Source organism: Pseudomonas sp. RA_15y_Pfl1_P11 (assembly GCF_963970975.1).
GTDB lineage: Bacteria > Pseudomonadota > Gammaproteobacteria > Pseudomonadales > Pseudomonadaceae > Aquipseudomonas > Aquipseudomonas tritici.
Window position 1 is genome coordinate 56845 of sequence record NZ_CAXAOY010000014.1, and the last position, 115343, is coordinate 172187.

92 protein-coding genes and 5 pseudogenes (2 of these 97 only partly in view) are annotated in these 115343 nt (G+C 59.9%); 41 read left to right on the top strand and 56 right to left on the bottom strand.

Annotation, left to right across the window (positions count from 1 at the left end; all coding sequences use genetic code 11):
* From AACY44_RS18090 to AACY44_RS18105, 4 genes are all read left to right on the top strand, one after another.
* Window positions 1-709: the 3' portion of a DUF2797 domain-containing protein gene (locus AACY44_RS18090; protein ID WP_339418509.1), read on the top strand. It extends 122 nt beyond the left edge of the window; 709 of the gene's 831 nt are visible here — the last part of the coding sequence; its start codon lies beyond the left edge, outside the window; its stop codon occupies window positions 707-709.
* Window positions 710-723: 14 nt separating this feature from the next.
* On the top strand, window positions 724-3381 hold the full coding sequence (gene pepN / locus AACY44_RS18095) for an aminopeptidase N (protein ID WP_339530780.1): 2658 nt from the start codon (window positions 724-726) through the stop codon (window positions 3379-3381).
* 81 nt (window positions 3382-3462) lie between these two features.
* Window positions 3463-4593: a cell division protein ZapE gene (gene zapE / locus AACY44_RS18100; RefSeq protein ID WP_339418363.1), complete on the top strand. Its 1131-nt coding sequence runs from the start codon at window positions 3463-3465 to the stop codon at window positions 4591-4593.
* 145 nt (window positions 4594-4738) lie between these two features.
* Window positions 4739-5230, top strand: a complete 492-nt coding sequence (locus AACY44_RS18105; RefSeq protein ID WP_339436730.1) for a GNAT family N-acetyltransferase — start codon at window positions 4739-4741, stop codon at window positions 5228-5230.
* A 97-nt stretch (window positions 5231-5327) separates the two neighbouring features.
* Here the strand turns inward: AACY44_RS18105 and AACY44_RS18110 are convergent, their stop codons facing one another.
* The 4 genes from AACY44_RS18110 to AACY44_RS18125 form a co-directional block, all read right to left on the bottom strand.
* Complete coding sequence (locus AACY44_RS18110) at window positions 5328-5531, bottom strand: hypothetical protein (protein WP_339428029.1); 204 nt, start codon at window positions 5529-5531, stop codon at window positions 5328-5330.
* A gap of 151 nt (window positions 5532-5682) precedes the next feature.
* Window positions 5683-7908: a TonB-dependent siderophore receptor gene (locus AACY44_RS18115; RefSeq protein WP_339530781.1), complete on the bottom strand. Its 2226-nt coding sequence runs from the start codon at window positions 7906-7908 to the stop codon at window positions 5683-5685.
* 114 nt (window positions 7909-8022) lie between these two features.
* Window positions 8023-9780, bottom strand: a complete 1758-nt coding sequence (locus tag AACY44_RS18120) for a phosphoethanolamine transferase CptA (protein WP_339530782.1) — start codon at window positions 9778-9780, stop codon at window positions 8023-8025.
* A 160-nt stretch (window positions 9781-9940) separates the two neighbouring features.
* A complete protein-coding gene (locus AACY44_RS18125) occupies window positions 9941-10120 on the bottom strand; it encodes a DUF6026 family protein (protein ID WP_139113268.1) in 180 nt (59 codons plus the stop codon).
* Between the two features lie 269 nt (window positions 10121-10389).
* On the opposite strand from AACY44_RS18125, the gene gnd reads away from it, so the two are divergent.
* The 3 genes from gnd to AACY44_RS18140 are packed head-to-tail and all read left to right on the top strand — an operon-like array spanning window position 10390 to window position 13714.
* Window positions 10390-11373 carry a phosphogluconate dehydrogenase (NAD(+)-dependent, decarboxylating) gene (gene gnd, locus AACY44_RS18130; RefSeq protein ID WP_339418373.1) on the top strand — a complete coding sequence of 328 codons (984 nt, stop codon included), beginning with the start codon at window positions 10390-10392 and terminating at the stop codon, window positions 11371-11373.
* The gene (zwf, locus tag AACY44_RS18135) at window positions 11370-12893 is read left to right on the top strand and encodes a glucose-6-phosphate dehydrogenase (RefSeq protein ID WP_339418374.1); all 1524 of its coding nucleotides are present in this window, start codon (window positions 11370-11372) and stop codon (window positions 12891-12893) included. Before gnd ends, zwf begins: the two co-directional genes overlap by 4 nt.
* The gene (locus tag AACY44_RS18140; protein ID WP_339428026.1) at window positions 12890-13714 is read left to right on the top strand and encodes an HAD family hydrolase; all 825 of its coding nucleotides are present in this window, start codon (window positions 12890-12892) and stop codon (window positions 13712-13714) included. The genes zwf and AACY44_RS18140 overlap by 4 nt, the downstream gene beginning before the upstream one ends.
* Window positions 13715-13780: 66 nt before the next feature.
* On the opposite strand, the gene AACY44_RS18145 is transcribed toward AACY44_RS18140, so the two are convergent.
* Window positions 13781-14041 carry a hypothetical protein gene (locus tag AACY44_RS18145; RefSeq protein ID WP_339418378.1) on the bottom strand — a complete coding sequence of 87 codons (261 nt, stop codon included), beginning with the start codon at window positions 14039-14041 and terminating at the stop codon, window positions 13781-13783.
* Between the two features lie 342 nt (window positions 14042-14383).
* Here AACY44_RS18145 and AACY44_RS18150 point away from each other — a divergent pair, with 342 nt between their 5' ends.
* Window positions 14384-15709 (top strand): sigma-54 dependent transcriptional regulator, encoded by a 1326-nt coding sequence (locus AACY44_RS18150; protein ID WP_339530783.1) that lies wholly within the window; start codon window positions 14384-14386, stop codon window positions 15707-15709.
* A gap of 94 nt (window positions 15710-15803) precedes the next feature.
* Here the strand turns inward: AACY44_RS18150 and AACY44_RS18155 are convergent, their stop codons facing one another.
* From AACY44_RS18155 to AACY44_RS18185, 7 genes are all read right to left on the bottom strand, one after another.
* Window positions 15804-17108: a hypothetical protein gene (locus AACY44_RS18155; RefSeq protein ID WP_339470835.1), complete on the bottom strand. Its 1305-nt coding sequence runs from the start codon at window positions 17106-17108 to the stop codon at window positions 15804-15806.
* A gap of 49 nt (window positions 17109-17157) precedes the next feature.
* Window positions 17158-17901 carry a hypothetical protein gene (locus tag AACY44_RS18160; RefSeq protein ID WP_339436726.1) on the bottom strand — a complete coding sequence of 248 codons (744 nt, stop codon included), beginning with the start codon at window positions 17899-17901 and terminating at the stop codon, window positions 17158-17160.
* Between the two features lie 38 nt (window positions 17902-17939).
* A complete protein-coding gene (locus AACY44_RS18165; protein ID WP_339438868.1) occupies window positions 17940-18620 on the bottom strand; it encodes a C39 family peptidase in 681 nt (226 codons plus the stop codon).
* Window positions 18621-18680: 60 nt separating this feature from the next.
* Window positions 18681-19421, bottom strand: a complete 741-nt coding sequence (locus AACY44_RS18170; RefSeq protein WP_339418385.1) for a hypothetical protein — start codon at window positions 19419-19421, stop codon at window positions 18681-18683.
* Window positions 19422-19488: 67 nt separating this feature from the next.
* The gene (locus AACY44_RS18175) at window positions 19489-20040 is read right to left on the bottom strand and encodes an adhesin (protein WP_339418386.1); all 552 of its coding nucleotides are present in this window, start codon (window positions 20038-20040) and stop codon (window positions 19489-19491) included.
* Window positions 20040-20489 (bottom strand): hypothetical protein, encoded by a 450-nt coding sequence (locus AACY44_RS18180; RefSeq protein WP_339418388.1) that lies wholly within the window; start codon window positions 20487-20489, stop codon window positions 20040-20042. Before AACY44_RS18180 ends, AACY44_RS18175 begins: the two co-directional genes overlap by 1 nt.
* 328 nt (window positions 20490-20817) lie before the next feature.
* The gene (locus AACY44_RS18185; RefSeq protein WP_339456569.1) at window positions 20818-21813 is read right to left on the bottom strand and encodes a FecR family protein; all 996 of its coding nucleotides are present in this window, start codon (window positions 21811-21813) and stop codon (window positions 20818-20820) included.
* 143 nt (window positions 21814-21956) lie between these two features.
* Between AACY44_RS18185 and AACY44_RS18190 the strand changes: the two genes are divergently transcribed.
* Window positions 21957-22226, top strand: coding sequence for a PepSY domain-containing protein (locus tag AACY44_RS18190; protein WP_339418391.1), 270 nt, complete (start codon window positions 21957-21959; stop codon window positions 22224-22226).
* Between the two features lie 20 nt (window positions 22227-22246).
* Here AACY44_RS18190 and AACY44_RS18195 read toward each other — a convergent pair whose 3' ends face one another.
* Window positions 22247-27391, bottom strand: coding sequence for a dermonecrotic toxin domain-containing protein (locus AACY44_RS18195; RefSeq protein ID WP_339530785.1), 5145 nt, complete (start codon window positions 27389-27391; stop codon window positions 22247-22249).
* A 198-nt stretch (window positions 27392-27589) separates the two neighbouring features.
* On the opposite strand from AACY44_RS18195, the gene AACY44_RS18200 reads away from it, so the two are divergent.
* Window positions 27590-28627, top strand: coding sequence for an Ldh family oxidoreductase (locus AACY44_RS18200; protein ID WP_339418394.1), 1038 nt, complete (start codon window positions 27590-27592; stop codon window positions 28625-28627).
* Window positions 28628-28660: 33 nt separating this feature from the next.
* On the opposite strand, the gene AACY44_RS18205 is transcribed toward AACY44_RS18200, so the two are convergent.
* Window positions 28661-28981: a DUF883 family protein gene (locus AACY44_RS18205; protein ID WP_339418395.1), complete on the bottom strand. Its 321-nt coding sequence runs from the start codon at window positions 28979-28981 to the stop codon at window positions 28661-28663.
* 162 nt (window positions 28982-29143) lie between these two features.
* On the opposite strand from AACY44_RS18205, the gene AACY44_RS18210 reads away from it, so the two are divergent.
* Window positions 29144-29398, top strand: coding sequence for a hypothetical protein (locus tag AACY44_RS18210; RefSeq protein ID WP_339418397.1), 255 nt, complete (start codon window positions 29144-29146; stop codon window positions 29396-29398).
* Here the strand turns inward: AACY44_RS18210 and AACY44_RS18215 are convergent.
* Window positions 29370-30284 carry a LysR family transcriptional regulator gene (locus tag AACY44_RS18215; protein WP_339428019.1) on the bottom strand — a complete coding sequence of 305 codons (915 nt, stop codon included), beginning with the start codon at window positions 30282-30284 and terminating at the stop codon, window positions 29370-29372. The two genes, AACY44_RS18210 and AACY44_RS18215, sit on opposite strands and share 29 nt — an antisense overlap.
* 81 nt (window positions 30285-30365) lie before the next feature.
* Between AACY44_RS18215 and AACY44_RS18220 the strand changes: the two genes are divergently transcribed.
* Window positions 30366-31292, top strand: coding sequence for a carbon-nitrogen hydrolase family protein (locus AACY44_RS18220; RefSeq protein WP_339530788.1), 927 nt, complete (start codon window positions 30366-30368; stop codon window positions 31290-31292).
* On the opposite strand, the pseudogene AACY44_RS18225 reads toward AACY44_RS18220, so the two are convergent.
* The 3 genes and pseudogenes from AACY44_RS18225 to AACY44_RS18235 form a co-directional block, all read right to left on the bottom strand.
* Window positions 31288-31392, bottom strand: a pseudogene (locus AACY44_RS18225) (GNAT family N-acetyltransferase); the annotation flags it as partial. The gene AACY44_RS18220 and the pseudogene AACY44_RS18225 overlap by 5 nt on opposite strands.
* Before the next feature lie 24 nt (window positions 31393-31416).
* Window positions 31417-31878 carry an LEA type 2 family protein gene (locus AACY44_RS18230; RefSeq protein ID WP_025857294.1) on the bottom strand — a complete coding sequence of 154 codons (462 nt, stop codon included), beginning with the start codon at window positions 31876-31878 and terminating at the stop codon, window positions 31417-31419.
* A 12-nt stretch (window positions 31879-31890) separates the two neighbouring features.
* Window positions 31891-33318, bottom strand: a complete 1428-nt coding sequence (locus AACY44_RS18235; protein ID WP_339530790.1) for a nucleobase:cation symporter-2 family protein — start codon at window positions 33316-33318, stop codon at window positions 31891-31893.
* A 224-nt stretch (window positions 33319-33542) separates the two neighbouring features.
* Between AACY44_RS18235 and AACY44_RS18240 the strand changes: the two genes are divergently transcribed.
* Window positions 33543-33665 carry a hypothetical protein gene (locus AACY44_RS18240; RefSeq protein ID WP_339456580.1) on the top strand — a complete coding sequence of 41 codons (123 nt, stop codon included), beginning with the start codon at window positions 33543-33545 and terminating at the stop codon, window positions 33663-33665.
* 146 nt (window positions 33666-33811) lie between these two features.
* Here the strand turns inward: AACY44_RS18240 and AACY44_RS18245 are convergent, their stop codons facing one another.
* The 5 genes from AACY44_RS18245 to AACY44_RS18265 all read right to left on the bottom strand — a co-directional run bounded on the left by AACY44_RS18245 (window position 33812) and on the right by AACY44_RS18265 (window position 39013).
* Window positions 33812-34789 (bottom strand): 2-hydroxyacid dehydrogenase, encoded by a 978-nt coding sequence (locus AACY44_RS18245; protein WP_339436722.1) that lies wholly within the window; start codon window positions 34787-34789, stop codon window positions 33812-33814.
* Window positions 34786-36078, bottom strand: a complete 1293-nt coding sequence (locus AACY44_RS18250) for an MFS transporter (RefSeq protein ID WP_339418404.1) — start codon at window positions 36076-36078, stop codon at window positions 34786-34788. The genes AACY44_RS18245 and AACY44_RS18250 overlap by 4 nt, the downstream gene beginning before the upstream one ends.
* Before the next feature lie 45 nt (window positions 36079-36123).
* Complete coding sequence (locus tag AACY44_RS18255; RefSeq protein ID WP_339436721.1) at window positions 36124-37065, bottom strand: sugar kinase; 942 nt, start codon at window positions 37063-37065, stop codon at window positions 36124-36126.
* On the bottom strand, window positions 37058-37840 hold the full coding sequence (locus AACY44_RS18260; protein WP_339418406.1) for a sugar phosphate isomerase/epimerase family protein: 783 nt from the start codon (window positions 37838-37840) through the stop codon (window positions 37058-37060). Before AACY44_RS18260 ends, AACY44_RS18255 begins: the two co-directional genes overlap by 8 nt.
* A gap of 144 nt (window positions 37841-37984) precedes the next feature.
* Window positions 37985-39013, bottom strand: coding sequence for a LacI family DNA-binding transcriptional regulator (locus AACY44_RS18265; protein ID WP_339436720.1), 1029 nt, complete (start codon window positions 39011-39013; stop codon window positions 37985-37987).
* A gap of 224 nt (window positions 39014-39237) precedes the next feature.
* Here AACY44_RS18265 and AACY44_RS18270 point away from each other — a divergent pair, with 224 nt between their 5' ends.
* The 3 genes from AACY44_RS18270 (at window position 39238) to AACY44_RS18280 (ending at window position 45987) form a co-directional block, all read left to right on the top strand.
* Window positions 39238-41310 (top strand): hypothetical protein, encoded by a 2073-nt coding sequence (locus tag AACY44_RS18270; RefSeq protein ID WP_339418410.1) that lies wholly within the window; start codon window positions 39238-39240, stop codon window positions 41308-41310.
* Window positions 41311-41484: 174 nt separating this feature from the next.
* Window positions 41485-43506, top strand: a complete 2022-nt coding sequence (locus AACY44_RS18275; RefSeq protein ID WP_339436719.1) for a hypothetical protein — start codon at window positions 41485-41487, stop codon at window positions 43504-43506.
* Window positions 43507-43713: 207 nt separating this feature from the next.
* A complete protein-coding gene (locus AACY44_RS18280; protein ID WP_339530793.1) occupies window positions 43714-45987 on the top strand; it encodes an autotransporter outer membrane beta-barrel domain-containing protein in 2274 nt (757 codons plus the stop codon).
* A gap of 235 nt (window positions 45988-46222) precedes the next feature.
* Here the strand turns inward: AACY44_RS18280 and AACY44_RS18285 are convergent.
* The 3 genes and pseudogenes from AACY44_RS18285 to AACY44_RS18295 all read right to left on the bottom strand — a co-directional run bounded on the left by AACY44_RS18285 (window position 46223) and on the right by AACY44_RS18295 (window position 51016).
* Window positions 46223-46638: pseudogene (locus AACY44_RS18285) on the bottom strand (DUF1345 domain-containing protein).
* A gap of 115 nt (window positions 46639-46753) precedes the next feature.
* Complete coding sequence (locus AACY44_RS18290; protein WP_339530795.1) at window positions 46754-49846, bottom strand: efflux RND transporter permease subunit; 3093 nt, start codon at window positions 49844-49846, stop codon at window positions 46754-46756.
* Between the two features lie 12 nt (window positions 49847-49858).
* A complete protein-coding gene (locus AACY44_RS18295; RefSeq protein WP_339530797.1) occupies window positions 49859-51016 on the bottom strand; it encodes an efflux RND transporter periplasmic adaptor subunit in 1158 nt (385 codons plus the stop codon).
* A 228-nt stretch (window positions 51017-51244) separates the two neighbouring features.
* Here AACY44_RS18295 and AACY44_RS18300 point away from each other — a divergent pair, with 228 nt between their 5' ends.
* Both AACY44_RS18300 and AACY44_RS18305 read left to right on the top strand, forming a co-directional pair.
* Window positions 51245-51946: a response regulator transcription factor gene (locus AACY44_RS18300; RefSeq protein ID WP_049708618.1), complete on the top strand. Its 702-nt coding sequence runs from the start codon at window positions 51245-51247 to the stop codon at window positions 51944-51946.
* Between the two features lie 3 nt (window positions 51947-51949).
* Window positions 51950-53251: an ATP-binding protein gene (locus AACY44_RS18305; protein ID WP_339418416.1), complete on the top strand. Its 1302-nt coding sequence runs from the start codon at window positions 51950-51952 to the stop codon at window positions 53249-53251.
* Here the strand turns inward: AACY44_RS18305 and AACY44_RS18310 are convergent, their stop codons facing one another.
* From AACY44_RS18310 to AACY44_RS18320, 3 genes are read right to left on the bottom strand one after another with little or no spacing between them, the layout of a single operon-like run.
* Window positions 53252-53920, bottom strand: a complete 669-nt coding sequence (locus tag AACY44_RS18310) for an anti-sigma factor (RefSeq protein ID WP_339436714.1) — start codon at window positions 53918-53920, stop codon at window positions 53252-53254.
* Window positions 53917-54432, bottom strand: coding sequence for a sigma-70 family RNA polymerase sigma factor (locus AACY44_RS18315; protein ID WP_339428011.1), 516 nt, complete (start codon window positions 54430-54432; stop codon window positions 53917-53919). The genes AACY44_RS18310 and AACY44_RS18315 overlap by 4 nt, the downstream gene beginning before the upstream one ends.
* 50 nt (window positions 54433-54482) lie before the next feature.
* Complete coding sequence (locus tag AACY44_RS18320) at window positions 54483-55004, bottom strand: DUF3455 domain-containing protein (protein ID WP_339418420.1); 522 nt, start codon at window positions 55002-55004, stop codon at window positions 54483-54485.
* Between the two features lie 140 nt (window positions 55005-55144).
* Here AACY44_RS18320 and AACY44_RS18325 point away from each other — a divergent pair.
* A pseudogene (locus tag AACY44_RS18325) lies at window positions 55145-55915 on the top strand (class I SAM-dependent methyltransferase).
* Window positions 55916-56006: 91 nt separating this feature from the next.
* Complete coding sequence (locus AACY44_RS18330) at window positions 56007-56792, top strand: sulfite exporter TauE/SafE family protein (RefSeq protein ID WP_339530800.1); 786 nt, start codon at window positions 56007-56009, stop codon at window positions 56790-56792.
* 66 nt (window positions 56793-56858) lie between these two features.
* Here the strand turns inward: AACY44_RS18330 and AACY44_RS18340 are convergent.
* Window positions 56859-57471 (bottom strand): annotated as a pseudogene (locus AACY44_RS18340) (acyl-CoA dehydrogenase family protein).
* Between the two features lie 254 nt (window positions 57472-57725).
* Between AACY44_RS18340 and sfnG the strand changes: the two are divergent.
* The gene (sfnG, locus tag AACY44_RS18345; RefSeq protein ID WP_339436713.1) at window positions 57726-58811 is read left to right on the top strand and encodes a dimethylsulfone monooxygenase SfnG; all 1086 of its coding nucleotides are present in this window, start codon (window positions 57726-57728) and stop codon (window positions 58809-58811) included.
* Between the two features lie 191 nt (window positions 58812-59002).
* Here sfnG and map read toward each other — a convergent pair whose 3' ends face one another.
* Together map and AACY44_RS18360 are read right to left on the bottom strand one after the other, a co-directional pair.
* Entirely contained in the window at window positions 59003-59758 is a 756-nt protein-coding gene (map, locus tag AACY44_RS18355; RefSeq protein WP_339436712.1) for a type I methionyl aminopeptidase, read from the bottom strand.
* Window positions 59758-59958 carry a ParD-like family protein gene (locus AACY44_RS18360; protein WP_314570019.1) on the bottom strand — a complete coding sequence of 67 codons (201 nt, stop codon included), beginning with the start codon at window positions 59956-59958 and terminating at the stop codon, window positions 59758-59760. The genes map and AACY44_RS18360 overlap by 1 nt, the downstream gene beginning before the upstream one ends.
* A gap of 276 nt (window positions 59959-60234) precedes the next feature.
* Here AACY44_RS18360 and ilvA point away from each other — a divergent pair, with 276 nt between their 5' ends.
* Both ilvA and AACY44_RS18370 read left to right on the top strand, forming a co-directional pair.
* Window positions 60235-61275 (top strand): threonine ammonia-lyase, biosynthetic, encoded by a 1041-nt coding sequence (gene ilvA / locus AACY44_RS18365; protein ID WP_339530802.1) that lies wholly within the window; start codon window positions 60235-60237, stop codon window positions 61273-61275.
* Between the two features lie 226 nt (window positions 61276-61501).
* The gene (locus AACY44_RS18370; protein WP_339418435.1) at window positions 61502-61771 is read left to right on the top strand and encodes a DUF1652 domain-containing protein; all 270 of its coding nucleotides are present in this window, start codon (window positions 61502-61504) and stop codon (window positions 61769-61771) included.
* Here the strand turns inward: AACY44_RS18370 and AACY44_RS18375 are convergent.
* The 10 genes and pseudogenes from AACY44_RS18375 to AACY44_RS18420 all read right to left on the bottom strand — a co-directional run bounded on the left by AACY44_RS18375 (window position 61768) and on the right by AACY44_RS18420 (window position 71274).
* Window positions 61768-62166 (bottom strand): hypothetical protein, encoded by a 399-nt coding sequence (locus tag AACY44_RS18375; protein ID WP_339530804.1) that lies wholly within the window; start codon window positions 62164-62166, stop codon window positions 61768-61770. The two genes, AACY44_RS18370 and AACY44_RS18375, sit on opposite strands and share 4 nt — an antisense overlap.
* A gap of 80 nt (window positions 62167-62246) precedes the next feature.
* A complete protein-coding gene (locus tag AACY44_RS18380) occupies window positions 62247-62504 on the bottom strand; it encodes a DUF2790 domain-containing protein (RefSeq protein ID WP_339418437.1) in 258 nt (85 codons plus the stop codon).
* 195 nt (window positions 62505-62699) lie between these two features.
* Window positions 62700-62969, bottom strand: a pseudogene (locus AACY44_RS18385) (DUF2790 domain-containing protein).
* An 87-nt stretch (window positions 62970-63056) separates the two neighbouring features.
* Window positions 63057-63992, bottom strand: a complete 936-nt coding sequence (locus AACY44_RS18390) for a carbohydrate kinase family protein (RefSeq protein ID WP_339456552.1) — start codon at window positions 63990-63992, stop codon at window positions 63057-63059.
* A 12-nt stretch (window positions 63993-64004) separates the two neighbouring features.
* The gene (xylB, locus tag AACY44_RS18395) at window positions 64005-65486 is read right to left on the bottom strand and encodes a xylulokinase (RefSeq protein WP_339530806.1); all 1482 of its coding nucleotides are present in this window, start codon (window positions 65484-65486) and stop codon (window positions 64005-64007) included.
* Window positions 65487-65530: 44 nt separating this feature from the next.
* Window positions 65531-67021, bottom strand: a complete 1491-nt coding sequence (locus AACY44_RS18400) for a mannitol dehydrogenase family protein (protein ID WP_339418440.1) — start codon at window positions 67019-67021, stop codon at window positions 65531-65533.
* 18 nt (window positions 67022-67039) lie between these two features.
* Complete coding sequence (locus AACY44_RS18405) at window positions 67040-68143, bottom strand: ABC transporter ATP-binding protein (protein ID WP_339418441.1); 1104 nt, start codon at window positions 68141-68143, stop codon at window positions 67040-67042.
* A 39-nt stretch (window positions 68144-68182) separates the two neighbouring features.
* Window positions 68183-69013, bottom strand: coding sequence for a carbohydrate ABC transporter permease (locus AACY44_RS18410; RefSeq protein WP_339418442.1), 831 nt, complete (start codon window positions 69011-69013; stop codon window positions 68183-68185).
* A gap of 10 nt (window positions 69014-69023) precedes the next feature.
* Window positions 69024-69914: a carbohydrate ABC transporter permease gene (locus AACY44_RS18415; protein ID WP_339418443.1), complete on the bottom strand. Its 891-nt coding sequence runs from the start codon at window positions 69912-69914 to the stop codon at window positions 69024-69026.
* An 88-nt stretch (window positions 69915-70002) separates the two neighbouring features.
* A complete protein-coding gene (locus AACY44_RS18420; RefSeq protein ID WP_370467894.1) occupies window positions 70003-71274 on the bottom strand; it encodes an ABC transporter substrate-binding protein in 1272 nt (423 codons plus the stop codon).
* Window positions 71275-71580: 306 nt separating this feature from the next.
* Here AACY44_RS18420 and AACY44_RS27780 point away from each other — a divergent pair, with 306 nt between their 5' ends.
* Complete coding sequence (locus AACY44_RS27780; RefSeq protein WP_339428005.1) at window positions 71581-71865, top strand: chitin-binding domain-containing protein; 285 nt, start codon at window positions 71581-71583, stop codon at window positions 71863-71865.
* Window positions 71866-71952: 87 nt separating this feature from the next.
* On the opposite strand, the gene AACY44_RS18425 is transcribed toward AACY44_RS27780, so the two are convergent.
* The 3 genes from AACY44_RS18425 to AACY44_RS18435 form a co-directional block, all read right to left on the bottom strand.
* Window positions 71953-75714, bottom strand: coding sequence for a hypothetical protein (locus AACY44_RS18425; protein WP_339428004.1), 3762 nt, complete (start codon window positions 75712-75714; stop codon window positions 71953-71955).
* A 98-nt stretch (window positions 75715-75812) separates the two neighbouring features.
* Window positions 75813-76718, bottom strand: a complete 906-nt coding sequence (locus tag AACY44_RS18430) for an AraC family transcriptional regulator (protein ID WP_339418448.1) — start codon at window positions 76716-76718, stop codon at window positions 75813-75815.
* A gap of 72 nt (window positions 76719-76790) precedes the next feature.
* Entirely contained in the window at window positions 76791-78080 is a 1290-nt protein-coding gene (locus AACY44_RS18435; RefSeq protein ID WP_339456548.1) for a glycosyltransferase, read from the bottom strand.
* A gap of 242 nt (window positions 78081-78322) precedes the next feature.
* On the opposite strand from AACY44_RS18435, the gene AACY44_RS18440 reads away from it, so the two are divergent.
* The 8 genes from AACY44_RS18440 (at window position 78323) to AACY44_RS18475 (ending at window position 91725) form a co-directional block, all read left to right on the top strand.
* Window positions 78323-78703, top strand: coding sequence for a hypothetical protein (locus AACY44_RS18440; protein WP_339428002.1), 381 nt, complete (start codon window positions 78323-78325; stop codon window positions 78701-78703).
* 143 nt (window positions 78704-78846) lie between these two features.
* A complete protein-coding gene (gene tpx / locus AACY44_RS18445) occupies window positions 78847-79347 on the top strand; it encodes a thiol peroxidase (RefSeq protein ID WP_339418454.1) in 501 nt (166 codons plus the stop codon).
* A gap of 231 nt (window positions 79348-79578) precedes the next feature.
* Window positions 79579-80877, top strand: coding sequence for an MdtA/MuxA family multidrug efflux RND transporter periplasmic adaptor subunit (locus AACY44_RS18450; RefSeq protein ID WP_339418455.1), 1299 nt, complete (start codon window positions 79579-79581; stop codon window positions 80875-80877).
* Window positions 80874-83975, top strand: coding sequence for an MdtB/MuxB family multidrug efflux RND transporter permease subunit (locus tag AACY44_RS18455; protein WP_339418457.1), 3102 nt, complete (start codon window positions 80874-80876; stop codon window positions 83973-83975). The genes AACY44_RS18450 and AACY44_RS18455 overlap by 4 nt, the downstream gene beginning before the upstream one ends.
* Window positions 83972-87079, top strand: coding sequence for an efflux RND transporter permease subunit (locus AACY44_RS18460; protein WP_339418458.1), 3108 nt, complete (start codon window positions 83972-83974; stop codon window positions 87077-87079). The genes AACY44_RS18455 and AACY44_RS18460 overlap by 4 nt, the downstream gene beginning before the upstream one ends.
* Window positions 87076-88545 carry an efflux transporter outer membrane subunit gene (locus AACY44_RS18465; RefSeq protein WP_339418460.1) on the top strand — a complete coding sequence of 490 codons (1470 nt, stop codon included), beginning with the start codon at window positions 87076-87078 and terminating at the stop codon, window positions 88543-88545. Before AACY44_RS18460 ends, AACY44_RS18465 begins: the two co-directional genes overlap by 4 nt.
* Window positions 88546-88827: 282 nt before the next feature.
* A complete protein-coding gene (locus tag AACY44_RS18470; RefSeq protein ID WP_339530809.1) occupies window positions 88828-90924 on the top strand; it encodes a putative bifunctional diguanylate cyclase/phosphodiesterase in 2097 nt (698 codons plus the stop codon).
* 54 nt (window positions 90925-90978) lie between these two features.
* Entirely contained in the window at window positions 90979-91725 is a 747-nt protein-coding gene (locus AACY44_RS18475) for an SDR family oxidoreductase (RefSeq protein ID WP_339418464.1), read from the top strand.
* A gap of 7 nt (window positions 91726-91732) precedes the next feature.
* On the opposite strand, the gene AACY44_RS18480 is transcribed toward AACY44_RS18475, so the two are convergent.
* The 4 genes from AACY44_RS18480 to AACY44_RS18495 form a co-directional block, all read right to left on the bottom strand.
* Window positions 91733-92197 (bottom strand): hypothetical protein, encoded by a 465-nt coding sequence (locus AACY44_RS18480; RefSeq protein WP_339428000.1) that lies wholly within the window; start codon window positions 92195-92197, stop codon window positions 91733-91735.
* Window positions 92198-92288: 91 nt separating this feature from the next.
* Window positions 92289-93698 carry a GntR family transcriptional regulator MpaR gene (mapR, locus tag AACY44_RS18485; protein ID WP_339418467.1) on the bottom strand — a complete coding sequence of 470 codons (1410 nt, stop codon included), beginning with the start codon at window positions 93696-93698 and terminating at the stop codon, window positions 92289-92291.
* Window positions 93699-93762: 64 nt separating this feature from the next.
* Window positions 93763-95172 carry a cytochrome c oxidase accessory protein CcoG gene (gene ccoG / locus AACY44_RS18490; RefSeq protein ID WP_339427999.1) on the bottom strand — a complete coding sequence of 470 codons (1410 nt, stop codon included), beginning with the start codon at window positions 95170-95172 and terminating at the stop codon, window positions 93763-93765.
* Between the two features lie 184 nt (window positions 95173-95356).
* Complete coding sequence (locus tag AACY44_RS18495) at window positions 95357-95596, bottom strand: DUF3203 family protein (RefSeq protein ID WP_339418470.1); 240 nt, start codon at window positions 95594-95596, stop codon at window positions 95357-95359.
* Between the two features lie 121 nt (window positions 95597-95717).
* Between AACY44_RS18495 and AACY44_RS18500 the strand changes: the two genes are divergently transcribed.
* Window positions 95718-96209: an MgtC/SapB family protein gene (locus AACY44_RS18500; protein ID WP_339418471.1), complete on the top strand. Its 492-nt coding sequence runs from the start codon at window positions 95718-95720 to the stop codon at window positions 96207-96209.
* Here the strand turns inward: AACY44_RS18500 and AACY44_RS18505 are convergent.
* A complete protein-coding gene (locus tag AACY44_RS18505) occupies window positions 96187-96363 on the bottom strand; it encodes a hypothetical protein (protein ID WP_339418472.1) in 177 nt (58 codons plus the stop codon). The genes AACY44_RS18500 and AACY44_RS18505 overlap by 23 nt on opposite strands.
* Window positions 96364-96567: 204 nt before the next feature.
* On the opposite strand from AACY44_RS18505, the gene AACY44_RS18510 reads away from it, so the two are divergent.
* From AACY44_RS18510 to AACY44_RS18525, 4 genes are all read left to right on the top strand, one after another.
* Window positions 96568-98556, top strand: coding sequence for an alpha-1,4-glucan--maltose-1-phosphate maltosyltransferase (locus AACY44_RS18510; RefSeq protein ID WP_339427998.1), 1989 nt, complete (start codon window positions 96568-96570; stop codon window positions 98554-98556).
* A gap of 156 nt (window positions 98557-98712) precedes the next feature.
* The gene (treS, locus tag AACY44_RS18515; RefSeq protein WP_339418476.1) at window positions 98713-102060 is read left to right on the top strand and encodes a maltose alpha-D-glucosyltransferase; all 3348 of its coding nucleotides are present in this window, start codon (window positions 98713-98715) and stop codon (window positions 102058-102060) included.
* Window positions 102057-104294 (top strand): 1,4-alpha-glucan branching protein GlgB, encoded by a 2238-nt coding sequence (glgB, locus tag AACY44_RS18520; protein WP_339418478.1) that lies wholly within the window; start codon window positions 102057-102059, stop codon window positions 104292-104294. Before treS ends, glgB begins: the two co-directional genes overlap by 4 nt.
* Before the next feature lie 90 nt (window positions 104295-104384).
* Window positions 104385-105512, top strand: coding sequence for a GGDEF domain-containing protein (locus AACY44_RS18525; protein WP_339418480.1), 1128 nt, complete (start codon window positions 104385-104387; stop codon window positions 105510-105512).
* Here the strand turns inward: AACY44_RS18525 and AACY44_RS18530 are convergent.
* Window positions 105491-107701 (bottom strand): ATP-binding protein, encoded by a 2211-nt coding sequence (locus AACY44_RS18530; RefSeq protein ID WP_339418482.1) that lies wholly within the window; start codon window positions 107699-107701, stop codon window positions 105491-105493. The genes AACY44_RS18525 and AACY44_RS18530 overlap by 22 nt on opposite strands.
* A 151-nt stretch (window positions 107702-107852) precedes the next feature.
* On the bottom strand, window positions 107853-108704 hold the full coding sequence (locus tag AACY44_RS18535; RefSeq protein ID WP_339418511.1) for a CAP domain-containing protein: 852 nt from the start codon (window positions 108702-108704) through the stop codon (window positions 107853-107855).
* A 649-nt stretch (window positions 108705-109353) separates the two neighbouring features.
* Between AACY44_RS18535 and AACY44_RS18545 the strand changes: the two genes are divergently transcribed.
* A complete protein-coding gene (locus AACY44_RS18545) occupies window positions 109354-110028 on the top strand; it encodes a GNAT family N-acetyltransferase (protein WP_339436699.1) in 675 nt (224 codons plus the stop codon).
* 107 nt (window positions 110029-110135) lie between these two features.
* On the opposite strand, the gene AACY44_RS18550 is transcribed toward AACY44_RS18545, so the two are convergent.
* Entirely contained in the window at window positions 110136-110729 is a 594-nt protein-coding gene (locus tag AACY44_RS18550) for a TetR/AcrR family transcriptional regulator (RefSeq protein WP_339418486.1), read from the bottom strand.
* A 69-nt stretch (window positions 110730-110798) separates the two neighbouring features.
* Between AACY44_RS18550 and AACY44_RS18555 the strand changes: the two genes are divergently transcribed.
* A complete protein-coding gene (locus AACY44_RS18555) occupies window positions 110799-111398 on the top strand; it encodes an NAD(P)H-dependent oxidoreductase (RefSeq protein ID WP_339418487.1) in 600 nt (199 codons plus the stop codon).
* 1 nt (window position 111399) lies between these two features.
* On the opposite strand, the gene AACY44_RS18560 is transcribed toward AACY44_RS18555, so the two are convergent.
* The 3 genes from AACY44_RS18560 to AACY44_RS18570 form a co-directional block, all read right to left on the bottom strand.
* Entirely contained in the window at window positions 111400-111789 is a 390-nt protein-coding gene (locus tag AACY44_RS18560) for a hypothetical protein (RefSeq protein ID WP_339418488.1), read from the bottom strand.
* Window positions 111790-111821: 32 nt separating this feature from the next.
* Window positions 111822-113078: a 3-phosphoshikimate 1-carboxyvinyltransferase gene (locus AACY44_RS18565; protein ID WP_339418489.1), complete on the bottom strand. Its 1257-nt coding sequence runs from the start codon at window positions 113076-113078 to the stop codon at window positions 111822-111824.
* Between the two features lie 260 nt (window positions 113079-113338).
* A complete protein-coding gene (locus tag AACY44_RS18570) occupies window positions 113339-113893 on the bottom strand; it encodes a UPF0149 family protein (RefSeq protein ID WP_339530813.1) in 555 nt (184 codons plus the stop codon).
* Window positions 113894-114078: 185 nt separating this feature from the next.
* Between AACY44_RS18570 and AACY44_RS18575 the strand changes: the two genes are divergently transcribed.
* On the top strand, window positions 114079-114891 hold the full coding sequence (locus AACY44_RS18575) for a crotonase/enoyl-CoA hydratase family protein (RefSeq protein WP_339418491.1): 813 nt from the start codon (window positions 114079-114081) through the stop codon (window positions 114889-114891).
* Window positions 114892-114896: 5 nt separating this feature from the next.
* Window positions 114897-115343 carry the 5' portion of an NAD(+) diphosphatase gene (gene nudC / locus AACY44_RS18580; protein WP_339418493.1) on the top strand. The gene runs 387 nt beyond the window's last position, so only the first 447 of its 834 coding nucleotides appear in the window; it begins with the start codon at window positions 114897-114899; the stop codon falls past the right edge of the window.

Genomic DNA, 115343 nt, shown 5'->3' on the forward strand with positions numbered 1-115343 from the left:
CATTCGCCTGGAATACCTCGGTGCCATCCATTGCAGCCATTGCGGCCGCAAGACCAAGACCAGCTTCAGCCAGGGGTATTGCTACCCGTGCATGACCAAGCTGGCCCAGTGTGACCTGTGCATCATGAGCCCCGAGCGTTGCCATTACGACGCCGGCACCTGCCGCGACCCAGGCTGGGGCGAGCAATTCTGCATGACCGACCACGTGGTCTACCTGGCGAATTCGTCGGGGATCAAGGTCGGCATCACCCGTGCCACTCAACTGCCGACGCGCTGGCTGGACCAGGGCGCGAGCCAGGCGCTGCCGATCATGCGCGTGGCGACCCGCCAGCAATCCGGTTTCGTCGAGGACGTGCTGCGTAGCCAAGTGGCCGACAAGACTAACTGGCGCGCGCTGCTCAAAGGCGATGCGCAGCCTGTCGACCTCAAGCACGTGCGTGATGAACTGTTCGCCTCCTGCGCCGAGGGCCTGCTGAGTTTGCAGGAACGCTTTGGGCTGCAGGCCATCCAAACGATTGCCGACATCGAACCGATCGAAATCCGCTACCCGGTCGAGCAGTATCCGACCAAGATCGTCAGCTTCAACCTGGACAAGAACCCGATTGCCGAAGGCACGTTGCTGGGGATCAAGGGCCAATACCTGATCTTCGACACCGGCGTAATCAACATTCGCAAGTACACGGCCTATCAGCTCGCCGTGCATCAGTAAAAAGGATGCCACCCATGCGCACCGAACAACCGAAGATGATTTACCTGAAGGACTATCAGGCGCCGGACTACCTGATTGACGAGACGCACCTGACCTTCGAGTTGTTCGAGGACCACAGTCTGGTCCATGCGCAACTGGTGATGCGCCGCAACCCGGAGCGCGGCGCAGGTTTGCCGCCGCTGGTTCTGGATGGCCAGCAGCTGGAGCTGTTGAGCGTGAACCTCGCCGATCAGGCGTTGACAGCCGATGAATATCAGCTGACCGACAGCCACCTGACGGTGCATCCGCAGAGTGCGACGTTTACCCTGGATACCACGGTAAAAATCCACCCGGAAACCAACACCGCCCTGGAAGGCTTGTACAAGTCCGGCAGTATGTTCTGCACTCAGTGCGAGGCCGAAGGCTTCCGCAAGATCACTTACTACCTTGACCGCCCGGACGTGATGAGCACATTCACCACCACGGTGATCGCCGAGCAACACCGCTATCCGATCCTGCTGTCCAACGGCAACCCGATCGCCAGCGGCCCCGGCGAAGACGGCCGCCACTGGGCGACCTGGGAAGACCCGTTCAAGAAGCCTGCCTACCTGTTCGCCTTGGTAGCGGGTGATTTGTGGTGTGTTGAAGACACCTTCACCACCATGACTGACCGCACTGTGGCGCTGCGCATCTATGTCGAGCCGGAAAACATCGACAAGTGCCAGCACGCCATGACCAGCCTGAAAAAATCCATGCGCTGGGACGAAGAAACCTACGGCCGTGAGTACGACCTCGACATCTTCATGATTGTCGCGGTGAACGACTTCAACATGGGCGCCATGGAAAACAAAGGCCTGAATATCTTCAACTCCAGCGCCGTGCTGGCCCGCGCCGAAACCGCCACCGACGCCGCCCACCAGCGCGTGGAAGCGATCGTTGCCCACGAATATTTCCACAACTGGTCGGGCAACCGCGTGACCTGCCGCGACTGGTTCCAGCTGTCGCTGAAGGAGGGTTTCACGGTGTTCCGTGATTCGGGCTTCTCGGCTGATATGAACTCGGCCACGGTCAAGCGCATCCAGGATGTGGCGTACCTGCGTACCCACCAGTTCGCCGAAGACGCCGGCCCCATGGCTCACGCCGTGCGCCCGGACAGCTTTATCGAAATTTCCAACTTCTACACCCTGACGGTGTACGAAAAGGGCTCGGAAGTGGTCGGTATGATCCACACCTTGCTCGGCGCTGAAGGCTTCCGTAAAGGCAGCGACCTGTACTTCGAACGCCATGACGGCCAGGCCGTGACCTGCGACGACTTCATCAAGGCCATGGAAGATGCCAACGGCGCCGACCTGACTCAGTTCAAACGCTGGTACAGCCAGGCCGGCACGCCACGTTTGGCGGTGAGCGAGTCCTACGACGCAGCGGCCAAAACCTACAGCCTGACCTTCCGCCAGAGCTGCCCGGAAACCCCGGACAAGGTAGAGAAACTGCCGTTCGTGATCCCGGTGGAATTGGGCTTGCTGGACGCGAAGGGCGAGGGTATCGCCTTGCGCCTGGCCGGTGAAGCGGTTGCGGGCGGCACGTCGCGTGTGATCTCGGTGACCGAGGCCGAGCAGACCTTCACCTTCATTGATATCGCCGAGCAGCCTTTGCCTTCGCTGCTGCGCGGTTTCTCGGCGCCGGTGAAGCTGAGCTTCCCGTACAACCGCGATCAACTGATGTTCCTGATGCAGCATGACAGCGATGGCTTCAATCGTTGGGATGCCGGTCAGCAGCTGTCGGTGCAGGTGTTGCAGGCGCTGGTTGGTCAGCATCAACAAGGCCAGGCCTTGAAGATGGATCAGCGGTTGATCACCGCGCTGCGCAGCGTGTTGAGCGACGAACGCCTGGACCAGGCAATGGTTGCGGAGATGCTATCGTTGCCGGGTGAAGCCTACCTGGCCGAAATCAGCGAAGTGGCGGATGTGGATGCCATCCACGCCGCCCGTGAGTTTGCGCGCAAGCAACTGGCCGACAACCTGCATGAAGAACTGTGGCTGCGCTACCAGGCCAATCGCGAGCTGTCCAAGCAAACGCCGTATGTTGCTGCCGCTGAGCATTTTGCCCGTCGTGCGTTGCAGAACATCGCGCTGTCGTACCTGATGCTTAGCGGCAAGCCGGAAGTCCTGGCCGCGACGCTTGAACAGTTCGACAGCAGCGACAACATGACCGAGCGCCTGACCGCACTGGCAGTGTTAGTGAATTCGCCGTTCCAAGTGGAGAAGGCGCAGGCGCTGGCCGTGTTTGCCGACAACTTCAAAGACAACCCGCTGGTCATGGACCAGTGGTTCAGCGTTCAGGCCGGCAGCACCTTGCCGGGCGGGCTGGCGCGGGTCAAAGCGTTGATGGAACACCCAGCGTTCACGTTGAAGAACCCGAACAAGGTGCGCGCCTTGATCGGCGCCTTTGCCGGGCAGAACCTGATCAACTTCCACGCAGCGGACGGCTCGGGTTATCGCTTCCTGGCGGACCTGGTGATCGAGCTCAATGCCTTCAACCCGCAGATCGCTTCGCGCCAATTGGCGCCACTGACCCGTTGGCGTAAATACGACAGCGCGCGTCAGGCGCTGATGAAAGCGGAGCTGGAGCGCATTCGAGCGTCCGGCGAACTGTCGAGCGATGTGTTCGAGGTGGTCAGCAAGAGCCTCGCCTGAGTCACTACGCTGCAGTAAAAAACGGCCTGTCGGGCCGTTTTTTTACGGCTGTAGCTTTCTCCGTAGGCCATAATGCCGGGCATGACTTCTGACTCACCGCTCGCTGCCTACCAATACGCCATTGCTCAACAGGGCTTCGTTGCCGACGACGCCCAGCGTCGCGCGGTGGATGCGTTACAAGCCTGCCATGAAGCCTTGCATCAAGGTCGCGCGCCGATCACCGGCGTGTACCTGTGGGGGCCTGTGGGTCGTGGCAAGACCTGGCTCATGGATCAGTTCTACCAAAGCCTGCGGGTGCCCGCGCGGCGCCAGCATTTTCACCACTTCATGGGGTGGGTGCATCAGCGTCTGTTCCAACTGACGGGCACCCACGACCCTTTGCAGGCGCTGGCCCGGGAGCTCAGCCAGGAAGTGCGCGTGTTGTGCTTCGATGAACTGTTCGTCAATGACATTGGTGACGCGATCATCCTCGGTCGCCTGTTTCAGGTGATGTTCGAGGACGGCGTGGTAATGGTCTGCACCTCTAACCAACCGCCTGACCAGTTGTATGCCGATGGCTTCAACCGTGAGCGGTTTTTGCCCGGCATTGCGGCGATAGAGCAGCATTTGCAAGTGGTGGCGGTGGATGGCGCTGAGGATCATCGCTTGCACCCTGGCGCCGGCCTTCAGCGCTATTGGGTGAATCAACCCGATGCGTTGGCAGCTGTGTTCAAGCAATTGGCCGAAGACCAGGCAGTGAGCAGCGGGCCGATTCCCGTCGGGCATCGTTCTATTCTGGCTGTCCAGTCCTGTGAAACAGTGCTTTGGTGCCGTTATGCCGATCTCTGTGAGCAGCCGCTGGCCGCGATGGACTTCATGCTGATGTGCGATCGTTTCAATGCCATCCTGTTGAGCGAAGTCCCTAATCTCAGCGCGCAACAGCGCCCGGGCCGCATAGCCCGTGGCACCGAAGACGGCGCCCAGCGTGTGGTGGCCGGTGATCGCGAATTGCCGCAGTTGTCGGTGCACGACGATAGCGTGCGTCGGTTCATTGCATTGGTGGACGAATGCTACGACCGCAAGGTGCCGTTGTTCATCGAGGCTCAGGTGCCCCTCGAATGTCTCTATACCGAGGGTTACCTGGCGTTTCCTTTCCGCCGCACCCTGAGCCGTTTGCAGGAAATGCAGTTGCAGCGTTATGGCTCAAGCGTGTGCGAAAAGATCAGGAAATGAAAGATTCGCGCTTTTTTACCGGCACAACCTTCGCGTTTTCAAACGCATATTTGTAGTTAATCTCCTTCAGCAGGTGGTGATTCCACGTTTACAATTGGCCTCTCAAAGGGAGCCGAATCCCTTGTTGCCGTTATCGAGGAAGGAAATGGACACCCCTGACATCCTGGTGCTGCAAGCCAGCTACACGAACGCGGTGCATGCCGAAGCCATCGCGCTGGTGCTCAACCATTACGCCGAAGACGCGATGGGGGGCGGGCACAGCCTGGACCCGGATTTGCTAGCGCAACTGCCGAGCGAATTAGCCAAGCGTGCGCACGCGTTCAGCGTGTTGGCGTTTGTGAATGGAGAGCCGGCGGGGTTGGTGAATTGTTTTGAAGGTTTCTCGACCTTCGCCTGTCGCCCATTGGTCAACGTCCATGACGTGGCGGTAATGGATCGGTTCCGTGGCTTGGGCTTGAGTCAGAAAATGCTGCAGAAGGTTGAGGAAATCGCCCGCCAACGCGGTTGCTGCAAGATTACTTTGGAAGTGCTTGAGGGCAATGAAGTAGCGAAGGCCGCATACCGCAAGTTCGGGTTTGACGGCGCTAAATTTGATCCCGCTTATGGCGCCATGTTGTTTTGGAATAAGCCGCTGTAAAAAATAGTGTTATGACGGGCAATAAAAAAGGCGCCATTACATGGCGCCAAGCTAATCTTTGTCAACGGAGCGGAATGACAAAGAGTATGACGGTACATCAACTTTTTGGTTGCTGTGTTTCATCGGTTTTCGAGTTTTTAACCTCGCTGGAGGCCGTTTCCTCGGCTGGGCCGTTCATCTTGTCCTGCATGAAATTAAAGTTAGCGTAAAACTCTTTCGAGCGCTCTGAGCCGCCTTCGGCGAGGGCGGCGGCGGAAGTCAAGGTCATTAAGCCAGCCAGCATCAGCGTCGAGATTTTCATTGTCAGTATTCCCAAAAAGTGTGATCGGTGTCTGTTCTCTTAGATCAGACTCGTGGGGCCGATTATGTGCAGGGTGGATTAAGCGAAGCTTAATTGGATAGGCGTCAACCTTAACGATTTTGTTAAGGTTGGCGGTCATATAAGCTGTAGCTTAAAGCGTCCAATCCAGCGCAAGCGTGATAGCGCGCGGGTCGCCCCAATAAACGCCGTTATAGAAGCCGACGCGTTCGTAATATTTTTTATCAAATAGATTATTGACGTTGATCGACGCCGAAACGTGTTCGTCGAACTGGTAGCGGGACATCAGGTTGACCACTGCGTAGGCCTGCTGGGTGATTTTCGCCCGTTCGGTGACCCGCTGATTACCGACACGTTGGCCTGTAGGCCTGTCGCTGAACTCATAGATATCGCTCTGCCAGTTCACGGCACCACCCACCGTCAGGTTTCGCCACGTCCCCGGCAAACGGTAGGCGCTGGACACCTTCAGCAAATTCAATGGATGCCCGGTGTTGTTGCGCTTGTCCGAGCCATTAACGGAGTGGGTGTAGGTGTAGCCCGCCGTCAGGTTCCAGTCCGGCATCACTTCGCCGGCAACCTCCAATTCGAAGCCGTTGACCTTGTTACCTTTGCCGCCGGACTTGTAGTACTCCTCACCCGTGGTCGGGTTAGGCAGGGCCGATTCATCCCGCTCAGCGACGTTGTCCTGTGTGCTCCAGAAGTACGCGGCTGCCACATTCAAGCGCTCTTTCAGCAAACTTCCCTTGAGACCCACCTCATAGTGGCTGCCCACCACCGGTTCCAGGTACTTGCGGTTGACGTCCTTGAGGCTTTGCGGTTTGAAGATGTCGGTGTAGCTGGCGTAGACGGTGTATTCCGGCGTGATGTCGTAGAGCAGGCCGGCGTAAGGCGTCAACAGGTCGTTGTGGGTCTGGCGAGTCTTGTTGGCCGCGATCAACTGGTCATCGTCACCGTATTCGGGCGTCGCGCTCTCCAACGCCCAACTGCCATAGCGGCTGCCCAGTACGGCGTGCAAGCGCTCGGTGAGGCTCAAGCGCGTGGCCAAGTAGCCGGCTTTCTGTTGCTTGCTGCTGTGTTCACCCTTGAGGTCGGTAACGGTGTCGCCGAACGTGCCAATCCCGCCCATGTATTTCCAGTCTTCGATCGTGTAGTAGCCACCCGGTATGCTGCTGCGCATCACAGGGGACACGTCGCGCTGCGTGGCCTCGCCATAACCCATCATCAGTGCATGCTCGCGGCCCAGCAACGCGTAGCTGCCGGCAAGGTTGAGGTCCACAGCTTCCATTCTTGAGGTGCCACGCATGTGGCTGGCCCAGGCGGTCATGCCGCTGCGGTCGTCATTGGGGAAACCCGCGCCACCGTAGTACACCTTGCCATCCGTGTCGCTCTGGCGATGGGTATAGGCGGCCTTTAAATGCCAGTCACCGCCCAGCCGATGATCGAGGCTGGCGAAGGTTGTCTTGTCGGTCAGCGGCCAGGAACTCCAGTGCGCCGCCATATTGGTCGAGCGCGACAACCCGGCCTTGCCACCCTGGCTATTCCAGTAAGGCACGGTGCCCCAGGACGTGCCTTGCACTTGCTTGTTCTGGTAATCAAAACCTACGGCCAGCACGGTTTCGTCTGATAAATCTGCTTCAAGAATGCCGTAGCCAACCGACCGTTGCAGCCCGTAGTTATCACGCAAGGATTGGCTGTCGCGGTAGGCCAGCACCGTGCGCCCGCGCAGCTTGCCGTCGAACGCCAGCGGCCCGCCCACATCCATGTAGCTGTAGTAGTTGTCGTAGCTGCCGGCTCTTACCCCGGTTTGCGCCTGCCATTGAGCGGTAGGGCGCTTGCGCACCATATTGACCGTGGCGGAGGGGTCGCCGGCGCCGGTGGTCAAGCCGGTAGCGCCACGAACCACCTCAATGTGGTCGTAGATGATGGTGTCGGCATCGGATTTCATGTAGCCAAAGGTGTTGAGCATCCCATCAATCTGGTAGTTGCTGATGCCATAACCACGCGAGGAGTAGGAGACACGGTCGGAATCGTTGTGCTGAACGTTGACCCCCGTGGTCTGGCGCAGCACCTCTGTCAACGTATTGAGATTGAAATCATCCATCTGCTGGCGAGTGATCACCGAGATCGACTGCGGGGTTTCCTTGACGGACAGGTCAAGGCGGGTGGCGGTACTCATCGAACCGGTCGTGTAGGCGCCCGTGTGTTCAGTGGTGGCGCCAAGGCTCTCGGCGGTGATGCTCGTGGCGCCCAGTTCGAACGTTTTCTGTTCGGGGTCGGTTTCAGCCAACAGATCCGGGCTCGCGACCACGCTGAAGAGGCCGAGGGTGAAGGTCATGGAACGGGTTAGAGGCGCAAACATCGCAGAAGACTCCTTGTCGTCTTTTTGGCCTTTCCGGTCGGGAAAGGCCATTGTTCAAAGACGAAAAGAGCGGGCGAACTTTAGGCTTAAGCGAGAATGATTGTTATTTTTGTGTTACAGCGCCGGTTGTTCCTGGAGCACCACGTCAGTCGGGCTCACCTTTTTCGGCTTGATCAGGCTGAAGTCGATCAGGGGTTTTTGTTGGCGCAGGTATGGGTTACCTATCATCTGTGGGCGCGCCGTGAAGCGGTCGCTCACCAGGCTTTTCGTAAGGTCCAACTCGCTGAAACTCAGGCCGGCGAGGTCGGCCCACGTATGAATCAGCTGTGAGCTGCTGTAAGGCCGTTGCAAGTCGCCGGCAAAGCTCCAGTCATGGCTTTCACGCCATTTTGGCGAGGCGTAGGCCATGAACGGAACGGTGTACATCGGCGCCGTCGGCTTGCTTTCGTTGCGTCCCAGCGTGCTGTGGCCCGCCGAGTCGAACACGTCTTCGCCGTGGTCCGATAAGTACAGCAGGAAACCGTTTGGATCGGTCTTGGCGTAGTCTTTGATCAGGCTCGACACCACGAAGTCGTTGTACAGCACGGCATTGTCGTAGCTGTTGTAAGTCGGCAATTGATCGTCACTCACGCCTGCCGGCACGCCCTGGCGGCCGGTGAATTTATCGAAGGTCTGCGGGTAGCGATACTGGTAGCTCATGTGGGTGCCCAACAGGTGCACCACGATGAACTTACGCTCGGCCGGGTCGGCCAGGGCCTTGGAAAACGGCGCCAGTACGTCGCCGTCGTATTGACGGGCGTTCTGGTTGCGGTTGTTGTTCAGGTACACCTGCTCGTCGGCCTGTTCGGAAAAGGTCGTGAGCATGGTGTTGCGCTTCGTCATGGTCTGTTGGTTGGTGATCCAGTAGGTCTTGTAGCCGGCCTGTTTCATCACGCTGACAATGGATGGCGTCTTGAGGTACAGGTCCGGGTTCTCTTCGTCAGCGAAGGTCAATACCTGTTGCAGCGCTTCGATGGTGTAGGGGCGCGGGGTGATGACGTTGTCGAACACCGCCAGTTGGTCGCGCAGTTTGTCCAGCTCCGGCGTGGTGTTACGCGGGTAGCCGTAGAGGCTCATGCGCTGACGGTTGGTGGACTCGCCGATCACCAGTACCAGGGTTGAGGGCTGGCCGGCCATGCTGTCCTTGAGGTTTGTCAGAGGCGGGATCTGGCTGGCGCTGTCGAGCATGCCTTGCATGTTGTCCAACTGCTCGGTGTAACGGTGGTAGGCGACGATCATCTGCCACGGCACCGCAGGTTCGATGCGCGATTCAAAGCGGTCGATGGCATCGTCCATCGTGTCGCTGCGGGCGATCTGCTTGACCAGCGGGTAACCAATGACGCCCACCAGGATCGCCGTCGCTGCGAGCAGCGCCTGGCCACGTGGCAGATACACCGGGCGGACGCGGGTCCATAGGAAAATGGCCACGGCGGTGTGGGCGATGAACGCCAGCACGATCCACCAGGCGAAATATTGGGTGGCGTATTCACCGGCTTCAGAGATGTTCGACTCGAACATGATGAAGATGACGCTTTGAGAAAATTCCTGCTGGTAGATGAAGAAATAGCCCAGGCTGGCCATGGAGCAGGCCCACAGGACTACGCCGACCAAGGCGGCGAACAAGCGCGTATGGCGGGGGAATATCAGCAGTGGCGCCAGCCAGATCGCACTCATGAAGAACGCTTGGCGAAAACCACTGAAACCAGAGGTGCCACTGAGCTGAATCAGCAGTTGGGTAATACCCGAGAAGTACCAGAAAAACAGGAATAGCCAGCCAAGACCGGCCCAATCAAAGCTTTTCGCAGACTTCGTTCTGCGTTCGAACATCGCCATCCAGCGCTCCAACCCGATAATTTTTCAGTCGACGCGCAGGGCTGCGCGCAACAGAGGCCACCCTTGCATGGGGTGGCCCTTCGGGCGGGAGTATCGGGAGGGAGGTGTGAAAACGTTGTAAGATTTTTGTAGACGTAATCTTACAACGTGATAACGGGGCTCAGCAGAGCGCTGGCTGGGCGCCGGAAGGCTGATCCAACTGGGCCTGGATGATGTGCGAACGCAGGCGTATGACTTCCTGCTGCAGTTGTTCGCGTTCGTCTTTCAACTGGCGCAGCTCGTCGCGTCGAATGGTGACGTAGAGGGTCTGTGGCGGACGGTTCATCTGTGCAGTGCTCATTGCTTACCTCGCAAATAGCCAGTGTGTCGCGGTGTGCCAGAACGCTTGAGTCGAGGTTCTCGGCAGCAGTCAGGACGATTCTGAATTCTTTTTGCGAGCAATGGAACTTTTTTATTTTTGAAGGTCCTGTGACTTTTTGTGCAGTGATGCCGAAGTGGTGGCAAATTTTTCTCATGAAACTACAGGTATCCGCGCTGGACTAACCCTCATTAGCCTCATTGCGCTATAAACTATGTCACACATTTTTTAGTAGTTAGGAGCATCAGCACATGCAACTGGGGATTATTGGACTAGGCCGCATGGGCGGGAATATTGCACGGCGCCTGATGCTCAATGGGCATACCACCGTTGTTTACGACCGTAACGAAGCATTTGTCAAAGGCTTGAGCGAAGAGGGCGCCACTGGCGTTGCCGGCCTCAAGGCCCTGGTTGCCGGGCTGCAAAAGCCACGCACCGTGTGGGTGATGTTACCGGCAGGCGCGCCGACCGAAGACACCATCAACGAATTGAGCACACTGCTGGAAGACGGCGATGCAATCATCGACGGCGGCAACACCAACTATAAGGACGACGTTCGCCGGGCCAAGGCACTGGCGGAGAAAGGCCTGCACTATGTCGACGTCGGTACTTCCGGCGGCGTCTGGGGCCTGGAACGTGGCTACTGCATGATGATCGGTGGGGATGCCGGGACCGTGCAGCGCCTTGATCCTATCTTCAAGAGCCTGGCCCCGGGCCAGGGCAACATTGCGCGCACCAAGGACCGTTCTGCCAGCGCTGACCCTCGCGCCGAGCAGGGCTATATCCACGCGGGCCCTGCGGGTTCCGGGCATTTCGTCAAGATGATCCACAACGGCATCGAATACGGGATGATGCAGGCGTTCGCCGAGGGTTTTGACATCCTCAAGACCAAGAATTCGGAAAACCTGCCGGAAGACCAGCGTTTCGACCTGAACGTTGCCGATATTGCCGAAGTCTGGCGCCGTGGCAGTGTGGTGTCGTCCTGGCTGCTGGACCTGACCGCCGACGCCTTGGCCACCGACCCGAAACTCGACGGTTACTCCGGTTCCGTTGCCGACAGTGGCGAAGGCCGCTGGACCATCGAAGCCGCCATGGAACAAGCCGTGCCGGTGCCCGTACTGTCCACCTCGCTGTTCGCCCGCTTCCGCTCGCGTCAGCAGAGCACGTACGGTGACAAAATGCTCTCTGCCATGCGCTTCGGCTTTGGTGGTCACGTGGAGACTTCCAAAAAATGACCGCCAACGGCAAAAAAACCAAGGCCGAACCCGCACCACCGACCACCTTGTTTCTGTTTGGCGCCCATGGCGACCTGGTCAAGCGCCTGCTCATGCCGGCGCTGTACAACCTCAGTCGTGATGGGCTGCTGGGCGATGGCTTGCGCATCGTCGGCGTTGATCACAACGCCATCAGCGACGCCGATTTCGCGAAGAAACTCGAAGACTTCATTCGCACCGAAGCGGCGAGCAAGGTCAAGGGTAATGCGGATAACGCCCTGGACCCACAATTATGGGCGCAGTTGGCCAAGGGCATCAGCTACGTCGAAGGTGATTTCCTCGACGACAGCACCTACGCCGACATTGGCAAGAAGATCGCCGACAGCGGCACTGGCAACGCGGTGTTTTACCTGGCCACCGCACCGCGCTTTTTCAGCGACGTGGTGCAGCGCCTGGGCAGTGCTGGCCTGCTGACGGAAACCGATGACAGCTTCCGTCGCGTGGTGATCGAAAAACCTTTCGGTTCCGACCTGGCCACCGCCGAAGCGCTGAATGCCAGCCTGCTCAAGGTGATGAGCGAGAAGCAGATCTATCGCATCGACCATTACCTGGGCAAGGAGACGGTGCAGAACATCCTGATCAGCCGTTTCTCCAACGTGCTGTTCGAAGCGTTCTGGAACAACCATTACATCGACCACGTGCAAATCACCGCCGCCGAAACTGTCGGCGTTGAAACCCGTGGCAATTTCTTCGAGAAGACCGGCACCCTGCGCGACATGGTGCCCAATCACTTGTTCCAACTGCTGGCGATGGTGGCGATGGAGCCACCTGCCGCCTTTGGTGCCGACGCCGTGCGCGGTGAAAAAGCCAAGGTGATTGGCGCCGTACGCCCGTGGTCCCTGGAAGATGCGCGGACCAACTCGGTACGCGGGCAGTACACCGCCGGTGAAATCGGCGGGAAGCCACTGCCGGGTTACCGCGAAGAAGCTAACGTTGCACCTGACAGCAGCACTGAGACCTTCGTCGCCCTCAAGGTGATGATCGACAACTGGCGCTGGGTCGGCGTGCCGTTCTACCTTCGCACTGGCAAGCGCATGAGCGTGCGCGACACCGAAATCGTGATCTGCTTCAAGCCGGCACCCTATGCACAGTTTCGCGATACCGAAGTCGATGAGATCAAGCCCACCTACCTGAAAATCCAGATCCAGCCGAATGAAGGCATGTGGTTCGACCTGCTGGCGAAAAAGCCCGGGCCGACCCTGGACATGGCCAACATTCAGCTGGGTTTTGCCTACAAGGACTTCTTCGAGATGCAGCCCTCGACCGGGTACGAAACCCTGATCTACGACTGCATGACCGGCGACCAGACTTTGTTCCAGCGTGCGGATAACATCGAAAACGGCTGGCGCGCCGTGCAGCCCTTCCTCGATGCATGGCAGGAAGATGACGGGATCCAGGCCTATAAGTCGGGTGAGGATGGGCCTGCAGCCGCCGATGCGTTGCTGGCCCGTGATGGCCGTGCCTGGCACAGCCTCGGATGAGTGATGCAGCGATTCATCCCATCCGTTTTATCCTCAGTGATGTGGACGGCACGTTGTTGCATCCTGATCACAGCCTCAGCCAGCGCACTGCCGACGCTGTGCGCGCCTTGCGCGACAGTGGGGTGTTTTTCAGCCTGGCCAGCGGGCGACCGCCCAAGGCCATGCTGCACCTGATCGAAACCTTCGGCATCGATGTGCCGGTGGCCGGCTTTAACGGTGGCACGCTGATCAACCCGGATGGCAGCATCCTGGTCGCCCACCATCTTCCGGCAGAAGCGGCGCTGGTGACCCTGGCGCTGTTTTCAGCGGAGCCGGAGGTGGAAGTGTGGGTGTTCGCCGATGGCGATTGGCTGCGCCGTGACCCGCCAGGGCCGATGCAGCAGCGCGAAACCGATGGCCTGGGATACGGGCCGGTAGTGGTGGAGAGTTTTGAGCCGTACCTAGACCGGATCGACAAGATTGTCGCTGCCAGCCACAACACGCAATTGCTGGTGGAGCTGGAAGCGCAGCTGCAGCCCAAGGTGCAGGGGGCAGCCCAAGTGTCACGCTCGCAACCGGTGTACCTGGATGTCACTGCGATGTTGGCCAATAAGGGCGAGGCCTTGAAAACCTTGGCGGCGCACCTTGGGGTCCCCTTGGAGCAGACGGCGGCCATCGGTGATGGTGGCAATGACCCGGCGATGTTTCATGTGGCCGGGTTATCGATTGCCATGGGGCAGGCTGAAGAAACCGTCAAGCGCCAGGCCAGTGTGGTCACTGGCAGCAATCTCGAAGACGGCGCTGCCGAAGCGATTGAGCGGTTTATTCTCGCGAAGCGATAAGCGGTTTTCGCTCTAACACTGAACGTGCGCTCATTTAAAACGGTGAGCGCAAGTTACAGCGCTGGATTACTTCGGCATGGCCCAGGATTGCAACTGGTGGCCATCTTTATCGAGCTCGGCACGGGCTTGCAACAGCAAGTTTTCCAACTGCATCGGGTCGGTATAGGCACTTGACGACAGTTGTTTGCTGCCGATGCGGGTATTGGTGCGGTCGATGACGCTCAGGCTCAGGGCGCCGTTGCCATCGTGCCAGGCCACGCACTGAAAGGGTTGGAAGGCACGGTCTGCGATCAAAAGAGCTTCGTTGATGCGGAGCGGGGCGTTCATGTGGGTTCTCTCTCATTGCCCATTCAAGTGAGTGCCGGCGGTTGGGCTGACCGTGCGGCGGGTTACTTGTACTGATGCACGATGGCCGGGTACGGGTCACACATTAAAACAACTATTTTCAACATTTAGTGATTAACGTCATGTAAGCGGCTGTTTTGAAAGCGGATTGAACGTTTCAGCGTCGCGTAACTTTTAACGGCGCGAAGTTGGGGGATGGCTTTTTGCCCAGGCTTATAGCGAAACGGTACAAGGACTGCGTCAAGATCTTGCTAGGGTTGGCAACAGATGTTCCAAACTGTTGTTTCTAAATAAATTTACCAATTTTGACGCCAAGGAACAGTCATGGGTGGCCCGCCCGTTCAACGTCGATTGCTAGTAGTTGATCCTTGTGATGAGTGCCACGGGCTGTTGCCCGGTTTGCGCGCGGCGGGGTGGGACGTCGACAGTTGCAGCTTGGACGCGGTGGGCGACCGATCCTGCGACGTCGGCCTGCTGCGTTTGCAGCCCGCTCACCTGGAACGACCCGAAGCCGTCAAAGAGCTGATCGGCCGCAGTGGGACCGAGTGGATCGCCGTGCTCGACCAGGATGTGCTGCGGCTGCAGAACTTCGGTGACTTCGTCTGCGAATGGTTCTTTGACTTTCATACCTTGCCTTTCGACGTCGCTCGCGTACAGGTGACCCTGGGCCGTGCTTTTGGCATGGCGCGGTTGCGGGGCAGGGGCCATACCTCGGTGGATGAGCCCGAGCACGAATTGCTCGGTGACAGCCGGCCCATTCGCGAACTGCGCAGATTATTGTCGAAGCTGGCGCCCACCGAATCTCCCGTGTTGATTCGTGGCGACAGCGGCACCGGCAAAGAGCTGGTGGCCAAGACGTTGCATCGACAATCGCAGCGGCATGACAAGCCGTTTGTGGCGATCAACTGCGGTGCGATCCCTGAACACTTGATTCAATCCGAATTGTTCGGCCATGAAAAAGGTGCGTTCACCGGCGCCCATCAGCGCAAGGTCGGGCGAATCGAGGCGGCCAACGGCGGCACGTTGTTCCTGGATGAAATCGGTGATCTGCCGATGGAGCTGCAAGCCAATCTTTTGCGATTTCTCCAGGAAAAGCAGATCGAGCGGGTTGGCGGCAGCCAGCCGATCCCGGTGGATGTGCGGGTATTGGCCGCCACCCACGTCGACCTGGAAGCCGCCGTTGAGAAAGGGACCTTCCGCGAAGACTTGTATTACCGCCTTAATGTCCTGCAAGTGGTGACCGCACCATTGCGCGACCGCCATGGCGACGTCGCGATGCTGGCCAACCACTTTTCACGTTTCTACAGTCAGGAAACCGGTCGTCGCCCGCGTAGTTTCAGTGATGACGCCCTCGTCGCGATGGGCGAGCACGCTTGGCCTGGAAACGTGCGCGAGTTGGCCAACCGCGTGCGCCGCGGGCTGGTGCTCGCCGAAGGACGCCAGATCGAAGCCGTTGATCTGGGCTTGCACGGCCAGCAGGCAATTTCGCCGCCCATGGCTACACTGGAAGACTATAAGCACCGCGCCGAACGCCAGGCGCTGCGCGACGTGCTCAATCGGCACAGCGACAACTTGAGTGTGGCGGCCCGTGTACTGGGCGTTTCCCGGCCCACGTTCTACCGGTTGCTGCACAAACACCAGATCCGCTAGGGCGGGTAAACCGAAAAGCCCCGCAACGACCCTTATCGTTGCGGGGCTTTTCCTTGTGCGCTGCGTGCAGCGTATTTACTTGGGCTGCTTGGTGTCAGAAGTAGTACGGGAATTTCAGGCTAAACGTAAAGTCTGGCGCATCGTCCGTCATGCCGATCGCCAGGTTAGGCACGATTGTCAGGTTTTGCGTCGCCGCAATCGTCATGCCCACGTTGAAGTAACCCGCGTTGGCGTCGCTGGACGTCACCGACTGCCAGTCCCCACCGTTAGGCTTGAGCTTGCTCTTGCGCTGGATCAGGTCGGACACCGAGAACGACATGCTCATCTTCTCGTTCAGCGCGAAGGCCACGCCGAGGCCAAGTTGGAAGCTGTCGCCCAGGCTGACCTTGCCGCCGACCTTCTGGTTGACGTCACTGCTTATATCGTCAAACGACTCCTCGAAGTTATGGGTATAGGACAGCGAGCCAAACAGCACGGCTGGGTCGAAAGTCTTGACCAGCGAGATACCCGGCGTGATCGACCATACACCGTTACCCGTCGGCAGGTTTTCCGGCACATACAGGTTGTCGTTGGCGGTAGACCGCACCAGCTTGATGCCAAACGGTTCTTTGCCCGTAGGCGCTTTGACGCGCACCGACACTACCGCATCCGGCAGGGTCGGGGTTTCATCGAGGAACTTGTAGGCCACGCCGAAGTTGACGTCGCCGATGGTTGGGTCGCGGCTCACCGACTCTTCCGAGGTGGCGTTGGCGTTGTTGCCGGCACCGCCGGACTGGTAGGTCGATTCGCGGTACACCACCGGCACGTTCACGTCGAACTGCCAACGGTTGTCGACGTTGTAGCGGCCAGTCAGGTCCAGGGTCCAGTTATCCGACTTGATCCGGTCCAGGTTGATATTGCCCAGGAAGATCGAGTCCAGCGCCAGGAAGCCGTTGAGCGTGAGTTGGCGAGCGTCGTAGCGCGCATAGGTCACACCGGTTTCAAAGCTGAACTTGCCATTGCCAAAAAAGCCGCTGGCCTCGTTGTAGAGGTTGCTTACGCTTTGCGCAGGCGCTGAATCGTCCTTGAGCGACTGACCGTAGGAACTGCCACCGCCTCCCGCACCGCCTGATGCTGCTGCCGCGCCGGTACCGGCCACCGTTGTGCCGCTGGCTTTCTGGAAGTCTGCCGGGGATTTGGCCAGGCGTTTGGGCGCCGGTGTGGCCGGTTGATCCTCGACTTGACGAACCCGCTGCTCCAACACCGCCAAGGCTTTTTGTTGTACGTCGTACCGCTGCTTGAGTTCCAGAAGTTCCTGCTTGAGGGCTTCGATATCGGCGTCTGGCGCGGCATACAACATGGATGCAGGCAAGAGCGTACTTAAACAAACCACCGCACGTAGCGATAACGATCGATGCATGAAATAAGCCGTCCTTTTCTAATGCGAAAGTGTCGAGGGTCAGCGTAGTTCAATAACCTAGCGTGCGTAGGCCTTTGAGTGGGTCCAGATTGCAGTTCAATGCCGGGTTGGTCAGGCCGTTGTTCATCACCACATTGAGCTGCGTCATGTTAGTGACGACGTTTCTATCGCCGGTTAATACCGTGCCTTGGAGCACTTGCCCGCCACCGATCTGCTGGAGGCTGTTGCCCTGGTTATGATTGCCTTGGATCGCCATCTGCAAGCCGCCATTGTTGGCCGACACGCTCACACGGCCGGCCGCGCTGTCGCCGCTGACTGTGCCACCCGCCACCAGCACATGCCCTGATTGCACGATGCTGGAGGGGGCGAAGCCATTCTCTGTGACGTTGATACCGACATTGTTGTAGGCAGTGTTGCCATCGCCGGCGGTGCGTACGCTTTGGGTCACGCCCGTGCCAGTGCCCAGGCCTGCGCCCCCGACCACGTTACCGGTACCGGTATTCTGGTGGGTGCCCGTGCCAGCCGAGCCGGTGGTCTGCACGTAAAACTGCGGGGTGATGGTGGACGAGTCGACTTGCATGCTGGCCTTGCCGGTGATGGTGTCGCCTATGGCATTGGTCCATGTGCTGCTCATGACAATACCGAAACTGATAATCCGCCCCGGCATCACATACCGGCCGCGCAGTTCGGCCATTTCCGAATCCTTGAGCTCAATCGGCTTGAACCCCGATGAAGCATAAGCGGGCATTGAGGCTGCCAGGCACAAGACCGTCAGCCAACGGGAAGTGTTCATCTCTTGCTCCTGGAGCGTCCTGCTCCTTTTTGCGCTTCTTAGAAGAAGTCGCTCTGGATGAAACCGAAGTCCATCAACTCGGCATCGCCTACGGGCCTGAACTCATTCAACTGGTTCTTGGCGGTCAGTGGCGTGGGCGGGTCAAGCAAGGCGTTGGCCTTGTCGTAGCCTTCACCCAGCACGGCGAAGACGATGCCATTCCAGCCTTGGACGAAGTCGTCGTGTGAATAGCGCTTGTGGCCCAGCACCGGGTCACCGACATAGACCCACTCCTTGTCCGCGCGCTGCAACACCACGAAGTGCTTGTAGCCACGGATTTCCAGCAACACCACCACGGGGATCTTCACGGTCGCCAGGGTATCTGGCCCGATTTTGTAGCCCCGGGCACGCATGCCGATGCTTTCGAGGTAGCGCTTCATGTCCAGCATGGAAAAGCCCTGGGTACGTACCAGGTCCTGGTCTGCATTGAGCAGCATGCCTTTGATGACGTGGTCTTCGTCTACGTCGAGCCAGTAGCCCTGGCGCAGGATGGTGGCGAGTGCCGCAGCACCGCAGCTGAAATCGGTTTTCTGTTCCACCAGGTTGGCGAACCGGCGTTCACGGATACTCTCGACCTTCTTGTAGATGACTGCACCACCAGGCATGGCGGAGATCGCCATGGTGCCTGCCCAGGTAGGGCCGGTAAGCAGCATCAAGAGGCTGAGGGTCGCGAGGCGCATGATCGTATGACCTGCTGGGCACTGTAATAAAAAGGGCCTTGTTGCCAAGGCCCCGTTGGATCAGAAGCGCACGCCGCTGGCGCAGACGCTGCAACCTTGGCTGATCGACAGGCTGCCGCTGGCTTGGTTGCCGGAGCCGGACTGCAAGTTCACAATTGTGCTGCCGCTGTTGCGGTTAACTGCGTTGTCGAGGCTGGAGTTGTTCGACACGTATTGAGGTTTGCTGTAGTGGCCATTCCCGCTGGCGGCCGCGTTGAGGTAGCTGTTACCGAGCGAGTTTTGCTCGGTGTTGGCCGCCGCTGCGATATTTTTACCGTCAGCAGTGGTGATTGCCAGGTTGCCCTTGGCCTGGTTGCCTTGACCGGCTTGACCGTTATAAATCGTGCTACCGGAGTTGCCGTTAACCGCGTTATCCAGGGATGCGTTGTTTTGGGTACCTTTGTTGACATAATTGTTCAGCACGCTGTTTTGATTCACATCGGCCACGGCAAACACGGTTGCAAAGTCGCCCTTGGCGCTGGAGATGGCGCCTGAACCGTCTGCCTGGTTTCCGGTGCCTGACTGATTGTTAACAATGGTGCTACCACTGTTGCCGTTTACCGAGCCATCAGCAGAGGCGTTGTTTTCGGTGTTGGTGTCATCGAACTTGTTGCCCGCGCTGTTCTGCACATCCGTAACCACGGAGGCGACCACGCCGGTTGGTTGAGGCGCAGGGTGCCAGCCACCCCCTGCTTGAGCGGCAGCAGCCATGAGCGCGGCGAGAGCGAAAACCATTGGTTTCAGAGCCATTTGAGGTTTCATGGTGTTTCTCCTTGCTTCTAATTAGTGGGTTAAGTGTTGGTACGGTCTAACGTGTGCTACCAAGCTGTTACTTGATAGTGATGCCCAGGGTGTTAGCCACTCGGTTCCCCACCCCTGCACTCTGGTTCACCTGAATCACTCCTCGGCTGCCGGTGAAGGCCTGGTCGCTTGTCACGACCTGGCGGCTGCCAGTGGTGGGGGTGAGCCCTGAGTCGGTTGCCAGCGTCGTCGTGTTCTGTTGCAACAGGACGCTGTCGTCGATGCTTTGCGGGCCAGGGTTGAGGCTGATCCGCACGGCATTGATTGATTGGTTATTGGCCCCGGCGGACTGGTTGATGCCCACCATGCCGTTGCCATTGGTAAAAGAGGCGCCTTCGATCGAGGCCTTCGCGTTGAGAGAGGGATCGACGTTGCCGTTCATGTTCTGGGTATTGCGGGTGGTGGCCTGCCCACCGAGCGTGACGGCGCGGTTATTGGCCATTTGTTGCTGGTTGCCGGCCGCCTGATTGATCATCACGTTGCCGTTGTAGTCTTTGCCGCTGTTGTTAATCACGGCGGTGTTGTCGGCCATGGCCGCCGTGCTGCTCAGCAGGGCGAGAAGCAGCAGGGAACGTTTCATTATTTGCCCCCCATCATGCTGCCGAGGTTGTTCAGGGGGGCCATGCCACGTTGGATTGAATCGCTGATCTGCCCGCCCATGGAGGCGCCTGCACCATGGCTGACGGCTGCGCCGGAACCGAGTGTCGACACGCTGCCTTGGGTGTTAGTCAAACCAGGGATGTTGCCGTTTGGGATGATGGCGCGGGTGATGCTTGAGCCGCTGCTGATGCCAGCGATGTCCATGTCACTGAGTTCGCCGGTGGACCCTAGGATCTCGCGGCTCGGATTGGCATTGGCGGTGGTGGGGTAGGGGTCTTTGCCGAATGCAGATCGACCGTACATGTGCCCCTGTACGTCTCGGCCAGTCACGATAACGCCGTCACCCGCATAGCTCGGAACACTGAGGCCGACACTGAGTGCACAGCTGATCAGCAACACGTTCATCGAACCTTGAGTGCATGTATTCACGGCGGCATTCCTTATTCTTCGCGCTGACCCTAAACAGCGCTGCAAGGGATAGAGCAGAAGCCGTGCCGCTTTTTATTTGGCCTTGGTATTCAATGTGTTACGGGCATTGATGGGCAAAGTGATGGCATCGCTGTTTCAATCCTGAAACAGCACCCTGCCCAAACCCACAGACTTAGCCACTGCACAAACGCTTCACTCGCTGTATCAGCGCTGTAACAACACGCGTGACAAAACGGTGAATGCGCTGAGCACGGGCGATTCAAGGCCGGGGAGTGTTAAAAAAATGGACACTTGTGGCGCGACATCGCCCGTGCAAGGAGGCAGGGTGTCAGCCTTTAGGTGTTTTACGCGGAATAGAATTAAGTACGGGGTTGCCGTCCTGGTTCTGGGTCAGGTATACCGGCAAAACCTTGGGCAGGGAGGGAATGAGGTTGTTGACCTCATCGATGTTGTAGATACCACCGATGCGTATCGCTCCGGTCGTGGCGTCGGCCAGCATCACCGGCTTGCTCAGGTAGCGGTTGATCAGCGGCAACGCGTCGGCCAGGGCCAGGTTGTCGAGGACCAGCTTGCCCTGGCGCCAGGCCAGCGCGGTGTCATTCGGGTTGATCGTGCGCACGCGTGGCGTGGCATCACCCTGCTGGTAGCTGGCTTGCATGCCGGGTGTCAGGGGCACGCTCCCGTGGACCTGGTCGCTGGCAATCTGAACCGAGCCTTCAAGCAACATCACCCGTACCTGGTCTTCATATTTCCAGACGTTGAACTGGGTGCCCGTCACACGTACCTGACCACTGCCTGCGTGCACAATGAACGGATGGGCGCTGTCATGGCTGACCTTGAAGAACGCCTCGCCTTTTTTCAGCGTGACCCGACGCTGGTCCTTGTAGTTGCTGTAGACCAGTTCGGTGCCCAGGTTGAGTTCTACCTGGCTGCCATCGTCGAGGATGACCTGGCGCAGGCCATTAGCGGCATCAAAGCGCTCATAGGAACTGGGCAACCAACCGGCTTCCCAGCCAGTGAAGGCGGCCAGGGGCAGGGCGCCCAGGCAGATCGCCGCAGCCACCGCGTAGATGCGCGACCGGCTGCGGGGCTTGAACGGCACCTCTGTCGGTGTGGTGTTTTGGCGTGGCAGATGGTCCGCAACGTCCCAGATCTCCAGCATTGCCGCGTATTCGAAGGCGTGCAGCGGGTGCGAATCGTGCCATTGGGCAAAAGCTTGACGTTCACTCGCGGTGCAATCACCCGCGTGCAGGCGCATGCACCAATGCGCGGCGGCGTCGGTGATGGCGTCATATTCGGCTTCTGAAATGGACTTTTCGCTCATTAACTCATCCTGATTTCGTACATTCTAACCTCCCAGGATGGACCGCGAGAACAGCCATCATGGCGATTGCACATCAATTGGAACTTATTCTCGTTTGAAGGCACCTAAGAAATTCAGGACATTTCCCACAATGGAGTACGAAAATGCTGAAGAAAACCTTAGTCGCTCTGTGTGCAACCTCCGCGCTGCTCGGCGCCGGTGCTGCCTTTGCCGATAAGCCGGGCGCGGGCTGGATCCCGATCGAGAAGGCGATTGAAGTTGCCAAGACCAAAGGCGGATACGTCGAGGTGTACGCCGCTGAGGCAGACGACAATGGCTACTGGGAAGTCAAAGGCCGCAAGTCTGACGGTACCGTATATGAAGCCCGCATTGATGGCGCCTCGGGCAACATCCTGCGCGACCAGAAAGACTGATACACCCCTCGGGGGCCTGTTCAGGCCCCCGGAACCAGCTTGCGCCCCAGGTGCGTAATCAAATAGGTCACCGAGTCCGCATTGGCCAGAATGATGTCCATCCTTCGGTCCGCATCGCTCATAAAGATCTGCCGGGCATCGTCCAGCGTCCTGGCGCCGGTGAGATTCAGAATCTTGTCACGCGGTTTGGTCGAGCCCAAACTTCCTACGTCCTCCCATTGAAGTGAAAGGTCGTCCCATGTTTTAAACAGCATGGTGGCAGGAGTCAGCACTGACAGCGCGGTGCGTTGCAGGTTGGACAGCGCGGTATGCTGTCGCAGGCCGTCCGCCGTACCCCGGCTGATCAAGTCGGCAAACGGGCGCATGGAGTCCAGGTAGGCGATATCTTCAGTCTTCGAAACCAGATGGCTTATCTCATGGATCAGGGTTGCTGCCCTTGCATGATCGTCAAGATCGAACGGCGCGTTGAGATGACCCCGATAAGCGTCCATGTGCGTATTGAAAAAGTAGTCGAGCAAGTAGATTTTCTGCTCTGGGTCTGCGGGTATTACAAAAGCATAGGTGTTGGTCGGCGACCAACGGGCCGCGCCCGTGACGAGTCGGATTGAATCTGGCCTGATCAGGCTTTGCTGGGTCAAACCCTTGGTAATCTCGGCGACACGTTTCTGAATTTTCGTGACGTGCGCCGTATTGAAAGTGGGCATGCCGAACATTTCGGTCAAGAAGCGGCCTACGCGCGAATCCGGATCACGTTGCTGGGCAAAGTGCGCGAGATTGCGTTCACACATGACCGCGTAGTAAATCGCGACGTTGAGCGCGCGGTCGATGCAGTAGGCTTTTCCAGGATGGAGTGCACGGATCGCCGGCATTCCCACCGCTTCAATATTCATCGAACTGCGCTCGACTCTATAGGTGACGACCCGTCCTTTGAAACGCGACACTGCGGGACCGAACCGCGGTTCTTGTGCAGAAAAGTCCAACACCCAGCCACCCTGTGCGTTGCGCTCGACAAACGGGCCCAGCACCTGCGCCAGGCGCACCCGCCAGCGTGCGCCGGCTCTTTCGACCGGGTACACCCGCCCGGCCACCGGCACATAATGATTGCCGCTCGGTGTGACATAAACATGCTGCGACGGATCTTGCTCCAACTGCGCCAGCGACACTGTCACGTCTTCAAAGCACTGCATGCGGGTACGCACCGGGTTTGTCACGTCCAGTGTTGCACTGGTCGTCACAGGGGCAGGGATACTGTCCGGCAGATCCGTGGCTGGCGATGAAAGCAACGGCTCCAGTAGCTCATCGAGTTCCTCGCGCAATGAAGCGAGTGTCCCCAATCCCTGGATGAATCTGAGCAAGCCTGCGCCGAAATGCTGTTGCTGCAAGGCCTCGGCCGAAGCCTGGAACAACTTGAAACTGCGCCACACGACCAACGGGAATTGGAGCTTGCCCGCAATAAACTGCGCTGCCATGGGGATGCCCCTGCGTAACAGGCCGGTGACCCCGTCCCACTGATCTTTACTCCCGCGTTCGAATTGGCAGGCGAGCATTTTGATCAACTGCGCCGTGTTGTCATCGAATAGCCGCGGCAGAATATTGCGCCTGATCGGGTGTGAGGCCAGCCTGACCTCCTGTGTGTCCGGGGCGGCCGGTTGCTGGAACAGGTTGCGGTATATCGCCTGGTCGGGATCGCCCAACTGCCGGATGATCCAACCCTGTAAAGGGCCGGGGCGGTTGATCTGAGTGCGCAAGCTTTCTTCGTTGGTGTATTCCGTGAGCACGCGAAAAGGCGCGTATGGCGCGTAGAGCACCCGCGGGCCGGTCGCCGGCGCCTGCGGGCCGATCACGTAGACGCAAGGGACGGTCACCGGCGTCGCGCCCGGGGTAGCGATCAGTTCCAAGGGGTGAATCCTTGCTGCTGCCCCGTTGACCTTATCCCGCGCCTCGGCATCCGGCATGTCGAAAATTTGCTGGATAAAGCACCAGGCCGCAGCACTCAGGCGCTCTTCGAGTTTTTCTTCATGGGCGTGGCGCAGCACCTGCCAGGGTAATTGACGGCAAAACAGGGCGCGACGCTGTCGGGCATCGTCGGTATCGGCGGCGAGGTGGGTGGTGAGCCATTCGCGGTAGGTTTTAGCAATATCCAACTGGCGGACCAACTGCACCACTGCCGTGCCGTCCAGTGCTAGCGGCAGGGTGGTGGTGTCGCGGGCGGTGGGGGTGAGGTTGTCGGCGTTCGGTTCCGGCAGGTGGCGCAGAGCAAAGTCGGTCAGGCTTTGGGCATGCCCGTCGAGCAGTACGCTTGCCGGTATCTGGATGTTTTCCGGGTCCAGGGCGGCGTCGGGGAAGCGCGCCTTGAGCAGGCCCGTCAAGGTGCTGGCAACGTGCTCACGCAAGGTAGGTACGCTGTGCAGGTAGTCCTGATTGTCAGGCGCGCTGAGGCGGTATTGCTCCAACAGTTCGGCGTGCAGCAATTGATCCTCGGCCGAAGCCATACCCAGCCACACTGGCAAGGCCTGCTGCTGAACCATTGCCTGGGCGATGGCACTGGCGCGCTCCAGGTTCGACGGCGCCAGCTGTCGCATTTGCTCATCCAGGCGGTCTTGCAATGGCGTTGGCCCCAGTGGCGTGGCGAGCCAGTAGTCGATGGCGTCGAGGTGGTAATCCAGGTAGCTCTGCTGGCGGTTGTTCAAAAAATGTTCGTCGATGCGTTGCAGGGGCCCGAGGCGATAGACCTGATGGGGCGCGCGAAGGCTCATGGGCAGGTTAAGCAACAGCGGCAAGCGCCGGTCGGGTTGGGTCAGGCGCAGTTCAAGGGATTGGCGCAAGGCGTGCACTGAGGCGAAGGGCTCAAGACCCTGCTGGGGTGTCCAGAGCACGACGTTACCCGAAAGCTCAGGGTCGATACCGCCGCGCTGCGTCAGTGCAAAACAGCTGGCCAGGGGGTGGGCTCTTTTGTCGTCGCCTAGGGTCAGCGTCAAGCTGTAGGCATCCGGCAGAAAACCCTTGAGCCCATGGCGCTTGTCGCGAGTCATGCTGTCGGGCCGCAGGACCGCGTCGAGAATCGCCTGGTGGTCGGGGCTCAATGTCTTGTTGAGCAGCCGCAGTTCGGCCTCGCTGCGCAGTCCCTGCATCAGGGAAGCGTTCATTTCGTTGCGATGACCTTCCAGGAACAGGCGCGGCAGGGTGCGTATGTCGTGCTGTATAAAAGGGCGCATGGCCTGTTCGATGACCGTATTGAAAACACGGCTGTTCAGGTTGTTCCAACGCGTGGCGGTCCCGCTGCGGCGAGCGCTGTAGAGACCGATGCGTGGCGAGTCGCCGACAGGGTCGGCAACCTTTGCCAGACGCTCGACGAGATGATCGACCATGCTTCGTGAAGATTCAGGGACACGGTCCTCCTGTTGCTGCGCTTCAGTGGCGTAGGTGTTGGCGAATACATCCGTGGGGTCCAGGTCCAGTAGGTGTAGGGCCAACGCCGTCTTCAGGGCATGTAAAGCCAAGCTGCGCAGAGTGGGATGCTTCTGGCGTTGCGCCATCAACGCTTCCTGAGCCGCGCGCAGTGCTACCCGCTGTTGTTTAGCGCGCTCCGCCTGAACCGTCGAGGGCCGGCCGTTGCCGCTGGTGGCTGGGTGAAGGCTCCAACGTCCTTCGGCTTCCAGGGCCAGCAGCCGGTGGTCGAGCATGTGGCGCAGGTCCAGGGCGCAATCGAGCAGCGCTGCCAGGTCTGCTGCACCGTCGTTGCGGCGAAAGAGCGCGAGTGCATGGTCCATGTTGCTCAATTGCTTGCTGGCAATGTCCTTGACCATCCCACCGAACACACTTTCGGCCACAGGCAGCCCGCTGACTTGCACCGCATCCATGCCCAGGTACAGGCTGCGCTCGTCCAGGGACAGGAAATTCAGCAACTCGTCCTCATGCCCGGCGGCCTTGAGCATGCTCAGCAGGACGTCCTTCAGGTCGTCAAGGTTCTTGAGCACTTGCAGCCCGCGCGTCTGGGTGTAGAGGTAGGCATGCGTGTCGCTGATCAACAAGGTTGCAGCCAGCTCAACATAATGTTGATAGGGCGCATGAATGTTGACCTTTTCGATCCGCAAGGGCGCATGCCAGGCGCTGCGTGACGCCTTGTCGGGGAGGAACACGGCACGCAGTCGATGGGCTTCCTCGGACGTCAGAATAGCGTTCTGGTGCTTGAGCAGCAGGTCGGCGCGAAATTTGTCACTCATTACCAGGGCAAACAAATCCATGCGCGATTGGTTGCCGCCGATATCTTCATTCCACCACGTCTGCAACAGGCTGCTGAGCAGCGTGGAGAAGACGGCAGCGGTTTGTTCTACCACGTGCTCCCACTGCGCAAGTTCCTGTTTGAGCGCGTTGGCCGTCATGGCGCTTGTATCGTGCTTGGGGTGGGTGAACGCGCGCGTGTGGTTGGCCGGCCACCCCTGTTTCAGGTAGTACTGCAGCAAGGTCTCATTGAGGGTCGCCGAGCCCACCCATCGGGTCACGGCATCACCGCTGTCCTGCGCTGGAACCAGGAAACTATTGACCAACGTCTGTTGCTGATCGAGCTTGGGAAAGTAAGGGCGCGCCATGATGCCCAGCAGTTTGTCGAGCATTGAGGGCAGGGTGGGGAGCTTGCGTAACTCCTCGAGCATGCGTTGCACGTTACGTTTCTGGCTTGCCTCAATCGTTTGTTCCTGGTCCACAAAGACGATGCCCGTAACGGGTGCAGCAGTCAGGGTAAACGTGCCATCGAAGCCACAATCCTGACGCTGATCAATAGACAAAAAACTGACTAAATCAACGCGCAATATATTGTTTGTGAGGCGTTCCCTAATTTCTGCAATTACGGAGGCGCGGTTGTCGAATACCTCGATTCCTCCGTAAGGACTGTATAGCAGCGCCTTTTTTTCGTCAGGGGACGGGCTCATCATAAACACGCCGGCCAGCGGTATTGCAGATTCCCCAAGCCTCTCAATCACCAGTTTTTCAACGGCCATAGGCGACTCGCGGCTCTGGCGCACGGCGTCGGTGGGGGTGTAGATCGTCATCAGCCATTCGAGATCCTTCAGGGTCAAGCCCAGCGCGCGCTCTCTGTCTGAAGGGTATTTGCGAGTGATCGGGCGCAGGAATTCATCGAAAAAATACGCGGGAGTTACGCTTGCCATGGGTTGCTCTCTCAGGACCAGGGGGGTGTCTCGAGCGCCAGATTAGATAGCGATGGTGCCGTTGCAGCGGTAGATAGCTGATGCAAACACAACGGGTCTCGCAAACGCTGATTGACAGCAGGCGCACGCCGCGTTGTTTAATCACAGGCTCGAGTCTCCCGTCTTGTTGCCCCTTCCAATCATAATTCGGAGCTTCAGATGTCTACGCCGTCCAAGGTCGTTGAGAGTTCCAATGTTTCCATTAGCTTCAGTGCGCTGGTGGCTTTGTTGCAACAGGTCTTTGAGCGCCATGGCACCTCGCCTGAGGTGGCTGCGATCCTCGCCCACAATTGCGCCAGCGCTGAACGCGACGGCGCCCACAGCCATGGCATTTTTCGTATTCCCGGTTATCTCAGTACCCTGGCCAGTGGCTGGGTGGATGGCCGTGCGGTGCCGCAGGTTACCGACGTGGCCTCGGGGTTTGTGCGGGTGGACGCCGCCAACGGCTTTGCCCAGCCAGCCCTGGAAGCTGCCCGTGCACTACTGGTGGAAAAAGCCAGGAGTGCCGGGATCGCCTTAATGGCGATCCATAACTCCCATCATTTCGCGGCCTTGTGGCCGGATGTCGAACCGTTCGCCGAGCAGGGGCTGGTGGCGTTGAGCGTGGTCAACAGCATGACCTGCGTGGTGCCCCACGGCGCCGACCGGCCGTTGTTCGGCACCAACCCTATCGCCTTCGCAGCCCCACGCGCCGATGGTTTACCTATCGTATTTGACCTGGCCACCAGCGCTATCGCCCACGGTGACGTACAGATTGCCGCGCGCAAAGGGGAGCGTTTGCCTCCGGGCATGGGTGTTGATGGGCTGGGTCAGCCGACTCAGGACCCCAGGGCGATTCTTGAAGGGGGCGCCCTGTTGCCGTTTGGCGGGCATAAGGGGTCGGCGCTTTCGATGATGGTCGAACTGCTGGCCGCGGCGTTGACCGGCGGCAACTTCTCGTTTGAATTCAACTGGTCCGATCATCCGGGAGCGCGTACGCCTTGGACAGGGCAGTTGTTGATCCTGATCGATCCCAGCAAGACTGCAGGGCAGAGCTTCGCCGAGCGCAGCCAGGAACTGGTGCGACAGATGCATGCGGCAGGGTTGCGGCGTCTGCCGGGAGATCGGCGGCACCGGACGCGGCTCAGGTCCGAGCAGGAAGGGATCGTCTTGGACGCTGAGGAGTTGCAAGGCCTGCGGGCTTTGGCCGCCGGCTGAACAGGCTGCGCCATGGGCGCAGCCTTTAATGCATCAGTTGCGACGACCCAACAGCAGGCCCACCACCAGGCCAAAGCCTGCGGAAATCGCAACGGTCTGCCAAGGGTGGCCACCGATGTAGGTTTCGGTGGCATCCACCACTGGCTTGCTGCGTTCACGCACGTTGGATACCGAGTCCAGCGCTTGCTTGAGCTTGATTGCAACCTGCTCGCGCAGGGTTTCACCTTCCTCGCCAACCAGTGAGGCACTGCTCTTGAGCAGCTTGTCCGATTCTTCGATCAGCGATTGCAGCTCGCTGAAGGCTTGGTCCTTGATTTGCTCTTCGACAGCTTGGGCGGCGGTTTTGCGGGCCATTGTGTGACTCCTTGCGAGTGAATATGACAGTGAACAATGGAGTATTGGGCTGCGGCAAAAGTTGCAGTTTTTTTCCGAAGCGTTGTCCTGCGTAAAATCCGAATCAGGAAGTTTCGACCTACAGTGTAAGATGTCGTCTATTTGCGCAGCAGGAAATTCAACATGAGCTTCAATCTCGCCAACAAGACCCTCGCCGAACGTGCCGAGCTGGAAGATGAAAAGTCGCGCCTCTATGACCTGTGGCAAAGCAACCTGGGCAAGGCCAAGGGCGAGGCCGCGCGGTTGTTCGGCGAGCGCGCCAAGCGCAAAGGCAAGTGGGCAGAATGGGTACGTGCGGAACTTGACGGTATGTCGCCGCCAGAGTTTTCCAGCATGGTGCGCAGTGAGGTTAACAAGTTGATGGCGGCGACCAAGTAAAGCTCGCCACAATCGCTTCACGCACCTTCAGCAACAGTGGATCGAGCTGCGCCTGGGTTCGCCAGCCCAGCTCGATCGGGTAGCGCGGCAGGGCCAGCGGGCACGCCAGTACGCGCAAACCGGTCATGGCGCCGATGACCTCGGCGGCGTGGCCGGGGATGGTTGCAACCGCCTGACTGCCCTTGAGCAAAAACGGCAGCGCGGCGAAGTGGCTGGTAGACGCACACACCTGACGACTGAGCCCCTGCGCCGCCAAGCCCTCGTCGGTGATCCCGATAAACCCGCCTGATGACACCAGCACATGCTCGCGGGTGACGAACTCGTCCAGGCTCATGCTTGGCTGGTCGGCGTCCACCAGGCAGCGATAATCACCTTCCCCCAGCACTTGGCGACTCAGCCTGCTGTGCGCGAAGCCGCCTGCGGTAATCGCCAGGTCCAACGTGCGATCAAGCAGCGCTCCGGCCACGATCTGGCTGTGGGTCTGACGGAAAATCACCCGCAGTCTCGGCGCGCGCCTGGTAATTTCATCCATCAGCCGTCGGCCGTAGGCTATTTCGAAGTCATCGGACAAGCCCAGCACCACGGACCGGCCCTGATACTGCTGATTGTCCGGATTAACCATGGCCAGGCTCTGTCGGCAGCGGTCCAGCGCTTCACTGATCAGTGGCTTCAATTGGTTCGCCCGCAAGGTCGGCGCCAGGCCGCGTCCGGTACGCACGAACAATTGATCGTCATATACCTCGCGCAGGCGCCGCAACCCTGCGCTGATGGCCGATTGTGTGACGCCCAGGCGCAATGCCGCGCGGCTGGCGCTGGACTCATCATGCAGGGCTTCAAAGGTTTTCAGCAGGTTCAGGTCGACCTGGGCGATATTCATTTGGCTCATATCATTCAGCAGTGAAGGGGGCTTTATTCATGATCGAGGCTGGCGGGAGAATGGGCAACCCCTGACTTCGGAGTGATCGTGATGCCTGTATCGACTGTGGCGGCCCTGCAAATTGGCTCCTTGCCGGGTGGCAAGGCTGAAACCCTGGCGCAGATTCTCGCCTATGAAGACGAAATATCGCGCAGCGGCGCGCAATTGGTGGTGATGCCCGAGGCATTGCTGGGTGGCTATCCCAAAGGCGAGGGCTTCGGCACGCAGCTGGGGTATCGCCTGCCCGAGGGGCGGGAAGCCTTTGCCCGATATTTAGCCAATGCCATCAATGTGCCGGGCGCCGAGACCGAAGCGCTGGCCGGCCTGTCGGCGCGTACCGGTGCCAGCCTGGTGCTTGGCGTGATCGAGCGCAGTGGCAGCACGTTGTATTGCACGGTGTTGTACTTCGAACCGGCGGGTGGCTTGGTCGCCAAGCACCGTAAATTGATGCCTACCGGCACCGAACGACTGATCTGGGGCAAGGGCGATGGCTCAACCTTGCCGGTAATCGATACGGCAGTCGGGCGCATCGGCGGCGCAGTGTGCTGGGAAAACATGATGCCGCTGCTGCGCACGGCGATGTACGCCAAGGGTGTGGAGGTGTGGTGCGCACCGACAGTGGACGAGCGTGAGATGTGGCAGGTGAGCATGCGTCATGTGGCTCATGAAGGGCGCTGCTTTGTGGTCAGTGCGTGTCAGGTGCAGGCTTCGCCCGAAGCGCTGGGGGTGGCGGTTGCCAATTGGCCGTCGGATCGCCCGTTGATCGCTGGCGGCAGCGTGATTGTCGGGCCGATGGGCGACATTTTAGCGGGGCCTTTGCTGGGTAAGGCGGGGTTGTTGACGGCGCAAATCGATACGGCTGACTTGGTGCGGGCGCGTTATGACTATGACGTGGTGGGGCATTATGCCCGGCCGGATGTGTTCGAGCTGACGGTGGATGAACGCGAAAAACCCGGCGTGCGCTTTATCACGGACTAAAGTGCCATTCCTCGCCACGGGCCATGGCGGGCAGGGCGATCTGTTCCAGGTAGGCGCGTGCACCATTGGCCGGGTAAGGCCACGGCACCAGGGCGGTCAGTCAGCAATACAGGCTGCATGGCGTTTACCAGGTGACCGTATTCGGCAGGTCCAGCGTGCCACGGTCGACAAAGCGCATCGTACCGAACAAGCCACCCGCCAGTTTGCCCCGCAGCACGTAGGGCAGGTTGTTCAAGCTTTGGGTCTGGCTCAGGCCCAAGGTCTGGCGCAACACGGAAAACGCTGAAACACTCACCGGCACCATCAGTACCGTCTCGGAAAAACGAGGGATAGACCCGCTCTGATCACTCACCCCAGATGCCAACGGCCGGCCATTGACCTCCAGATCCAGGGCCACGCCGTTGTAGTCAATCGCCGTTTCATTGGGGTTTTGCACCCGCAGCTTCACGGCAAAGCGTACTTCCAGATCCTGGCTTTGCAGCGGTTCGATGCCCACCACGTTGATGTTCACCGGGTCGCGATTGGGGAACAGCGCGCACGCGCTCAGGGTCAGCAGCAGTAGCGATAGAACCATGAGCTTGCGCATATAACAGTGCTCCTATTTCGTGACGTCCGGGTCCTGCATCACCTTGAGGGTAGAGGACTCCGGATCAAATTCATTTTCTTCCAGCTCTATGAACTCTTCCGGCAGGAAAATGTTCAGCAGGATTGCACAGAATGCGCCCACGGTGATCGGCGATTCGAAGATATTGTGCAGCGCCTTGGGCAGCTCGCGCAGCACTTCCGGCACGGCGGCAACGCCCAGGCCCATGCCCAGCGAGATCGCCACGATCAACACATTGCGTCGGTGCAACCCGGCTTCGGCAAGGATCTTGATACCCGCCACCGCCACGGTGCCGAACATGATCAGGGTCGCGCCGCCCAATACCGGCTTGGGCATCAATTGCAGCACCGCGCCGATCATCGGGAACAGCCCCAGCAGCACCAGCAGGCCGGCGATAAAGTACGCCACGTAGCGGCTCGCCACGCCCGTGAGCTGGATCACGCCGTTGTTCTGGGCGAAGGTCACCATCGGCAGGCTGTTGAAGGTGGCCGCCATCGCCGAGTTGAGGCCATCGGCCAACAGACCGGACTTGATGCGCTTGATGTACAGCGGGCCCTTGACCGGTTGTTGGGAAATCATCGAATTGGCGGTCAGGTCGCCAGCCGCTTCCAGGGGCGAAATCAGGAAGATCACCGCGACCGGGATAAACGCCACCCAGTCGAACGAGAACCCGTACTTGAAGGGTACCGGCACGCTGATCAACGGCACCTGTGGCAGTGCCGCCAGGTCCACACGGCCCATCAGCCAGGCCACCACGAAGCCCAGGGTCAGGCCGATCACGATGGACCCCAGGCGCAGGAACGGGTTGTTAAAACGGTTGAGCACCACGATGGTCAGCAGTACCAGCGCTGCGAGGCCCATATTGCTGGCGGCGCCGAGGTCGCTGGCGCCAAAGCCGCCGGCCATGTCGGTCACCGCGACTTTGATCAGTGACAACCCCATCAAGGTAATGATGGTGCCGGTGACCACCGGGGTGATCAGCTTGCGCAGCTTGCCGATGAACTGGCTCAGCACCACTTCGATAAATGCCGCGAAAAAGCAGATGCCGAAGATCGTCGAGAGGATCTCATCCGTACCGCCGCCCCGGGCCTTGACCATAAAACCCGCGCTGAGAATCACACTGATAAAGGAAAAACTGGTGCCCTGCAGGCACAATAAACCCGAGCCAATCGGGCCGAATTTGCGTGCCTGCACAAAGGTGCCGAGCCCCGACACAAACAGCGCCATGCTCACCAAGTAGGGCACTTCGCTTTCCAGGCCCAGCACGCCACCGACGATCAACGTGGGCGTAATGATGCCGACAAAGCTGGCCAGCACATGCTGCAACGCGGCAAAAATCGCCGCGGTGAAGTGTGGGCGATCATCCAAGCCGTAGATCAGGTCGGATTTATAGCGCGGGCGGGGGGCTTGAGCGTCAGACAAAATGCGGGCTCGGGTCAGAAAATGGAGGCGCAGGATGCCAGAAACTGACAGTCGTCAGAAGTGTAAAAAAATATTTATAGAGTTACGAAGGTGCGATTACCGGCGTTATTGCCGTTTCGGTCGCTTGCGCATTGCTCACCGTGCGGCTCGCCGCTCACCCGAAGCATCGTCACGCCGCTGCCTTCCGAAGCGTCCGGGCAGTCCAACCAGGCCGCGACCGGTTGATGGATATCGTCGGTGCGATCCAGACCATGGCCCAGGACGTGCAAAATACCGCCGTGATGATCGAAGGCCTGGCAGACTCAGTCTGCAGCGGGTGCCAACCAGACCCGCGCGGCCAGCCATGAGCTGTCGCGCCTAGCGGTGGATTTGAATGGGATGGTGGCCACATTCGTTATCTGATTTGGAATACGGTCAAAACTGTGGGAGCGGCGGTGCGACGATTCGACTTGCTCGCACCGCCGCTTCCACATTGGTTTTTGTGTGCCAGGGGTTACTGCTGCCAGGCAGTGGCATTCACCAGGTTCTTGGGCTTTTCCCCTGCCAGCGCCTGCAACAGATTATCCACCGCACACGTGGCCATCGCCTCCCGTGTCTCATGGGTCGCTGAGCCGATATGCGGCGTGGCCACCACATTGTTCAAGCGCAATAACGGCGAATCGTTATTCAGCGGCTCGTGCTCGAACACATCCAACCCTGCCGCCCGAATCGTGCGCTGTTGCAACGCGTCGATCAGCGCCGCCTCATCCACCACTTTGCCCCGCGAGATATTGATAAAGATCGTCTCCGCGCCCATCAGTGCAAACGCCTCGGCGCCAATCAATTTCTCGGTTTCAGCGGTGAGCGGTAAGGTCAGGCAGACAAAGTCGGCCTGTTGCAGCAAGTCGTTCAAGCTGCGGTACTGCGCGCCGAAGCGTGCGTCCACCGCCGGCTTGGGCGAGTGGCTGTGGTAGATCACCGGCATGCCAAAACCAAAATGCCCACGCTGGGCCAACGCTTCGCCGATGCGGCCCATGCCGATGATGCCCAGGGTCTTGCCATGCACGTCGCTGCCGAAATGCGCCGGGCCAATGTTTTTGTTCCACTGGCCGGCGCGCACCATATCGGCCAGTTCGACCACACGCCGGGCCGTCGCGAGGATCAGTGCAAAACCCGTGTCGGCGGTGGTTTCGGTGAGCACGTCCGGGGTGTTGCTGAGCAGAATGCCGCGCCTCGTCAGGTAATCGATATCGTAGTTGTCGACACCCACCGACACACTGGCGATCGCTTTCAACTGCGGCGCCAGATCGAGCAGTTTTGCATCCAGGCGCAGGCTGGCTCCCAGCAGGCCATGGGCACCGGGCAGGGCGTCACGCAGCTTGGCCAGGCCAGCGTCATCCAGCGCTTCGATCAGCGTGACGTCGGCCTTTTCATGCAGGCGCGCCATCAGCGGCGCGGACAGTTTCTTGTACAACACGACAGACATTTTCATGAGGTCTTTACCTTCAACTCCAGGGTTGGCGCCGGCGAGCGGTCGCTGGCGCCGGGCTTGAGTAAAATCGTCAGCACCACCGCAAACATGAGCGCGCCGCTCATCAGCAGGTACGAGGCGCCGGGTGAACCGGTGCTGCTATTGAGGTAACCCACCAGGTACGAACCACCGAACGAACCGAGGGCGCCCATGCTGTTGATCAGTGCCATGGCGCCCCCGGCGACGTTGGCCGGCAGGATCTCCGGGACGATGGCGAAAAAAGGACCGTAGGGCGCATACATGCAGGCGCCGGCAATCACCAGCAAGGTGTACGACCACCAGAAGTGTTCGGCGCCCAGTACGTAGGATGCGTAGAAAGCGATGGAAGCAATCAGCAGCGGCGGCCACACAAAACGCTTACGTTTTTGCAGTTTGTCCGACCCCCACGAGACTACGAGCATGCCGATCACCGCCGCCAGATACGGCAGCGCCGACAGCCAGCCGGCCTCGACCATGTCCATCTGCAAGCCGGCCTTGAGGATCGACGGCAGCCACAGCACAAAACCGTACACGCCGATGCTCCAGCAGAAAAATTGCAGCGCGAGGATGATCACCTTGGGCGAGCGAAAGGCTTCGGCGTAGTTCTTCACCGCCTTGATGCCAACCTGTTCAGCGGCCAGCGCGGTTTCCAGGTCCTGTTTCTCAGTATCGCTGAGCCACTTGGCATCCTTTGGACGCTCATCGGCCAGCTTCCACCAGATAAACGCCCATAGCACCGCCGGCAGACCCTCGATGATAAACATCCAGCGCCAGCTGAAATGCTGTACCAGGTAACCCGATACCACCGACATCCACAGCATGGTCACCGGGTTGCCCAGGATCAGGAAGGTGTTGGCGCGGGAACGTTCAGCACGCGTGAACCAGTGGCAGAGGTACACCAGCATGGCCGGCATCACCGCCGCTTCCACCACGCCCAGCATGAAACGGATCACGATCAGCATGTAGGCGTTGGACACCACGCCGGTCAGTGTAGCCAGGCCTCCCCACAGAATCAGGCTGACGAAAATCAGTTTTTTAACGCTGCGTTTTTGCGCGTAGATCGCGCCCGGCACCTGGAAGAAAAAGTAGCCGAGGAAAAACAGCGCACCCAGCAACGACGACATGCCCGGGGTGATCATCAGGTCTTCGGCCATGCCGGAGGCGGCGGCGAAGCCATAATTGGCGCGGTCCAGGTACGCCAGGCTGTAGGTGATAAACACGATAGGCATGATGTACCACCAACGGCGGGTGGCGAGTTTCACGGTTTCCATGGAGTTGCTCCTGAGCTTGTTGTAGTTGTGGCAACAGGTGTTGGGTTACGCGACGGGTCGGGTGTGCAACTCTGAACGGGTGGGCAAACCCTCCATATCGCCACGGCTCTGCACGGCGCGGCTGCCGATCCAGTTGCCGCGCCGAACCGCCTCGGGGAAGCTGAGGTTTTCCAGCAGGGCGCTGATCATGCCCACGGCAAAACCGTCACCGGCGCCGACCGTGTCCACGACCTTTTCCACCCGCACGGCGGCGACAAAGCCTTGGTCCATCTGGGTACGGTAGTAGGCGCCGTCCGGGCCGAGCTTGATTGCCACGGCTTCGGCGCCCTGGTCGAGGTAGAACGCGGCGATGTCGGCCGGGTCATCGAAACCGGTGAGCAAGCGGCCTTCACTCAACCCCGGCAGTACCCAGTCAGCAAGACCCGCAAGGGCGTTTATTTCGCGGATCATCGTGTGTTGGTTGGGCCACAGCGAAGGGCGCAGGTTGGGGTCGAACGACACGCTGCGCCCGGCCTTGCGCATTTGTGTCATCAACTCGATGGACAGCTCGCGCGTCGCCTCAGACAACGCCGGCGCAATACCGGTGGTATGCAGATGGCGGGCTTGCAGCAAGGCAGGACTGATGGCCGCGATGGACAGATGGCTGGCCGCTGAACCCTTGCGGAAGTACTCCACCTGCGGATCATCGCCGGCTTCTTCGCGCGACTTGAGCTGAAAACCCGTGGGGTGCAACGTGTCGACCGCCACATGCTGGCAATCGAGGCCTTCTTTCTTCAGGGTGTCGACCACAAAACGCCCGAGGGAATCATTGCCCACACGGCTCAGCCAGGCCACGTTGAAGCCCAGGCGCGACAGGCCAATGGCGACGTTGCTGTCGGCGCCCGCGATGCGTTTATGGAATTGGGCCACGTGTGCCAGGTCGCCGGTTTGCTCGGCGACAAACATCGCCATGGTTTCACCAAACGAGAGGATATCGATCTCAGACATGCGCATTCTCCGCACGAGGTTGGCCCAGCAGGGTGAGGGCGGCGACTTGCTGCGCGGTGATTTCGATCAAGTCATCACCTTTCAGCGGAAATTCCACGGCCCGGGTAATACCTGGAATCATGTGCTTGAGCAGTTGTTCCCACAGATGCAGGTCGGTGGCGCCAGGCGGCAGGGCGACCAACTTGCCATCGGCGCGACGGGCCACAGCCTTGCAGTGCAGATAATCCACATGCCGGCCCAGCAGGCGTGCGGCGGTAAGGGCGGATTGGTCCTGCCATTGCCAGTTGCCGATATCGAAGGTCATTTTCACCAGCAGGCCGAGGCGTTCCACCTCGCTGAAGAAACGCTGCATTGGCTCGATTCGGCCGCCGTGCAGGGTCTGGTCGTTCTCTACCAGCAGCTGGACCGGGTGGCGGGTGAGCAGGGCGTGCAGGCTTTCCAGGTCGTTAGTGTCGGTGAAGTAGCCGAGGGAGACTTTTAGCCAGCGTGAGCCAAAAGCCTGCGCTCGGTCCAGGGTGGCGGGGAGTTCGGCGTTCGGTTGCGCGCGGCCGGCGACCCAGAGTTCCAAGGGCGATGAGAACACTGACTCCAGCCGATGCTGCGCAGCCGCATGGGCCAGTTCGGCGGGCTGTTCGTGGGTTAAAAGCTCTTCACGCCACTCGATGCGCTGGGCGCCTGCGGCCGCCAGTACCTCGACAAAACTCGATTGGCCCTGTTGGCGCACCAGGTCGGCGCCGTAGCTGGAAAGGCTGATAGAGACGGGGTATTTGTGCATTGTTGTTTACCTCTGAAACCGGTTTCATTTTTGTATGCAAATCTTGAAATGAGAGTGGCGTAGCAGCTGTCGAGCCCCGGCGAGGCTGCGTCAGCGGTGTCTCTGATGTACCGCCGACGCAGCCTCGCTCGGGCTCGACAGTTGCTACGGGGTGGTTCCTGGTTGAGGCTGGGTTGAGCCGCGAATGATCAGCTCGGGAACAAAATCCACGGTGCGCGTCGGCTCGGTATCGCCGCGCAGGCGCTTGAGCAAACAGTCGAACGCCGTGGCGCCAATCGCCTCGGTCGGCTGGGCGAGGGCGGTGATGCCAGTGCCCACCAGTGGGTACCAGTCCAGATCATCCAGGGCGATCACGCCAACATCCTCGAACAGGTTGCAGCCCAGGCGCTTGAGCGCACGGGTACAGGTCAACGCGGCGACGCCGTTGGCGCAGAACAACGCTTTGGCGCCGGGTTTGGCCAGAAAGGTTTGCAGATGGGTTTCCAACTCGCTATCGAGCTCCAGCACCGCACCGGTCAACGCCGGACGGCTGGCAATGTGTGCGTTGAAACTCTCCAGGCGCTCCAACCGCGAACTGGTGCCATCGGTGGCTTCGCTCACCAATAGCACATTGCGGTAACCCTGTTGCTCCAGGTGTTCCACCGCCATACGCACCGCCGCCGGGTTGTCCAGCCCGACGAGGTCGCTGTGCAGCGGCTCGACCTTGCGGTCCACCAATACCAGCGGCATTTCCCGTTGCAGTTCCAGCAGTTGGTCGAGGTGATGACCGAGGGTGTTCACGATCAGCCCTTCGATGTTGTACGAACGCAGCGCGGCCAGGTGCTGGCGCTCCTGTTCGTCATCGCGGTCGGTATTGCACACCACCAGGCTGTAGCCGTGCTGGCGGCAAGCGGTTTCGACGCCGTGCATCACGGCAATGGAATAGGGGTTGCGGATATCGGCGACCAGCATGCCGATCAGGCGCGTGCGGCCACGCTTGAGACCACGGGCCATCTGGTTGGGGCGGTAGCCGAGGTGTTCGATGGCTTGCTCGATGCGCAGGGCAATGGCATCGGAGAGCAGGGCGCGGTCGTCGCCGATAAAACGCGACACGCTGGCCTTGGACACACCGGCGCGCTCGGCGACGTCGAGCATGGTAACGCGGCTGCGCTGGGCGGCGGAAAAAGGGGTCACTGTGTCAGGCCTTTCTTATTGGATGAGTGACAGGAGCTGAAACCGGTTTCAGAAAACACCAAGTGAAGGGGGGCGTCAAGCGATGGAGAAAAAATGTTGGGGACGTCGATGGAAGGGAAACGACGAATGGGCCGATGAACCTGTTAATTCTGACAGTAGTCAGGAAAGGGCAACGGGCGCTTAATTGTGCTCAACCAATCAGCTTCTTACAGGGAGCGCACACCATGTCTGGAAAGGAAAACCCTGGCAACAATCTATCGAGGCGCAACGGTGTGTTGGCGCTGGATCCCTTTGCCGAGATTGTCGGTGTGCCGGTATCTGATCCGGAAGGCCTGATCGTTATCCCCTATCGCGAGATGCCTTTGGTTTGCTGGATCAAGAAATGGGTGCCAGGCCCCTCGCTGCTAAGGGACAACACGGTGGAGTTGATTTGGCGTGTTAACGGTGTCGAGGCGGTTGCGGATTCACGTGTGTTCAATAAAGCCGATTACTTAGCGGAACCTGACCCATTTTCGTTGTCCGTACCCCGCAATTTCATGCTGTATTTCGACGCTGTCATTGAGCTGCTGTATCGAGTGAAAGAGCCCGGCAGTCCCGATGTGAATTCCCCCTTCAGGACATTGAGGGTAGATCGAAACCCGCCGACCTTTCTGCTTCCTTCCGATGGCCCTAGATTTGTTGACCCAAGCATCGCCGCCACAGGCATAACCGAACAAGTGCTCGCTGACAATCCGTGCATAGAGATTGAGCTCCCCGCCTTTGTGGCCCGAGCCAAAGGTGACCAGATTTCTATTTATCTGTCGAAGGTGACACCGCCGTTCCCATTGATCCATACGGTTATCAAGACCCTCGATTTTACCGATGAACCTTTGATCATCTGTGTCGATCGAGACTATTTCCGAGCCCTGCCTAATGGCACGGTTTACATGACCGGCCGGGCCTATGATCGGTCAGGAAACTTCAGCCCTTTGACGGCCTCCACGAGCTTTCCCGTCAGCTTGATCCCGTCCCCTAGCGGCCTGCTGGCGCCGGTCATTCGACCCCCTGCCTACCTTGACTTATTACTCAAGAGAGACGATGCACGTGCAGGTATTGCCGCTCAGATACCCGCACCTCAATACCCCGGATTCATGGAGGACGATAAGGTAGTGATGGTCTGGAACGGGCAGCGCGTACTGCCACCGCTAGAAATCACCGGTTTTCCGTTTTCTGTAACGATTCCCTGGAGCATTTTGCGCCAACCCGGCCCCTTGGTCCGTGAGCAGGTACCTGTGCAATATGAGATACACCGGCCGGGAAGACCCACTCCATTCCTCTCGCCTATCGACTTTTTCTGGCAAGACTGGACCCTCGCGGGCCAAGACCATGCCGGTGCGCCGGCCAAGCTTAACCCTACGCTTGCAAAAGTTCAGGTCATCGGCAATGGGTCGGGGTTGATCAACGAGCTGGATCAGCGGGACCGGGTGTTGGGTGCCAGTGTCTGGGTACGTTTGTACGTCGATCCCAAACCGGGTGAAGTACTTGCCCTCTATTATGGGAGCAGAGGGCCGCTCGCGTACTACACCGTGCAAACAGGCGATGCGCTCGATCAACTGGTTCGTTTTGTACCCGACATCTCGGGCACGGATATTGTTGCAGAGGGCAATCACTCCGCATTGCCGGTGTTCTATACCACCACCAATGGCGTGAATGAGCAGCAAGCGCCTGAAACCCCGGTGAATGTGCATGTCGATCCGTTGTTTGATCTTGACGCGCCGGTGATTGCCCATTCGCTGCACGGTGGGGCCCGAAATCTGACATGTGAGTCGCGCCCTGCCATTTGTCATGGCGTCCGCTGGACCGTACCTATCGACTCACGCATGCGGGTTGATGACGAAGTCAGATCGTTTTGGCAGGGCTACAAAACCATTAATTGGGAGCAACCGATCTTAGGTACAGAGTTTGAAGGGCGCGAGCCCATCACGCCTGAGCACTTGATCAATGGAATGTCGATTGTGGTCTTGCCATGGGACACCAAGATCGAGCCGATGCGCAGGTTCGCTTCGGCCACAGCAGAATATTACCTCTACCGGAACGGCGTGCTGATTGGTCATTCATCCATCGGGCGGGTGCGCATAGACCGAGTGTTCCCTAACTCCGAAGAGCCCTGCCAACCCGGTGATCACGGCTTTTGTGATGGCGCAGATGTGCAATGGCTTGAGGCACCGGAGCGCTCGCCTAGCGGACAACTGGGCAAACTCAATGAGTTGATTGATAAGTTGATAAAGCTCTTACAGGACGTTAAGAAGTTTAAGTAGTAGCGACGTGATGTGGTGCTGACGCTTGCTCGCGATCGGGTGTGGTCTGAAGGGCAGTGGTGCGGGTGTTTTAAGTAGTCAGGCATTCACCGTGTCGTACGCTTTAAATAGGTTCGCCTCGTCACCGGGGCGAGTTATCGATACTCGTGTGTTCAACTATGGTGAGTAATTGACATGAAAAAGAAACTGGGTCCATTCGCGCAAATAAAAAATAAAAATACGATTACTGCTGTGCCTATTACACTTGCAGCAGCGGTGCCTCAAGGTTATGTTGATAACACTCTGTACCCGGGCTTATTGACACGGGAAGCGGTCGACGCTCCTAAGTTACTGCTTGATGTGCCCACATGGTTTCCTCCGTCCTCCGTTACTAATCCTTCTACGCGAGATGATCATATTGATGACATTGGGGATTTTCAAAGCGGGCGTTTTCGGTCGGAAGAACTCATTGCGGCGGGCCCTTATGTAGCGGAAATTCCCCAAAACCGGTTGACCCAGGGAACCCACACCTACAAGTATGCAGTGTTGAGGACTATACCGGGTGGTGGGATAAACAAGTCTGGCTCCGCGACAACAACCTTCATCGTCAATCGAATTGCACCCTTTGATTCAGCAGGTATTAGACCGTACCCCTTGTTGTTGCCCGCAGGGCATTCCGGTCCTCTGACTAAAGCGTATTTTGATGCCAATGGTGGCGTGGCAAAACTTCGGATTCAAGATTACGACGCTCAGGGTGCGCATATAGGAGACAAGTGGGAGCTGTTGGACGGTCCCAATGGGTCAGTGGTTGCAACCGGTAATGTCTTCCCCGATGAAGTAGTGCTATTGACCGAGGCTCAGGCCGCGCTGTGGGAGGGCGCGAAAGACATTTATTACCAACTGCGGACTATTGAGGGTAATGTCAGTGGCGTCTCCCTCGGGCTGCCCGTGAGCATCGCGATTCGTCCCGCCCCGATTTTGAAATCTCCAGGTGTCAAGTTTGCCGTCAACTTAGTGGGCTCAGGCGACCATCTGCTCGACCTGGATGATACTGAAGCGGGGTCGGGAGCGCTGATCATCATCCCTAATTATGATACGGATCGTGTGCGGGACAATATATACATCAGGCTCACCACCGCCCATGGCACTCGCCAAGTCGGCCCGCTGCCAGTGGGGTCGACCGTATTGCCCGGGGAGTTCCCTGTCGACTATCCGGTACTCGAGTTTTTGTATGGCACCGCCAGTTTTGGGCCCATTGCAATGAGCGTCAGCTATGCGGCAGAACGCGGAGGGGTGTTCTATTGGATCGCTACGGCCGACGAAGTCACTGTTGAACTGGACTTGTCCGATGCGGGTCCCGTGAACCCAGACAGACCTACTCGGCCTAATAGGAATCTCCTACGTCCGATATTGACGGGGGCGGGGTCAGGCTTGACGAATCAACTGGATGGCCGTGACAAGGGACTGGACGCGCCCGTCAAGATTCCTTTGTGGACTGTTGCACCATTGCCTTCCGCCAGGGCGTTCACCATTCATCTGTATTACTCGGGTGAAAGGGTTGCCGTTATCCCGGTCGACAACTTGAACCTTCCGCCTTCCGGTGTCATTGATACGAGGGTGCCGTGGCCGAGCATTGCCAAATATGGCAATTCCCTGGCCGGCAACCCTCTTCCATTGCATTATGAACTTGTTACTACAGGCACCAGCAATAGAAATGTTTCACCCGCTCAAGGCATTGATGTCGCGGCAAACGTAATCTCCTTCGATGCACCGACTGTAGAGGGGGCGGCTGTAGCCGGCGGTGTCACGATCATTGCCTGTAACGCAGTCAAAAATGTAACTCAGACCGGTGGTTATGTGGAGGTTAATGTTCCGCCGAGCTCGAGTTTCGCTTTAGGTATGATTATCCCAGTGTCGTGGCAGGCACACAGCAATGATGCCGGTAACATGCCAATCGCTGCGGCTTCGGGAATTTTCAATCATACGATAACAACGACCAGCGAGATCGCGTTCGGTTTCAAAGTTCGCATCCAAACGGGAGCGATGTATATCAAGCCAATCTACGACTACATGACGGATATGGGGTCGGTACGCATCAAGTATTCGGTACCCATTGTGGGAACCACGCCTGTGGACTCTGCCGAAACGCTTGCGTTGGTAAGGACTTATCTTTCCGGCTCGACACCGACTTATTGCGACGGCTCTCTTTGGCCTTAGTGATGCTTGGCTTGAAGAGGAGCAGAGGTGCTCCTCTTCAAGCCCCATTAATACCCCTCCGTCATTGCGCATTACATCTCAGATAAATCCTACATATTCATTCTTCCTTTCTCTCTAGTCTGCGGCCCCTCAAGGCCTGCTCCTATCTCGCTTGGTGCCGGTCAATTCGTTCCCTATGGGAAGGTTCTTCACGGGTATACACGCAGAATGACTATCAACGCATGTTTCCAAAAACATCCATTGGCCATCGCGGTTCAGGCCCCTGCAATGGGTTTCCTGCTGTTTGGCGCTTCACTCGCCCAAGCAACCACGCACTTGATTGATGGTCATGAATACACGATCGGGTCGGGTCAATACCTCGACAGTTGGGTTATCGAAAATGACTCTCATCTGATCTCCAATGGTTCGACCTTGCGTCAGTCGCAGGTCGTTGGCGCACGGATGACCTTGAATGCAGGCACCCTGGCCCAGGACATTGAGGCCATCAATGGATCGAAAATCACCTTGAATGGCGCGACGGTCGAAGCGCGCAGTTCTTCGCCGTTTGCCCTGCAACTGATTGGCAGTGACGCGGATATCACCACCAGCACGGTCACCAATGCCGACGGGGCGGCTATTGTCGCAGGGCGCGATTTCTTGACGACTGACGGCTCGACCGTGAATGTTTTCGGCAGCACCGTCACGGGTTCGACGACGGGCGCAGTTGCGTCGGCGTACAGTCAATTGAATTTCACCTACTCAGATGTCACAGCAACCCGAGAGGATGGTGTGGGCGTCTACCTGGTGGGCGCGGACGCTACCGCCATTGGCAGCCGTATTGTCGGCGGCCAGAATGGCGTGGTGTTGGAGAAGGAATACTATATCAATAACCCAAGCAGCCTTGTACTGGACGGTACACATGCCAAGGGCCGAAACGGTGCTGCGTTGCTGGTCAAGGGGGATGAGCTGGGCGGTGGTCAAGTTGATATTCAGGTGCGCAATGGCTCGACCCTGACCGGCGGCAACGGCAATATCCTGGAAGTCACCGGCAATTCCGTTGCCAACATGAACGTCGACCACAGCGAGTTGTTCGGCGACATCGTGGTCGAAGAGGGTAGCACCGCTAAAGCGCAGCTCAACAACGGCGCCTGGCTGACCGGCCAGTTGAAAAACGTCGCCGAGCTGAGTGTGAACGACGCCTCCCATTGGGTGCTGGTGGGCGACAGCAATGTCACCGCCTTGAAAATGGGCGGCGGCGCCGTGCATTTCGGTGGGCCGGATGAGTTCTATCGGTTGGACGTGAAAAGCCTGGAAGGCAACGGTACGTTCATCATGAACACCGATTTTCTGACCCATCAGACCGACTTCCTCAACGTGGAAGGCAAGGCCAATGGCAATCATAGCCTGATGTTGGCCGCCAGCGGCTCGAACCTGGCTGACGGCCAGCCGATCAAGGTAGTCCACACCGAAGGCGGTGATGCGCAGTTCAGCCTGGCGAGCGGTACGGTTGACGTGGGTGCCTACGCTTATGGCTTGCAGCAGGACGGCACCGACTGGTTTCTCGACCCGAACCGTAAGGGCACCAGTACCAGTGCCCACTCGGTACTGGCCCTGTTCAACAGTGCGCCAACCGTGCTGTATGGCGAGATGAGCATCCTGCGTACGCGCATGGGCGAATTGCGCTTCAGTGAGGGTGCGGGCAACGGGATGTGGATGCGCAGCTACGGCAACAAATTCGACGTGGCGGCGAACAAGAACGGTGCGGGCTACACGCAAAACCAGAAGGGCTTCACCATTGGTGCCGATGCGCCATTATCGGGTGGCGACGGCCAGTGGATCGCGGGTGTGATGGCCGGTCACAGTGTCTCCGACCTCAGCCTGACCCGCGGCAGCAGCGGCGAAGTGAAGAGTTACTACGTAGGTGGTTACGCCACTTGGTTGGACGCCGAAAGCGGGCTGTACTTCGACGGTGTGGCCAAGCTCAACCGCCTGCACACGGAAAACGACGTGACCATGAGCGATGGCAAGAAAGCCAAGGGCAACTACGCGCAAAATGCCGTGGGTGCCTCGGCGGAGTTGGGCCGTCATATCAAGCTGGACAACGACTTCTATCTGGAACCCTACGGGCAGTTGTCGGCAACCATCACTCAGGCGCAGAGTTACGAGTTGACCAACGGCCTGCAAGCCAAGGGCGATCGCTCCAGCTCGGTGGTGGGCAAGCTTGGCGTGACCGCAGGCAAGAACATCCAGCTGGAAAGCGGCGGTGTGTTGCAGCCTTACTTGCGTACCGCAGTGGCCCATGAGTTCGACCAGAGCAACAAGGTGTTCATCAACGACCAGAGTTTCAACAACGACCTGTCGGGCTCGCGCATCGAGTTGGCGGCCGGTTTGGCGATGTCGGTATCGGAGAACGTCAAGTTGCATGCGGACATCGAAACCAGCCAGGGCAAGAAGATCGATCAGCCGTGGGGTGTCAACTTCGGCGTACGCTACGACTTTTAAGACAATCGCTCAATGAAACGGGGGAAGCTGCGGCTTCCCCTTTTTTTGCGTTCAGATCAGCACGCTTATCCAGTGCATGGCAACCTGAACCTCGGGTAACGTCGCCAGCGACTGGCCGAGACCCCCGAGCCCACTATCAGCTCGATCCAATTGCGCGCGGCCATAAAACACCGAGGCGGAGTAGGTGGTTATTACCGCCCAGCGATCAATGGGCGTCTAGACGGTTTGTGCAGCGTCACCCAAACAGCCCGGCGGCGATATTGATCGAAAAACCCAGGATCGCCGTGTTGAACACAAAGCCGATCACCGTCAGCCCGGTGAAGCCCAGTGCAGCAGGCGCTCAGAGGTGGCGAGGCCCTTGCGGCCGACCCGTTCGAAAGTGATGGTCGCCAGGCTGGCGATGGCGGCGATGCACACGGTGAACAGGGCCGAGCCGGCGTTTTCATCTTCGATCTCGGCGATGCGCTTGACGTCCTCGGCCTTGGCACGGCGGGTCAGCCACAGCATCAGCACCAGGTATGTCCAGCCCCCGGCGTTCCAGCCGATGAGGATTTTGCTGAGCCACGTATCGGCCGGCGCCAGGATGCCCACGGCAAGCCCGAACACGGCGGCGGCGGAGAGGCGAGGGTGGGTACGGGCGAGGAAGGGCATGGCGCTCACGAATCGGGGGAATTGAGAGCACCATAGGTTGCGCCGCTGCAAGCTTCAAGCTGTAAGCGGCAAGTTAGAAGCAAGTCTGCTCTTACTTGCCGCTTGAAGCTTAAATCTAGTCGCTGCGTTTACGCACCAGCTTCATCACCACCACAAAAAACACCGGCACAAACACCACCGCCAGTGTCGCGGTGATCATCCCGCCGATCACGCCCGTACCAATCGCCTGCTGACTGGCCGAGCTGGCACCTGTTGCAATCGCCAGCGGCACCACGCCGAGGATGAACGCCAGCGACGTCATGATGATCGGGCGCAAGCGCAACCGCGCGGCTTTCAACGTGGCGCTGATCAGGTCTTCACCCTGGTCATACAGGTCCTTGGCGAACTCGATGATCAGAATCGCGTTCTTCGCCGACAGGCCAATGATGGTGATCAAGCCGACCTTGAAGAACACATCGTTGGGCATGCCGCGCAAGCTCACCGCCAACACGGCACCGAGTACGCCCAACGGCACCACCAGCAATACCGAGGTCGGGATCGACCAGCTTTCATACAGTGCCGCCAGGCACAGGAACACGATCAGCAGCGACAGGCCCAACAGTATCGGCGCCTGGGAACCGGACAGGCGTTCCTGCAACGACAAACCGGTCCATTCCTGGCCCAGGCCGGCCGGCAATTGGCTGACCAGGCGCTGGATTTCATCCATCGCCTCACCGGTACTGTGGCCGGGTGCGGCTTCGCCGGAAATCGCGATGGCCGGGTAGCCGTTGTAACGCGTCAACTGCGCCGGGCCCTGGGTCCACTTGGCTTCGACAAAGGCTGACAGTGGCACCATCTTGCCGGCGTTGTTGCGCACGTGGATCTTCATCAAGTCCGCCACCTGGCTGCGCTGGTCGCCTTCGGCCTGCACCACCACCCGCTGCATGCGGCCCTGGTTGGGGAAGTCATTGACATAAGCCGAGCCGATGGCCGAGGACAGCACATTACCTACGTCTGCAAAGGACACGCCGAGTGCGTTGGCCTGCTTGCGGTCCACTTCCAGCTGCACTTGCGGTGCTTCGGCCAGGGCGCTTTCGCGCACGTTGGCCAGGATCGGGCTTTTCTCGGCGGCGGCCAGCAATTGCGTTCTCGCGGCCATCAACGCGGCATGGCCGACACCGCCCCGGTCTTGCAAGCGGAACTCGAAGCCGCTGGATGTGCCGAGGCCATCCACCGGCGGCGGCAGGACCGCATAGGCAATCGCGTCCTTGAGCTCGGTAAAGGCCATATTGGCGCGGTCGGCAATAGATGCGGCAGAGTCATCGCTGCCGCGCTCCGACCAATCCTTGAGCGTGGTAAACGCCAGCGCGGCGTTCTGCCCGGAACCGGAGAAACTGAAGCCCATGATCATGGTGGTGTCGCCCACCCCAGGCTCCTCGGCGTTGTGCGCTTCGATCTGTTCGGCAACCTGCACCGTGCGGTTCTTGCTCGCGCCCGGTGGCAGTTGGATGTCAGTGATCGTGTAACCCTGGTCTTCCACCGGCAGGAACGAGGAGGGCAGGCGCGTGAACATCCACCCCAGGCCCACCAGCAGCACCAGGTAAATCAGCAGGTAACGGCCGCTGCGCTTGAGGGCATAGGCTACCCAGCCTTCGTAGCGGTCGGTGAGGCTTTCAAAACGCTGGTTGAACCAGCCGAAGAAACCGCCTTTGGCAGTGTGCTCATCCTTGGCGATCGGCTTGAGCAAGGTGGCGCACAAGGCCGGGGTCAAGGTCAGGGCGAGGAACGCCGAGAACAGGATCGATACCGCCATCGACAACGAGAACTGCTGGTAGATCACCCCCACCGACCCCGCCATAAAGGCCATTGGCAGGAACACCGCCACCAGCACCAGGGTGATGCCGATGATGGCGCCGGTGATCTGGCCCATGGCCTTGCGCGTCGCTTCCTTGGGTGACAACCCCTCAGTGGCCATGATCCGCTCGACGTTCTCCACCACCACAATCGCGTCGTCCACCAGGATACCGATGGCCAACACCATGCCGAACATGGTCAGCACGTTGATCGAGAACCCCAACAACAACATGGTGGCGAAGGTGCCCATCAGCGCAATCGGCACCACCAGCGTCGGGATCAGGGTGTAGCGCACGTTCTGCAGGAACAAAAACATCACCGCGAACACCAGCGCCATCGCTTCGAGCAGGGTGTAGACCACTTTGGTGATCGAGACTTTGACGAACGGCGAGGTGTCGTACGGGATCTTGTACTCAACATTGGCCGGGAAGTAGCGCGACAGTTCGTCCATCTTTGCGCGCACCAGGGTTGCGGTGTTCAGCGCATTGGCGCCAGGTGCCAGCTGCACGCTGACCGCTGTCGACGGTTTGCCATTCAGGCGCGTGGAGAACTGGTATTCCTGGCTGCCGACTTCCACCCGCGCCACATCGCCGATGCGCACGGTGGAACCGTCGGGATTGGCCTTGAGCACAATATCGGCGAACTCGGCCGGCGTGGACAGCTGGCCCTTGACCAGGATCGCGGCAGTGATTTCCTGGGTGTTGGTGCCCGGCAAGTCACCGATGCTGCCCGCGGATACCTGGGCGTTTTGCGCGCTGATCGCGGCGTTCACATCGGCCGGGGTCAGGTTGAAACCGATCAGCTTCTGCGGGTCGATCCAGATCCGCATGGCACGTTCGGCGCCATACAGCTGGGCCTTGCCCACACCGTCGAGGCGCTTGAGTTCGTTCATCACGTTGCGCGCCAGGTAATCGCTGAGCGCTACATCATCGAGCTTGCCGTCGCTGGAGGTGAGGGTCACCAGCAACAGGAAGCCGGCCGAGACTTTCTCCACCTGCAAGCCTTGCTGGGTCACCGCTTGCGGCAGGCGTGGCTCGACCGCTTTCAGGCGGTTCTGCACATCCACCTGGGCCATTTCCGGGTTGGTGCCCGGCTGGAAGGTCGCGGTGATGGTCGCCGAACCCAAGCTGCTCTGGGACTCGAAATACAGCAGGTGATCGGCGCCGTTGAGCTCTTGCTCGATCAGGCTGACCACGCTCTCATCCAGGGTCTGGGCCGAAGCGCCGGGGTACACTGCGTAGATTTCGACTTTCGGCGGCGCGACGTTGGGGTACTGCGCCACCGGCAGTTGCGGGATTGCCAGCAAACCGGCAAGCAGGATAAACAGAGCGACCACCCAGGCGAAGATCGGGCGGTCAATAAAAAACTGCGGCATTGTCAATGATCCTTATTGGCCGGGAGCCTGGGCGACGGGCGTCGGGCTGTCATCTACTTCGACTTTTTCACCGGGGCGCGCGTGTTGCAGGCCTTCGACGACGATGCGGTCACCGGGCTTGAGGCCACTGCTGACAATCCAGCGATCATTGATCACCGCGCCCAGCTCTACGGGCTGCTGGCTGACGGTCTGCTCGGCGTCCAGCAGCAGCACCATCGGGATGCCAGCGCTGTCACGGGTAATGGCGCGTTGCGGCACGCTGATGCCTTGCTTATCGACGGCTTGCTCCAGGCGCACCCGCACAAAGCTGCCGGGCAGCAGGTCGAGGTCCGGGTTGGGGAATTCACTGCGCAGGATGATCTGGCCGGTGCCAGGGTCGACGCTGATCTCGGCAAACAGCAATTTGCCCGGCAGCGGGTAGAGGCTGCCGTCGTCCTCGATCAACGTGGCCTTGGCCTGGTCCTGGCCGACCTGCTTCAAGCTGCCGGCACGGAAGGCGCGGCGCAGGTCATTCAGCTCGCGGTTGGACTGGGTGAGGTCGGCGTGGATCGGGTCCAATTGCTGGATGATCGCCAGCGGTGTGGCCTCATTCTGGCCGACCAGGGCACCCTCGGTGACCAGCGCACGGCCGATACGCCCGGAAATGGGCGCGGTCACGGTGGCGTAGCCCAGGTTCAATTTGGCCCGCTCGACGCCAGCCTTGTTGGCGGCGACGTCGGCGTTGGTCTGGCGCACGGCGGCGCGAGCGTTGTCGTAGTCCTGGCCGCTGATGGCGTTGCCTTCCACTAACTGGCTGTAGCGCTGCTCTTGCAAGCGCGCCTGGAAGGCATTCGCCTCGGCTTTGCTCAGGTTGGCCTGGGCGCTGTCGAGGTCGGCCTTGAAGGGCGCCGGGTCGATGCGAAACAGCACATCACCCTGTTTCACGTCACGACCTTCCTTGAACACCCGCTGCGTCACCACACCCGCGACCCGTGCGCGCACTTCAGCGATACGCGGCGCGGCAATGCGCCCGCTCAGTTCGCTGGTGATCGACAGGGGCTTGGCTTCAAGGGTTTCGATGCGCACTTTGGCCAGGGGCATTTGCGGCGCTTCGGTGGCGGAGTTGTCACACGCGCTAAGGGCAAGGGTGAGGGCCAGCAGGCAAAACGGCGCAAACAGATTCTTCGACATGCTCTTATCCCAATATTGACTGGCGCATCCTAAAGTCACCCGCGCCGTGGTGCTGTGAAGCTGTGTAGCGCGTCTGTGAAGAAATGTAAGGTGCGGCGCGTTGTGAGCGTTGGGCGTATATCCTTGCGCAGCCCCACATACGCCGAAGATCCAATGTGGGAGCGAGTAAGCCCGCTCCCACATTGGATTTATGTACGACCAATAAATGTATTTTCTGGAAACACCTTCATGCCCAACATCCTCCTGGTGGAAGACGACGCCGCACTCTCCGAGCTGATTGCCAGCTACCTGGAGCGCAATGGCTATCACGTCAGCGTGCTCAGCCGTGGCGACCACGTGCGTGAGCGCGCACGCTTGAATCCGCCGGACCTGGTGATCCTCGATCTGATGCTGCCCGGCCTCGACGGCCTGCAAGTATGCCGCTTGCTGCGCGCCGACTCGGCGGGCTTGCCGATCCTGATGCTCACGGCGCGGGATGACAGCCACGATCAGGTGCTGGGCCTGGAAATGGGCGCCGACGACTACGTGACCAAACCCTGTGAACCGCGCGTGCTACTGGCCCGTGTCCGCACTTTGCTGCGGCGCAGCAGCTTGTCCGAACCCCAGGCGGCCAACGACCAGATCGTCATGGGCAACCTGTGCATCGACCTGTCGGAGCGCACCGTGACCTGGCGCGAGCAGGCGGTGGAGTTGTCCAGCGGCGAATACAACCTGCTGGTGGTGCTGGCCCGGCATGCCGGCGAGGTGCTCAGCCGCGACCAGATCCTGCAACGCCTGCGCGGTATCGAGTTCAACGGCACCGACCGTTCGGTGGACGTGGCCATTTCCAAGCTGCGCCGCAAGTTTGACGACAACGCCGGTGAAGCGCGCAAGATCAAGACGGTGTGGGGCAAAGGCTACCTGTTCAGCCGTTCCGAGTGGGAATGCTGATCGATGGTTCGCGTACTGTTTCGCCTCTATCTGATCACCATCGTCACCTACAGTGCGGCGATTTACTTGGTGCCCACGCTGGTGATCCAGCTGTTCGAGCACCGCTACGTGAATTACAACATCGAGCAGACCCGCGGCCAGCAAAAGCTGATTGTCAAACAATACCTGCGCGCACCTGTGGAGCGCTGGTCACAGGTCACCGACCAACTGGGCCGCGAATTCGCGCCACTCAACGTTCAATTGCTGCTGCGCCAGGACGCCAGCTACACGCCGGCTGAGGAACAGCTATTGGAACAGGGCAAGTCGGTAGTGCGCCTGGGCGAATGGGGCTGGATGGAGCAAATCAGCACTCCGATCAATGAGCAATTCGTGGTCAAGCTGACGATACCGCCTGACCCGATGGACATGAACGTGCTGTATTGGGCGATCAACGTGTTGATTGTTGCGGCGCTGCTGGCCTGCCTATTGGTGTGGCTGCGCCCGCACTGGCGCGACCTGGAACGCCTGAAAAGCACCGCCGGGCAATTGGGCCAGGGCAATATGGCGGAACGCACGCGCATTCCGGCCAGCTCCAGCATCGGCAGCCTGGCTTCGGTGTTCGACACCATGGCCGACGACATCGAACACCTGCTCAATCAGCAACGCGACCTGCTCAACGCCGTCTCCCATGAACTGCGCACGCCGCTCACGCGCCTGGACTTCGGCCTGGCCCTGGCGCTCTCCGAAGATTTGCCCGAGGCCAGCCGCGAACGCTTGCAAAGCCTGGTGGCGCATATCCGCGAGCTGGATGAACTGGTGCTGGAACTGCTGTCCTACAGCCGCCTGCAAAACCCGGCGCAATTGCCGGAGCGGGTGGAGGTGGTGCTCGACGAGTTTATCGACAGCGTGCTGGGCAGTGTCGATGACGAACTGGAAAACCCCGAGATCGTCATCGATGTAGCGCTCGACTGCGCCGTGGAGCGCTTCAGCCTCGACCCGCGCCTCACCGCCCGCGCGCTGCAGAACCTGCTGCGCAATGCCACGCGTTACTGCGACAAACGCATTCAGGTCGGCGTGAAGGTCTGCCCCAAGGGCTGTGAAATTTGGGTGGACGACGACGGCATCGGCATCCCGCCGGACCAGCGCGAACGCATCTTCGAGCCGTTCTACCGCTTGGACCGCAGCCGTGACCGCGCCACCGGTGGTTTTGGCCTGGGCCTGGCCATCAGCCGACGCGCCCTGGAAGCCCAGGGCGGCACCTTGACGGCATTGGCTTCGCCGCTGGGCGGTGCACGCTTTCGCGTGTGGTTGCCCAGCGTCGCCTGATCAGAGCACCTTGACCGCGCGGCCAATCGCCTGGATCGGCCCGGTGGGTTTGCCGGTCGGCGAGCCGCGCGGGTCTTCCAGGGTCAGTTCGAACAGCTGGTTCTGCGTAAGCGGCGGCAGCTTGTCCAGCGGCACCGACAGCGTTTGCCCGGGTTTGACCAGCCCCAGGGATACCGGCCCCTGCCAACCGTCACCCTTGGTCCAGAACTGCAGGGCCTTGTCCGTTGGCACTTCCATCACGCCCAGCGGGATCAACTGAATCTGCTGATTGTCACTGGCCTGGATCACCCAGCCCGGGGCCTGGCTTTGCGGCGCCACCAGCACCACCACAAAAGTCGGCTCGGCGGCGGGCGGGCGGGTCAGCAGCAGTCCGGCGAGGACCAGCGTAGTCAGCAACCCGGCGCCGGCCAGGCCGCGCCACACGGCCAGCAGGTCCCACCAGTGCGTGCGGGCGCTGGCGATGTTGCGTTCGATACGCCGCCACAACTCAGAGGAGGGTGGCACGGGCTCCGCCAAGGCGGTCAGCGGCAACAAACGCTGTTCCCAGGCGTCCACTGCGGCGCGTAATTCGGCGTCGTGCATGAGCCGTTGTTCCACCTCGGCGCGTTGTTCGGCGGGCAGGGTGCCCAGTACGTATTCGCTGGCCAGTTCGTCCAGTGGTTTGCTCATGCCATGCACTCCCGCAGCGCCGCGAGGCTACGTTTGATCCAGGCTTTGACGGTCCCCAGTGGGGTGTCCAGTTTCTGGGCGATTTCGCTGTGGGAATAACCGTCGACGTAGGCATGCAGGATGCAGGTGCGACGGGCCGGGTCGAGCTGCTCCAGGCAGAGGTGGACCTGCCCGGTGCGTGCGCTGAATTCAAAGGTGTCGGTTGCAGCGACTTGCTCGTGTTCTTCGCCCAACGGTACTTCGCGGTACTGGTTACGCACAACGTTGAGCGCCACGTGCCGGGTCACGCTGAACACCCAGCCACGCGCCGAACCGCGACTGGGGTCGAAACTGCCGGCACCGCGCCAGATCTTGATAAACGCGTCATGCACGATGTCTTCAGCAAGGGACTTGTCCCTGGCGATGCGCAACGCCACGCCGAGCAAACGGCTGCTGTCCTGCTCATAAAGCTGGCGCAAGGCGCGTTGATCGCCACGGGCGCAGGATTGCAGACAGGCTTCGTAATCAAACACGTGGTGCTCCCCCCAACGATCGGCATTGGGGGCAGCGTAGCCGACTTTGCTCAGTTGGCCGCCCAGAAAATGTAGTCGGCCTGGTACTTCACCACTTCCTGCTTGCCCTTGTTGGCCGCCGTGCACGCGCTGCTCGGCGCCACGCCGCCTTGGAGGGCAACCCGCTGGATGTAACTCACACCGCTCATCGCGCCCTTGCCTTCAGCCGGGTTGGCCTTGACCAATTGGTACGGCAGGTTGCCCGCACCCGACGGCGCCACGGCCAACTGAGTGCCGGTGATTTTTGAACCGTCCTTGGCTTGCCAGGTGGCAGGCGGGCCGAAATAGGTGCCGACTTGCTTGCCGCTGCGGTCATTCAACACGGCCTTGGGGCCGACGAAGGTCCACTCGGTCTGGCCGGCGGCGTTGGCTTTGTCGCGGCACTCGTAAGTGATTTCGCCGACACCGGTGGTTTCCAGCGCTACCTTGTGGCCGTCCGGTACCTTGATGCTGTCCGGCAAGCCGGTCTGGGCGAAGGCAGCGGGTGCGGCAGCCAGCAGGGCGGTGAGGCAGAACAGTGCTTTAGCGTTCATGGGTGTTTCTCCATTTCAGTAAAACAGCGGGGTGACTGAAAGGACTACCCAGCTTGCGCAGGATTGGATGCACGGATTAGAAAATAAATGTTTGAGGGCGCACACTGTGCCCCCGCTTTACCCCTGAGGAGAGATTGGCAATGACTGGCGTCCACGTGTCTGCTCAACAAGGTTTCTCCACCCAGGCCGTCACTTACGCCCAGGGCCGGCCGAATTACCCCAGGCAACTCACTGGCTGACTCACTCAAAGCCTGCGCATTGATGCGCAGTCGACAGTGATTGACCTAGGTGCCGGCACCGGCAAATTCACGCGCTTGCTCAGCACCCTGGCGCCAACGCTGATTGCCGTCGAGCCGCTGGCGGCGATGGGCGCGCAACTGGCTAAGCTGCTACCGGGCGTGCGCCTGGTGAGCGGCACTGCCGAAGCCATCCCCCTGGCGTCCGCCAGCGCCGATGCACTGGTCTGTGCGCAAGCCTTCCATTGGTTCTCCACCGAGGCCGCATTGTCGGAGATCCATCGCGTACTCAAGCCCGGAGGGCGCTTGGGGCTGGTGTGGAATGTGCGCGACGAATCGGTGGGCTGGGTGGCGGCAATCACCGAAATAATCACACCGTACGAAGGCGACACCCCGCGCTTTCATAGCGGGCGTTGGCGTGAAGCTTTCACTGGCAAGTATTTTTCCGATCCTGAAGTCACCTGTTTTTCGTACAGCCACGTCGGCAGCCCTCAGGAAGTGGTCATGGATCGCTTTCTGTCAGTGAGCTTTATCGCGGCGCTCCCAGCCGCAGAAAAGGCCAGCGTTACCGCGCAATTGCGCACCTTGGTCGACACCCATCCCGACTTGCGCGGGCGGGACACCATCGCCTTCCCGTATCAGACCCAGGCCTATGCCTGTCATCGCCTGCCATAAAAGGCATAAAGTCAGATCATATTGATATAAGTCGTTATAAGAAAAATCGCTATCCTGCGGCCAGAAATTTACAAGGCCGCAGGTAGCGTTGATGGAAGTGGGTAATGTTGGTTTTGTGATTGCCGGCCTGATCGTAGGTTTTATCGTGGGCATGACGGGGGTGGGTGGGGGCTCGTTGATGACCCCGATCCTGCTGTGGTTTGGCATCAACCCGGCGACGGCCGTGGGCACCGACTTGTTGTACGCCGCCATCACAAAGTCCGGTGGGGTGCTGGTGCACAGCAAGAACAAGAACATCGACTGGACCATCACCGGTTGGCTGACCCTGGGCAGCGTGCCTGCGGTGTTGCTGACCCTGTGGTTCCTGGCCGGCCTGCACACCGACCCCAGCGCGATGAACGCGGTGATCAAGCAAGCCCTCGGTGTGGTGTTGCTGCTGACGGCCCTGGCGATTCTGTTCAAGAAAAGCCTGTTGGCTTTTGCCCAGCGGCATGCCGGTGATGACTATCACATGAGCCCGCGCAACCTGAACATGCTGACGGTGGTGACCGGCGCTGTTCTGGGCACCATGGTTGCGCTGACGTCCATCGGCGCGGGTGCTCTGGGGACTGTGGCGTTGTTTATTCTGTACCCGTTCCTGGCCACGCGGCGGCTGGTGGGGACCGAGATCGCCCACGCCGTGCCTCTGACCCTGGTGGCGGGGTTGGGGCATGCCAGCATGGGGAACATGGACTGGCATTTGTTGGGGTTTTTGTTGATGGGGTCGTTGCCGGGGATTTACGTGGGTAGCCATATGACGGGCAAGCTGCCGGACGGGGTATTGCGGCCGTGCTTGGCGGTTATGTTGATGGCAATTGGTTACAAGCTCGCGTTCTGATTGGGGGGTGTATATCCGTTACTTGGGTCACGGCTAACCCGGCGTCCTGCCGGGTTACCCACGGACTCAACCCCGGCCCGGGCCATTCCCAATCTGCCAAACAAACGGCGGCTCAGCCCCATTGATCACCCAGTCCCCCACAACCCGCGCCTTATAGATCACCGGATTATGCGACGACACCGTCCGCGCATTACGCCAATGCCGATCCAGCGCTTTACCCTGACGCACATCCGAAGCCCCCAGTGCGTTGAACAATTCACTGGTAGCCCGCTGGATCAACGCCGATTTCGGTCCAGGCGCAGCCGACGATATCGCCTTCCACAAAGCGCTTGAACCACAGGTCACGGCCAGCACTGGGTGGCGCGTTCAGGCGGTCTTCGGCAAAGGCGAAATGCCCGCGCAGGGCCTGGGGCACGTTGGAGTCGGCTTCTGCCAGCTCGATCAGCAATTCGAACAACTGCGGCAGGCAAGCACCACCACCGCCGTATTCCATCCGCACCCGTACCGCGCCAAAACCGGCCTCTTTGAGCCACTGGATGGGTTCATGGGGCAGGGTGCGCGTGTGTTCGCGCTCTACCGCGCCATCGGCGATGCGCTGGAAGATCGGTCGGAATCGCGCGGCTAACGTGGGGTAGTCGACGCCAATGGACAGTGGGTTGATGACGTGGTGGTCGCTCATGGGCAAGGTTCCTGGGCAGTGATCAGTACCGGGGTGATTGCACACTCCGTGCCGGGTGCCGGCGACCGTATTTGCTGAAAAAAGCCCTGATGCACTGTTGCCCTGGCAACAACTGATCGACAAACCTGCGCAATCCGCAACATTGGCCTCTGCCCCCAGCATTGGCGGCAACCCCCTTGGCCTGGGCGTTTCCCCGGCCTGGCACGCTTGCTGCTCAAGCGTTCGGTACATCCTTTTGTGCGAGGTACCGATTGATGAGTCAGCAAGCCGTGAAATTTGCCTATTGGGTGCCCAACGTCAGTGGTGGGTTAGTGGTCAGCAAGATCGAGCAACGTACCGATTGGGGGATCGACTACAACCGCAAACTGGCGCAACTGGCCGAAGCCGCGGGCTTCGAGTATGGCCTGACCCAGATCCGCTTCACCGCCGGCTACGGCGCCGAGAACCAGCACGAATCCGTGGCGTTCAGCCATGCGCTGCTGGCCGCGACCACCACACTGAAAGTGATCGCCGCGATCCTGCCCGGCCCGTGGCAGCCGGCGCTGGCGGCCAAGCAACTGGCGACCATCGACCAGCTCACCAACGGCCGTATCGCGGTGAATATCGTCAGCGGTTGGTTCAAGGGCGAGTTCCAGGCCATCGGCGAGCACTGGCTGGAGCACGATGAGCGCTATCGCCGCTCCGAAGAATTCATTCGCGCCCTCAAAGGCATCTGGACCCAGGACGATTTCACCTTCAAGGGCGACTTTTACCGCTTCAACAATTACACCCTCAAGCCCAAGCCCATCGGTCAGCCGGAGGTGTTCCAGGGCGGCAGTTCACGGGCGGCGCGGGACATGGCCGCGCGGGTCTCGGACTGGTACTTCACCAATGGCAATACCCCAGAAGGCATCAAGGCCCAGGTCGATGACATCCGCGCCAAGGCAGCGGCGAATAACCATTCGGTCAAGGTCGGCGTCAACGCTTTCGTGATCGCCCGTGACACTGAGGAAGAAGCCCGCGCGGTGCTGGCGGAGATCATCGACAAGGCCGACCCGGAAGCGGTGAATGCCTTTGGTGACGCGGCCAAACAGGCCGGCAAGGCTTCACCCGAAGGCGAGGGCAACTGGGCCAAGTCCAGCTTTGAAGACCTTGTGCAGTACAACGACGGCTTCAAGACCGACCTGATCGGCACCCCGCAGCAGATCGCCGAACGCATCGTTGCGCTCAAGGCGGTCGGTGTGGACCTGGTGCTCGCGGGGTTCCTGCACTTCCAGCAAGAAGTCGAGTACTTCGGCAAACGCGTGTTGCCTTTGGTGCGCGAGCTGGAGGCCAAGGCTGCACTCAAACAGGTGGCTTAACGGATCCTTCAGGGTACGCAGGCTTTTGTAATGAGCGGGCTGCCGCGCGCTGGGCCGCAGTGTGGTCTTCGTAATAGTCGTTGGTCAGCGCAAATCGCCGGTAACCCTTGCGTTCATACAGAGCCAGGGCTGGTGACCCGGCGATGATCCAGCGCTTTGAGCTGACCGATGGCAAGCGCCGCCCGTTTGGTTCAGGAGGGGGTTTGCAGGGTCAGGACTTCGAAGCCATCCGCTGTCACCGCCACGGTATGTTCCCACTGCGCCGACAGGCTGTTGTCCTTGGTCACCACGGTCCAGCCATCCTTCAGGCTGCGCACTTTACTGCTGCCCTGGTTGAGCATCGGCTCAATGGTAAACACCATGCCTTCGCGCAGTTCCAACCCGGTGCCGGGGCGGCCGAAGTGCAGGATCTGCGGTTCTTCATGCATCTGCCGACCAATGCCGTGGCCGCAGTACTCGCGGACCACGCTGTAGCCGTTGGCTTGCGCGTGGCTCTGGATGGCATGGCCGATATCGCCCAGGCGGGCGCCGGGCTTGACCTGGCGGATGCCGGCCCACATGGCCTCAAAGGTCATTTCCACCAGGCGCCGCGCTTTGGGGGCGACGGTGCCGATCATGTACATCTTGCTGGAGTCGGCGATAAAACCGCCTTTTTCCAGGGTGATGTCGATGTTGATGATGTCGCCGTCCTTGAGAATCTCCTTGGCGCTGGGCATGCCGTGGCACACCACCTCGTTGATCGACGTGTTGATGGAGAAGGGGTAGTCATACTGGCCAAGGCTGGCAGGGCGGGCCTTGAGCTCATTGCGAATGAAGGCTTCGACGGCGCTGTCCAGCTCCAGGGTAGAGCGGCCGGCGGCGACAAAGCCGTCGAGCATGCTGAAGACCTGTGCCAGCAGGCGTCCGGCTTCACGCATCACGGCCAGTTGCGGGGCAGTCTTGATCATCAAGTGCGCCCCCGTATCAGGTCGGGCTTGTCGAGCAACAATTTGTTGATCAACGCGTTGTAGGGCAGGTTGGGGTTGAGTTCGGCAAGCAGGCCGATCTTGATCCAGAACTCGGCCTGGGCGTTGATGGAGCGGTCCATCGCGGCGCTGGCCAGGCGCAGTTGTTCGTGCAGTTGGTCGGTGATCTTGACGATGCCCATGATGTTCACTGTGCGGTATGAATATACAAATCGTATATGTTTCGTATATCCATCGTAAAGCCCCGGATGCTAAATGGTGCTTCATCATTGACGAAGTCACGGGCCGCCGGTTAGTTTCGTCACATGACCTTTCAAACCGTGTGCAGCCAGCAGAACATTATTATTACCGCCGTTCCTCATTTGGCGGGATAGCGCACGGCTGTACCCATACCCGCCCTAGAGGCGGGTTTTGTTTTTCCGTCTCCCGGGCCCTTTACAAGAAGCCAGGAGATACCTATGAGCACCTGTACCGCGCCTCACACCGCCGACCCGGGCCTGCTTGAACATTATGTGAAGAAGATTCTCGCCGCCCCGGTGTATGACTTGGCGGTGCGCACGCCCTTGCAGGCCGCCCCGGCGTTGTCAGCGTTGTTGGGTAACCAGGTGCTACTCAAGCGTGAAGACCTGCAACCGACCTTTTCCTTCAAAATCCGTGGCGCCTACAACAAGTTGGTGCAGCTCACGCCTGAGCAAAAGGCGCGTGGCGTGATCACGGCCTCCGCGGGCAATCATGCTCAGGGCGTAGCGCTCGCAGCAAAGGCGTTGGGGATTCAGGCGCGGATCGTCATGCCGAGCACCACGCCGGAGTTGAAAGTAGTGGGTGTACGTTCACGGGGCGCCGAAGTGGTGCTGCACGGGGCGAATTTCCCCTTTGCCCTGGCCCACGCGCTGCAGTTGGCCGATTCATCCGGGTGCACCTTCGTTTCGCCTTTCGATGACCCGGAGGTGATCGCCGGCCAGGGCACCGTGGCCATGGAAATCCTGCGCCAGCAGCAAGGCTCGTTGAGCGCGATCTTCGTGCCGGTTGGGGGCGGTGGCTTGATCGCTGGCGTGGCGGCCTACGTCAAATACCTGCGCCCCGAAGTGCGCATCATCGGCGTCGAGCCCGAGGGCTCCAGTTGCTTGTTGGCGGCGCTGCGGGCCGATGAGCGGGTGGTGCTGCCCAGCGTTGACGGGTTCGCCGACGGCACGGCAGTGGCGCAGGTCGGCGCCTATGGGTTTGAAATCTGCCGGGACTGGGTGGATGAGGTCATCACCGTGAGTAATGACGAACTCTGCAGCGCAATTAAGCTGATCTACGACGATACGCGCTCTATCACCGAGCCTTCAGGCGCTTTGGCGGTAGCGGGGATTTGCAAGCACGTTGCTGAACGTGGCGTGCGCGGGCAGACGCTGGTGGCGATTAATTCTGGAGCCAATATCAACTTTGATAGTTTGCGATATGTTGCTGAAAGGGTGATCGCGCACGGCGCTGTCTTCCACAACGTAGCGGGTTAAACGTTTAATCGAAGCCGTTCGATGATTATTTAACAGCCTCTATAAGTTCAAGTTTTAGTTATATGAAATCGACGCCTGCTTATGAGGAATCGTTACAACGAGGTTGGAGTTTGCCGAGTAGGCTTGGGTGCAGTAAGCGTCTTCCAAGGTCGGTAAGGCGCGGCGGGCAGGCGCTCGCCGGATTCACAACAATCTGTTGGCAGTCGCAAGAAAGGAGAGGTTGACCATGCTTTCGGAATTAGAACTTCGCAGCATTATTGAAGGAAGTTTCCTGCCCAAACGGTGTGAATGCACCAAAGCCGAAGATGCTTCGCTGACGATCAAAGTCTATGACGACCGCGACCGTGATCGGGTGGATTTGGAAGTCAAAGGCATAAACGCTGACAAACTCGACAGCAGCCGAGCCATCTGCAACCTGATCACCGGTTTGCGTGAAGACCTCAAGCACACCCAGGCACCCGTCCTGAAACAAGTGGCAGGGCGAAGCTACAACTAACGGGACGCCTGAGGTTGGACGACCGCAGACCTGTGGGCCTGGATAAACGCCAGGCCCAATACGGTTTCCGTTCCCACCGCCAGCAGAATGCCGGGTCCGGCATTGCCGTTTATCCATTCACTGAACCCCAGCGCCGCCAACACCAGGCATCCGGTGATAAAACCGGTGGTCATGGCGCGTCGCGTATGGGAGGGCGGTGCATAGCGAGCGAGATAAAACATCACGCCGATGGCCAGGAACAGCGCCGCGTTACGTCGGGCAATCAGGCCCGTGGGGCTGGCGTACTCCACGCTCCACAGCCACAACATCCATTCGGGGCGCAGGCCCCATATCAAGGCCAGGGCGAAGCAGAGCAAGGCGGTACAGAGGGCGAGCGTGTGAAAGCGCAGTTGCATGGCGAATCCTTTCAGCCGTTTGACGAGCGCGCAAGGATATCCCCTGTTGACGCATTACGCCGCCCTTATCTGCAGCCTGCTCAGTTTTGGAACAGGCAAGCCTCGGACATTTTTTTGTAGCTCACATAGTGCAGTTCACCGGCTTTGTCCAAGAACTTGATCTGGGCTTCGATGAGCTTGCAGTCATTGGTCTGGGGCTCGGTCATGGCAATCACTTTCTGAATGTCCATGGGCATGCCGTAGTGATACGGCACGGGTTTTGTTTCAGCCTGTGCCATTGCCGACAGGGTGGTGAGCGCCAAGGTGCAGCCGAGCAGGAATACGCTGTGCATGTTCATGAGGATTCTCCGTCAGTGGTCCGGTCCATCAACGCGATGAAGCGGTGACCGCCCCTTTAGCCAATAGCCTTGGAAATGCGGTTGGTCTCACTGTTGTCTCTCCACCTTAATCATTGATTAAATGGGAGTTTCTGGGGTATTTCCTACATGTTTACTGGTGGCTTTCCCACGGTATCGCCCAGTTGTCTTAACGTCTCAGTTTTGGACGTCGCAGGCATCGGACATTTTTCGGTAGCTCACGTCTTCGACTTTGCCCGCCTTATCCAAAAACTTGATATCGGCCTTGATGACTTTTCATTCGTCGGTCGGGGTTTCGTTCATCGCCAGGACCTTGTCGATATTCATCGGCATGCCGTACTGGTAAGGCACGGGTTTGGCAGTGGCGGGTTGATCGTCGGCCTGGGCCAGGCCTGAGGCTGCGGCCAGCGCCAAAGCGCTGCCGAGCATTAAAGTGCGTAGTGTCATAGGGGTTCTGCGCAAGTGGGTACGACTTGCCTGTCGACTTGCGGGATTAACCATCGATTAATGGTTACTTGGCTGACAAAACCTTCATCAGAGCTGCTCGCGATACGGCAGGTCGGGCCCGGTCTTGGCACAGGTCAGGGCAGCGGCGCGAATGGCGAAACCCAGCATGGCATCAATCTGCGCGCGCGTGAGCTGTTGCAGGCCTTGCACTGAATCCAGCTGATGCTCGGTCAGCCAGGCAATCAAGGCAGCCTGGAAGGTATCGCCGGCGCCCACCGTGTCGGCCATCACAACCTTGACTGCGGGTGCAGACCAGGTGCCATGCTGACGGCTGAATACGCTGGCGCCATCGCCACCGCGTGTCAGGAACACTAACTGACAACGATGTTGCAGCCAGCCCTGCAGCACGCTCTCGGGCGACTGGTCGGGGTAGAGCAGGTGCAGGTCTTCATCGCTGACTTTGATCAGGTCGGCATGCTTGGCCAGCTCGGCGACACGGTCGCGCCACAGTTGGAGGTCCGGTTGCGGGTTGAGCCGCACGTTGGGGTCGAGGCTGATCAGGCGCTTGCCGCTTTCGCGTTTGACCAGGCTCAGCAGGGTGTCGCCAATCGGCTGCACCACCAGCGAGAAGGAGCCGATATGCAGGCCGCGAATGTCATCGCCCAACTCCGGCAGGTGGGCGATTTCCAACAATCGATCGGCACAGCCTTCGCCGCGGAAGTTGTACTGCGGTGAGCCATTGGCGCCGACGGCGACCATCGACAAGGTCGTCGGCGCGGCAAATTCCACCAGGAACTGCTCGCTCACGCCTTCATCCTTGAGCACCTGCAACAAGCGGCGCCCCAGGAAGTCGCTGGATAAACCGCCAAACAGCCCGGCTTCGATACCCAGGCGACGCAACCCGACGGCGACGTTGAACGGCGAACCGCCGGCAATCGCCTTGTAATTGACCTTGGAAGCCTGCCCGCTGGCATCTTCTTCGCTGAAAAAATCAAACAGCGCTTCGCCACACACCAGATACATAGTCGTTCGCTCTTAAAGGGTTGCCACAAGCTGCTGATAGCGCTCGTATGCCTGTTGATAGGCGCTGACATTGGCCGCCACCGGGAGGGTCCGGCTGGCCGGGTCGACGCTCACGCATTTGTCGCACAGGCTGGCCAGGGGTTCGCCGGATTGACTCCACGCCGCCTGGATCGCCGCGCCCAGGGCGGCGGCTTCGCTTTGTTCAGTGCAGATCACTTCAGTGTTCATGATATCGGCGACCATCTGCCGCCACACAGGGCTTTTCGAACCGCCGCCGATCAGGCGGATGCTGTGGCTTTGCAGGCCGGTCTGGCGCAGCAGGTCGAGGCCGTAGCGCAGGCCGAAGGTGGTGCCCTCGACCACCGCGCGACACAGGTTGGCGCGGGTCAGGTTGGTCATGGTCAGGCCATGCAGGCTCCCCGTAGCGTGGGGCAGGGCGGGCACGCGTTCGCCGTTGAGGAAGGGCAGCATGCTCACGCCCTCGGCCCCGACAGGGGCGTGTTCGACCAACGCATTGAACGCGGCCAGGTCGAGGTCGAAGAGCTCGCGGATCACCCCGGTGGCATTGGTCAGGTTCATGGTGCAGATCAGTGGCAACCAGCCGCCGCTGGACGAGCAGAACGTGGCGACCGACGCCTGCGGGCTCACGTTAGGCTGGTCGGCGAACGCATACACGGTGCCCGACGAACCCAGGCTCATGGTGATCACGCCTGGGGCAATGTTGCCGGTGCCGATGGCGCCCATCATATTGTCGCCGCCGCCGCTCGAGACAATGGCGTTGGGGTTGATGCCCAGGCGTTCGGCGATAGCGGGCAAGAGAGTGCCGACGGGTCGATCGGCCTTGATCAGTTCCGGCAAGGCGTGTTCCAGGCGACCGCTCGGGTCGATGTGCTTGAGCAGCGCCACATCCCACTCACGGCTGCGCACGTTGAAATACCCCGTACCGGACGCATCGCCGTATTCCGCGACCGCGCGACCGGTCAGCCAGTAGTTGAGGTAGTCGTGGGGCAGCAGGATGTGCGCGATGCGCGCGAAAATGTCCGGATGCTGTTCGCGGGTCCACAGCAGCTTGGACACGGTGTAGCCCGGCGCAACCGCCACGCCGAGGCGTTCCAGCGAACCACTTTCGCCACCGAGGTGGTGCAGCAGGCGGTCGTTCTCCGGCGCCGTTTCGGTGTCGCACCACAACTTGGCCGGGCGCAGCACCTGACCTTTCTCGTCCAGCAGCACCAGGCCATGTTGCTGGCCGGAAACACCGATGCCGAGGATGTCCTGGCCATCCACACCGGCCTGTTGCAGGGCGCAGTGGGTGGCTTCGGTGAAAGCGTCCAGCCATTCCTGGGTGTGCTGTTCGCGACGGCCATTGGCGCCGCTGATCAGCGTGTGCGCCGCTGCGCCGAGTCCCAGCACCCTGCCGCTGGAGGCTTCGAGGACGATGGCTTTGGTGCCCTGGGTGCCGCAGTCGATGCCGAGAAACAGGTTTTGCTGGGTCATGAGGATTTTTGCTCAGCAGTATTATTGTTTGAGTGGTAACCCGATCAAAATGTGGGAGCCGGTTTCTTGAGTAGGTGTTGCAGTGTTGCGGTGACACCGTTGTCACGCAAGCTGACAAAGCACCGCTCGAAAGCTGCCACAAACGCAGGCGAGTTGGGAATAGCTGTACCAAAAATCTCTTCCACCCCCAACAGGCGTTTGCTGATCAGCGCGTCATCACTCACCAGTCCCTGGCAAAACTCAGCCCGCGGATCCGGGATCTTGTAGCTCTCCCCGTTCTCATCCACACCTTTCAAATACAGCGCCCAGGCCGCCACCACCAACGCGGCGCGCTCGGTCTCGCGGCCATCGGCGATCAACCGGTTAATGGTTGGGACGGTGAACTTGGGAAACTTCGACGAGCCGTCCGAGCACACGCGCTCCAATTGATCGGCAATCGCCTGATTGGAGAAGCGATCCACCAAGGTCTGCTTATAGTCCGTCAGATCAATACCCGGTACCGGCGCCAGGTTCGGCGTGACATCAAGGTCCATATAGGCACGCATGTAAGCGACAAACACCGGATCGTTCATGGTCTCGTGAACAAACCGATAGCCCTTGAGAAAGCCCAGGTAGGTCAGTGCCAAATGACTGCCATTGAGCAGGCCGATCTTCATTTCTTCATAAGGCGTGACGTCATCGGTGAACTGCACGCCGACCTTTTCCCAGGCCGGGCGTCCGTTGACGAATTTGTCCTCCAGCACCCACTGCACGAAGGGTTCGCACACCACGGGCCAGGCATCGTCGATGCCGTGTTCGTCGTGCAGTTGCAGGCGGTGGGCGGTGCTGGTCATGGGCGTGATGCGGTCGACCATGGCATTCGGGAAGCTCACATTGGCCTTGATCCAGTCATGCAACTCGCCATTGTGCAGGGCGGCGAAGGCCAGCAGCGCTTTGCGCGTGACAGCGCCATTGTGCGGCAGGTTATCGCAGGACATCACGGTAAACGCCGGGATGCCGGCGGCGCGGCGTTTGGTCAGGGCGGCGCAGATAAAGCCAAATACGGTTGTCGGTGACGTGGGGTGCGCCAGGTCGTGCTGGATCTGCGGCAAGTGGGCCATGAACTCGCCATTGCTGTCGTCGATGCAGTAGCCGCCTTCGGTGATGGTCAGCGAGACGATGCGAATCTGCGGGCTGGCCAGCTTGTCGATCAGCGCCTGGGCGCCGTCTTCAGCCAGCAGCATGTCGCTGATCGAACCGATCACGCGCACCTCGGTGTCGTCGGTGTCGCCCAGCTCATACAGGGTGAACAGGTAGTCCTGGCCAGCCAGATCGTCACGCGCCTTGCGGTCCTCACTACGCAGGCCGACGCCACAGATGCTCCAGTCCAGGCCTTCGCCCGTGTTCATCAGCGCATCGGTGTAATACGCCTGGTGCGCGCGGTGAAAGCCGCCGACACCGATGTGCGCAATGCCCTGGGACGTGCTGGCAATCGCATAGGTTGGCAGCTTCACTTGCGGTGCCAACTGGGTGAGGTTCTGTTTATTCAGCTTCATGACGGAATACTCGCGAGATCAGGCGGCAGCGCGCAGTGGGCGGGCCACGGCAACACCGTCGGTGTCGAACAGATGGCAGTGCGCCGGGTCCAGGTGCAGGTGCAGCGTCTCGCCGTACTGGCTGGCCATATCGCCACGAATCCGCATGGTCAGCGGCTCGCCGTTGGCGGTAATGACGTGGCAGAAGGTGTCGCTGCCCAGGCGTTCGCCGACATCGGCGGTGACGGTCAGGGTGGTTTGCCCCGGTGCGGCGATTTCCAGGTGCTCAGGGCGGATGCCCAGGGTCACCGCACTGCCGACGCTCAAGCTGGCACCGCTCAACGGCAGGCTGATGGTGGTGCCAGCGTCCAACTGCACATCGCAGCCTTGGCTTTCGATACGGGTGACCGTGCCCTTGAGGAAGCCCATCTTCGGCGTGCCGAGGAAACCCGCGACAAACAGGTTGGCGGGCTGGTGGTACAGCTCCAGTGGCGAACCGACTTGCTCGATACGGCCGCTGTTCAACACCACGACCTTGTCGGCCAGGGTCATGGCTTCAACCTGGTCGTGGGTCACGTAGATCATGGTCGCCTGCAGCTCTTTATGCAGGCGCGCCAGCTCCAGGCGCATCTGCACGCGCAGGGCGGCGTCGAGGTTGGACAGCGGCTCATCGAACAGGAATATCTTCGGGTTACGCACAATCGCGCGGCCGATCGCCACACGCTGACGCTGCCCACCGGACAGCTGCTTGGGCTTACGCTCCAGCAACGGGCCCAGCTCGAGAATGCGCGCCGCTTCGCTGACCTTGCTCTCCACCAGCTTCTTGTCGATACCGGCCAGGTCCAGCGCAAACGACATGTTCTTGCGCACGCTCATGTGCGGGTACAACGCGTAGGTCTGGAACACCATGGCCAGGTCACGCTTGGCCGGGGTGACTTCGGTGATGTCGCGGCCATCCAGCTCGATGGTGCCTTCGCTGACTTCTTCAAGGCCCGCGATCAGGCGCAGCAGCGTGGACTTACCGCAGCCCGAGGGGCCGACGAATACTACGAATTCCTTGTCGTTCACTTCCAGGTCGATGCCCTTGATGATGGAAAAGCCTTCGAAGCCTTTTTGCAGATTCTTGATTTTCAGGTTGGCCATGGGATGGGCCTCCGCTTTGAATTTTTTATTAGGCAGCCGTTACTTCACGGCGCCGAAGGACAAACCGCGCACCAGCTGTTTCTGGCTGATCCAGCCGAAGATCAGGATCGGCGCGCAGGCCAGGGTCGAGACGGCGGACAATTTGGCCCAGAACAAGCCTTCAGGGCTGGAGTAGGAGGCGATCAACGCGGTCAGCGGCGCGGCGCTGGACGAAGTCAGGTTCAGCGACCAGAACGCCTCGTTCCAGCACAGGATCAACGACAGCAACACCGTGGACGCCAGGCCGCCCTTGGCGATCGGCAGCAGTACGCGGACCATTTCCTGCCACAGAGTGGCGCCATCCAGGCGGGCGGCTTCGAGGATGTCCTTGGGAATGTCCTTGAAGTAGGTGTAAACCATCCACACCACGATCGGCAGGTTGATCAGGGTGTAGATGATGATCAGCGCAATGCGCGTATCCAGCAGGCCCATGCTCTTGGCCAGCAGGTAGATCGGCATCAGCACGCCTACCGGCGGCAGCATCTTGGTAGAGAGCATCCACAACAGCGTGCCTTTGGTGCGTTTGGTTTCGTAGAACGCCATGGAGTAGGCGGCCGGCACCGAGATCAGTAGGCATAGGGCCGTGGCGCTGAAGGAAATCAGCACCGAGTTCCACGCATAACTGAAGTAGTTGCTGCGCTCGTTGATGTGCAGGTAGTTCTCCAGCGTTGGCGTGAAGATGAACTGCGGCGGTGTGGCGAACGCGTCGATTTCGGTCTTGAAGCTGGTCAGCACCATCCAGAAGATCGGGAAGAAGATCAGGATCGCGATGGCCCAGGCCAATGTGCCAAGCAGCAGGCTTTGCAGGCGGCGGGATTGTTGAAGCGTCATGGCGCGGCCCTCAAGGCTTGTCAGTCAGGTTTTTGCCGATCATCCGCACCAGGATGATCGCCGCGATATTGGCGATGACCACGGCAATCAAGCCGCCGGCCGAGGCCATGCCCACGTCGAACTGCACCAGCGCCTGGTTGTAGATCAGGTAGGCGAGGTTGGTCGAGGCGTAACCGGGGCCACCGTTGGTGGTGGTGAAAATTTCGGCGAATACCGAGAGCAGAAAGATCGTTTCGATCATCACCACCACGGCGATCGGGCGGGCCAGGTGGGGCAGCGTCAGGTGCCAGAAGATCGCGATGGCGCCGGCACCGTCGAGGCGTGCGGCTTCCTTTTGCTCCTGGTCGAGGGATTGCATGGCAGTCATCAACAGCAGGATCGCGAAGGGCAGCCATTGCCACGACACAATGATGATGATCGACAGCAACGGGTAGTGCGCCAGCCAGTCCACCGGCTCGGCACCGAAAAACTTCCACACGGCGGCGAGAATCCCCGACACGGGGTGGAAAATCAGGTTCTTCCAGATCAGCGCGCCGACGGTGGGCATAATGAAGAAGGGCGAAATCAACAACACCCGCACCAGGCCGCGACCGAAGAACTCACTGGCTTCCAGCAGGGCACTGATCAACACGCCGAACACCACGCTGATCAGCAGCACGCTGCCTACCAGCAACAGAGTATTGGTGGCACCTGGCAGGAAGCCCGAGTCGGTGATGAAGTAGGTGAAGTTCTCCAGCCCCACGAATTGGTTTTCGCCAGGGTAGAGCAGGTTGTAGCGGATCAGCGAAAAGTACAGGGTCATGCTCAGGGGCACGATCATCCACAGCAGCAACAAAGCCACGGAGGGGCTGACGAGGAACCAGCCGGGGTTGGCCAGGCGATTTTTGGGTGTTGTATTCATGGTATTCGAGACCGGTACAGAGCAAGAATCGGAGTGCGGTCAAATGTGGGAGCAGGCTTGCTCCCACATTTACAGTGGAAGGCTCACCTTACTTGGGGTAACCCGCCCGCTTCATTTGACGCTCGGTGTTGGTCTGCGCGGCGGTCAGTGCAGCATCCACCGTCTGCTGACCGGTCAGAGCGGCCGAGAAGAACTTGCCGACCTGGGTGCCAATTGCCTGGAACTCAGGAATGGTGACCAACTGGATACCGATATACGGCACCGGCTTGAGCGTTGGTTTGGTCGGGTCCGCCACTTTCAGCGATTCCAGGGTTACCTTGGCAAACGGCGCGGCCTTCATGTACGCGTCGCTGTAGGTCGACTTGCGCGTGCCAGGGGGTACGTTGGCAACGCCGTCGGTCTTGGCGACCAATGCGCCATATTCCTTGGAGGTGGCCCAGGTAGTAAACACCTTGGCGGCGTCCTTGGCCTTGGAGCTGGTAGGGATTGCCAGGCTCCAGGAGTACAGCCACGACGTACCTTTGTCGGTTTTTTCGTGCGGGGCAAAGGTGAAGCCGACATGGTCAGCCACTTTGCTTTGGGTGTCGTCGGTCACAAACGAGCCGGCGACGCTGGCGTCGACCCAGATTGCGCACTTGCCGCTGTTGAACAGCGCCAGGTTTTCGTTGAAACCGTTGCTGGAGGCACCCGGCGGGCCTGATTTCTTCATGTTGTCGACGTAGAAGTTCAGCGCCTCCTTCCATTCAGGGCCGTTGAATTCCGGTTGCCACTTCTCGTCGAACCAGCGCGCCCCGTAACCATTGGCCAGGGTGGTGATCAGCGCCATGTTCTCACCCCAACCGGCTTTGCCGCGCAGGCACAGGCCGTATTGCTCTTTGGTCTTGTCGGTGAGTTTGCTGGCGAATTCGCCGATCTGGGTCCAGGTCGGGTGCTCGGGCATGCTCAGCCCGGCGTCTTTGAACAGGTCGGTGCGGTAATAAGTGATCGAACTTTCGGCGTAGAACGGCAGGGCATACAGCGAGCCTTTGACAGACAGACCGTCACGCACCGAAGGGAATACGTCATCGAGGTCGTAGGACGCCGGCAAGTCCTTCATCGGCTCCAGCCAACCCTTGGCACCCCAAAGTGCTGCTTCGTACATGCCGATGGTTAACACATCGAACTGTCCGCCCTGGGTGGCAATGTCAGTGGTCAGGCGTTGGCGCAGTACGTTTTCTTCGAGCACCACCCAGTTCAACTTGATTTCCGGATGCTCGGCCTCGAAGGTTTTCGATAGCTTTTGCATGCGGATCATGTCGCTGTTGTTGACGGTCGCAATCGTCAGGGTTTGCGCGCCAAGGCTGACGGCGCTGAGGGTCATGCAAGAAAAGGCAATTAGAGCTTTTGCTGTGAACTTCATCGCGCACTCCATTTCTGCGCCCAGGGGCTACAGAAGGACAGTTATTGTTGTTGTGTCTTCCACGACAGCAGGAAGAGTGTGCGTTGATTACAGCCCTCAAATGGCGCTGTGACAAATCCTTGGGAGCACTGGGACTGATACTTTTTTGCACTCGGCCTGCAAAGGTTCAACGGCACCTACAGTGGCGCCGACCTGTTAGTTCTGACAGTAGACGCTTATGAGCACTGGAGGGTTAATGGTTCGGCACAACCCAACTAGGAGATGTTTATGAACGGTTCTCGCGCAATCCTCAAAAACAACGCACTTTATAAAATCGCAGTGGGCTTGGTCATTGCTGTTTCGATCAGCGCCTGTAATACGCAGCTAACGGAACCTGCGGAAACACTTGAGCTTCCTTGCAGGGTAGCGGGCTATTTTAAAAGTCAAGACAGGGTGGGCGGGTTCTACCGATGTGTTTGGAACGCCAACATTAATCGGTGGCTTCAATATCCCTACACTTGCCCCACCGGACTGGAGTTCAGCGAACCGTTACAAGCGTGTGTAAAGCCCTGACATGTTTGCCTGGGTCTATTTATTAGCAGGATAAACAAGAAAGTGCACAGGGATCAGTACATGTACTGATCCCTGTTTGCATCTACCTCATATCGGATAGGGGGTCTGGATGATGCAAATATCATCCAGGTCATAGATCCCGCCGGTGGTTGGGTTTCTGAAGGCTATCGAGGCGACAAACGGGTTGCCGGGTAAGTAGCCGAGCGGAATGTCGACATTCAGCCAGGTATTGATAGCGGGGACCTGAGGCGTGCTGTTGAGTGTGCCCAGCCGGATTTCAATGAACGTTGGCGCGCCAATGGCGGCGAACTTGTTGATCCGATACCTGAAACTGATCCGGTAATAGCCTGCGGTGGCAGGCGTCAAGGTTTTGTACAGTCGGACCCCGTTGGCAGTCATGGGGCCTGCCTGCCAAAAGAAGTTGCCATTGGGTTCGCGTCGGATGCCCACATCAGGCCACTCACTGAGCCAGTAATTCACGTAATTGTTGGTGAATGTCGTGCAGTCGTGAACCATCACGTTTTTTACTGTGTAACGCGTTGGCGGAAACTCAATCGCTTGCCCCTCATCCCTGACGCCGTTGAACGCCACCTTTAACTGCAGGGTCAGCAGGCTGTTGCTTCCTAGGTCGTGCAGGTAACTGCTCAACACCGTCTCCAGGTGATAACCCTGGCTGATCCAGGCAGCGTCAACCTCGCCATAGACCGTACCGTCCAGCAGGGTCAAGTTGTGCGCCTTACCGTCGCGGTCGGTACCGAACAATTTGAACCATACGGGTTGGTGCCGTGCAATAAATGGCCAGGTCGTCGCCCTGGCGGTGGCATTACCGATCAATGTGTCCAAATCGATCACGCCGGCAGGTGTGGCTTCATCGATCTTGATCACGGTTTTTTTCAACTCGGATTGAGGCAACGGTTCAAGATTCACCGTGAGCAAGACAGAGGGCCGGGTATCCGTACCTTTGGTAACCGTGTACCTGATTGTGAATTGGCTCGTGGTGCTGCGGATATTGGCGGCAATCAATGGGGCGTCCAGGGGAACAATGACGGTGCCATCGGTTTCCCCGTAGATCGGCCCGATGGTAGCCGAGCCGGCGCCGGCACTGCCTAGAACTTCCACATAGATCTTGTCGGTGGTGCTCATCGGACCATAGCTCACCCGCAGATTCGCACCGTATTGTGCATTCAGCGGCGCCAATGTCACCAACGTGCCGGACCCGCTTGCCTCTTCCAAGATGGGCACCGGGTACTGCGCAGGCAAGGCCCTGACGGTGTAGTCGCGTTGCAAAAACCTTACAGCATTGGACAGGTCCGGGCTCTGGTCGAAAGTGACTGCGCAGCGCATGGTCAATTGCGTGCCGTCCAAGAGCTTGCGTATTTGCGCAATGGGTGCAAGTGGATGAAGACCGTTCTGCTCGCCGTCCAGTCCCACCAGGTCCCCATAGTAGAAGGCATGGTAAAACTGATTGCCGTCTGCATAGGTACCGAGCATTTCGAACCACGCCCGCTGAAAGTGATGGATGAAGAACCAGCGATCGACAAAGGCGCGTTCGGTGCCCTTCAGTGTGCTGATGTCCAGCACCGCATCCAACGCATGGCCCTCCAGATAGGGTTTGGGGAATGGCGGTGGTAACAACTCCAGGTTCAACACGGGCGAAGGCGTTCTGTGCAGGCCCCGGATTACGAAGTACTGCACTGTGATAAAGCGCCCTTGCTCCTGGATGTTGGCACCCACTACATCTGGGGCGATGTCGATATGCAGGACTTTCGATGTATTGCCATCCTGGGTTTCGCAATAGGTACCAATTTCTGGGATTCCTCTCCAGCAGGTCTCGATCTGGTCAGTGGGTCGCATTTGCGCAATATCGACCACGACCGTCGCTCCCTGCGTAGCGGCAACTGCCGCCAGTTGGTCGGGATAGCGGGTTGCTTCTGCGACTTCCGGTCGTGTCAGTTCGAGTGCTTTTCCCACTGTGATGAGCAGAACATCCGAAAAGCGTTTCGCGCTGCCATCCGCCGGTTGGAGTGTGTAGCTGAGACGAATTTCTCCATCGTTATTGGCAATGGCGTATTTCGCCTCTACTGGGATCACGACCTGCCTGCCCGCTGTCGATGAGTTGAGTGTCACGTCATCACTGACGGAGCCGTTGCTGGCAGAACCTCTCCAAAACCACTCGAGAATGTCGCCAGGGAACGTACGCGTTTCGGTCAAGGTCAAGTTGAGCGTGGTGCCGATAATGCTATCAATGTCCAAGTTCTTGAACAGGTCTGCGTATTGCAGTTTTGGTTCGGGCATTGAGCGTACTGCTGCGCCGAAAGTTACTTCCAGAACCTCGGATTTGCGCACCGCGTGAATGCCTTGCCCCATGATCCGCATTTGGCCGTCGTTGACGAGGTAGAACACGCGGACCAGTCCCAGCCCGATGAAACGCGAAAACTGCTCCTGGAGCACTGTGCGAGGGGGCGGGGGTGGCTCTTTTGCGCCAGCCAGCAATTCTTCTTCGTACTCGACCAGCCGGCCTGTCGAGTCCAGGGCCTCCATGCGGAAGATGACGCTCCAGTCAGCGTTATAGGGGGAGAATTTCGGGAAGAAAGCCTGGAAATGTTCGATCGATGGATCGATAAAGCCACCTTCGCTTTTATCGATGGTCATTGCCGGCATCGACTTTTTCGTGCCTGAAACCGGGACGTTCAAGCGTCGCGAGGTGCCGAGGAGCGTGCCAGTGGCGGTGGTCAGTGTGTAGAACAATTGGGCGCGGCCGTTAACCGCCAGTTGAATATATTTGGGGTCAATGTCGGTGGTGGCCGACAGGCCGATTCGAGCGGGAAATGGGGGTAATGGGGTGACGGTATTTTCGCCATTATCATCGAACACGACGAGCGTCAGGTGGATCAACGTGCCGACAGGCGTGGTCGTGCCATCGGGTAGCTTTCTGGGAACGAAGACCTCCCCTTCATAGGGGCCATCACCAACAAGGTCTACATTGACCTCAGTCACTGAATCCCCGTTGACCACCAAGTGTGGCCGTTCGAGCGCATATAGGTCCAGATCGGCTTCCACCTTCTCAGGCTTCGACCACTGCGGCACTTCCCCCGAGTAGTTGAACACGATGTCGAAGACCCGGAAGTAAATCACCACCACGCCGCTGCCTCCGGCGATGATGATTGCTTCCGGTACATGCACGACAATCGGCTTGATACCGTCGAGGTGGTCTTGATCAATCTCTAGGAACACTGGGTGACCGTTCCACCACACCTCGACAGTGTCTCCCAACGCCATGTTCGGGTAAGGATCAACCGTCAAGTCAACGCCTTGCTCAGCCCGCTCGGGGTCGAGTACACCCCCCACCAGATCAGGCGGTAGATGGATGACCAGGCGCGAGTGATAGTAGGGATTGGTGCTGACGCCGCCGGGACGGTCGGTTTTAACAAGCCAGGTTTCATAAGGGGAGGTGCTCGGGGTGTCGCTGCCCACTCTCTTCACTTGGCCAAAACACGGATAAACAAAGCCCCTCGGAACCAACCCCTCAGGGATCACCAGCGTTAAAAAATTCTTATCCGGATCCAAGTCCTCGTGCCTGACCTCATCGGCAGCAATGGCGTAGGTGAAACTGCCCATGAATAACCTGAACGTGTCGCCCTCGTTGAAGTTGAACCACTTGCTGAAACGCACCGTAAGCCAGGGCTCCACCAGTCGAATATTCAAGCCGCTATCAGCGCCTGGAATCGGTCGTACTGCGTCGCTGACGAAGGGTGGGTCCAGCGGGTCGACAATGACAGGGGGCTTTGGCCCATGGCGATGGGGTTTGCAGACAGGGCAAGGCAAGTTGGAGGACGTGAATTTTTTCATAGCGAGCGCTCCTTATGCAGCGTAAAGCTGGGTAAGGAAATCACACACCCCTGGGTGTGGCGCGTATAGCTGTCAAAGTTGACAGTAGCGACGGGCGGTCAAGCCAGGTTCTGCTCTGTCAAGCGCTGCACCGCCAACCGACGGTAGTGCGACGGCGTCATGCCCTTGAGCTGCTGGAAGCGCCGATTGAAGTTGGAAATATTATTGAAGCCCGATTCAAAGCACACATCGGTCACCGGTTTGTCGCCGTCGGCGAGCAGTTCACAGGATTTGCTGATACGCAGCCGATTGACGAACTCGATGAAGGTGCGTCCGGTGGCTTGCTTGAACACCCGGGAGAAATACGTGGGCTTCATCCCGAGGTAGGCCGCGACTTCTTCCAGCGGCAACTCGCGTGCGTAGTGAGCAAATATGTAATCCACTGCACGGTTGGTGCGGTCGATGCTGTGCTCGTCGGCCAGTTGCGGGGTCGTTGCACCGGACAATAGTTGGTAGTCCTCACAGGCACTCAGCACCTCCAGCAAAATAAAGAAGTGCCCCAGGCGCGCCATGCCCTGGGCATCCTCGATGCGTTGCATCAAGGTCATCGCCTGGGCAATCGTGCGTTTGCAGCGAAATTCGATGCCGTACTGCGCCCGTTCCAGTAGCGGTGCCAGCGTCTTGAGTTCGGTGAAAATGTGGCTGCCGTTCTCCAGCAACTCATCGGTAAAGTTCACCAGCATGTCGCGCTTGGGCACCACCTCGTCTTCCTCGATCTGGCTGATCCAGTTGTGGGGCAGGTTGGGGCCGGTGAGAAACAGGCTTTCCGGGTAGAAGTTGCCGATATAGTCGCCGATAAACACCTTGCCGGAACTCGCGACGATCAGGTGCAGCTCGAATTCCTTGTGAAAGTGCCAGCGCACCAGCGGGCAGGGGAAGCCGTGCTGGCGATAGATGATGGACAGACCGTTGTGATCGTCCATCAACTCGTAGGAAGGGTCGGTGATTCGCGTTGCTCGGGTCATGCTGCCGTCGCTTTATTGTGGTTGCCGCGTAGGATAATGCCCCCTCGCACGTGACCTCGCCAGCGCTGGTGTTTATACGCTGCGGTTTTTTGCCTCGATCCACTGGGACATGTATTGGGTACTTTTATGGGCATGATGGCGCAGCATGCTGCCGGTGAAGTTGTCCCTGCGATGCGCAGCGAGATGGCTACGGCAGTGTTGCAAGCATGCCACCAGCGCGGGGCCATGAATGTTCTGGTCGTAGCGGCGCGCCACCAACTGGCGACCGTTTTCCTGGGCCTGGGTCCAGCGTTCGCGGTCCTGGTAGAGCGCCACGGCGGCGGCGGCCAGTGCAGGTGCGCTTTGTTCAATCACCCCGGGCCACGGTTGCTCATCACCCATCGCCTCGGCGCCGATGGGCGTGGTGATATTCGGCGTGCCACAGAGCATCGCGTCCGCCAGCTTGCCCTTGATGCCGGCGCCGAAACGCAAGGGCGCCAGGCAGATGCGTGCAGCGGTCATGACGTGTAGCGCATCTTCGGCCCAGTCCATCACATGAAAGCCCTGGGCCGGGTTGTGCAGCGCCGTGGCCTTGGGCGGGGTGTAGGCACCATAGATATGCAGCTGCGCCCCCGGCAATTGCTGGCGTATCAGCGGCCACAGGCTGTTTTTCATCCAGAGCACCGCATCCCAGTTGGGCGCGTGGCGGAAGTTGCCGATGCTGAGGAAGTGCGCGCGGTCTTCAAACGGCGCAAAAAGCTCGGTTGGCGATTCCAGCATCAACGGGCACCAGTGGAGCAGGGCGGCTGGCACGTTGAAGTGCTCCGTGAGCAGACGGATTTCCACGTCGGAAATCATCAGGCTGATATCGCAGCGGTAGATCGCCGCGATTTCGCGCTTGGCCAGGTCAGTGTCGGCCATCAGCTGGAATTCTTCGTGCAATGCCGGGGAAAACAGCGCGCTGAAGTCGTCGCTGTCGGGGTGGGCCTTGAGGTGATCCTTGAGGCGCTGATGTCGCGCATCGCGCAGGCTTTGCAGGTCGGACGTTTCCAGTACGCGCAGAGCGTTGGGGCAGCATTTCTCGACGCGCCAGCCGAATTGCTCTTCCATCATGAAACGGTCAAACAGCACGATATCCGGCGCGAGTTCGCGTATAAAATCGTCGAAACTGCTGTTGTTCAATTCGATTGCGCATTCGGCTATGCCCAGGGCAGGCAGATCGGCCTTGTGCTCGCCAATGGTCGCAGGGCTGCTGAAGGTAATGTCCCAGCCTTGCGTAAGAAAACTCTCAAGAATCTGCATCATATGCCCGCCTGCGGCTGAAGAACGGGGCTCCGGCCAGACATAACCAATGACCAGGACTTTGGTGGCGCGGTGGTTCATTAACTCGAATCCTTGCACGTGTTCCGGCTGCATGGCCGGCAAAAATCAGCATTAAAACATGGAGTGACGACACCTACGCGTTTCCTGAACGTCAGAGATTGACTGCTCGATGATCGCGAAATGAACTAACTGACTGTCAATTATCACAGTTATGCAGCGTAGGCGGGGCAGGCAGTCTGATGAGGCGTCTCCCGGGCCTCTGGCGTGGGGGAATTCACCATCATCCGAGGAGCACATCTAAAATGGACAAAAAAACTTCGGCCCCCGCAAGTTGGGTAGGCGATACATTTTCAGGAAGTGCCAGCGGCTACACCGGCAATCTCGAAATGCGCTGGAATCGAGTGGGCAGCAGTCTGACAGTACAAACGCTCAGGTACATGTTCACCGCCAATGGTAATCGCCACAGTGCAAACATCAATTTCGAGGTAAAAGCCGAGAATGATGCAAAGTGGAAGGTCGATTCCCCTGATAACAGGCGGCAGGACGGTCAATGGCATGTCTGGGATACCACCCATACGATGGCCGTGGGAGGCTCCATCTGGATTGAGATCTTCGTGACGTTCATTTTTGACATGGGTGGCCCTGATGACCGCAGGACAGTCAGTCAGCGCTTTAATATTTAACAGTCGAGTGGGCGTCTGGCATCGCAGATGCCGGCGCCCGTATTTCTATAAATAATGTGTTTGCCATAGGTCCTCTGAGCAGTTTGTGGTTAACTTCGGCCTCTCGAATTCGTTAAACCCAACACAGCATAAGGATTCCGTTCATGGCTCAAGTCACCCTTCGTGGTAACCCTGTCCAGGTTGAAGGCGAATTGCCGAAAACCGGTACCCAAGCCCCTGATTTCACCCTGACTGCCGGCGATCTGTCGGACGCAACCCTGGCGACCTTTGCCGGCAAGCGCAAAGTGCTGAATATCTTCCCAAGCGTCGACACCCCGACCTGCGCCACGTCGGTGCGTAAATTCAACGCCCAGGCCAACGAGCTGACCAACGCTGTTGTGCTGTGCATCTCCACCGACCTGCCCTTCGCCCAGGCGCGTTTTTGCGGCTCCGAAGGCCTGGAAAACGTGAAGAACCTGTCCGACTTCCGTGATTCGGATTTCGCGGTGGACTACGGTGTTTCGATTGCCGATGGCCCGCTCAAAGGCCTGACCGCGCGCGCCGTTGTCGTGCTGGACGAACATGACAATGTGCTGCACAGCGAGCTGGTCAGCGAAATCGGCCAGGAGCCAAACTACGAGGCAGCCCTGGCTGTTTTGAAGTAACTGTTTCGGTACGTTACTGTCGTTTGGCAGTAACACGTATGATGCATGCTTGCGGCCTGGCCTAGTCCAGGCCGTTTTTATTTGTCGCTCAGGTGCTTAGCGAAATGGCGAACGGACTAAGCGCAGATGTTTACAGTTTTAAGCCCAAGGTAAATAGCCGGTAAAGGCGCTTTTCTTAACGCGCTCCAGTGCTTATCTTTCAGCCTCCCAAAGAAGAAGCTCTCGCGCCCAATGGTTGATCACTCCATGCAATCCCCCCCCCGCAACTCCCGCCGCTGGTTGTTCGGCCTGCTTGTGCTGCTGGCTATCGCCGGCCTGTGCTGGAAATTCTGGCCCAGCGGTGCCGCCCATAAAGACGCGCCGGGCGGCCATGCGAGCAAGACCGGCATGGCGCGCCCTGGGTTTGGTGGTTCCACTGGCCCGGTGCCGGTACGCGTGGCGCCTGCGGTGCTTGGCGAGTTCCCGGTGTACTACAAGGCCTTGGGCACGGTTACCGCGCTGAACACGATCAATGTGCGCAGCCGGGTGGGCGGCGAGTTGGTGAAGATCGCGTTTGAAGAAGGGCAGAGGGTCAAGGCCGGCGACCTGCTGGCCGAGATCGACCCGCGCAGCTACCAGAACGCCTTGCTCCAGGCCCAGGGCACGCTGATGCAGAACCAGGCCCAACTGAAAAACGCCCAGGTCGACGTGCAGCGTTATCGCGACCTGTTCGCCCAGGACAGTATCGCCAAGCAGACCCTGGACACCGCCGAAGCGCTGGTCCTGCAATACCAGGGCACGGTCAAGACCAACCAGGGCGCGGTGGATGACGCCAAGCTCAACCTCGACTTCACCAAGATCCGCGCGCCGATCGGCGGCCGCGTAGGCCTGCGCCAGGTGGACGTTGGCAACTTGGTGGCGGCCAACGACACCACCGCCCTGGCCGTGATCACTCAGACCCAACCGATCAGCGTCGTCTTCACCCTGCCGGAAAATACCCTGGAAACCGTGCTTGCTCGCTACCACGCCGGCAACAAACTTCCTGTGGAAGCCTGGGACCGCGGCGATGTGAAAGTACAAGCCACCGGCGTACTGCAAAGCCTGGACAACCAGATCGACGTCACCACCGGCACCCTGAAATTCAAGGCGCGCTTTGATAACAAGGACCAGGCGCTGTTCCCCAATCAGTTCGTCAATGTGCACTTGTTGGCTGACACCCTGCATAACGTAGTGCTGGCGCCGTCGGCGGCGATCCAGTTCGGCAACACCGGCACCTTCGTCTACGTGCTCGACGGCGACAAGAAGGTCAAGGTGCAGCCGCTGGTGGTCGGCGATACCGATGGCGATAACACGGTGATCAAGCAAGGTCTCAAGGCCGGCGACCGCGTGGTGCTGGAAGGCACTGACCGTCTCAAGGACGGCAGCGAAGTCGAAGTGGTGAATGAGAGCAGCGAAGTGCCGACTACGCCGACCGAACACCTGCAAGGCAAGCCCGCCGCGAAAGGGGAGACCGGCGCTGCTGCCGGCAAGGCGCAAAAGGTCGGTTCATGAACCTGTCGCGACTGTTTATCCTTCGCCCGGTCGCCACCACGCTGAGCATGCTGGCCATTGTCTTGGCCGGCATCATTTCGTACCGCTTGTTGCCGGTATCGGCTTTGCCCCAAGTGGACTACCCGACCATTCGGGTGATGACCCTGTACCCCGGCGCCAGCCCGGATGTGATGACCAGTGCGGTCACCGCGCCGTTGGAGCGCCAGTTCGGGCAAATGCCCGGCCTCACGCAAATGGCGTCCACCAGTTCCGGCGGCGCGTCGGTGCTGACCCTGCGTTTCAACCTCGACATCAATATGGATGTCGCCGAGCAACAGGTGCAGGCCGCGATCAACGCCGCGACCAACCTGTTGCCAAAGGATTTGCCGGCGCCGCCGGTGTACAACAAGGTCAACCCGGCGGACACCCCGGTGCTGACCCTGGCCATCACGTCAAAAACCATGTTGCTGCCCAAGCTCAATGACCTGGTCGACACGCGCATGGCGCAGAAAATCGCGCAGATCAGCGGCGTCGGCATGGTCAGCATCGCCGGTGGCCAGCGCCAGGCCGTGCGCATCAAGGTCAACCCCGAGGCCCTGGCGGCCAACGGCTTGAACCTGTCGGACGTGCGCACCTTGATCGCTGCGTCCAACGTCAACCAGCCCAAGGGTAACTTCGACGGCCCCACCCGCGTGTCGATGCTCGATGCCAATGATCAGTTGGTCTCGCCTGCGCAATACGCCGAGTTGATCCTGGCCTACAACAACGGCGCGCCTTTGCGTCTAAAAGACGTGGCACAGATCGTCGACGGCGCCGAAAACGAGCGCCTCGCCGCCTGGGCCAATGAAAACCAGGCCGTGCTGCTGAATATCCAGCGCCAGCCGGGGGCCAACGTGATCGAGGTGGTGGACCGCATCAAGGCGCTGCTGCCAAGCATCACCGACAACCTGCCGGCCGGCCTCGACGTGACGGTGCTCACAGACCGCACCCAAACCATCCGGGCGTCGGTGAAAGACGTGCAACATGAACTGCTCATCGCCATCGCCCTGGTGGTGATGGTGACGTTCCTGTTCCTGCGCAGGGTCAGCGCCACGCTCATTCCGTCCATCGCCGTGCCGCTGTCGCTGGTGGGTACCTTTGGTGTGATGTACCTGGCGGGTTTCTCCATCAACAACCTCACGCTGATGGCCTTGACCATCGCCACCGGTTTCGTGGTGGACGATGCCATCGTGATGCTGGAGAACATCTCGCGCTATATCGAGGAGGGCGAAACGCCGCTTGCCGCCGCGCTCAAGGGCGCCAAGCAAATCGGTTTTACCCTGATTTCCCTGACCCTGTCGCTGATCGCGGTATTGATTCCGCTGCTGTTCATGGCCGACGTCGTGGGGCGCCTGTTCCGTGAGTTCGCCATCACCCTGGCAGTGGCGATCCTGATTTCCCTGGTGGTGTCCCTGACCCTCACGCCGATGATGTGCGCGCGGCTGCTCAAGCGTGAACCCAAGGAAGAGGAGCAAAGCCGATTCTACAAAGCCAGTGGTGCGTGGATCGATTGGTTGATCGCGCGTTATGGAAGCATGTTGCAGTGGGTGCTCCGGCACCAACCGCTGACCCTGCTGGTCGCCATCGCGACCCTGGGCCTGACCGTGGTGCTGTACCTGGTGGTGCCCAAAGGCTTCTTCCCGGTGCAGGATACGGGCGTGATCCAGGGTGTTTCCGAAGCGCCGCAGTCGATTTCCTTCGCCGCCATGAGCCAGCGCCAGCAGGCGCTGGCGAAGATCATCCTGGCCGATCCAGCGGTGGAAAGCCTGTCGTCCTACATTGGTGTGGACGGTGACAACGCTACCCTCAACAGTGGGCGCTTGCTGATCAACCTCAAGGCTCACGGCCTGCGCGACTTGAGCGCAGCCCAAGTGATCACCCGCCTGCAGCCGCAAATCGACAAGCTGGTGGGCATCCGCCTGTTCATGCAGCCGGTGCAAGACTTGACCATCGAAGACCGCGTCAGCCGCACCCAGTACCAATTCAGCATGTCATCGCCGGACGCCGAACTGCTGGCGTTGTGGAGCGAAAAACTAGTCCACGCGTTGAGCCAGATGCCCGAACTCACCGACGTTGCCAGCGACCTGCAGGACAAGGGCCTGCAGGTGTACCTGATGATCGACCGCGATGCGGCGTCACGCCTGGGTGTCAGCGTATCGAGCATCACCGATGCGCTCTACGATGCCTTCGGCCAACGGCAGATTTCTACCATTTATACCCAGGCCAGCCAGTACCGCGTGGTATTGCAGGCCCAGTCCGGCGAAACCCTGGGCCCGGATGCGCTGAACCAGATCCATGTGAAAACCACCGATGGCGGCCAGGTGCGCTTGTCCAGCCTGGCCCATGTGGAACAGCGCCAGGCACAACTGGCGATTGCGCACATCGGCCAGTTCCCGGCGGTGATGATGTCGTTCAACCTGGCGCCTGGTGTCGCGTTGGGCAAAGGCGTGGAGCTGATCAACCAGACCCAGAAAGACATCGGCATGCCGGTGGGCGTGCAGACCCAATTCCAGGGCGCGGCCCAGGCGTTCGAAGCCTCGCTGTCGAGCACCTTGCTGCTGATCCTGGCGGCGGTGGTCACCATGTACATCGTGCTGGGTGTGCTCTATGAGAGTTATATCCACCCGATCACCATCCTCTCGACCTTGCCGTCGGCGGCCGTCGGCGCCTTGCTGGCGTTGCTGCTCAGTGGCAATGACCTGGGCATGATTGCGATCATCGGCATCATTTTGCTGATCGGTATCGTCAAGAAGAACGCGATCATGATGATCGACTTCGCACTCGATGCCGAACGCAACCAGGGCCTCGACCCACAGACCGCGATCTACCAGGCGGCGCTGCTGCGCTTCCGGCCGATCCTGATGACCACCCTGGCGGCGCTGTTTGGCGCGGTGCCGTTGATGCTCGCCACGGGTTCCGGCGCTGAATTGCGTCAACCTTTGGGTCTGGTGATGGTCGGCGGTCTGCTGGTGAGCCAGGTGTTGACGCTGTTCACCACGCCGGTGATTTACCTGTACTTCGATCGCCTGGGCCGTCGCTGGCGCAAAGAGCCACAAAGCCTGGAGCCGGTTGAGTCATGAACCTGTCCGGACCTTTCATTCGCAGGCCGGTAGCGACCATGCTGCTGAGCCTGGCGATCATGTTGCTGGGCGGTGTCAGCTTCAACCTGCTGCCGGTATCGCCGCTGCCGCAGATCGATTTTCCGGTGATCGTGGTGTCGGCCAGCTTGCCTGGCGCGAGCCCCGAGGTGATGGCGTCTACCGTGGCCACACCGCTGGAGCGCTCGTTTGGCTCGATTGCCGGCATTACCACCATGAGCAGCTCGTCGAGCCAGGGCTCCACCCGGGTGATCCTCGCGTTTGACTCCGACCGTGATATCAACGGCGCTGCGCGGGAAGTGCAGGCGGCAATCAATGCCTCGCGCAACCTGCTGCCCAGCGGCATGCGCAGCATGCCCACCTACAAAAAGATCAACCCGTCCCAGGCGCCGATCATGGTGCTGTCGCTGACCTCGGACGTGCTGCAGAAGGGCGAGCTGTACGACCTGGCCTCGACCATTCTTTCGCAAAGCCTGTCCCAGGTGCCGGGCGTAGGCGAAGTGCAGATCGGCGGCAGCTCCCTGCCGGCGGTGCGCATCGAGCTGGAGCCCAAGGCGCTCGACCAGTACGGCGTGGCCCTCGACGATGTGCGCAACACCATCGCCAATGCTAACCAGCGCCGGCCCAAAGGGTCCCTGGAAGACAGCCAGCGCAACTGGCAGATCCAGGCCAACGACCAGCTGGAAAAGGCCAAGGACTACGAGCCGCTGTTGATCCGTTACCAGAACGGTGCCGCCTTGCGCTTGAGTGATGTGGCGAAGATCAGCGACGGCGTGGAAGACCGCTACAACAGCGGCTTCTTCAACAACGAACCGGCGGTGCTGCTGGTGATCAACCGCCAGTCCGGTGCCAACATCATCGAGACGGTCAGGCAGATCAAGGCGCAGTTGCCGGCGTTGCAAGCGGTGCTGCCGTCCAGCGTCAAGCTGAGCCTGGCGATGGACCGCTCGCCGGTGATCACGGCCACCTTGCACGAAGCCGAGATGACCCTGCTGATCGCCGTGGGCCTGGTGATTCTGGTGGTGTACCTGTTCCTCGGTAACTTCCGTGCCTCGCTGATCCCGACCCTGGCGGTGCCGGTTTCGCTGGTGGGCACCTTCGCGGTGATGTACCTGTACGGTTTTTCGTTGAACAATTTTTCCTTGATGGCGTTGATCCTGGCCACCGGCCTGGTGGTGGACGATGCCATTGTGGTGCTGGAGAACATTTCCCGGCATATCGACGAAGGCGTGCCGCCGATGAAGGCGGCGTACCTGGGGGCCGAGGAAGTCGGGTTTACCTTGCTGTCGATGAACGTGTCGCTGGTGGCGGTGTTCCTGTCCATCCTGTTCATGGGGGGGATTGTCACCAGCCTGTTCCGCGAGTTTTCCATCACCTTGTCGGCGGCGATCATTGTGTCGCTGATTGTCTCGCTGACCCTCACGCCGATGCTTTGCGCGCGCTGGCTCAAGCCCCATGTCAAAGGCGAAATGACCGGTTTGCAGCGCTGGAGCCAGAAGGTCAACGACCGCATGGTCGCCGGCTATGCCACCAGCCTGGACTGGGTGCTGCGCCATCGTCGCCTGACCCTGCTCAGCCTGTTGCTGACCATTGGTTTGAACGTGGTGCTGTACGTGGTGGTACCGAAAACCTTCATGCCGCAGCAGGACACCGGCCAGTTGATCGGTTTTGTGCGAGGCGATGACGGCCTGTCGTTCAGCGTGATGCAACCGAAGATGGAAACCTTCCGCAAAGCCGTGCTCAAGGACCCTGCAGTGCTCAGCGTGGCCGGCTTTATCGGCGGCAACAGTGGCACCAACAACGCGGTGATGCTGGTACGCCTCAAACCAATCAGCGAACGCAAGATTTCCGCCCAGGCGGTGATCGAGCGCCTGCGCAAGGACCTGCCGTTGGTGCCGGGCGGGCGGCTGTTCCTGATGGCCGACCAGGACCTGCAATTCGGCGGCAGCCGCGACCAGACCAGTGCGCAGTATTCCTACATCCTGCAAAGTGGCGACCTGGCGGCACTGCGCCTGTGGTATCCGAAGGTCGTCGCGGCCCTGCGTGAGCTGCCGGAACTCACCGCCATCGACGCCCGAGAAGGCCGGGGTGCGGCGCAGGTCACGCTGATTGTCGACCGCGACCAGGCCAAACGCCTGGGTATCGACATGAATATGGTCACGGCGGTGCTCAACAACGCCTACAGCCAGCGGCAGATTTCCACCATCTACGACAGCCTCAACCAGTATCAGGTGGTGATGGAGGTCAATCCCAAATACGCGCAGGACCCGATCACCCTGAACCAGATGCAGGTGATCACCGCTGACGGCGCGCGGGTACCGTTATCGACCATTGCCCATTACGAGAACAGCCTGGCGGACGACCGCGTCAGCCACGAAGGCCAGTTCGCTTCGGAAAACATTGCCTTCGACATGGCGCCCGGTGTGACAGTGGAGCAGGGCACGGCCGCTATCGAGCGGGCGATTGCCAAGGTCGGCTTGCCAGAAGATGTCATCGCCAAGATGGCCGGCACCGCCGATGCCTTCGCGGCCACACAGAAGGGCCAGCCGTTCATGATCCTCGGCGCGTTGGTGGCGGTGTACCTGGTGCTGGGCATTCTGTATGAAAGCTACATCCACCCCTTGACGATCCTCTCGACCCTGCCGTCGGCCGGTGTTGGCGCGATGCTCGCGATTTACCTGACGGGGGGCGAGTTCAGCCTGATCTCCTTGCTGGGCCTGTTCCTGCTGATTGGTGTGGTGAAGAAGAACGCGATCTTGATGATCGACCTGGCCCTGCAGTTGGAGCGTAACGACCGCATGGGCCCGATGGAGTCGATTCGCAGCGCCTGCCTGCTGCGTTTGCGGCCGATCCTGATGACGACCCTGGCGGCCATCCTCGGTGCGTTGCCTTTGCTGTTGGGCAGTGGTGATGGCGCGGAAATGCGTCGCCCCCTGGGCCTGACCATCATCGGCGGCCTGGTGTTCAGCCAGGTCCTGACCCTTTACACCACCCCGGTGGTTTACCTCTATCTGGACCGCGCGCGCCATCGCTTCAACAAATGGCGCGGCGTGCGTACCGATGCTGCCCTGGACACTGCGCTATGACCGATTCAACCTTTGCCCGCTTGGCCATGTTCCGCGGTTGCCGCGTGGCGAGCCTGGTGCTGTGTGGCGTGTTGCTCAGCGCCTGCGCCGTTGGTCCCGACTACAAGCGTCCGGAAGTCGTCGAGCCCGCCCAGTTCAAAGAAGCCCAGGGCTGGCGCCAGGCAACCCCAAGCGACGACCTGGCCCGTGGCGCCTGGTGGGAACTGTACGGCGACCGCCAGCTCAATGACCTGGTGCTGCGCCTCAACCACTCAAACCAAACCGTCGCCCAGGCCGAAGCGCGCTTTCGCCAGGCCCAGGCGCTGGTGCGCAGTTCCCGTGGTGCGTTCTACCCCGCTGTTGACCTCAGCGTCGGTAAAACCCGCGCCAGCCAAGGCACCGGCAGCAGCAGCGCCAGCCTGAGCAGTTCCAGCAGCGGTATCCGTGACACCCTGAACGCACAGTTGGGCGTGAGCTGGGAGGCGGATATCTGGGGCAAATTGCGCCGTGGCCTGGAAGCCAACGAGGCCAGCGCCGAAGCCAGCTCGGCGGACCTTGCAGCGATGCGCCTGAGCCAACAGTCGGAACTGGTGCAAAGCTACCTGCAACTGCGCGTGATGGATGAACAGACGCGTTTGCTGCAAGCCACGCTGGAGGCCTATCAACGCTCCCTGCAAATGACCCAGAACCAATACCGTGCCGGGGTCTCCGGCAAAGACGCGGTAGCCCAGGCGCAAACCCAGCTCAAGACCACCCAGGCCAGCCTGATCGACCTCATCTGGCAGCGTGCCCAGCTGGAGAACGCAATTGCCGTGCTGATCGGCGAGGCGCCGGCCAACTTCAACCTGGCAGTGAGCAAAGATATTCCGGCACTGCCGCAGATTCCGCTGAGCCTGCCGTCGCAACTGCTTGAGCGTCGCCCGGATATCGCCTCGGCCGAACGCTCGGTGATCGCCGCCAACGCCAATATCGGCGTGGCCGAGGCCGCCTACTACCCAGACCTGAGCCTGAGCCTCGCCGGGGGTTATTCGAGCAGCACCTATTCCGATTGGATCAGCCTGCCCAACCGCTTCTGGTCGGTAGGCCCCAAGCTCGCCATGACCCTGTTCGACGGCGGCCAGCGTTCGGCGGAAGTTGACCGCAGCGTGGCCAGCTACGATGAGACCGTCGCCAAGTACCGCCAGACCGTGTTGGATGGTTTGCGCGAAGTGGAAAACTACATGGTGCAGCTCAAGGTGCTGGAAGACGAGGCGGTGGTGAGCAATGAAGCGCTTGAGGCCGCGCGTGAATCGCTACGGCTGACCCAGAACCAGTACAAGGCCGGGCTGATTGCCTATCTCGACGTGGTCACCGTGCAAGCGACGGCCCTGAGCAACGAACGCACCGTATTGACCTTGCTGCAGACGCGCCTGGTGGCCAGTGTGCAACTGATCGCCGCGCTGGGCGGTGGTTGGGATGGGCAAACACCCATTGCCGAGAAAGAGTGAGTGTGAACTCAGTCCAATGTGGGCGCGGGCTTGCTCGCGAAGGCAGTGTGTCAGTCACCGGATTAGTGGGTTGATTCACCGCCTTCGCGAGCAAGCCCGCTCCGACATTTGGACTCAACCTAAACAAAAGAATTAAGGGGTTTTCGAGCCGGCCGATTGACGTCAAAATGCCAGTAATGGCTATGCGATAATTAATCAACTGTACAAGAATTATTCTCGCTACAATCGCCCGCTTTGCCAATTTGCACGGGCCTCTCAGGCCTGCTGCGAACGAGAAGTCCCATGCTCATCGGTAGTTATTCACCCTCCCTGGTCGCGATCTCACTGTTTGTCGCGATCCTTGCTTCCTACACCGCGTTGGACCTATCCGGCCGCCTTGCCACCGCCAAAGGTCGCGCGGTTTATCTATGGATAGCCGGCGGCGCGATGGCGATGGGGGTCGGGGTGTGGTCGATGCATTTCATCGGCATGCTCGCGCTGCGTTTACCGTTTGCGCTCGGCTTCGATAGCGGCATCACCGGGTTGTCGTTGTTGATCGCGGTGCTCTCCAGCGGCTTTGCATTGTGGTTGGTCAGCCAGCCGCGTTTACCCGCGTGGCAACTGGCATTTGGTGCGCTGATCATGGGCACGGGCATCGCCTGCATGCACTACACCGGCATGGCCGCGATGCGCATGACGCCGGGTATCGACTACGACCCGGCCTTGTTTGGCGCTTCTTTGTTGATTGCCGTCGGAGCCTGCGGCGCAGCGCTGTGGATCGCCTTCAACCTGCGTCGTAATACACCATACGTGCGCCTGGCACGGGGTGGCGCAGCGGTCGTCATGGGGTTTGCCATCGTCGGCATGCATTACACCGGTATGGCGGCGGCGCAGTTCGCCGATGACAGTTTCTGCGGTGCCGCACTGGATGGCTTGAGCGGCAATGGCCTGGACAATCTGGTACTGGTCACGACCCTGGCGGTGCTCGCCATCGCCTTGCTGACTTCATTGCTCGACGCGCGGCTGGAAGCCCGCACGGCGGTGCTCGCTGACTCCCTGACCCAAGCCAATCAGGAACTGACCCACCTGGCCCTGCACGACATGCTCACCGGCTTGCCCAATCGCACCTTGCTCGCCGACCGTATTCAACAAGCCATGCAGGCCGTCAAGGAGCAGGGCGGTTGCTTTGCACTGATGTTTATCGATCTGGACGGCTTCAAACCGGTCAACGATGCCTTCGGCCACCACATGGGCGACCAGTTGCTGCGTGAAGTTGGCCAACGCCTGCGTGAAGATTTGCGTAGCCAGGACACCTTGGCGCGTATCGGCGGGGATGAGTTCGTATTGCTGGTGCAACTGACCCAGCCGGATGACGCGCTCGGCCTTGCCGAACGCCAGGTGATGCTGATTAATCGCGCGTTCCAGGTAGCCGAACATGAACTGAAGATCTCCGCCAGCGTTGGTATCGCCATGTTCCCAGGCAATGGTGGCACCCCCCGGGAACTGCTGATGAACGCTGACGCCGCGATGTACCACGCCAAGGGCGTGGGCAAAAACGGCTACAGCTTTTTTGATGCATCGATGAGCACCAATGCGCGCAAGCAGTTGCAGTTATTGCAAGACCTGCGCAATGCCCTGGAACAGCAGCAGTTCCAGCTCTACTACCAGCCCAAGTTCGACGCGGTGAGCGGTATTCCGGTGGGTGCCGAAGCGCTGTTGCGCTGGGCGCATCCGCAACAGGGGCTGCTGCTGCCGGGGATGTTCATTGAACGGGCGGAAAAGACCGGGCTGATCATTCCCATCGGCGAGTGGGTGCTCAATGAAGCCTGTCGTCAAATGAGTATCTGGTACGCCCAAGGCTACGAAGACTGGCGCATAGCGGTGAACCTTTCGGCCATGCAGTTCTGCCATGCCGGACTGGTCAAGAGCGTGGCCGCGGCCCTTGAACGCCATCAGTTGCCCGCCAACAACCTGACCCTGGAAATCACCGAAACCACCGCCATGAGCGATGCCGATGCGAGCATGACCGTGTTGCAGGCGCTGTCGGACATGGGGGTCGATTTGTCCATCGATGACTTCGGTACGGGTTACTCCAGCCTCATGTACCTCAAGCGCCTGCCCGCCAATGAGCTGAAGATCGACCGTGGGTTTGTCCGCGACCTGGAGCACGACAGCGATGACGCCGCCATCGTCTCGGCCATCGTCGCACTCGGCCAGGCGTTGGGGTTGCGCATTGTCGCCGAAGGCGTGGAAACCAATGTGCAGCAGCGTTTCCTGACTCAGTTGGGGTGTGATTCCCTGCAGGGTTATCTGCTGGGGCGCCCGTTGCCGGCGGAGGCGTTCATGGCCGATATCCAACGCGCCGATACAGGCGTTGCGCCTGACAAAAGCCGTGCGTGACGGGTATTCTCGGATACGACCCTAACTGTCAGGTTGAATCAGGAGAACGCACGTATGGACAAAGTCGTCATCATCACCGGGGGCAGCCGTGGGATTGGCGCCGAGACGGCATCGCTGGCCGCTCGCGAGGGCTATCGCATCTGCATCAACTACCAGTCCGACGAAGAGGCTGCTCACCGCGTGCTCGAGCTGGTCCGTGCCCTGGGCGCCCAGGCGATTGCCGTGCGCGCCGATGTGAGCAGCGAAGATGAAGTGATCGCCTTGTTCAACCGTGTCGACGCCGAATTGGGTCGCGTCACTGCACTGGTCAACAATGCTGGCACCGTGGGGCACAAGGCGCGGGTTGATGAGATGTCCGAGTTCCGCATCCTTAAAATCATGAAAACCAACGTGCTCGGGCCGATCCTGTGTGCCAAGCACGCGGTGCTGCGTATGTCGCCCAAGCATGGCGGGCAGGGCGGCAGCATCGTCAACGTCTCATCGGTGGCGGCCCGACTGGGCTCGCCGGGTGAATACGTCGATTATGCGGCCTCCAAAGGCGCGCTCGACACGTTCACCCTGGGCTTGTCGAAGGAAGTCGCGGGCGAGGGCATTCGTGTCAACGCCGTGCGCCCTGGTTACATCTTCACTGACTTCCACGCCCTGAGCGGCGACCCGGACCGCGTCAGCAAACTCGAGTCCGGCATCCCCATGGCCAGGGGCGGGCGCCCGGATGAAGTGGCGGAAGCGATTATCTGGCTGCTGTCGGACAAAGCTTCGTATACCACCGGTACTTTTCTGGATTTAGGCGGCGGCCGCTAGCGCACCTTCAGGTCGGTAGACGGCGCAGCACTGAATAGCCTTTGTGGGAAAACTCCTTGAGTAGGCTGGCTTCCGAGTTATCCAGGGTGCTGTAGCCGTTGCTGGAGAAACCGTCGATCTGCCCGTTGCGACTATGGCTGGCGTTCAAGCTGCGATCGTCCAAGTTATCAATGAACCGCAACACTTTGTCCAGGTCGTAGGCCGCATTGGCCCTTGCTTCCGGGCCCGGATTGGCTGTGGTCCAGTCACCGACTTGCATCTTCAGGTCATCAAGCAGGTGGTAATTATCGCGGTTGTCCAAAAAGTGCTTAAGTACAGGGCTCTGCTCGATAATCCTGTCTGCCGAACGAAGGTCACCGCTAGGACGCCCCATGGGGCCCGTCATCTCGCGCACCTGCTTCTGTTCGGCTGCACGCATGTAATGGGGTGGAATTGGCAACTGCATGTGGCTTGAAGAGGCAGGCGTGTTCATGAGAAACCTTCAGTTGGACTTGGCGAAAGCGCCTGTCTCGAAGTGAGGCAGGCGCTTTCCTGTGTGGCCCTCTGTTAGGTTCGGTTCCTGTTCAAAATGACCGCACAATCCGTCCCAACGTCTCCATCGCCTTCTCCGACGCTTCAGTCCACGGGCTGCCGTAGTTCAAGCGAATACAGTTCCTGAACCGTTGGGTCGCCGAGAAAATCGGCCCCGGTGCGATGCTGATACCTTGCGCCAACGCCATCTGGAACAACTTCAACGAATCCGTCTGCTCCGGCAATTCCAGCCACAGGAAATAGCCACCGGCCGGTTGACTGACGCGCGTCTGCGCCGGGAAGTAGCGCGCGATGGCAGCCAGCATGGCGCTTTGCTGTTCTTCCAGGGCATAGCGCAATTTGCGCAGGTGCCGGTCATAGCCGCCGTGTTGCAGGTAATCGGCAATCGCTGCCTGGGCGGGCATCGATGGGCACAGCGAGGTCATTAACTTCAAGCGTTCGACCTTCTGCGCAAAGCGCCCGGCTGCGACCCAGCCCACGCGATAGCCAGGCGCCAGGCTTTTGGCGAAGGAACCGCAATGCATCACCAGGCCTTCGGTATCGAAAGCCTTGGCCGGTTTGGGGGCCTGTTGACCGTAATACAGCTCGGCGTACACATCGTCTTCGATCAGCGGCACCTGATGGCCGCGCAACAGCTCCACCAGCGCTTGTTTCTTGGCTTCCGGCAAGGTCGCGCCCATGGGGTTCTGGAAGCTGGTCATGGTCCAGCAGGCCTTGATCGGGTAGCGCTCAAGGCTTTGCGCCAGTGCGTTGAGATCAATGCCATCGCGTGGGTGCACGGGGATTTCCACCGCCTTGAGTTTCAAGCGCTCCAGCACTTGCAGGCAGGCATAGAACGCCGGGGCTTCGATTGCCACCAGGTCGCCCGGTTCGGTGACGGCTTGCAGGCACAGGTTCAGTGCTTCCAGCGCGCCATTGGTAATCAGCAGCTCTTCCATAGGCAGCATCAGCCCGCCGACCATATACCGCAGCGCGATTTGCCGGCGCAGTTGCGGGTTGCCCGGTGACATGTCGGTGACGACCAGGCGCGGGTCCATCTCGCGGCTGGCGCTGGCCAGGGAGCGTGCCAAGCGCGGCAGCGGGAACAGCATCGGGCTGGGGAAGGCCGAGCCGAAAGCCACGGTGTTGGGGTCCTTGATCGAGTCGAGGACTGAGAACACCAGTTCGCTGACGTCCACTTCGGTGGATTCGTGCACCTGTTCACTCACCACCGGCTCGGAGAACGGGCTGGGCGCATGGGTGTTGACGAAGTAGCCAGAGCGCGGTCGCGCGCGAATCAGGCCGCGGCGCTCCAACAGATAATAGGCCTGGAACACCGTGGAGGGGCTGACGCCATAGGTCTGGCTGGCATAGCGCACCGACGGCACCCGCTGGCCGGAGCCGAGCACGCCGGAGCGGATCAGTTCTGCAATGTCGTCGGCGAATTTTTCGTAGCGTTTCATGGGGCCTAATCACTTTCTTAAATTGTACGCAGGGCTAAATGGGATCTTCAGTGCCTGACAGGCCTCAGCGGTTCAGCGGCGCCACAAAGCGGCTATCGGCCGCGCTGTAGATCCACGGTTCATCCACATCCGTCACCTTGAAGCGCAGGGCCTGCGAACTGCTCGCCGGTTTATCCGCCAGCAAGGCCACCGACACCGGTACATCACTGATTTCCCCCGGCGCCAGGCTGATCTCGGTCTTGCCTTGCAGCTGGAAGCCATCGGCGTCCACCAGTTCCAGGCGGTAGTCCTGGTGCTGTTGGGTCTTGTTGATCACCTTGAGGCTGTAGATGTTTTCGATCAGGCCCTGGGCGTTCTCACGGAACATGCCACGGTCCTTGGTGACATCCAGTGACACCATCGGCCGTTCCACCAGCGCCACCACCAACGCCGCAATCATCACTAACAGCACGGCACTGTAGCCGATCAGGCGCGGCCGTAGCAGGTGGGTCTTGCCGCCTTGCAGTTGATGTTCACTGGTGTAGCTCACCAAACCGCGCGCGTAGCCCATCTTGTCCATGATCGAATCGCAGGCGTCGATGCACGCCGCGCAGCCTATGCATTCCATTTGCAGGCCATCGCGGATGTCGATGCCGGTCGGGCAGACCTGCACGCACAGTTGGCAGTCAATGCAATCGCCCAGACCGACGTCGGCGGGTTTGACCTCACGTTTGCGCGGGCCACGGTGTTCGCCGCGGGCCACGTCGTAGGAAATGGTCAGGGTGTCCTTATCAAACATTACGCTTTGGAAACGCGCATACGGGCACATGTGCATACACACCGCTTCACGCAGCCAGCCCGCGTTGAGATAGGTGGCACCGGTGAAAAACAGCACCCAGAACAGGCTGACGCCGCCCATTTGCCAGGTCAGCAATTCTGCGGCCAGCGGGCGGATGGGTGTGAAGTAGCCGACAAAGGTCAGCCCGGTCAGCACGCTGATGCCCAGCCACATCGTGTGTTTGGCCGAGCGTCGCGCCAGTTTGTTCAGGCTCCAGGGCGCGGCTTGCAGCTTGATGCGCTGGTTGCGTTCACCTTCGGTGACCTTCTCGCACCACATGAACAGCCAGGTAAACGAGCTTTGCGGGCAGGTATAGCCGCACCACACGCGGCCGGCAAATACGGTGATCGCAAACAGGCCGAAGGCGCAGATGATCAACAAGGCCGACAGCAGGATGAAGTCCTGCGGCCAGAACGTGGCGCCAAAAATGTGGAATTTACTGTCCGCCAGGTCCCACAGCACCGCCTGCCTGCCACCCCAGTTCAGCCACACGGTGCCGAAAAAGGCCAGGAACAGAAAGCCTGCACCGCACACGCGCAAAGTGCGGAACACGCCGGTAAAGCTGCGGGTATGAACCAGGTTGTCGCTGGATTTGGCCTTCACCTTCTTTGGGTGTATGGGCTCAAAGGTTTCCACGGTGGGGATTCGTTCGCTCATGGTCGTTCGCTCATCAGCCTCCATCAGGCGGATGAACTATGCGCGTGGCTCTGTTTGCATAACAGACTCAGCTAGGGCGATAAAAATCGGATCAGATGGACTATGAGAGAGTCGCTGCGACAATCCGCTGCACCCCGTGGAACAAGCGGCGCAGCATTGTCTGGGGTGTGCTGATGCAGATCAATCAAATCAACGAACCAGGGCCGTCGGCCTTTACATGTTGACGCTCATCGTGGGCGCCCGCGACCGTCAGCGCGTCTGCCTCGGCTTCGGTGATATAGATCCGCTCGCCCGCCAATTCCACGTAAGACATGGATTTGTCGATGTCGGTAACAATATTGACCCGGGTCGCTGGCACGCTCTGTTCCTGGCCGTTGTCATCGAGCATGAAGTAGCACAGTTGGTTTTCGATACGTATGGGCATGCTGATCTCCTGTTTTGTGAGCTATTGAAGGTTAGGGGACGGCGCTGCGCAGGGGTTCCAGGCAACTGACTGGCGGTCGCCGCTGTCCATCCTTTACCAACAATGACAAAGGACAGCTGAGATGGACGCTTGGTGGCATGAAGTGTGGCAAACCCTGCAGGCTGAATTTGCCGACATCGGCGACGCCAGGCAGCTCACCCAGATCACTGTGCGGCTGCTGATCGCCTCGATCCTCGGCGGCATTCTCGGTTTTGAGCGAGAGAGCAAGGGCAAGGCCGCCGGGGTGCGCACACATATGCTGGTGGGGTTGGGCGCTGCGCTGTTTGTCATGGTGCCGCAAATGTCTGGCAACCAGGCGGATGCCATGAGCCGGGTGGTACAGGGCGTGATCGCCGGGATCGGCTTTCTCGGCGCTGGCACGATCATCAAGGGCAAGGATGATGAAGACGGCCATGTCAAAGGCCTGACCACCGCAGCCGGCTTGTGGATGACCGCTGCGATTGGGGTCTCGGCCGGGTTGGGCCGGGAATCGACAGCGGTTCTGAGCACATTCCTGGCCTTGGTGGTGTTCAGCGTGATGCCGAAAATCGTCAAGCGTTTCGAGAAGGACTGACGATCACCGGGGGCATGGTCGTCGGCGGTTCTTCGACCGGCGGCGGCTCATTTTCTGGCGGCTCCTTTTCCGGAATTGGCGCCGGCTCGGTCGGCGGCAGGGTCGGGATGTCGATATTGGGGTCCGGCGTTTCAGCCGGGATTGGGATATTCATCGGTGTGGCCTCCTTTGTGCTTGGCTCTAGCGGTGGACAGCCGCCGGGCTGAATTGATTCCCGCCCAGTGGCGACACATTCACCTGAACTTTTAACAGCGACGCAGGCTCGGACCTATAAGCGGCGCTGCTCAGGAAGAGCATGGCCGCACCAGAATTCGGATCAAGCAAAGAGCGTCCATAGGGCGTAAGGGGAAGATGCTCGATGACTGCTGAAGCACAGGTTCCAGAGAACGCCATATTGCCGCTGTCCAAGGCGCTGTTGCTGCCCAGGATTGCTATCGAAAGCACCACCCCCGTGATTGACGGCGGCGAATTCGCCGTCAAGGCCGTGGTTGGCCAAAGGGTCAATGTCACCAGCAACGTGTTCGCCGACGGCCATGACAAGCTCGCCGTACTGATCCGCTGGCGCCCGCTGCAGGAAGAGAGCTGGCACAGCGTGGTGATGACTGATGTGGGCAACAATGGCTGGGAGGGCGCGTTTACCGTCACCCAGCAAGGCCCCCACGAATATTGCATTGAAGCCTGGATCGATACCTTCGCCAGCTTCTGCTACGAGCTGCGCAAGAAGCATGAAGCCGGCGTACCGGTCAGCCTGGAATTGCAGGAAGGCCGCAGCCTGGTGCTGCAGGCCGCCGAACGCAGTGACAATGAACTGCGCGACCGCCTGATGCTGCTACACCACGAACTCTCCGGCCTGTTGGAAACCGAGCAGGTCGCGAAGTTTCTGCGCGAAGACAGTGCACACCTGATGACCCAGGCCGATCACCGCGCTTATTTGAGCATCAGCACCGTGTACCCGATTGATGTGGAGCGCGAGGCCGCACTGTTCGCCAGTTGGTACGAGCTTTTTCCGCGCTCGATCACTGACGATCCTGCGCGTCATGGCACCTTTAATGATGTGCACTCGCGGCTGTCGATGATCCATGACATGGGTTTTGATGTGCTGTACTTCCCGCCCATCCATCCGATCGGGCGCAGCCACCGCAAAGGCAAGAACAACTCCCTCACTGCTGGCCCTGATGATCCGGGCAGCCCGTATGCGATCGGCAGTGAAGAGGGCGGCCACGAGGCCATTCACCCGCAACTGGGCAGCCGCGATGACTTCCGTCGCTTGGTGCAGGCCGCTGCCGACCATGGCCTGGAAATCGCCCTGGACTTCGCCATCCAGTGTTCCCAGGACCATCCTTGGCTCAAGGAACATCCGGGTTGGTTCAACTGGCGCCCCGACGGCACGATCAAATACGCGGAAAACCCGCCGAAAAAGTACCAGGACATTGTTAACGTCGATTTTTACGCGGCGGACGCGATTCCAGGCCTGTGGACCGAACTGCGCGATGTGGTGGTGGGTTGGGTGGAAGAGGGCGTGAAAACCTTCCGTGTCGACAACCCGCACACCAAGCCGCTGCCATTCTGGCAATGGTTGATCAGCGACGTCCGTGCCAAGCACCCGGACGTGATTTTCCTCGCGGAGGCGTTCACCACGCCGGCGATGATGGCGCGCCTGGGCAAGGTCGGTTATTCCCAGAGCTACACCTATTTCACCTGGCGCAACACCAAGGCCGAGCTGAGCGAATACCTGACGCAGTTGAACGCGTCGCCATGGCGCGAATGCTACCGGCCGAATTTCTTCGTCAATACGCCGGATATCAATCCGCCGTTTTTGCATGAGTCAGGCCGCCCGGGCTTTTTGATCCGCGCCGCGCTGGCCACCATGGGTTCGGGCCTGTGGGGCATGTATTCGGGCTTTGAGTTGTGCGAAGCGGCGCCGGTGCCGGGCAAAGAGGAATACCTGGATTCAGAGAAGTACGAGATCCGCCCGCGAGACTTCACTGCCCCCGGCAACATCATCGCCGAGATCGCTCAGCTCAACCGCATCCGCCGGCAAAACCCGGCGCTGCAAACGCACCTGGGCTTGAAGCTTTACAACGCGTGGAACGACAACATCCTGTATTTCGGCAAGCGCAGTGAGGATGGCAGCAACTTCATTCTGGTGGCGGTCAACCTTGACCCGTTCAATGCCCAGGAGGCCAGTTTCGAGTTGCCATTGTGGGAATTGGATTTGCCGGATGACGCCGAGACCCAAGGCGAAGACCTGATGAACGGCCATCGCTGGACCTGGTATGGCAAGACCCAGTGGATGCGCCTTGAACCGCAGATGCCGTTTGGAATCTGGCGTATCACCACATCCTGAGCCAAGTGAAGATCAACTGTGGGAGCTGGCTTGCCGGCGATAGCGGTACATCAGTCAACACGTGCTGTGCTGACACACCCTTATCGCAGGCAAGCCCGCTCCCACATTAAACCGCGTTCATTCAGCCGGTTTTTTCAGAATTTCCAGGAGTTTCCAATGGCGAAGAAACCCAACGCAGCCACCTTTATCAAAGACCCGCTCTGGTACAAAGACGCGGTGATTTACCAAGTTCATGTCAAATCCTATTTCGACTCCAACAACGACGGCATCGGTGACTTCCCCGGGCTGATCGCCAAGCTCGACTACATCGCCGACCTGGGTGTAAACACCATCTGGCTGCTGCCGTTCTACCCTTCGCCACGGCGCGATGACGGTTACGACATCGCCGAATACCGGGGCGTGCACAGCGATTACGGGACCATGGCCGACGCCAAGCGCTTCATCGCCGAGGCGCATAAGCGCGGGCTGCGTGTGATCACTGAGCTTGTGATCAACCACACCTCCGACCAGCACCCTTGGTTCCAGCGTGCGCGCAAGGCCAAGCCCGGCTCCGCAGCGCGGGACTTCTACGTCTGGTCGGATGACGAACAGAAATACGACGGTACGCGCATCATCTTTCTCGACACCGAGAAATCCAACTGGACCTGGGACCCGGTCGCCGGCCAGTACTTCTGGCACCGCTTCTATTCCCACCAGCCGGACCTCAACTTCGACAACCCGCAAGTCATGAAAGCCGTGCTGTCGGTCATGCGCTACTGGCTGGACATGGGCATTGACGGCCTGCGCCTGGACGCCATCCCGTACCTGATCGAACGCGACGGCACCAACAACGAAAACCTTCCCGAAACCCACGATGTGCTCAAACAGATCCGTGCGGAGATCGATGCGCATTACCCGGACCGCATGCTGCTGGCCGAAGCCAACCAGTGGCCGGAAGATACGCAGTTGTATTTCGGTGACAAAAAGGGCGACGACGGCGATGAATGCCATATGGCCTTTCACTTCCCGTTGATGCCGCGCATGTACATGGCGCTTGCCCAGGAAGATCGCTTCCCGATCACCGATATCCTGCGGCAGACGCCGGAGATTCCCGCCAATTGCCAGTGGGCGATCTTCCTGCGCAACCATGATGAGCTGACCCTGGAAATGGTCACCGACAAAGAGCGCGATTACCTGTGGAACTACTACGCCGCCGACCGTCGCGCGCGCATCAACCTGGGCATTCGCCGCCGCCTGGCGCCGTTGATGGAGCGAGACCGTCGCCGTGTCGAACTGCTCAACAGCCTGTTGTTGTCGATGCCTGGCACGCCGACCCTGTATTACGGCGATGAAATCGGCATGGGCGACAACATCTATCTCGGCGACCGCGATGGCGTGCGTACGCCGATGCAATGGTCCATCGACCGCAACGGCGGCTTTTCCCGCGCCGACCCGGCCAGCCTGGTGCTGCCGCCGATCATGGACCCGCAATATGGCTACCAGTCGGTCAACGTCGAGACCCAGGCCCAAGACCCGCATTCGTTGCTGAACTGGACCCGGCGCATGCTGGCTGTGCGCAAGCAGTCCAAGGCGTTTGGCCGTGGCAGCTTGAAAATGCTCTCGCCGAGCAACCGCCGCATCCTGGCGTATACCCGCGAATTCACCGGCGAAGACGGACGCCACGAGATCATCCTGTGCGTGGCCAACGTGTCACGCAGTGCCCAGGCGGCCGAGCTGGATCTGTCGGCGTTTGCTGGCATGGTCCCGGTGGAGATGCTCGGCGGCAATGCCTTTCCGCCCATCGGCCAGCTGAATTTCCTGCTGACCCTGGCGCCTTATGGTTTCTATTGGTTTGTCTTGGCGGCCGAGAATCAAATGCCCAGCTGGCATGTGGAGCCTGTTCAAGGGATGCCGGACTTCACCACACTGGTACTGAAAAAGCGTATGGAAGAACTGTTGGAAGAACCCTGCCGCACCTCGCTGGAGCAGACTGCGCTCCCGGCCTGGCTGCCCAAACGCCGCTGGTTTGCCGGCAAGGACACGGCTATCGACAGCGTGCGCATTGCCTATGGGGTACGTTTTGGCGACCCGCAACACCCGGTACTGCTCAGCGAGCTGGAGGTGACCGCAGGTGGTCAGGTCAGTCGCTATCAACTGCCGTTTGGCTTCCTTGGCGAGGACCAGTTCACCAGCGCATTGCCGCAGCAGCTCGCGATGGCCCGTGTGCGTCGGGCACGCGAGGTGGGCCTGGTGACCGACGCGTTCAGCCTTGAGCACTTCATCCGCGCGGTGATCCAGGGCCTGCAGGCCGGCACGGTGCTCAACTCCAGCGAAGGCGACCTGCGGTTTGAAGCCACAAAACATCTGGACGCGCTGCAACTGACGGACGAAGCACAAGTGCGCTATTTGTCCGCCGAGCAGTCCAACAGCTCAGTGGTGGTGGGCGAGGGCCTGGTGCTCAAGCTGATCCGCAAAGTCAGCGCCGGTGTGCACCCGGAGCTGGAAATGAGCGCCTACCTCACCGCAGCCGACTACCCGAATATTTCGCCGCTGCTGGGTTCGGTGATTCGCCGCGACGCCGACGGCCATGACAACCTGCTGATGATTGCCCAGGGTTACCTGAGCAACCAGGGCGACGCATGGAGCTGGACGCAGAACAACCTGGAACGGGCGATCCGCGACGAGCTTGCCCAAGCCATCTCGGAGCAGGAACAGCACTACAACGCCCTGGGCGAACTGGCCGACTTTGCCGGATTGCTCGGCCAGCGCCTGGGTGAAATGCACGTGGTGCTGGGTGCAAAAACCACAGACAAAGACTTCAAGCCCGAAGTGACCACGGCCAAGGACACTCAGGCCTGGGCCAAGGATGTCGGCGCGCAGCTCGACCGCGCGCTGCAGTTGCTACAGCTGCATCAAAACCATTTGAACCCTGTGGAGCAAGCGCTGGTCAGTGATTTGCTGGCGCAGAAAAAGGCCATCGCCAGCCATGTTCAAGCCCTGGCGAAAGCCACGGCAGGCGGGCTGCGCATCCGCGTCCATGGTGATTTGCACCTGGGCCAGGTGCTGGTGGTGAAGGGCGATGCCTACCTGATCGACTTCGAAGGTGAACCGGCACGACCGCTGCACGAACGACGCGGCAAGCACAGCCCGTATAAAGATGTGAGCGGCGTGTTGCGCTCCTTCGATTACGCGGCGGCCATGGCGCTGAATGTGCAAGGGGTCGATCACTCACCCGAGGCGGGCATATCGCGCAAGCGTGTGACCGATCGTTACCTGAAAGAAGCACGCCAGGCCTTTATCGAGGCTTATCAGTCGGCTACGTCTACACTGGCGCATGACTGGCAGGATGCCAAAGGCCAGGACGCAGCGCTGACCTTGTTCAGCCTGGAGAAGGCCGCGTATGAAGTGGCTTACGAAGCGGAAAACCGTCCGACCTGGTTGCCGGTGCCCTTGCAAGGGTTACACGGCCTATTGAGTGGGCTAACACCAATATCGAAAACTGCACGCGGTGGGGAATCGTCATGAGCTTTACACATAAAGAACCGCTGCAACCGAAGTTGACTGCACTGCCGGCGTCCAAGGACGTCGACGCACTGGTACGCGCCGAACACCATGACCCGTTCTCGGTGCTCGGGCCACACGATGATGAGCACGGCGGCCAGTTTATCCGCGCATTCCTGCCGGAGGCCTTGAGCGTCCAGGTACTGGCGCGTGACAGTGGCGAGCAGATCGGCAGCCTGGACGCGAGCCAGGTGCCGGGGTTGTTTGTCGGGCACTTCACTACACGCCGGGCGTACCTGCTGAAAATCCAGTGGGCCGGTGGTGAACAGATCACCGAAGACCCCTACAGCTTCCAACAACTGTTGCTCGGTGAAATGGACCTTTACCTGTTTGCCGAAGGCAATCATCGTGACCTCAGCAGTTGCCTGGGTGCCCAAGTGACCACGGTCGACGGCGTGCAAGGTGTGCGCTTTGCCGTATGGGCACCGAATGCGCGGCGCGTATCGGTGGTGGGCGACTTCAATGTCTGGGACGGTCGCCGTCACCCGATGCGCCTGCGCCATCCTTCCGGCGTGTGGGAGATCTTTATCCCACGCCTGCAACCGGGCGCAGCGTACAAATATGAAATACTTGGCGCCAATGGGATCCTGCCGCTCAAGGCCGACCCGATGGCGCTGGCCACTCAACTGCCACCCGACACCGCATCCAAGGTTGCCGAACCCTTGCAGGTCGACTGGCAGGACCACGAATGGATGCAGTCACGCCTCGACAAGCAAAAATCCACCGCGCCACTGTCGATCTACGAGCTGCACGTGGGCTCATGGCAGTGCGAGTTGGACGAGGCGGGCGAAGTAGCCCGCCAATACAACTGGCGCGAGCTGGCTGAGCGGTTGATTCCTTACGTGCAGCAACTGGGCTTCACCCACATCGAGCTGATGCCGATCATGGAGCACCCGTTCGGTGGCTCCTGGGGTTACCAAGCGTTGTCACAATTCGCGCCGACGGCGCGGTTCGGTTCGCCGGAAGATTTCGCCTATTTCGTCAATGCCCTGCATCAGGCCGATATTGGCGTGATTCTCGACTGGGTGCCGGCGCATTTCCCGACGGATACCCACGGCCTTGCGCAATTCGACGGCACCGCGCTGTACGAATATGCCAACCCGTTGGAAGGCTTCCACCAGGATTGGGACACGCTGATCTACAACCTGGGTCGCACCGAAGTGCATGGCTTCATGCTGGCCTCGGCGCTGCATTGGCTCAAGCACTTCCATATCGACGGCCTGCGCGTTGATGCCGTAGCGTCGATGCTCTACCGCGATTATTCGCGCAAGGCCGGCGAATGGGTGCCTAACCGCCATGGTGGGCGGGAGAACCTTGAAGCCATCGACTTCCTGCGTCACCTCAACGATGTGGTGGCCCTGGAAGCGCCGGGCGCCTTGGTGATTGCCGAGGAATCCACCGCCTGGCCGGGTGTGAGCCAGCCGACCCAACAGGGCGGTCTGGGCTTTAACTACAAATGGAACATGGGCTGGATGCACGATTCCCTGCATTACATCCAGCAGGACCCGGTGTACCGCGCCCATCACCACAACGAACTGAGTTTTGGCCTGGTGTATGCCTGGTCCGAGCGGTTTATCCTGCCGATCTCCCACGATGAAGTGGTGCACGGCAAGCACTCGTTGATCGACAAGATGCCCGGCGACCGCTGGCAGAAGTTTGCCAACTTGCGCGCCTACCTGGCATTCATGTGGATGCACCCCGGTAAGAAACTGCTGTTCATGGGCTGCGAATTCGGCCAGTGGCGCGAGTGGAACCATGATCAGCAACTGGACTGGTACCTGCTGCAGTACGCGGAACACAAGGGCGTGCAGAAGCTGGTCGGCGATTTGAATCGCTTGTATCGGGAGGAGCCGGCCCTGCATGAGCAGGACGACGCACCGCAGGGCTTCCAGTGGCTGATTGGCGACGATGCGATCAACAGCGTCTATGCCTGGCTGCGCTGGAGCAAGGACGGCAAGCCGGTGCTGGTGGTGGCCAACTTCACCCCGGTGCCGCGTCAGGGCTATCAAGTCGGTGTGCCGTTTGGCGGGCGTTGGAGTGAGGTGATCAACAGCGACGCCGACATGTACGCAGGTTCCAATTATGGGAACGGCGGCGAGGTGTTTACCCAGGATGAACCACTCCATGGTCAACCGGTGTCGCTGTCGTTGAACGTGCCGCCACTTGGGGTGCTGATTCTGCGGCCAGAAACGCTTTAAAGGCGCTACCGTGCTCGATTCTGTTGTCCATGCTGGTGGCAGGGTGCCACAATAGCGCCATTCTCGGGGGCAGTAGATCAGGCGGATTTCATGAATGGCCTTGGGCGTGGGCAGGACCAGGATTGCGTTATAGAGGAGTTGGTGCGAGCTGACCGTTTGCACCAGCTGTTTCGGCAGTCATTTGCCGCCATTCTCGGCAGTTTCTTGGCAGCGGTCATGCTCTGCTGGCTCTGCTGGGACCGGTTTGACCATCAGGTCATCCTGGTCTGGCTGGTGGTGTTGGCGGGGTCATCCCTGTTGCGCGTCAAGATGTTTGTAGAGTGGTTTCGCTGCCCTAACGCCGAGCGCACGCCGGATCTGTGGGAGCGCCGTTATTGGATGACGCTGGTGTTTTCCGCCGGGATCTGGGGCTTCGGCGCCTTGGCGGTGATGCCGACGGATGATCGCCTGTCCCAGGTGCTGGTTATGTTGTTTACCGTGGGCATGTCGGTCAGCGCGGTATCCTGTTACTCGGCTTATCGTTACATGACCCTGGCCTCCATGGGCCTGGTGCTGCTGCCGTGTACGCTGTGGCTGCTGTTCCAGCCTTCTTCGATGCAAGTGGGTGTGGCCATCGCCGTATTGGTGTTCTCCACCTTTGTCGTCAGCGCCACGCGCAAGTTGTCCGATGCATTGGAAAAGGCGTTTCGCCTGACCCGGCAAATGGAACGTGCCCACAATATCTCCACTCGCGCCGCACAGACCGATGAGCTCACCGGTCTGATGAATCGCCGCGCGTTTTTCGAACATGCCCAGCGGCTGCATGAACAATGCCTTCACAACCAGCAGCCGCTGTGCGCGCTGATGATGGACATGGACCACTTCAAGGAAATCAACGACACCTACGGCCACCAGACCGGGGACCAGGTGTTGCGCCAGATCGGAGGGGTGATCAGCGCGTCCTTTCGCGAGGCGGACGTGTATGGGCGCGTGGGCGGCGAGGAGTTTGCGGTATTGCTGCCCAATACTTCGCTGGAAACGGCGCGGGGTATTGCCGAGCAACTGATCAAGGCCATTTCCAGCCTGGACTCTGAACCCGTGCAAGGGTTGACCGCCAGCCTGGGTGTGGCGTCCACCCATGCCCAGGACCAAGACCTGCACGGCCTGATGAATACCGCCGACAAGGCGCTGTACCGCGCCAAGGCGCAAGGTCGCAATCAGGTGGCGGTGGCGCAGTAGGGCTCAGTCCTGGACATTGCCTTGGTCAGCGCCCGCGCGACCTGGTCGGCGGAATAGGGCTTGGGCAGGAACTCGACGCCTTCATAGCCACTTTCGGCCAGCTCTTCGCTGTAGCCGGAGGTGAGCACCACCGGCAAGTCCGGGCGCCATTGACGCAGCTTTTTGATCATCGCCACACCGGTCATGCCAGGCATCACCACATCCGAAAATACCCCATCGAATGCCAGGGCATCCGTACCGGACAGCGCGAGTGCCTGTTCGGCATCGGTGGCCCAGGTGGTCTGGTAACCCAGGTCCTGCAGGATCTGGTTGGCAAAGCGGCCCACTTCCAGGTTGTCTTCCACGATCAGGATATGGCGCTGGGTCGTATCTTGGGGCAGTTGCTGGCCTGTCGGTGTCGGTGTGTGGTGCGTCATCTGCGGCGCCACTTCTGGCAGGTACAGGGTAAACACCGTGCCCTGGTCTGAGTGGCTGGCCACGTCAACGTTACCGCCGGACTGCTTGGCAAACCCGAATACCTGGGACAACCCCAGCCCCGTGCCTTTGCCTACCGGCTTGGTGGTAAAGAACGGCTCGAAAATGCGCTCGAAGGTGTCAGCCGGAATGCCGCTGCCAGTGTCAGCCAAGGAGACGGTTACAAAAGGTTGGCGTACTTGCTCATCGCCGCGGATGTGCGGCATTGCGTCTACATCGGCCACGCGCAAGGTCAGGGTGCCTTGGCCCTCCATCGCATCCCGGGCATTCAGGGCGATATTGATCAGTGCGGTCTCGAACTGGCTGGTGTCGACACGTGCATAGCAAGGCCGCTCGGGCAGTTGCACCTGCACATGGATACGCGCGCCGGTGACGCTTTCGAGCATTTCGCCGATGTTCTTGACCCGTTGCCCGACATCGAAGACTTCCGGGTTCAGGGGTTGGCGCCGAGCGAAGGCGAGCAGTTGGCTGGTGAGCTTGCTGGCGCGCTCGACGGTGTCGGAAACCGCGCCCATATAGCGTTGGCGTCGCGCCTCGGAGAGCCCGGGCTGACGCAGGAAATCCACGGACGAACGAATGATGGTCAACAAGTTGTTGAAGTCATGGGCCACGCCACCGGTCAATTGGCCGATGGCTTCCAGCTTCTGCGACTGGCGCAGCGCGGCTTCGGCCTGGGTGAGGGCAGCGGTGCGCTCTTGCACGCGTTGTTCCAGGGTCGCGTTCAGCTCGGCGAAGGCGGCCAGGCCTTCGCGTACGGCGGCGTCGGCACGCACCCGCTCGATATGCGCCCAGGAGCGCTCGGTGACTTGGCCGACCAATGCCAGGTCATCAGGCGACCAGACCCGGGCGGTTTTGTGGTGCACGGCCATCAACGCGGTCAGGCGGCCATTCTTGATCAGTGGGAAGCACGCGGTCGCCAGCGCCCCCAGGGCCTGATAGCTGGCGGCAACCTCGGGGGCGAACTCAATGCGACTGTCTTCGACCACCAACGGTTCACCGCCGCGCAGTTGTTGCACCGCCCTTGCGCCGAACGAGGCCAGGCGGTAGCGCCCCACGGTGCTTGGCGAGCCGGGCGCGGCCCAATTGCCACGAATGGTAAAGCCGTCCTCATCGTCGTCCATATCGGCGTAGGCGCAATTGGAGACTTGCAAGTGCTTGGCAAGCAGTCGCGTAGTGATCGACATGATACTTTCGGCGTCGGCAGCATTCGCCACGGCGCTGCCCACTGCGTCCAACACGGCCAGGCGGCGGGTCAGGAGTACGGTGGCGGTGGTTTCGGTGACGGTATCGAGCATCCCCACGACGTTGCCCTTGGGATCGCGGATGGGGCTGTAGCAAAAGGTAAAGTACGCTTGTTCGACACCCATGCCGCGCTCGATCTGCAGCGGGAAGTTCTCGATATAAGTGGCACGGCCTTCGAATGCCGCGTTGGCAATAGGGCTGATGTCTGCCCAGACCTCACCCCAGACTTCGCTGAACGGGCGGCCCAATGCATCGGGTTTATCGCCCAGGATCGGAACGAAGGCGTCGTTATACAACATAGTCAGGTGAGGCCCCCACACGATGGATTGGGGGAAACTCGAGGCAAGGCATAACGCGACGGTGGTCTTGAGCACGTCCGGCCACTGCCCCGGCGGCCCCAGGGGCGTTTTCGCCCAATCATGCTGGCGAACCCGCTCAGCCATGTCGCTGCTGCTTTGCAGCCATTTCATCATTGCAAGAGCACCTTGTTTGCCTCGGTCTGTTTATCCGCCCCGTATGTCAGGCTGCCAAGCTACAGACCGGGATGGCCGCTGCCAGTTCAGCGGGATTATCCATGAGATGGCAATTTGATGCTTCCTGCACTTCAATCTGCCAATACCGCGTTTATTGTGCGCCGAAAACCCCCGTCCAATAGATGCCTGCGTCACTCTTCGGGTCCATCGCATAGGCCGCACCCAGCTCGCGGAATTGCGGGTTCATGAGGTTGGCGCAATGGCTGGGGCTGGCAAGCCAGCCGTCGACGACCTTGCGTGGCGTGTCCAGGCCGGCAGCGATATTTTCGCCGATGGCCTTCGCGGTGTACCCGGCCAGTTCGGCGCGGTCGCCGGGGGTACGGCCGTCATGGTCGAGGTGGTCGAAGAAGTTACCGTTAGCCATGTTGCGCGTATGGCTGTTGGCGGCGCCGGCCAGGTTTTCATTCCAGGACAATGGCGTGGTCGCGGTAAACGCCTGGGTACCGCATTGGCGCGGTTGGGCGCGGGCGGTATTGATCAGGTTGAGCAATTGCTTACCTTCGGTCTGCCAATCGCCCAGGCCGCTGGTCAGCAGCGGGCGGGCGAGCACGATGCGCCAGTCCTGGCCGCTGTTGCTCACGCCGATGTCGACAAATTGCGGGTCCAGCACCACACGGCAGAAGCTTTCGCGCACTGCCTTCATGGCTGACTGCGCGTCCTTGGGCCCCGACAGGCTGATGGCCTGCACGTTGACCATCGGGTACGCGGCCCGCGCCAGCGCTTGCTGCAAGTCGCCCACATTGTTGGCGGGCAGCACCAATCGCGTGTCGCTGGCCAGCGGTGGGAGTTCCTGGGAACCCTGGTCACCGCAGCGTTGCACATGGCTGCGGTATTGGTTGATCTGTTGGACTAACTGACTTTCTTCATTCGCCATCGCGGTGGCGCAGAACACCGTAGTGGCGGCCAGCGTCGTAAGACCCATCATCAATGACAGAACGCGCATGGACGTTACCCTTGAGCTTGAAAGTGCCCATGATGCGCGATCCGGGTGCATCCATGCACCCGTTAGTCCGAACTTTTTCCTTAAGTTTTTGCATGCAGAGTGTTTACGGCCCTGATCGCACAACGCGAACACCACCACCAGCGCTGCAGAAATGGCGAGAATAATCAGAACGCCATCAGTGGAATGCGCCAATCGCCGTCCAACAGGAACTCGTTTCCGTTGATGGTCAGCAGGCACACGCACTGGCTAATTGGCTTCTGAGGAAGTCATGGAAGGCCGCGAAGTCGTCATTTTCTGCGCGAATGGCGCTGAGAACCCGTACGAAAAGCGAATAGGGGGCTGGAGCACAAGCATGGGAGAACCTTGTTGATCAGGGTATCAGGCAATAGTCGTTACGATTTTATCTTGTCAATATCTGTGTCGTATCGCTCCTGCGAGCAGGATCAATACGAGCGCCCCGCCGAAAGTGGCGTGCAGGCCGCTGGCCACTGACTGTGCAGTAGCGTGCGTCACCTCCGGCGTGGCCCAGGCGAACACTGCGCCGAGGGCCAACGTGCCGACAATCAAGCCGAGATTGCGCTTTGCGTGAGGTGTGCGGGCTGCAACGGGTACAATCGCCGCTGCCTTGATGCTAAACCCAGGAATTTGCATGTTCAGCCTTACCCGCTATACCACACCGTGCCCCGAGCTTGTGAATGGCCAGATCCTGCAGATGGTGGTGGACAACCTCACCGACATCAGCAGCGTGGGACTGCCGCCGAGCAACCTGCTGTACAACATCTACCAGTACGCCACCGGCTTTGAGGTGCACCTGTACCTCGAAGCACTGAACGGTTCAAAAGGCATTGCCGTCGAGTTGGTTGTGGCGACCGATGCGCAGGACCCGGAAAAGGTCATTGGCTTTGTGCTGTGTCTGCCAGTGAAGGATGACCCCGAGGCGTGTGGCGTCGCTTTCATGGCGGTGCAAGTCGGTTACCGGCGCCAGGGTGTGGCACGCGCGATGATGCGCGACGTGCTGAGTCGTTATCCCCATGCGGAGCTGGCGTGCTCAGTGGAAAAGGTGCCGGCGTTTGAAGGCATGGGCTTTCGAGTGCGCGGCGCGCGCGGTACCCAGGTGCTGATGAACACGCGGGACTACGGCACCGATGGCTTGATGGGGGTACTGGATGTGGCGGCGATCTACAGCTCGCTGGAAGTGCGGCAGATTCATACGTATCTGCTGCAAAAGCACGGCAAGCGGGCGATGGTGGATGCGGAGAAGCAGCGCGATCGGCATCTTGATCAGTTGGCGCGTAAGGTTCAGTTGTTTGTGGCTGCGCACTGACCCGCTCACGAGGAGGTGCGATGTGGCCTTGGTGGTCAGCCTTTCGGTGACTGAACCACCGCAATCGCAGGTAAGCCCACCCCCACAACACGCCGACTGACACTGATCTAAAGGCGGCCGCGATTAACCATCGCCAGTATGGTCGCCAACAACTCCTGTTGCGCCTCTTCACGGCTGATCTCGCCACTGGCCGCCGCCTGGGACAACGCTTCCGCCGCCCCCAGCATGGCGCGCAAACCGGCCTGGGATAAGCGCCCAAAAGGCGACAGCGCGGCGCGGCACTTGTCGAGGAAGATCGCCTCGTACTGGCGCTTCAGGGCTTCCAGCTCCGGCGAGCTGCTGAGTGCCGCAATCACCCCCGGAATTTCCCGGCCTTGCAATAACACACAATCCACATAGGACTCGGCGATCACCCAGGCCCGCCCTTCAAGGGTGGCGCTGCTGGCTGCTATGGCGTTGGCAAATACCCGATCCTGGCGCGCATCGAAATCCTCATACAGCGCGGTCAGCAACCCGGCACGGGTGACGAAATGGTCGTAGACCACCGGCTTGGTCACACCCGCCAGTTCTGCCAGGCGGCCGAGGGTCAGGGCTTCGGTGCCTTCATCACGCACCAGTTGCCAGGCCACATCCAGCAATTGGCGCAGGCGATCTTCACGGGATAGGCGACGACGTGGGGTAGGGAATTCGCTGCTTGACATGCTTATATACCAAAAGTAACTTACTAATCGTAACTTAAGCCCAGCGTAACCCCAAAGGGAGTCAATGTCATGCACGCACTCATCGTTGTTGCTCATCACGACCCGCAATCCCTCACCCATAGCGTCGCCGCGCAGGTGGCTGCTGGCCTGGCTGCATCAGGCCACACCTTTGAAATTGCCGACATCGCCGCCGAGGGTTTTGACCCGCGCTATACCGCGGTCGACCACTTGGTGCACCGCACTCGCGCCACGCCACCGGCCGACGTACTGGCCGAACAGGCCCGCATCGACCGCGCCGACGCCTTGGTGCTGGCGTTTCCGATTTACTGGTGGTCGTTGCCAGGTCTGCTCAAAGGTTGGATCGACCGCGTCTTCATCAATGGGTGGGCGATCGACTACCGCCCCGATACGCCGGTGGTGAAGAAGCTGCGGCACTTACAGGTGCACCTGCTGGCCTTGGGCGCCGCCGATGACGATGCATTCGACCGACACGGCTATGCCAAGGCGATGCGCACGCAGATCGACTACGGGATCTTCGACTACTGTGGCGCACAGGTGGTGACGTCGGCGCTGATGCTGGAATCGGAAAGCGGCGGGGCGCAGGCGCATCTGCAAAAGGCCAAGACCGTGGGCCAGGGTTTGTTCGAGCGGGAGACGGTCGCCGGTTGACTCAACCTTCGCGGAACAGGTCGTGGGCATCCAGCAGGCGGTAGGCGATCTCTGGTCGTTTCTCCAGGCCTCGGCGGATCGCGGCAGGGATCGATTGTCGGGTTTTGCGGCACATGCCCGGCAGTTCATCGATCACGATCTGGATCCCGCGCATGCTCTTGACTTCGGTATGGCCTGGCGCGATATGCACGCGAATGCCCAATTGCTGGTACATCAGCTCTTGCAGGCGCTCCAGGTCTTGCAGGCTCTTGAGGTCTTCAAGGCGGTCGAGCAGTTTCTTCTCTTCCTGGCGCGTCAGGTTGAGGATGCGCAGATCGGCAGCTGGCGCGTGCAGCAGTTGTTCGCGGTCGCAGACGCAAGCGCCGGGTGGGCAGGGTTGGCGAATCGTCATGTGCACGGCCTCCCCATTCCGACGCTGATCGCTCAGTAGGTCAGTGCAACCCCAAGACTGCCCAACGCCTTCCAGTACTCAGGATAGGTCTTGGCTACGCAGTCCGGGTCCTGAATGCGGATGCCCGACACTTTCAGCCCGGCCAGGGCAAAGCACATGGCAATGCGGTGGTCGGCGTGGGTGTCGATCAGCGCGCTGCACGACGTGCCGGCCAGCGCTGGATCGCTAGCCACCAGCAGGTCGTCGCCTTCGATGGTCGCCAGGCCCGGGCGGATCTCGTTCAGGCCGTCATGCAGCGCCTGTACGCGGTCACATTCCTTGACCCGCAGGTTGGCCAGCTCAGTGAAACGCACCGGGGTGTTATTGAACGCGGCGAGCACCGCCAGGGTCGGGATGGCGTCCTGCATCTGCGAGCCGATCACGGTCGCCTGCATGTCTGGGAATTGCGCGATCACCGCCTGGGCCTTGGCGTCCGGCTGAGTAAAGTCTTGCGCGGCTACGCCGATGTCGATGCGGCCACCGGTCAACACTTCAGCGGCCCACAGGTAAGTGGCGGCGGAGGCGTCGGGTTCGATCAGATAATCATGGGCGCTGTAGCCGGTAGAGGCGACGCGCCAGGTGGTGTCGTTGACTTCTTCAACCTGGGCACCAAAGGCACGCATGCAGTCCAGGGTCAGGTCCACATAGCCACGCGCACCGATGTCCTTGCCGGTCAGCGCCACTTCAATCGGCGCTTCACCGCAGGCGGCGAGCATCAGCAGGGCCGATACGTATTGGCTGGACAGGCCGCCGTCGATCTCGAAGCGTTTGGCTTTGATTTTGCCTACGCCGTGTACGCTGACGGGTGGGCAACCGGTGGGGCTGTCGACCTGGATGCCGTTCTGGCTGAGGGTCGCCAGCAGCGGGCCGATCGGGCGTTTTTGCATGTAGTCATCGCCGTCCAGCACCACGGTGCCTTCGACGGTGGCAACGGCTGCGGTGAGGAAGCGCATGGCGGTGCCAGCGTTGCCGAGGAACAGCGGTTGGGCCGGCAGTTGCAGTCTGCCCTGGCCGGTGACGACGAAGGTGGTGTCGTCCGGCTCGTCGATGGTCACGCCCATTTGGCGCAGGGCTACCGACATGTGGCGGGTGTCATCGCTTTTGAGCGCGCCGCTGAGGCGGCTGGTGCCCTTGGCCAGTGCCGCCAGCAGGAGGGCGCGGTTGGTAATGGATTTGGAGCCGGGGGGCGCGACCTTGCCATTGAGGGGGAAGTTGGGCGGTGTAACGGTCACGGTTTTCTGCGAACTCAAGGTACAGGGCTCCTGATTCAAGGCACGGGCGGCGGGCGGAGTTGAATAATCGGGTATAGATGCGGTGCTTGTCGAGCCATGGGGTCATGACCGCAGGTATTTTTTGGGTGTACATCGATCTAACTGTGGGAGTTGGCTTGCCTGCGATGGCGGTCTATCGGGGTACATATCCGTTTTTTTGGTAACGGCGGGTATTGGTTGCGCCTTTAGTCCGGCCAGCGTGTTTGACGGGGCGCCTGAGATCAAGATCAAAAGCCAAATTATCGCTTCGTTAGCCAGTAATCATGCAGCGCCCGCGCTGCCGGTTCGATTTCGCTGACGCGCTGCTGGTGCGCCTGCACATTCAGGTCGGCGGGTAATTCGAAATTGTCTTGTTCGGCGCACCAGGAGATTTTCTCCAACTCTGCGGCCTGGGCGGCTGGCAGTTCCGGCCAGTTGCCGATGGCGGCGCCGCGGATGTAGCCAAAGCACCATTCTTCGGCGAGGGTCACGGTTTGGCCCTGGTGTTCGGTTTCATCGAATCGGGCCTTGAAACCCTTGGCATCAGTCGCCAGTTGTTCGGCCAGGGTGTTGAGATGGCGAACGCACAGTTCGAGGAAGCTTTGCGCTTCGTCCATGTTGTCCCATTCCGGGTTCTGGCCGCCCCAGATGGCCGGGAACCACTCCGCCACGTCCACTTGGACCGGGCTGGACACGAGCGCGGTGAAGTAGCCGTCGAGTTCGGCCAGGTTCAATATGCTATGGTCGTCGCCGTATTTGAGCAGGGCATCTTCGATCGATTCAAATTCGGCGCAGGTGAGGGGGTGGGCGTGCATGGGCATATCCTTTAAACGTCGAGCGCCGCTGAGGGGGCGGCTTAAAGCCCGAAGGATGGCGTGTACGCAGGGTTTTATCCAGCGTCTTTTTCTTCACGGTGTACAGTCCCGCTTTTGGCCGATGCGTCCTTGCGCACCCTTGTTATAGTTCGGGCCTAATTACTCGCCAGCCAGGGATCACTGCCATGCCCGAATACCAAGCTTTCGTCGTCGAACTCACTGGCAACGTTGCCCATGTGCAGATAAACCGCCCGGAAAAGATCAACGCGATGAACGCGGCGTTCTGGACCGAAATCATCGACATCTTCCAATGGGTCGAAGACACCGACGCCGTGCGCGCCGTGGTGCTCAGTGGCGCCGGCAAGCACTTCTCCTCAGGGATAGACCTGATGATGCTGGCCTCGGTCGCCAACGACCTCGGCAAGGACGTGGGCCGCAACGCGCGCCTGCTTCGACGCAAGATCCTCGAACTGCAGGCCTCGTTCAATGCCGTCGACAACTGCCGCAAGCCAGTGCTGGCGGCAATCCAGGGTTACTGCATCGGCGGCGCCATCGACCTGATCAGCGCTTGTGATATGCGCTACGCCGCCGAAGACGCGCAATTCTCGATCAAGGAAATCGATATCGGCATGGCCGCTGACGTTGGCACCCTGCAACGCCTGCCACGCATTATTGGCGACGGCATGCTGCGTGAGCTGGCCTACACCGGCCGCCAGTTTGGCGCCGAGGAAGCGCGCAGCATCGGACTGGTCAACCGTGTGTATCCCGATCAGGACAGCCTGTTGGCCGGCGTCATTGAAATCGCTCATGAAATCGCCGCCAAGTCACCGATTGCGGTCACTGGCACCAAGGCCATGATTAGCTACATGCGTGATCACACCGTCAATGATGGCTTGGAATACGTTGCCACCTGGAACTCGGCTATGTTGCAATCCAACGACCTTCGCGTGGCCATCGCGGCCCACATGAGTAAGCAGAAACCCGAATTCGTGGATTGACTGACATGACCCCAGGCTGGATTACCACAACGCTGCTGGACAACGACACCCCGGGTGGCTGGGCCGTTGCCCGCAGCCGTGAGGGCTTTTTGCATGACACCAATGGCCCGATGTTTCCGCGTGAATGGCTAAAGCGCCAGGACCTTTCGGTGTTTGCCGAGCACGGTATCGGCCACCTCGACGGCGAGCCGGTGTACCTGCTGGAACTCAACGCGGCGGCTGAAGTGCCGGGCTGCAGCTGGCAGGGCTTGCGCGGCTTCATGCTGCAAGGTGATCACACCCTGTACAAAGTGTTGGGCTATGCGGCGCAGATCGGCACGTGGGCACGGGAGCATCGGTTTTGCGGCAGTTGCGGCCAGGCCATGGCCCAGGTGCCACGCGAGCGGGCGATGTATTGCCAGGCCTGTGACCTGCGCAGCTACCCGCGAATCTCGCCGAGTATGATCGTGCTG

Excerpts from the sequence above, each read along its gene's own strand:
- AACY44_RS18410 (WP_339418442.1), bottom strand. The coding sequence starts at position 69,013 with ATGACGCTTCAACAATCCCGCCGCCTGCAAAGCCTGCTGCTTGGCACA.
- AACY44_RS18245 (WP_339436722.1), bottom strand. The coding sequence starts at position 34,789 with ATGAAAATGTCTGTCGTGTTGTACAAGAAACTGTCCGCGCCGCTGATG.
- AACY44_RS18555 (WP_339418487.1), top strand. The coding sequence starts at position 110,799 with ATGCACGCACTCATCGTTGTTGCTCATCACGACCCGCAATCCCTCACC.
- AACY44_RS18115 (WP_339530781.1), bottom strand. The coding sequence starts at position 7,908 with ATGTTTGCGCCTCTAACCCGTTCCATGACCTTCACCCTCGGCCTCTTC.
- AACY44_RS18190 (WP_339418391.1), top strand. The coding sequence starts at position 21,957 with ATGCTGAAGAAAACCTTAGTCGCTCTGTGTGCAACCTCCGCGCTGCTC.
- AACY44_RS18120 (WP_339530782.1), bottom strand. The coding sequence starts at position 9,780 with ATGGCGATGTTCGAACGCAGAACGAAGTCTGCGAAAAGCTTTGATTGG.
- AACY44_RS18305 (WP_339418416.1), top strand. The coding sequence starts at position 51,950 with ATGGTTCGCGTACTGTTTCGCCTCTATCTGATCACCATCGTCACCTAC.
- AACY44_RS18150 (WP_339530783.1), top strand. The coding sequence starts at position 14,384 with ATGGGTGGCCCGCCCGTTCAACGTCGATTGCTAGTAGTTGATCCTTGT.
- gnd (WP_339418373.1), top strand. The coding sequence starts at position 10,390 with ATGCAACTGGGGATTATTGGACTAGGCCGCATGGGCGGGAATATTGCA.
- AACY44_RS18105 (WP_339436730.1), top strand. The coding sequence starts at position 4,739 with ATGGACACCCCTGACATCCTGGTGCTGCAAGCCAGCTACACGAACGCG.
- ilvA (WP_339530802.1), top strand. The coding sequence starts at position 60,235 with ATGAGCACCTGTACCGCGCCTCACACCGCCGACCCGGGCCTGCTTGAA.
- ccoG (WP_339427999.1), bottom strand. The coding sequence starts at position 95,172 with ATGAGCGAACGAATCCCCACCGTGGAAACCTTTGAGCCCATACACCCA.
- AACY44_RS18480 (WP_339428000.1), bottom strand. The coding sequence starts at position 92,197 with ATGAACACGCCTGCCTCTTCAAGCCACATGCAGTTGCCAATTCCACCC.
- tpx (WP_339418454.1), top strand. The coding sequence starts at position 78,847 with ATGGCTCAAGTCACCCTTCGTGGTAACCCTGTCCAGGTTGAAGGCGAA.
- AACY44_RS18110 (WP_339428029.1), bottom strand. The coding sequence starts at position 5,531 with ATGAAAATCTCGACGCTGATGCTGGCTGGCTTAATGACCTTGACTTCC.
- AACY44_RS18475 (WP_339418464.1), top strand. The coding sequence starts at position 90,979 with ATGGACAAAGTCGTCATCATCACCGGGGGCAGCCGTGGGATTGGCGCC.
- AACY44_RS18420 (WP_370467894.1), bottom strand. The coding sequence starts at position 71,274 with ATGACCCTCAGCGCCGTCAGCCTTGGCGCGCAAACCCTGACGATTGCG.
- AACY44_RS18465 (WP_339418460.1), top strand. The coding sequence starts at position 87,076 with ATGACCGATTCAACCTTTGCCCGCTTGGCCATGTTCCGCGGTTGCCGC.
- AACY44_RS18220 (WP_339530788.1), top strand. The coding sequence starts at position 30,366 with ATGCCTGTATCGACTGTGGCGGCCCTGCAAATTGGCTCCTTGCCGGGT.
- AACY44_RS18270 (WP_339418410.1), top strand. The coding sequence starts at position 39,238 with ATGTCTGGAAAGGAAAACCCTGGCAACAATCTATCGAGGCGCAACGGT.
- AACY44_RS18260 (WP_339418406.1), bottom strand. The coding sequence starts at position 37,840 with ATGCACAAATACCCCGTCTCTATCAGCCTTTCCAGCTACGGCGCCGAC.
- AACY44_RS18275 (WP_339436719.1), top strand. The coding sequence starts at position 41,485 with ATGAAAAAGAAACTGGGTCCATTCGCGCAAATAAAAAATAAAAATACG.
- AACY44_RS18460 (WP_339418458.1), top strand. The coding sequence starts at position 83,972 with ATGAACCTGTCCGGACCTTTCATTCGCAGGCCGGTAGCGACCATGCTG.
- AACY44_RS18155 (WP_339470835.1), bottom strand. The coding sequence starts at position 17,108 with ATGCATCGATCGTTATCGCTACGTGCGGTGGTTTGTTTAAGTACGCTC.
- AACY44_RS18300 (WP_049708618.1), top strand. The coding sequence starts at position 51,245 with ATGCCCAACATCCTCCTGGTGGAAGACGACGCCGCACTCTCCGAGCTG.
- AACY44_RS18405 (WP_339418441.1), bottom strand. The coding sequence starts at position 68,143 with ATGGCCAACCTGAAAATCAAGAATCTGCAAAAAGGCTTCGAAGGCTTT.
- AACY44_RS18535 (WP_339418511.1), bottom strand. The coding sequence starts at position 108,704 with ATGCGCGTTCTGTCATTGATGATGGGTCTTACGACGCTGGCCGCCACT.
- AACY44_RS18430 (WP_339418448.1), bottom strand. The coding sequence starts at position 76,718 with ATGACCCGAGCAACGCGAATCACCGACCCTTCCTACGAGTTGATGGAC.
- AACY44_RS18550 (WP_339418486.1), bottom strand. The coding sequence starts at position 110,729 with ATGTCAAGCAGCGAATTCCCTACCCCACGTCGTCGCCTATCCCGTGAA.
- AACY44_RS18200 (WP_339418394.1), top strand. The coding sequence starts at position 27,590 with ATGTCTACGCCGTCCAAGGTCGTTGAGAGTTCCAATGTTTCCATTAGC.
- AACY44_RS18230 (WP_025857294.1), bottom strand. The coding sequence starts at position 31,878 with ATGCGCAAGCTCATGGTTCTATCGCTACTGCTGCTGACCCTGAGCGCG.
- AACY44_RS18425 (WP_339428004.1), bottom strand. The coding sequence starts at position 75,714 with ATGAAAAAATTCACGTCCTCCAACTTGCCTTGCCCTGTCTGCAAACCC.
- AACY44_RS18505 (WP_339418472.1), bottom strand. The coding sequence starts at position 96,363 with ATGAATATCCCAATCCCGGCTGAAACGCCGGACCCCAATATCGACATC.
- AACY44_RS18240 (WP_339456580.1), top strand. The coding sequence starts at position 33,543 with ATGGATATCGTCGGTGCGATCCAGACCATGGCCCAGGACGTGCAAAAT.
- AACY44_RS18525 (WP_339418480.1), top strand. The coding sequence starts at position 104,385 with ATGAATGGCCTTGGGCGTGGGCAGGACCAGGATTGCGTTATAGAGGAG.
- AACY44_RS18165 (WP_339438868.1), bottom strand. The coding sequence starts at position 18,620 with ATGCGCCTCGCGACCCTCAGCCTCTTGATGCTGCTTACCGGCCCTACC.
- AACY44_RS18295 (WP_339530797.1), bottom strand. The coding sequence starts at position 51,016 with ATGTCGAAGAATCTGTTTGCGCCGTTTTGCCTGCTGGCCCTCACCCTT.
- mapR (WP_339418467.1), bottom strand. The coding sequence starts at position 93,698 with ATGAAACGCTACGAAAAATTCGCCGACGACATTGCAGAACTGATCCGC.
- AACY44_RS27780 (WP_339428005.1), top strand. The coding sequence starts at position 71,581 with ATGAACGGTTCTCGCGCAATCCTCAAAAACAACGCACTTTATAAAATC.
- AACY44_RS18330 (WP_339530800.1), top strand. The coding sequence starts at position 56,007 with ATGGAAGTGGGTAATGTTGGTTTTGTGATTGCCGGCCTGATCGTAGGT.
- AACY44_RS18310 (WP_339436714.1), bottom strand. The coding sequence starts at position 53,920 with ATGAGCAAACCACTGGACGAACTGGCCAGCGAATACGTACTGGGCACC.
- AACY44_RS18250 (WP_339418404.1), bottom strand. The coding sequence starts at position 36,078 with ATGGAAACCGTGAAACTCGCCACCCGCCGTTGGTGGTACATCATGCCT.
- AACY44_RS18320 (WP_339418420.1), bottom strand. The coding sequence starts at position 55,004 with ATGAACGCTAAAGCACTGTTCTGCCTCACCGCCCTGCTGGCTGCCGCA.
- AACY44_RS18205 (WP_339418395.1), bottom strand. The coding sequence starts at position 28,981 with ATGGCCCGCAAAACCGCCGCCCAAGCTGTCGAAGAGCAAATCAAGGAC.
- zapE (WP_339418363.1), top strand. The coding sequence starts at position 3,463 with ATGACTTCTGACTCACCGCTCGCTGCCTACCAATACGCCATTGCTCAA.
- AACY44_RS18440 (WP_339428002.1), top strand. The coding sequence starts at position 78,323 with ATGGACAAAAAAACTTCGGCCCCCGCAAGTTGGGTAGGCGATACATTT.
- AACY44_RS18545 (WP_339436699.1), top strand. The coding sequence starts at position 109,354 with ATGTTCAGCCTTACCCGCTATACCACACCGTGCCCCGAGCTTGTGAAT.
- AACY44_RS18570 (WP_339530813.1), bottom strand. The coding sequence starts at position 113,893 with ATGCACGCCCACCCCCTCACCTGCGCCGAATTTGAATCGATCGAAGAT.
- AACY44_RS18185 (WP_339456569.1), bottom strand. The coding sequence starts at position 21,813 with ATGAGCGAAAAGTCCATTTCAGAAGCCGAATATGACGCCATCACCGAC.
- sfnG (WP_339436713.1), top strand. The coding sequence starts at position 57,726 with ATGAGTCAGCAAGCCGTGAAATTTGCCTATTGGGTGCCCAACGTCAGT.
- AACY44_RS18500 (WP_339418471.1), top strand. The coding sequence starts at position 95,718 with ATGGACGCTTGGTGGCATGAAGTGTGGCAAACCCTGCAGGCTGAATTT.
- treS (WP_339418476.1), top strand. The coding sequence starts at position 98,713 with ATGGCGAAGAAACCCAACGCAGCCACCTTTATCAAAGACCCGCTCTGG.
- AACY44_RS18145 (WP_339418378.1), bottom strand. The coding sequence starts at position 14,041 with ATGAACGCCCCGCTCCGCATCAACGAAGCTCTTTTGATCGCAGACCGT.
- xylB (WP_339530806.1), bottom strand. The coding sequence starts at position 65,486 with ATGACCCAGCAAAACCTGTTTCTCGGCATCGACTGCGGCACCCAGGGC.
- AACY44_RS18255 (WP_339436721.1), bottom strand. The coding sequence starts at position 37,065 with ATGTCTGAGATCGATATCCTCTCGTTTGGTGAAACCATGGCGATGTTT.
- AACY44_RS18390 (WP_339456552.1), bottom strand. The coding sequence starts at position 63,992 with ATGTATCTGGTGTGTGGCGAAGCGCTGTTTGATTTTTTCAGCGAAGAA.
- AACY44_RS18380 (WP_339418437.1), bottom strand. The coding sequence starts at position 62,504 with ATGAACATGCACAGCGTATTCCTGCTCGGCTGCACCTTGGCGCTCACC.
- AACY44_RS18160 (WP_339436726.1), bottom strand. The coding sequence starts at position 17,901 with ATGAACACTTCCCGTTGGCTGACGGTCTTGTGCCTGGCAGCCTCAATG.
- AACY44_RS18455 (WP_339418457.1), top strand. The coding sequence starts at position 80,874 with ATGAACCTGTCGCGACTGTTTATCCTTCGCCCGGTCGCCACCACGCTG.
- AACY44_RS18210 (WP_339418397.1), top strand. The coding sequence starts at position 29,144 with ATGAGCTTCAATCTCGCCAACAAGACCCTCGCCGAACGTGCCGAGCTG.
- AACY44_RS18280 (WP_339530793.1), top strand. The coding sequence starts at position 43,714 with ATGACTATCAACGCATGTTTCCAAAAACATCCATTGGCCATCGCGGTT.
- zwf (WP_339418374.1), top strand. The coding sequence starts at position 11,370 with ATGACCGCCAACGGCAAAAAAACCAAGGCCGAACCCGCACCACCGACC.
- AACY44_RS18400 (WP_339418440.1), bottom strand. The coding sequence starts at position 67,021 with ATGAAGCTGAATAAACAGAACCTCACCCAGTTGGCACCGCAAGTGAAG.
- AACY44_RS18360 (WP_314570019.1), bottom strand. The coding sequence starts at position 59,958 with ATGGGCATCGTCAAGATCACCGACCAACTGCACGAACAACTGCGCCTG.
- AACY44_RS18170 (WP_339418385.1), bottom strand. The coding sequence starts at position 19,421 with ATGAAACCTCAAATGGCTCTGAAACCAATGGTTTTCGCTCTCGCCGCG.
- AACY44_RS18140 (WP_339428026.1), top strand. The coding sequence starts at position 12,890 with ATGAGTGATGCAGCGATTCATCCCATCCGTTTTATCCTCAGTGATGTG.
- AACY44_RS18290 (WP_339530795.1), bottom strand. The coding sequence starts at position 49,846 with ATGCCGCAGTTTTTTATTGACCGCCCGATCTTCGCCTGGGTGGTCGCT.
- AACY44_RS18575 (WP_339418491.1), top strand. The coding sequence starts at position 114,079 with ATGCCCGAATACCAAGCTTTCGTCGTCGAACTCACTGGCAACGTTGCC.
- AACY44_RS18175 (WP_339418386.1), bottom strand. The coding sequence starts at position 20,040 with ATGAAACGTTCCCTGCTGCTTCTCGCCCTGCTGAGCAGCACGGCGGCC.
- map (WP_339436712.1), bottom strand. The coding sequence starts at position 59,758 with ATGATCAAGACTGCCCCGCAACTGGCCGTGATGCGTGAAGCCGGACGC.
- AACY44_RS18450 (WP_339418455.1), top strand. The coding sequence starts at position 79,579 with ATGGTTGATCACTCCATGCAATCCCCCCCCCGCAACTCCCGCCGCTGG.
- AACY44_RS18215 (WP_339428019.1), bottom strand. The coding sequence starts at position 30,284 with ATGAGCCAAATGAATATCGCCCAGGTCGACCTGAACCTGCTGAAAACC.
- AACY44_RS18470 (WP_339530809.1), top strand. The coding sequence starts at position 88,828 with ATGCTCATCGGTAGTTATTCACCCTCCCTGGTCGCGATCTCACTGTTT.
- AACY44_RS18560 (WP_339418488.1), bottom strand. The coding sequence starts at position 111,789 with ATGACGATTCGCCAACCCTGCCCACCCGGCGCTTGCGTCTGCGACCGC.
- AACY44_RS18125 (WP_139113268.1), bottom strand. The coding sequence starts at position 10,120 with ATGAGCACTGCACAGATGAACCGTCCGCCACAGACCCTCTACGTCACC.
- pepN (WP_339530780.1), top strand. The coding sequence starts at position 724 with ATGCGCACCGAACAACCGAAGATGATTTACCTGAAGGACTATCAGGCG.
- AACY44_RS18495 (WP_339418470.1), bottom strand. The coding sequence starts at position 95,596 with ATGCCCATACGTATCGAAAACCAACTGTGCTACTTCATGCTCGATGAC.
- AACY44_RS18530 (WP_339418482.1), bottom strand. The coding sequence starts at position 107,701 with ATGATGAAATGGCTGCAAAGCAGCAGCGACATGGCTGAGCGGGTTCGC.
- AACY44_RS18195 (WP_339530785.1), bottom strand. The coding sequence starts at position 27,391 with ATGGCAAGCGTAACTCCCGCGTATTTTTTCGATGAATTCCTGCGCCCG.
- AACY44_RS18510 (WP_339427998.1), top strand. The coding sequence starts at position 96,568 with ATGACTGCTGAAGCACAGGTTCCAGAGAACGCCATATTGCCGCTGTCC.
- AACY44_RS18370 (WP_339418435.1), top strand. The coding sequence starts at position 61,502 with ATGCTTTCGGAATTAGAACTTCGCAGCATTATTGAAGGAAGTTTCCTG.
- AACY44_RS18375 (WP_339530804.1), bottom strand. The coding sequence starts at position 62,166 with ATGCAACTGCGCTTTCACACGCTCGCCCTCTGTACCGCCTTGCTCTGC.
- AACY44_RS18435 (WP_339456548.1), bottom strand. The coding sequence starts at position 78,080 with ATGAACCACCGCGCCACCAAAGTCCTGGTCATTGGTTATGTCTGGCCG.
- glgB (WP_339418478.1), top strand. The coding sequence starts at position 102,057 with ATGAGCTTTACACATAAAGAACCGCTGCAACCGAAGTTGACTGCACTG.
- AACY44_RS18415 (WP_339418443.1), bottom strand. The coding sequence starts at position 69,914 with ATGAATACAACACCCAAAAATCGCCTGGCCAACCCCGGCTGGTTCCTC.